At 43.3% G+C, this 115,343-nt stretch carries 114 protein-coding genes, 4 tRNA genes and 7 pseudogenes (2 of these 125 cut by a window edge); 49 read left to right on the top strand and 76 right to left on the bottom strand.

All coding sequences use genetic code 11. The features are described 5' to 3' along the window. From NYE49_RS20360 to iolA, 8 genes are all read right to left on the bottom strand, one after another. Nucleotides 1–579: the 5' portion of a sugar phosphate isomerase/epimerase gene (locus tag NYE49_RS20360; RefSeq protein ID WP_021481028.1), read on the bottom strand. It extends 291 nt beyond the left edge of the window; the window shows 579 of its 870 coding nt (coding positions 1–579); it begins with the start codon at nucleotides 577–579; the stop codon falls past the left edge of the window. Nucleotides 580–598: 19 nt separating this feature from the next. Then, the gene (gene iolG, locus NYE49_RS20365) at nucleotides 599–1,633 is read right to left on the bottom strand and encodes a bifunctional inositol 2-dehydrogenase/D-chiro-inositol 1-dehydrogenase (RefSeq protein WP_014481414.1); all 1,035 of its coding nucleotides are present in this window, start codon (nucleotides 1,631–1,633) and stop codon (nucleotides 599–601) included. A 22-nt stretch (nucleotides 1,634–1,655) separates the two neighbouring features. Beyond that, on the bottom strand, nucleotides 1,656–2,972 hold the full coding sequence (gene iolF / locus NYE49_RS20370; RefSeq protein ID WP_217000538.1) for an MFS transporter: 1,317 nt from the start codon (nucleotides 2,970–2,972) through the stop codon (nucleotides 1,656–1,658). Between the two features lie 14 nt (nucleotides 2,973–2,986). Beyond that, nucleotides 2,987–3,880, bottom strand: a complete 894-nt coding sequence (gene iolE, locus NYE49_RS20375) for a myo-inosose-2 dehydratase (protein ID WP_041338079.1) — start codon at nucleotides 3,878–3,880, stop codon at nucleotides 2,987–2,989. Between the two features lie 15 nt (nucleotides 3,881–3,895). Continuing rightward, the gene (gene iolD, locus NYE49_RS20380; RefSeq protein ID WP_032725033.1) at nucleotides 3,896–5,809 is read right to left on the bottom strand and encodes a 3D-(3,5/4)-trihydroxycyclohexane-1,2-dione acylhydrolase (decyclizing); all 1,914 of its coding nucleotides are present in this window, start codon (nucleotides 5,807–5,809) and stop codon (nucleotides 3,896–3,898) included. Between the two features lie 32 nt (nucleotides 5,810–5,841). Continuing rightward, complete coding sequence (gene iolC, locus NYE49_RS20385; RefSeq protein WP_014478485.1) at nucleotides 5,842–6,819, bottom strand: 5-dehydro-2-deoxygluconokinase; 978 nt, start codon at nucleotides 6,817–6,819, stop codon at nucleotides 5,842–5,844. A 23-nt stretch (nucleotides 6,820–6,842) separates the two neighbouring features. Further along, entirely contained in the window at nucleotides 6,843–7,658 is an 816-nt protein-coding gene (iolB, locus tag NYE49_RS20390; protein WP_014478486.1) for a 5-deoxy-glucuronate isomerase, read from the bottom strand. A gap of 74 nt (nucleotides 7,659–7,732) precedes the next feature. Further along, entirely contained in the window at nucleotides 7,733–9,196 is a 1,464-nt protein-coding gene (gene iolA, locus NYE49_RS20395; protein WP_003243682.1) for a methylmalonate-semialdehyde dehydrogenase, read from the bottom strand. 416 nt (nucleotides 9,197–9,612) lie between these two features. On the opposite strand from iolA, the gene iolR reads away from it, so the two are divergent. The 7 genes from iolR to NYE49_RS20430 all read left to right on the top strand — a co-directional run bounded on the left by iolR (nucleotide 9,613) and on the right by NYE49_RS20430 (nucleotide 15,456). Further along, nucleotides 9,613–10,368 carry a myo-inositol utilization transcriptional regulator IolR gene (iolR, locus tag NYE49_RS20400; RefSeq protein ID WP_123374104.1) on the top strand — a complete coding sequence of 252 codons (756 nt, stop codon included), beginning with the start codon at nucleotides 9,613–9,615 and terminating at the stop codon, nucleotides 10,366–10,368. 53 nt (nucleotides 10,369–10,421) lie between these two features. Further along, the gene (locus tag NYE49_RS20405) at nucleotides 10,422–11,354 is read left to right on the top strand and encodes an aldo/keto reductase (protein WP_003227049.1); all 933 of its coding nucleotides are present in this window, start codon (nucleotides 10,422–10,424) and stop codon (nucleotides 11,352–11,354) included. A 261-nt stretch (nucleotides 11,355–11,615) separates the two neighbouring features. Further along, on the top strand, nucleotides 11,616–12,266 hold the full coding sequence (locus NYE49_RS20410; RefSeq protein ID WP_019712600.1) for a hypothetical protein: 651 nt from the start codon (nucleotides 11,616–11,618) through the stop codon (nucleotides 12,264–12,266). Between the two features lie 3 nt (nucleotides 12,267–12,269). Then, nucleotides 12,270–12,578, top strand: coding sequence for a YxcD family protein (locus NYE49_RS20415; RefSeq protein WP_003227046.1), 309 nt, complete (start codon nucleotides 12,270–12,272; stop codon nucleotides 12,576–12,578). Between the two features lie 184 nt (nucleotides 12,579–12,762). Further along, nucleotides 12,763–13,329 (top strand): CGNR zinc finger domain-containing protein, encoded by a 567-nt coding sequence (locus NYE49_RS20420; protein WP_080344246.1) that lies wholly within the window; start codon nucleotides 12,763–12,765, stop codon nucleotides 13,327–13,329. Between the two features lie 136 nt (nucleotides 13,330–13,465). Continuing rightward, a complete protein-coding gene (locus NYE49_RS20425) occupies nucleotides 13,466–13,954 on the top strand; it encodes an HPP family protein (protein ID WP_250503708.1) in 489 nt (162 codons plus the stop codon). A gap of 116 nt (nucleotides 13,955–14,070) precedes the next feature. Further along, entirely contained in the window at nucleotides 14,071–15,456 is a 1,386-nt protein-coding gene (locus NYE49_RS20430; RefSeq protein WP_015385124.1) for a sugar porter family MFS transporter, read from the top strand. A gap of 41 nt (nucleotides 15,457–15,497) precedes the next feature. Here the strand turns inward: NYE49_RS20430 and htpG are convergent, their stop codons facing one another. After that, nucleotides 15,498–17,378 carry a molecular chaperone HtpG gene (htpG, locus tag NYE49_RS20435; RefSeq protein ID WP_015483932.1) on the bottom strand — a complete coding sequence of 627 codons (1,881 nt, stop codon included), beginning with the start codon at nucleotides 17,376–17,378 and terminating at the stop codon, nucleotides 15,498–15,500. 167 nt (nucleotides 17,379–17,545) lie between these two features. After that, nucleotides 17,546–17,797 (bottom strand): hypothetical protein, encoded by a 252-nt coding sequence (locus NYE49_RS20440; protein ID WP_014481429.1) that lies wholly within the window; start codon nucleotides 17,795–17,797, stop codon nucleotides 17,546–17,548. A 116-nt stretch (nucleotides 17,798–17,913) separates the two neighbouring features. Here NYE49_RS20440 and NYE49_RS20445 point away from each other — a divergent pair, with 116 nt between their 5' ends. Beyond that, nucleotides 17,914–18,735, top strand: coding sequence for an SDR family oxidoreductase (locus tag NYE49_RS20445; RefSeq protein WP_015385126.1), 822 nt, complete (start codon nucleotides 17,914–17,916; stop codon nucleotides 18,733–18,735). 29 nt (nucleotides 18,736–18,764) lie between these two features. Here the strand turns inward: NYE49_RS20445 and NYE49_RS20450 are convergent, their stop codons facing one another. Then, a complete protein-coding gene (locus tag NYE49_RS20450) occupies nucleotides 18,765–19,907 on the bottom strand; it encodes a TetR/AcrR family transcriptional regulator (protein ID WP_047183464.1) in 1,143 nt (380 codons plus the stop codon). A gap of 142 nt (nucleotides 19,908–20,049) precedes the next feature. On the opposite strand from NYE49_RS20450, the gene NYE49_RS20455 reads away from it, so the two are divergent. Both NYE49_RS20455 and NYE49_RS20460 read left to right on the top strand, forming a co-directional pair. After that, a complete protein-coding gene (locus NYE49_RS20455) occupies nucleotides 20,050–21,387 on the top strand; it encodes an aldehyde dehydrogenase family protein (RefSeq protein WP_047183465.1) in 1,338 nt (445 codons plus the stop codon). A 189-nt stretch (nucleotides 21,388–21,576) separates the two neighbouring features. Continuing rightward, nucleotides 21,577–22,034: pseudogene (locus NYE49_RS20460) on the top strand (RDD family protein). Between the two features lie 43 nt (nucleotides 22,035–22,077). Here NYE49_RS20460 and NYE49_RS20465 read toward each other — a convergent pair. Together NYE49_RS20465 and NYE49_RS20470 are read right to left on the bottom strand one after the other, a co-directional pair. Continuing rightward, nucleotides 22,078–23,310 carry a PQQ-binding-like beta-propeller repeat protein gene (locus NYE49_RS20465; protein WP_047183466.1) on the bottom strand — a complete coding sequence of 411 codons (1,233 nt, stop codon included), beginning with the start codon at nucleotides 23,308–23,310 and terminating at the stop codon, nucleotides 22,078–22,080. Nucleotides 23,311–23,410: 100 nt separating this feature from the next. Next, nucleotides 23,411–23,836, bottom strand: a complete 426-nt coding sequence (locus tag NYE49_RS20470) for a DUF5391 family protein (protein WP_047183467.1) — start codon at nucleotides 23,834–23,836, stop codon at nucleotides 23,411–23,413. Between the two features lie 255 nt (nucleotides 23,837–24,091). Between NYE49_RS20470 and NYE49_RS20475 the strand changes: the two genes are divergently transcribed. After that, a complete protein-coding gene (locus NYE49_RS20475) occupies nucleotides 24,092–24,547 on the top strand; it encodes an RDD family protein (protein WP_047183468.1) in 456 nt (151 codons plus the stop codon). Between the two features lie 29 nt (nucleotides 24,548–24,576). Here the strand turns inward: NYE49_RS20475 and NYE49_RS20480 are convergent, their stop codons facing one another. The 3 genes from NYE49_RS20480 to yxaF form a co-directional block, all read right to left on the bottom strand. Next, entirely contained in the window at nucleotides 24,577–25,785 is a 1,209-nt protein-coding gene (locus NYE49_RS20480) for a DUF418 domain-containing protein (RefSeq protein ID WP_047183469.1), read from the bottom strand. A gap of 107 nt (nucleotides 25,786–25,892) precedes the next feature. After that, nucleotides 25,893–26,906, bottom strand: coding sequence for a quercetin 2,3-dioxygenase (gene qdoI / locus NYE49_RS20485; RefSeq protein WP_342410721.1), 1,014 nt, complete (start codon nucleotides 26,904–26,906; stop codon nucleotides 25,893–25,895). A 93-nt stretch (nucleotides 26,907–26,999) separates the two neighbouring features. Continuing rightward, nucleotides 27,000–27,575, bottom strand: a complete 576-nt coding sequence (yxaF, locus tag NYE49_RS20490) for a transcriptional regulator YxaF (protein ID WP_032725021.1) — start codon at nucleotides 27,573–27,575, stop codon at nucleotides 27,000–27,002. 130 nt (nucleotides 27,576–27,705) lie between these two features. Between yxaF and NYE49_RS20495 the strand changes: the two genes are divergently transcribed. Further along, nucleotides 27,706–28,776 carry an SDR family oxidoreductase gene (locus NYE49_RS20495; RefSeq protein WP_123374092.1) on the top strand — a complete coding sequence of 357 codons (1,071 nt, stop codon included), beginning with the start codon at nucleotides 27,706–27,708 and terminating at the stop codon, nucleotides 28,774–28,776. Between the two features lie 56 nt (nucleotides 28,777–28,832). Here NYE49_RS20495 and NYE49_RS20500 read toward each other — a convergent pair whose 3' ends face one another. Further along, nucleotides 28,833–29,264 (bottom strand): MarR family transcriptional regulator, encoded by a 432-nt coding sequence (locus tag NYE49_RS20500; protein WP_003243994.1) that lies wholly within the window; start codon nucleotides 29,262–29,264, stop codon nucleotides 28,833–28,835. Nucleotides 29,265–29,490: 226 nt separating this feature from the next. Between NYE49_RS20500 and NYE49_RS20505 the strand changes: the two genes are divergently transcribed. Further along, entirely contained in the window at nucleotides 29,491–29,895 is a 405-nt protein-coding gene (locus tag NYE49_RS20505; protein ID WP_009968420.1) for a CidA/LrgA family holin-like protein, read from the top strand. Further along, nucleotides 29,865–30,557 carry an LrgB family protein gene (locus NYE49_RS20510; protein WP_014478506.1) on the top strand — a complete coding sequence of 231 codons (693 nt, stop codon included), beginning with the start codon at nucleotides 29,865–29,867 and terminating at the stop codon, nucleotides 30,555–30,557. Before NYE49_RS20505 ends, NYE49_RS20510 begins: the two co-directional genes overlap by 31 nt. Before the next feature lie 39 nt (nucleotides 30,558–30,596). Here NYE49_RS20510 and NYE49_RS20515 read toward each other — a convergent pair whose 3' ends face one another. Both NYE49_RS20515 and NYE49_RS20520 read right to left on the bottom strand, forming a co-directional pair. Further along, entirely contained in the window at nucleotides 30,597–31,628 is a 1,032-nt protein-coding gene (locus tag NYE49_RS20515) for a polysaccharide pyruvyl transferase family protein (protein WP_123374090.1), read from the bottom strand. Between the two features lie 92 nt (nucleotides 31,629–31,720). Beyond that, on the bottom strand, nucleotides 31,721–32,869 hold the full coding sequence (locus tag NYE49_RS20520; protein ID WP_342410722.1) for a glycerate kinase: 1,149 nt from the start codon (nucleotides 32,867–32,869) through the stop codon (nucleotides 31,721–31,723). Between the two features lie 195 nt (nucleotides 32,870–33,064). Between NYE49_RS20520 and gntR the strand changes: the two genes are divergently transcribed. The 6 genes from gntR (at nucleotide 33,065) to ahpF (ending at nucleotide 40,707) form a co-directional block, all read left to right on the top strand. Next, nucleotides 33,065–33,796, top strand: a complete 732-nt coding sequence (gene gntR / locus NYE49_RS20525; RefSeq protein ID WP_015715035.1) for a gluconate operon transcriptional repressor GntR — start codon at nucleotides 33,065–33,067, stop codon at nucleotides 33,794–33,796. Next, nucleotides 33,789–35,330: a gluconokinase gene (gene gntK / locus NYE49_RS20530; protein ID WP_015483939.1), complete on the top strand. Its 1,542-nt coding sequence runs from the start codon at nucleotides 33,789–33,791 to the stop codon at nucleotides 35,328–35,330. Before gntR ends, gntK begins: the two co-directional genes overlap by 8 nt. 28 nt (nucleotides 35,331–35,358) lie before the next feature. Next, nucleotides 35,359–36,705: a gluconate permease GntP gene (gene gntP / locus NYE49_RS20535; RefSeq protein ID WP_024571486.1), complete on the top strand. Its 1,347-nt coding sequence runs from the start codon at nucleotides 35,359–35,361 to the stop codon at nucleotides 36,703–36,705. A gap of 22 nt (nucleotides 36,706–36,727) precedes the next feature. After that, nucleotides 36,728–38,134, top strand: coding sequence for a decarboxylating NADP(+)-dependent phosphogluconate dehydrogenase (gene gnd, locus NYE49_RS20540; RefSeq protein WP_015715037.1), 1,407 nt, complete (start codon nucleotides 36,728–36,730; stop codon nucleotides 38,132–38,134). Nucleotides 38,135–38,600: 466 nt separating this feature from the next. Then, nucleotides 38,601–39,164, top strand: a complete 564-nt coding sequence (gene ahpC, locus NYE49_RS20545; protein WP_003243686.1) for an alkyl hydroperoxide reductase subunit C — start codon at nucleotides 38,601–38,603, stop codon at nucleotides 39,162–39,164. Nucleotides 39,165–39,177: 13 nt separating this feature from the next. Further along, nucleotides 39,178–40,707, top strand: a complete 1,530-nt coding sequence (ahpF, locus tag NYE49_RS20550; protein WP_038428098.1) for an alkyl hydroperoxide reductase subunit F — start codon at nucleotides 39,178–39,180, stop codon at nucleotides 40,705–40,707. Between the two features lie 109 nt (nucleotides 40,708–40,816). Here the strand turns inward: ahpF and NYE49_RS20555 are convergent, their stop codons facing one another. The 3 genes and pseudogenes from NYE49_RS20555 to NYE49_RS20565 form a co-directional block, all read right to left on the bottom strand. Further along, nucleotides 40,817–42,169 carry a polysaccharide pyruvyl transferase family protein gene (locus NYE49_RS20555; protein WP_047183473.1) on the bottom strand — a complete coding sequence of 451 codons (1,353 nt, stop codon included), beginning with the start codon at nucleotides 42,167–42,169 and terminating at the stop codon, nucleotides 40,817–40,819. Between the two features lie 289 nt (nucleotides 42,170–42,458). Next, a complete protein-coding gene (bglA, locus tag NYE49_RS20560) occupies nucleotides 42,459–43,898 on the bottom strand; it encodes a 6-phospho-beta-glucosidase BglA (protein WP_047183474.1) in 1,440 nt (479 codons plus the stop codon). 13 nt (nucleotides 43,899–43,911) lie between these two features. Continuing rightward, a pseudogene (locus NYE49_RS20565) lies at nucleotides 43,912–44,317 on the bottom strand (PTS glucose transporter subunit IIA). Between the two features lie 155 nt (nucleotides 44,318–44,472). On the opposite strand from NYE49_RS20565, the gene NYE49_RS20570 reads away from it, so the two are divergent. Beyond that, nucleotides 44,473–45,183 (top strand): GntR family transcriptional regulator, encoded by a 711-nt coding sequence (locus tag NYE49_RS20570; protein ID WP_047183475.1) that lies wholly within the window; start codon nucleotides 44,473–44,475, stop codon nucleotides 45,181–45,183. A 28-nt stretch (nucleotides 45,184–45,211) separates the two neighbouring features. After that, a complete protein-coding gene (locus tag NYE49_RS20575; RefSeq protein ID WP_047183476.1) occupies nucleotides 45,212–45,370 on the top strand; it encodes a hypothetical protein in 159 nt (52 codons plus the stop codon). A 130-nt stretch (nucleotides 45,371–45,500) separates the two neighbouring features. Here NYE49_RS20575 and NYE49_RS20580 read toward each other — a convergent pair whose 3' ends face one another. Next, nucleotides 45,501–46,223 (bottom strand): peptide ABC transporter permease, encoded by a 723-nt coding sequence (locus tag NYE49_RS20580; RefSeq protein WP_047183477.1) that lies wholly within the window; start codon nucleotides 46,221–46,223, stop codon nucleotides 45,501–45,503. Nucleotides 46,224–46,243: 20 nt separating this feature from the next. Next, the gene (locus NYE49_RS20585) at nucleotides 46,244–46,873 is read right to left on the bottom strand and encodes an ATP-binding cassette domain-containing protein (protein ID WP_014481448.1); all 630 of its coding nucleotides are present in this window, start codon (nucleotides 46,871–46,873) and stop codon (nucleotides 46,244–46,246) included. A 481-nt stretch (nucleotides 46,874–47,354) separates the two neighbouring features. On the opposite strand from NYE49_RS20585, the gene fbp reads away from it, so the two are divergent. After that, nucleotides 47,355–49,280, top strand: a complete 1,926-nt coding sequence (fbp, locus tag NYE49_RS20590) for a fructose-1,6-bisphosphatase (RefSeq protein ID WP_047183478.1) — start codon at nucleotides 47,355–47,357, stop codon at nucleotides 49,278–49,280. A 389-nt stretch (nucleotides 49,281–49,669) separates the two neighbouring features. Here fbp and NYE49_RS20595 read toward each other — a convergent pair whose 3' ends face one another. The 5 genes from NYE49_RS20595 to NYE49_RS20615 form a co-directional block, all read right to left on the bottom strand. Continuing rightward, nucleotides 49,670–50,950, bottom strand: coding sequence for a hypothetical protein (locus NYE49_RS20595; protein WP_052771596.1), 1,281 nt, complete (start codon nucleotides 50,948–50,950; stop codon nucleotides 49,670–49,672). A 310-nt stretch (nucleotides 50,951–51,260) separates the two neighbouring features. Continuing rightward, a complete protein-coding gene (locus tag NYE49_RS20600) occupies nucleotides 51,261–52,118 on the bottom strand; it encodes a DNA adenine methylase (protein ID WP_052771597.1) in 858 nt (285 codons plus the stop codon). 54 nt (nucleotides 52,119–52,172) lie between these two features. Further along, nucleotides 52,173–53,834, bottom strand: coding sequence for an AAA family ATPase (locus tag NYE49_RS20605; RefSeq protein ID WP_047183479.1), 1,662 nt, complete (start codon nucleotides 53,832–53,834; stop codon nucleotides 52,173–52,175). A gap of 385 nt (nucleotides 53,835–54,219) precedes the next feature. Beyond that, nucleotides 54,220–54,699 (bottom strand): 23S rRNA (pseudouridine(1915)-N(3))-methyltransferase RlmH, encoded by a 480-nt coding sequence (rlmH, locus tag NYE49_RS20610; RefSeq protein WP_003226975.1) that lies wholly within the window; start codon nucleotides 54,697–54,699, stop codon nucleotides 54,220–54,222. A gap of 80 nt (nucleotides 54,700–54,779) precedes the next feature. Then, nucleotides 54,780–54,950, bottom strand: coding sequence for a CxxH/CxxC protein (locus NYE49_RS20615; protein ID WP_080344249.1), 171 nt, complete (start codon nucleotides 54,948–54,950; stop codon nucleotides 54,780–54,782). Between the two features lie 184 nt (nucleotides 54,951–55,134). On the opposite strand from NYE49_RS20615, the gene NYE49_RS20620 reads away from it, so the two are divergent. Then, nucleotides 55,135–55,548, top strand: a complete 414-nt coding sequence (locus NYE49_RS20620; RefSeq protein ID WP_047183480.1) for a hypothetical protein — start codon at nucleotides 55,135–55,137, stop codon at nucleotides 55,546–55,548. Between the two features lie 33 nt (nucleotides 55,549–55,581). Here NYE49_RS20620 and fdhA read toward each other — a convergent pair whose 3' ends face one another. The 6 genes from fdhA to NYE49_RS20650 form a co-directional block, all read right to left on the bottom strand. Next, nucleotides 55,582–56,808, bottom strand: coding sequence for a formaldehyde dehydrogenase, glutathione-independent (gene fdhA, locus NYE49_RS20625; protein ID WP_003226972.1), 1,227 nt, complete (start codon nucleotides 56,806–56,808; stop codon nucleotides 55,582–55,584). A gap of 62 nt (nucleotides 56,809–56,870) precedes the next feature. After that, nucleotides 56,871–57,041 carry a hypothetical protein gene (locus NYE49_RS20630; protein WP_047183481.1) on the bottom strand — a complete coding sequence of 57 codons (171 nt, stop codon included), beginning with the start codon at nucleotides 57,039–57,041 and terminating at the stop codon, nucleotides 56,871–56,873. 103 nt (nucleotides 57,042–57,144) lie between these two features. Further along, complete coding sequence (locus NYE49_RS20635) at nucleotides 57,145–57,393, bottom strand: DUF2651 family protein (protein ID WP_047183482.1); 249 nt, start codon at nucleotides 57,391–57,393, stop codon at nucleotides 57,145–57,147. Nucleotides 57,394–57,408: 15 nt separating this feature from the next. Continuing rightward, complete coding sequence (locus NYE49_RS20640; protein ID WP_047183483.1) at nucleotides 57,409–58,572, bottom strand: hypothetical protein; 1,164 nt, start codon at nucleotides 58,570–58,572, stop codon at nucleotides 57,409–57,411. A gap of 10 nt (nucleotides 58,573–58,582) precedes the next feature. Further along, complete coding sequence (locus NYE49_RS20645; protein ID WP_047183484.1) at nucleotides 58,583–59,320, bottom strand: YiiX/YebB-like N1pC/P60 family cysteine hydrolase; 738 nt, start codon at nucleotides 59,318–59,320, stop codon at nucleotides 58,583–58,585. A 140-nt stretch (nucleotides 59,321–59,460) separates the two neighbouring features. Then, nucleotides 59,461–59,931, bottom strand: coding sequence for a GNAT family N-acetyltransferase (locus NYE49_RS20650; protein WP_047183485.1), 471 nt, complete (start codon nucleotides 59,929–59,931; stop codon nucleotides 59,461–59,463). Between the two features lie 110 nt (nucleotides 59,932–60,041). Between NYE49_RS20650 and rapG the strand changes: the two genes are divergently transcribed. Continuing rightward, entirely contained in the window at nucleotides 60,042–61,139 is a 1,098-nt protein-coding gene (gene rapG / locus NYE49_RS20655) for a response regulator aspartate phosphatase RapG (protein WP_047183486.1), read from the top strand. Further along, nucleotides 61,140–61,256 carry a Phr family secreted Rap phosphatase inhibitor gene (locus tag NYE49_RS20660; RefSeq protein ID WP_003226961.1) on the top strand — a complete coding sequence of 39 codons (117 nt, stop codon included), beginning with the start codon at nucleotides 61,140–61,142 and terminating at the stop codon, nucleotides 61,254–61,256. Between the two features lie 34 nt (nucleotides 61,257–61,290). On the opposite strand, the gene rocF is transcribed toward NYE49_RS20660, so the two are convergent. From rocF to rocD, 3 genes are all read right to left on the bottom strand, one after another. After that, nucleotides 61,291–62,181, bottom strand: coding sequence for an arginase (gene rocF / locus NYE49_RS20665; protein WP_003226959.1), 891 nt, complete (start codon nucleotides 62,179–62,181; stop codon nucleotides 61,291–61,293). A gap of 72 nt (nucleotides 62,182–62,253) precedes the next feature. Continuing rightward, complete coding sequence (locus NYE49_RS20670; RefSeq protein ID WP_077670829.1) at nucleotides 62,254–63,657, bottom strand: amino acid permease; 1,404 nt, start codon at nucleotides 63,655–63,657, stop codon at nucleotides 62,254–62,256. 222 nt (nucleotides 63,658–63,879) lie between these two features. After that, a complete protein-coding gene (rocD, locus tag NYE49_RS20675; protein WP_047183487.1) occupies nucleotides 63,880–65,085 on the bottom strand; it encodes an ornithine aminotransferase in 1,206 nt (401 codons plus the stop codon). A 240-nt stretch (nucleotides 65,086–65,325) separates the two neighbouring features. On the opposite strand from rocD, the gene rocR reads away from it, so the two are divergent. Next, on the top strand, nucleotides 65,326–66,711 hold the full coding sequence (gene rocR / locus NYE49_RS20680; protein ID WP_047183488.1) for an arginine utilization regulatory protein RocR: 1,386 nt from the start codon (nucleotides 65,326–65,328) through the stop codon (nucleotides 66,709–66,711). Here rocR and NYE49_RS20685 read toward each other — a convergent pair. The 15 genes and pseudogenes from NYE49_RS20685 to dnaB form a co-directional block, all read right to left on the bottom strand. Continuing rightward, nucleotides 66,693–67,055 (bottom strand): annotated as a pseudogene (locus NYE49_RS20685) (ATP-binding protein); the annotation flags it as partial. The gene rocR and the pseudogene NYE49_RS20685 sit on opposite strands and share 19 nt — an antisense overlap. Nucleotides 67,056–67,177: 122 nt before the next feature. Then, nucleotides 67,178–67,303, bottom strand: a pseudogene (locus tag NYE49_RS20690) (hypothetical protein). Between the two features lie 19 nt (nucleotides 67,304–67,322). Next, nucleotides 67,323–68,525, bottom strand: coding sequence for a serine protease HtrC (gene htrC, locus NYE49_RS20695; RefSeq protein WP_021481077.1), 1,203 nt, complete (start codon nucleotides 68,523–68,525; stop codon nucleotides 67,323–67,325). A gap of 81 nt (nucleotides 68,526–68,606) precedes the next feature. Continuing rightward, a complete protein-coding gene (locus NYE49_RS20700; protein ID WP_015483958.1) occupies nucleotides 68,607–69,401 on the bottom strand; it encodes an MBL fold metallo-hydrolase in 795 nt (264 codons plus the stop codon). A gap of 21 nt (nucleotides 69,402–69,422) precedes the next feature. After that, nucleotides 69,423–70,265, bottom strand: a complete 843-nt coding sequence (gene walI / locus NYE49_RS20705; RefSeq protein ID WP_003244037.1) for a WalRK two-component regulatory system regulator WalI — start codon at nucleotides 70,263–70,265, stop codon at nucleotides 69,423–69,425. Then, nucleotides 70,252–71,619 carry a WalRK two-component regulatory system regulator WalH gene (walH, locus tag NYE49_RS20710; RefSeq protein ID WP_047183604.1) on the bottom strand — a complete coding sequence of 456 codons (1,368 nt, stop codon included), beginning with the start codon at nucleotides 71,617–71,619 and terminating at the stop codon, nucleotides 70,252–70,254. Before walH ends, walI begins: the two co-directional genes overlap by 14 nt. Beyond that, nucleotides 71,609–73,444 carry a cell wall metabolism sensor histidine kinase WalK gene (walK, locus tag NYE49_RS20715; RefSeq protein ID WP_009968432.1) on the bottom strand — a complete coding sequence of 612 codons (1,836 nt, stop codon included), beginning with the start codon at nucleotides 73,442–73,444 and terminating at the stop codon, nucleotides 71,609–71,611. Before walK ends, walH begins: the two co-directional genes overlap by 11 nt. A gap of 7 nt (nucleotides 73,445–73,451) precedes the next feature. Continuing rightward, nucleotides 73,452–74,159 (bottom strand): cell wall metabolism DNA-binding response regulator WalR, encoded by a 708-nt coding sequence (gene walR / locus NYE49_RS20720; RefSeq protein WP_003244363.1) that lies wholly within the window; start codon nucleotides 74,157–74,159, stop codon nucleotides 73,452–73,454. A gap of 383 nt (nucleotides 74,160–74,542) precedes the next feature. Continuing rightward, nucleotides 74,543–74,615: transfer RNA gene (locus NYE49_RS20725), tRNA-Phe, on the bottom strand. A 35-nt stretch (nucleotides 74,616–74,650) separates the two neighbouring features. Continuing rightward, nucleotides 74,651–74,727, bottom strand: a tRNA-Asp gene (locus NYE49_RS20730). An 81-nt stretch (nucleotides 74,728–74,808) separates the two neighbouring features. After that, nucleotides 74,809–74,880 (bottom strand) — tRNA-Glu (locus tag NYE49_RS20735). A gap of 9 nt (nucleotides 74,881–74,889) precedes the next feature. Further along, a tRNA-Lys gene (locus tag NYE49_RS20740) sits at nucleotides 74,890–74,965 on the bottom strand. A gap of 224 nt (nucleotides 74,966–75,189) precedes the next feature. Then, entirely contained in the window at nucleotides 75,190–76,482 is a 1,293-nt protein-coding gene (gene purA / locus NYE49_RS20745; protein ID WP_047183490.1) for an adenylosuccinate synthase, read from the bottom strand. Nucleotides 76,483–76,687: 205 nt separating this feature from the next. After that, nucleotides 76,688–77,107 (bottom strand): VOC family protein, encoded by a 420-nt coding sequence (locus NYE49_RS20750; RefSeq protein WP_015483960.1) that lies wholly within the window; start codon nucleotides 77,105–77,107, stop codon nucleotides 76,688–76,690. Nucleotides 77,108–77,226: 119 nt separating this feature from the next. Beyond that, nucleotides 77,227–78,591: a replicative DNA helicase gene (dnaB, locus tag NYE49_RS20755; RefSeq protein WP_003226923.1), complete on the bottom strand. Its 1,365-nt coding sequence runs from the start codon at nucleotides 78,589–78,591 to the stop codon at nucleotides 77,227–77,229. A 169-nt stretch (nucleotides 78,592–78,760) separates the two neighbouring features. Between dnaB and NYE49_RS20760 the strand changes: the two genes are divergently transcribed. Next, nucleotides 78,761–78,961, top strand: coding sequence for a DUF2188 domain-containing protein (locus NYE49_RS20760; RefSeq protein ID WP_003226922.1), 201 nt, complete (start codon nucleotides 78,761–78,763; stop codon nucleotides 78,959–78,961). Between the two features lie 47 nt (nucleotides 78,962–79,008). Here the strand turns inward: NYE49_RS20760 and NYE49_RS20765 are convergent, their stop codons facing one another. Continuing rightward, nucleotides 79,009–79,212 carry a hypothetical protein gene (locus NYE49_RS20765; protein ID WP_047183492.1) on the bottom strand — a complete coding sequence of 68 codons (204 nt, stop codon included), beginning with the start codon at nucleotides 79,210–79,212 and terminating at the stop codon, nucleotides 79,009–79,011. Nucleotides 79,213–79,332: 120 nt separating this feature from the next. Here NYE49_RS20765 and NYE49_RS20770 point away from each other — a divergent pair, with 120 nt between their 5' ends. From NYE49_RS20770 to NYE49_RS20780, 3 genes are all read left to right on the top strand, one after another. Then, a complete protein-coding gene (locus NYE49_RS20770) occupies nucleotides 79,333–79,473 on the top strand; it encodes a YycC family protein (RefSeq protein WP_003242786.1) in 141 nt (46 codons plus the stop codon). A 72-nt stretch (nucleotides 79,474–79,545) separates the two neighbouring features. After that, nucleotides 79,546–80,754 carry a CynX/NimT family MFS transporter gene (locus NYE49_RS20775; RefSeq protein WP_342410724.1) on the top strand — a complete coding sequence of 403 codons (1,209 nt, stop codon included), beginning with the start codon at nucleotides 79,546–79,548 and terminating at the stop codon, nucleotides 80,752–80,754. A gap of 105 nt (nucleotides 80,755–80,859) precedes the next feature. Beyond that, nucleotides 80,860–82,917 (top strand): glycosyltransferase family 39 protein, encoded by a 2,058-nt coding sequence (locus tag NYE49_RS20780; protein WP_342410725.1) that lies wholly within the window; start codon nucleotides 80,860–80,862, stop codon nucleotides 82,915–82,917. Between the two features lie 36 nt (nucleotides 82,918–82,953). Here the strand turns inward: NYE49_RS20780 and rplI are convergent, their stop codons facing one another. From rplI to NYE49_RS20800, 4 genes are all read right to left on the bottom strand, one after another. Continuing rightward, entirely contained in the window at nucleotides 82,954–83,403 is a 450-nt protein-coding gene (gene rplI / locus NYE49_RS20785; RefSeq protein ID WP_003226915.1) for a 50S ribosomal protein L9, read from the bottom strand. Further along, nucleotides 83,400–85,379 (bottom strand): cyclic-di-AMP phosphodiesterase GdpP, encoded by a 1,980-nt coding sequence (gdpP, locus tag NYE49_RS20790; protein ID WP_003242517.1) that lies wholly within the window; start codon nucleotides 85,377–85,379, stop codon nucleotides 83,400–83,402. The genes rplI and gdpP overlap by 4 nt, the downstream gene beginning before the upstream one ends. A gap of 36 nt (nucleotides 85,380–85,415) precedes the next feature. After that, nucleotides 85,416–86,345: a YybS family protein gene (locus NYE49_RS20795; protein WP_047183495.1), complete on the bottom strand. Its 930-nt coding sequence runs from the start codon at nucleotides 86,343–86,345 to the stop codon at nucleotides 85,416–85,418. A 225-nt stretch (nucleotides 86,346–86,570) separates the two neighbouring features. Then, nucleotides 86,571–86,720, bottom strand: coding sequence for a hypothetical protein (locus NYE49_RS20800; RefSeq protein ID WP_003226909.1), 150 nt, complete (start codon nucleotides 86,718–86,720; stop codon nucleotides 86,571–86,573). A gap of 145 nt (nucleotides 86,721–86,865) precedes the next feature. Here NYE49_RS20800 and cotF point away from each other — a divergent pair, with 145 nt between their 5' ends. Continuing rightward, nucleotides 86,866–87,348, top strand: a complete 483-nt coding sequence (cotF, locus tag NYE49_RS20805) for a spore coat protein CotF (RefSeq protein WP_003243364.1) — start codon at nucleotides 86,866–86,868, stop codon at nucleotides 87,346–87,348. A gap of 29 nt (nucleotides 87,349–87,377) precedes the next feature. On the opposite strand, the gene hypR is transcribed toward cotF, so the two are convergent. Continuing rightward, nucleotides 87,378–87,755: a transcriptional regulator HypR gene (gene hypR / locus NYE49_RS20810; protein WP_014478546.1), complete on the bottom strand. Its 378-nt coding sequence runs from the start codon at nucleotides 87,753–87,755 to the stop codon at nucleotides 87,378–87,380. 204 nt (nucleotides 87,756–87,959) lie between these two features. On the opposite strand from hypR, the gene NYE49_RS20815 reads away from it, so the two are divergent. After that, a complete protein-coding gene (locus NYE49_RS20815) occupies nucleotides 87,960–88,889 on the top strand; it encodes a manganese-dependent inorganic pyrophosphatase (protein WP_015385181.1) in 930 nt (309 codons plus the stop codon). 234 nt (nucleotides 88,890–89,123) lie between these two features. On the opposite strand, the gene NYE49_RS20820 is transcribed toward NYE49_RS20815, so the two are convergent. Both NYE49_RS20820 and NYE49_RS20825 read right to left on the bottom strand, forming a co-directional pair. Continuing rightward, on the bottom strand, nucleotides 89,124–89,570 hold the full coding sequence (locus tag NYE49_RS20820) for a DUF6376 family protein (RefSeq protein WP_047183496.1): 447 nt from the start codon (nucleotides 89,568–89,570) through the stop codon (nucleotides 89,124–89,126). Between the two features lie 11 nt (nucleotides 89,571–89,581). Then, entirely contained in the window at nucleotides 89,582–89,902 is a 321-nt protein-coding gene (locus NYE49_RS20825; RefSeq protein WP_003226899.1) for a hypothetical protein, read from the bottom strand. Between the two features lie 100 nt (nucleotides 89,903–90,002). Between NYE49_RS20825 and NYE49_RS20830 the strand changes: the two genes are divergently transcribed. Together NYE49_RS20830 and NYE49_RS20835 are read left to right on the top strand one after the other, a co-directional pair. Next, a complete protein-coding gene (locus tag NYE49_RS20830) occupies nucleotides 90,003–91,313 on the top strand; it encodes an MFS transporter (protein ID WP_047183497.1) in 1,311 nt (436 codons plus the stop codon). 159 nt (nucleotides 91,314–91,472) lie between these two features. Then, a pseudogene (locus NYE49_RS20835) lies at nucleotides 91,473–92,209 on the top strand (MerR family transcriptional regulator). Between the two features lie 37 nt (nucleotides 92,210–92,246). On the opposite strand, the gene NYE49_RS20840 reads toward NYE49_RS20835, so the two are convergent. Continuing rightward, entirely contained in the window at nucleotides 92,247–93,035 is a 789-nt protein-coding gene (locus NYE49_RS20840) for a hypothetical protein (protein WP_047183498.1), read from the bottom strand. A 67-nt stretch (nucleotides 93,036–93,102) separates the two neighbouring features. Continuing rightward, nucleotides 93,103–93,492, bottom strand: coding sequence for a nuclear transport factor 2 family protein (locus NYE49_RS20845; RefSeq protein WP_015483969.1), 390 nt, complete (start codon nucleotides 93,490–93,492; stop codon nucleotides 93,103–93,105). A gap of 145 nt (nucleotides 93,493–93,637) precedes the next feature. Between NYE49_RS20845 and NYE49_RS20850 the strand changes: the two genes are divergently transcribed. Beyond that, on the top strand, nucleotides 93,638–94,477 hold the full coding sequence (locus NYE49_RS20850) for a pentapeptide repeat-containing protein (RefSeq protein ID WP_047183499.1): 840 nt from the start codon (nucleotides 93,638–93,640) through the stop codon (nucleotides 94,475–94,477). A 33-nt stretch (nucleotides 94,478–94,510) separates the two neighbouring features. Here NYE49_RS20850 and NYE49_RS20855 read toward each other — a convergent pair whose 3' ends face one another. Then, a complete protein-coding gene (locus NYE49_RS20855; RefSeq protein WP_047183500.1) occupies nucleotides 94,511–95,725 on the bottom strand; it encodes an MFS transporter in 1,215 nt (404 codons plus the stop codon). A gap of 186 nt (nucleotides 95,726–95,911) precedes the next feature. Here NYE49_RS20855 and NYE49_RS20860 point away from each other — a divergent pair, with 186 nt between their 5' ends. From NYE49_RS20860 to NYE49_RS20870, 3 genes are all read left to right on the top strand, one after another. Then, nucleotides 95,912–96,790: a LysR family transcriptional regulator gene (locus tag NYE49_RS20860; protein ID WP_047183501.1), complete on the top strand. Its 879-nt coding sequence runs from the start codon at nucleotides 95,912–95,914 to the stop codon at nucleotides 96,788–96,790. Between the two features lie 13 nt (nucleotides 96,791–96,803). Continuing rightward, complete coding sequence (locus NYE49_RS20865; protein ID WP_047183502.1) at nucleotides 96,804–97,247, top strand: GNAT family N-acetyltransferase; 444 nt, start codon at nucleotides 96,804–96,806, stop codon at nucleotides 97,245–97,247. Between the two features lie 82 nt (nucleotides 97,248–97,329). Further along, nucleotides 97,330–97,809, top strand: a complete 480-nt coding sequence (locus NYE49_RS20870) for a hypothetical protein (RefSeq protein WP_047183503.1) — start codon at nucleotides 97,330–97,332, stop codon at nucleotides 97,807–97,809. A 24-nt stretch (nucleotides 97,810–97,833) separates the two neighbouring features. On the opposite strand, the gene NYE49_RS20875 is transcribed toward NYE49_RS20870, so the two are convergent. Next, entirely contained in the window at nucleotides 97,834–98,721 is an 888-nt protein-coding gene (locus NYE49_RS20875) for a LysR family transcriptional regulator (protein ID WP_047183504.1), read from the bottom strand. A gap of 128 nt (nucleotides 98,722–98,849) precedes the next feature. Here NYE49_RS20875 and NYE49_RS20880 point away from each other — a divergent pair, with 128 nt between their 5' ends. Continuing rightward, nucleotides 98,850–99,428, top strand: coding sequence for a LysE family transporter (locus tag NYE49_RS20880; protein WP_047183505.1), 579 nt, complete (start codon nucleotides 98,850–98,852; stop codon nucleotides 99,426–99,428). An 88-nt stretch (nucleotides 99,429–99,516) separates the two neighbouring features. Continuing rightward, nucleotides 99,517–99,894: pseudogene (locus tag NYE49_RS20885) on the top strand (VOC family protein). 49 nt (nucleotides 99,895–99,943) lie between these two features. Here the strand turns inward: NYE49_RS20885 and NYE49_RS20890 are convergent. Together NYE49_RS20890 and NYE49_RS20895 are read right to left on the bottom strand one after the other, a co-directional pair. Continuing rightward, nucleotides 99,944–100,606, bottom strand: coding sequence for an MBL fold metallo-hydrolase (locus NYE49_RS20890; RefSeq protein ID WP_047183506.1), 663 nt, complete (start codon nucleotides 100,604–100,606; stop codon nucleotides 99,944–99,946). 165 nt (nucleotides 100,607–100,771) lie between these two features. Further along, a complete protein-coding gene (locus tag NYE49_RS20895; protein ID WP_003226875.1) occupies nucleotides 100,772–101,224 on the bottom strand; it encodes a MarR family transcriptional regulator in 453 nt (150 codons plus the stop codon). Nucleotides 101,225–101,343: 119 nt separating this feature from the next. Between NYE49_RS20895 and NYE49_RS20900 the strand changes: the two genes are divergently transcribed. Both NYE49_RS20900 and NYE49_RS20905 read left to right on the top strand, forming a co-directional pair. After that, nucleotides 101,344–101,784, top strand: coding sequence for a GNAT family N-acetyltransferase (locus NYE49_RS20900; RefSeq protein ID WP_047183507.1), 441 nt, complete (start codon nucleotides 101,344–101,346; stop codon nucleotides 101,782–101,784). 1 nt (nucleotide 101,785) lies between these two features. After that, entirely contained in the window at nucleotides 101,786–102,388 is a 603-nt protein-coding gene (locus NYE49_RS20905) for a YitT family protein (RefSeq protein WP_047183508.1), read from the top strand. Here the strand turns inward: NYE49_RS20905 and satA are convergent. Then, nucleotides 102,345–102,902, bottom strand: coding sequence for a streptothricin N-acetyltransferase SatA (gene satA / locus NYE49_RS20910; RefSeq protein ID WP_047183509.1), 558 nt, complete (start codon nucleotides 102,900–102,902; stop codon nucleotides 102,345–102,347). The genes NYE49_RS20905 and satA overlap by 44 nt on opposite strands. 414 nt (nucleotides 102,903–103,316) lie before the next feature. Between satA and NYE49_RS20915 the strand changes: the two genes are divergently transcribed. From NYE49_RS20915 to NYE49_RS20925, 3 genes and pseudogenes are all read left to right on the top strand, one after another. Further along, a complete protein-coding gene (locus NYE49_RS20915) occupies nucleotides 103,317–103,673 on the top strand; it encodes an MmcQ/YjbR family DNA-binding protein (protein WP_047183510.1) in 357 nt (118 codons plus the stop codon). A 159-nt stretch (nucleotides 103,674–103,832) separates the two neighbouring features. Continuing rightward, nucleotides 103,833–104,399: a dihydrofolate reductase family protein gene (locus NYE49_RS20920; protein WP_015385202.1), complete on the top strand. Its 567-nt coding sequence runs from the start codon at nucleotides 103,833–103,835 to the stop codon at nucleotides 104,397–104,399. A 318-nt stretch (nucleotides 104,400–104,717) separates the two neighbouring features. Continuing rightward, nucleotides 104,718–104,888 (top strand): annotated as a pseudogene (locus tag NYE49_RS20925) (DUF255 domain-containing protein); the annotation flags it as partial. A 71-nt stretch (nucleotides 104,889–104,959) separates the two neighbouring features. Here NYE49_RS20925 and arsC read toward each other — a convergent pair. The 5 genes from arsC to NYE49_RS20950 form a co-directional block, all read right to left on the bottom strand. After that, nucleotides 104,960–105,379, bottom strand: a complete 420-nt coding sequence (gene arsC, locus NYE49_RS20930) for an arsenate reductase (thioredoxin) (protein ID WP_015483976.1) — start codon at nucleotides 105,377–105,379, stop codon at nucleotides 104,960–104,962. 11 nt (nucleotides 105,380–105,390) lie between these two features. Further along, nucleotides 105,391–106,431 carry an arsenite efflux transporter Acr3 gene (acr3, locus tag NYE49_RS20935; protein WP_047183511.1) on the bottom strand — a complete coding sequence of 347 codons (1,041 nt, stop codon included), beginning with the start codon at nucleotides 106,429–106,431 and terminating at the stop codon, nucleotides 105,391–105,393. A 20-nt stretch (nucleotides 106,432–106,451) separates the two neighbouring features. Beyond that, nucleotides 106,452–106,892: an ArsI/CadI family heavy metal resistance metalloenzyme gene (locus NYE49_RS20940; protein WP_047183512.1), complete on the bottom strand. Its 441-nt coding sequence runs from the start codon at nucleotides 106,890–106,892 to the stop codon at nucleotides 106,452–106,454. Between the two features lie 57 nt (nucleotides 106,893–106,949). Beyond that, a complete protein-coding gene (gene arsR / locus NYE49_RS20945) occupies nucleotides 106,950–107,267 on the bottom strand; it encodes an arsenical resistance operon transcriptional regulator ArsR (protein ID WP_015385207.1) in 318 nt (105 codons plus the stop codon). A 344-nt stretch (nucleotides 107,268–107,611) separates the two neighbouring features. Then, nucleotides 107,612–108,448, bottom strand: a complete 837-nt coding sequence (locus NYE49_RS20950) for a helix-turn-helix transcriptional regulator (protein ID WP_047183513.1) — start codon at nucleotides 108,446–108,448, stop codon at nucleotides 107,612–107,614. Nucleotides 108,449–108,551: 103 nt separating this feature from the next. Here NYE49_RS20950 and fabF point away from each other — a divergent pair, with 103 nt between their 5' ends. Further along, nucleotides 108,552–109,784, top strand: a complete 1,233-nt coding sequence (gene fabF, locus NYE49_RS20955) for a beta-ketoacyl-ACP synthase II (protein ID WP_047183514.1) — start codon at nucleotides 108,552–108,554, stop codon at nucleotides 109,782–109,784. Between the two features lie 168 nt (nucleotides 109,785–109,952). Beyond that, nucleotides 109,953–112,022 carry a thioredoxin domain-containing protein gene (locus tag NYE49_RS20960; RefSeq protein ID WP_047183515.1) on the top strand — a complete coding sequence of 690 codons (2,070 nt, stop codon included), beginning with the start codon at nucleotides 109,953–109,955 and terminating at the stop codon, nucleotides 112,020–112,022. Here NYE49_RS20960 and NYE49_RS20965 read toward each other — a convergent pair. Further along, nucleotides 112,019–112,918 carry a type II CAAX endopeptidase family protein gene (locus NYE49_RS20965; RefSeq protein ID WP_342410726.1) on the bottom strand — a complete coding sequence of 300 codons (900 nt, stop codon included), beginning with the start codon at nucleotides 112,916–112,918 and terminating at the stop codon, nucleotides 112,019–112,021. The two genes, NYE49_RS20960 and NYE49_RS20965, sit on opposite strands and share 4 nt — an antisense overlap. Nucleotides 112,919–113,144: 226 nt before the next feature. On the opposite strand from NYE49_RS20965, the gene NYE49_RS20970 reads away from it, so the two are divergent. Beyond that, a complete protein-coding gene (locus NYE49_RS20970; RefSeq protein WP_015483979.1) occupies nucleotides 113,145–114,500 on the top strand; it encodes an MFS transporter in 1,356 nt (451 codons plus the stop codon). A 33-nt stretch (nucleotides 114,501–114,533) separates the two neighbouring features. Here NYE49_RS20970 and NYE49_RS20975 read toward each other — a convergent pair whose 3' ends face one another. Then, nucleotides 114,534–115,088 (bottom strand): sugar O-acetyltransferase, encoded by a 555-nt coding sequence (locus NYE49_RS20975; RefSeq protein WP_342410727.1) that lies wholly within the window; start codon nucleotides 115,086–115,088, stop codon nucleotides 114,534–114,536. A gap of 15 nt (nucleotides 115,089–115,103) precedes the next feature. Continuing rightward, on the bottom strand, nucleotides 115,104–115,343 hold the 3' portion of the coding sequence (locus tag NYE49_RS20980) for a VOC family protein (protein ID WP_015483980.1). Its footprint extends 141 nt past the window's final position; only the last 240 of its 381 coding nucleotides appear in the window; its start codon lies beyond the right edge, outside the window — the gene reads right to left on this strand; its stop codon occupies nucleotides 115,104–115,106.

Here is a 115,343-nt window from a genome sequence, read left to right on the forward strand (position 1 = left end):
AAACATGGTCTCGATGTCGCCTTTGCCGTCATCATAGAAGAACGTATGCGCAGTCGAGTAGACAAGATTGATCCAATCCTTGTCAAGCGCGCGGATCATATCCATCGCACCTTTGTGCGTTTCGATAAAATCGTATGGGTGGGCTTGAAGATTGAGTTTCATACCTTCTTTTTCAAAGACTGGCAGAAGCTCATCCATGGATTTGATAAATTTTTCTTCACTTGTTAAAGGATCATATTTTGAACCGCTGAATTCGCTGTTCATCAAATCCACTTCAAGTTCAACGGCAATTTCGATTGCCCGTTTCCAATTGCGCACCGCTGCCTGCCGGCGGTCTTCATCAGGACCCGCCCAGTGGTAAAGAGGAAGAAGCGATGAAAGCTTAACACCTGTATCTCTTAAAAGGCGCTTTAATTGTTTGATCTTTGCTGAATCGACTTTCGGATATTTATAAAACGGGCAAAAATCCTCGCGCGGAGACAATTCGATATATTCATAGCCAAGCTCCGCCGTTTTATAGACCGTTTCCTCTAAAGTTAAATCATCACGATACATGGATGGATCCAATGCTAACTTCATATTTTCACTCCTCTGTTTTTTAGTTTTGAACTGTTGTAAAAGATTGATAGAATTCCGGTTTTTCCTTCAATTCAACCTTTTCTTTTTGTCCAGATTCCTGGGCTTTCACACACGCGTCAGTCGTAACAGCAGCAATATAGCCGTCCCATGCCGTCGGTCCGCTGACCTCGCCTTTCTTTTGAATCGAATCAATAAAGTCTTGGATTTCCACATCATACGCAGCGACAAAGCGTCTCTGCCAATCCATCAAAATATCAGTGCTGAATTTGCCTTCTTTTCTCAAGCTGATGCTTGATGGCTCGGGAAGCTTGATGATGCCGTCTTCTCCGACGATTTCGCATTGAATGTCATAGCCGTATTTACAGTTCACATAGATTTCAGCATTGATGACGATACCGCCTTTTGTTTCAATTACGACGATTTGCGGATCTTTTAAATGCGGGAGCGCATTTTTCGATTTTTTCGGGTAGATGACTTGAACGGACTCGTAGTCATCGTTGACGAGCCAGTGCAGTACATCAATTTCATGAACAAGCGTGTCGACTACAGCCATATCGGTTGTGTAGTTATCTCCTACAGTCGGGTTGCGGTGCGCGCAGTGAATCATAAGCGGTTCGCCAATCACATGGTTATCGAGTGCTTCCTTCAGCTGTACGTAACCGCTGTCATAACGGCGCATGAAGCCGACTTGAACAAGGCGTTTGCCCACTTTGATTTCTTCTTCGACGATTCGCATGCATCCTTCAGCCGTTGTCGCGAGCGGTTTTTCACAGAACACATATTTCTGGGCTTTAATGGCTTTCAGCACGCTTGACTCATGCGCAGGCCCCCAGCTTGTCACTAAGACAGCGTCTACATTTTCGTCTGCAAGCAGGCTGTCATCATTCGGATAAACCGTCGCGTTTAATTGGTATTGCTCAACGACCTTTTGTGCAGCTTCTTGATTAACATCCGTTACAGCTACAATTTCCGCGCCGGACAGCTTGTTGGTGATGCGGTTAATATGTTCTTTTCCGATTGCTCCAGTTCCAATTACGCCAATACGTAAACTCATTGACAGCCACTCCTTCTGTTGGTTACATGATTTTGCTTTCTGTTCCTTGCTTTACTTGGCTCTGAGGAGATCCGTAGAGTTCCTCTTGAATTTGTTCAAGCGACTTGCCAGACGTATTCGGCGCAAAGAGCAGCCCGATGATCATACTGGCCGTCACACATCCGAGAAGAATTGCAGCCATCGTTCCAATGCCGAAATTGGTGATAATCATTGGGACAAACAGACTCCAAATCCCTATTGAAATACGGACAAGGAAAAACATCAGTCCTTGTGCGGAAGCACGATATTGCGTAGGAAAGATTTCGCTGGCCCATAACTGATAGTTCGCTTGCTGCCCGGCTCCGTTATTGATGCCGATCACGACAATAAACAGGAGCAGAATCGGCAGGCCTTCAACTGGCAGCAGAAACAGTGTCCACCCGATCACCGCCATGAAAGCGGCGATTCCAAATACGGTTTTTCTATATTTGTCGGCAAAGGGCATGAAGATCAAGGCGACCCCCAATCCTGTGAAGATAAACAGCCCCATTTGCAAAAGGTTGGCCATGTTGGCAGATACACCGCCGACCTGCTGATAAATGTATGGCATAAAGAAGCCCATGACCCCGGCGGCTAAGTTCCAAACCAAGTACACACCCATCAAAAACAATATGCTTTTGAGATACATAGGTTTGAGCAAATCAAAATACGATGTCTTATGCAATACAGCCGGCTTCTCTGCCTGAGCATCCTCCGGCTGATTTTTTGTCTGCCAGGCGTCTGATTCCGGAAGCCTGATTCTCAGGATGTACGTAATCAGCGCAATCACAAGCAGATGGGCAAATACAATTTTATTTCCCAGGAGTCCCAAGTCACCGGCCAGTACGGAGAGGAGCAGTACAACGACAGCGCCCGCGGCCCAAGCGACTTGTGCTACGCCGCAATGCCTGGCCCGATTCTTCTTTGGCGCATTTTCCGCAATAATGGTCCATGACGCGGTTATATCAGCTCCTACTGATAAACCGATAATGATGTAACCGCTTAACAACATGGGGAAATTAACCCCGAACAAAACCAAACAAATCCCTAGTGCATAAACCAGCATACTATTGGTATAAACAGCCTTCCGTCCGACTTTATCAGCCAGAAACCCGCCAAGCAGCGCACCGACAGCGGCAGAAATCGCATTTGCGCTCAGCGCGCCGAGCAGCCCGATTTGCGTATCGGATAGCTTAAGGTAACTGACCCATAATGATAAACCGGCGGAGCCTGCCACAATTGAACCGGCATCAATATAGTTGGCCAATGCTGCCGCGATTGTCCGTTTATTGAAGGCTGAATCTCCATTGGTATTGCCCATATGTTCATTCCCCATTAAGCCAGATCCAACAACTGCTGATCAATATAGTTTCTCGCAATCAATGCATACTCCAGCGGGTTTGCAACATCGGGGTCTTGTTCAGCTTCAATGACAATCCATCCGGAATAACTGTGCTTCAACAGCAGCTGATATACTTCTCTAAAGTCAATGCAGCCGTCACCGGGAACCGTAAACATGCCTTTTAAAAATGATTGCCGGAACGATTGTCCTTCGAGCCTGCATTGTTCCATGACATTCAGGCGGGCATCCTTAAAGTGCACATGCTTAATGCGGCCGATATGCTTCTCAAGCATCCCCATGTAATCGCCGTCAGAAATATACGCATGGCCTGTATCATAGAGGAGGTGTACATGCGCAGGGTCAGTTCCTGCCATCAGGCGGTCCACTTCTTCCGCTGTTTGGACACCAGTGCCGAGATGATGATGATAGACAAGCTTCAAGCCATGCTGAGCGGCAATTTCGCCAAGGTGATTCAGCCCTTCGCAAAGCCGCTCCCATTCATCATCCGTAAAGTGCGGCTTCTCTGTGAACACGTTTTTCTCCAAGCTTTGCACGCTGTACGTTTGTTCAGAGACAACTGCGACATCCGCGTTTACTTGCTGCAAATACTCACAATGCAGGGTAAATGCCTTTGCCGCTTCACCAAGTCCGTCACGCAAAATAAAACTGCTGAACCATTTTCCTGCAATGCGTAAGTTCCGAAGCTTCAGCTCTTTGTTCAGGATGGCAGGTTCGGGGAAAAAGCCCCCGACCTCCGTGCCTTGAAAACGCGCGACAACGATATCACTTAACAAATGCTGAAGTGTATTTCCCGCTCCAATTTCAGGCATGTCATCATTCCGCCACCCAATGGGAGCGATTCCCCACAGGATTTCATTTTTGCCCATCTTGGTGCCTCCCCTCTAATACTGCTTCGCAGATTCCAGCTTTTTCTCTTTTGCTTCGTATGCCTTCTGAACGCTTTCTTGTTCAGATACCTCTGCCACCCCGACATGCCACCAGCTGTCATATCCGTCCGTCATTGTTTTAGGCAGCACCTTCATTTCAATTAATGTTGATACATCCTGTTTCTTCGCATCCTCTAACGCCGCTTTTAATTCTTCTACTGTGTTTGCGCGGTAGGTTTTCGCGCCGTATCCCTCAGCGACTTTCGCGTAATCGACATTCAGGATTTGGTTGTCATCTGTGCGGAACTCGCAATAGTAGCTGCCGCTGCCGTGATCCATTTGCAGGTTGTTGATGCATCCGAACCCTGAGTTGTCAAAGAGCAGCACATTGATTTTCTTGTTGTACTGAATCGCCGTGATCAATTCAGAATGAAGCATCAGGAAGCTGCCGTCTCCGACGATTGAATACACTTCTCTGTCAGGGTGGGCCAGTTTAAGACCGAGTGTCCCGGACACTTCATAGCCCATGCAAGAATACCCATACTCCAGGTGATACGTATTCGGAACATTAGAATGCCACAAACGCTGCAAATCTCCTGGGAGTGAGCCTGCTGAACAGATGATGACGCTGTCTTCAGGAATCGTCTCGTTGATTGTCAGCAATGCCGTTGTTTGCGGAAGCTCAGTATTCAACGCGTCAGCATATTCATTCAGAACCTCTTGAGAAAAATGATGTTTGATTTCCGGGTCAAATGCTTCCCGCTTAAACGTCACTTTGCTGAGACGCTCGCGTTCAGCGAGCCATTCGTCCTTCAGCTCCCGGATCGTTGTGCCGAACTCGCTCTCATAGCCTTCAAGCAAGCCGTGCAGTTTGCCAAGCGTCACTTTCGCATCCGCCACCACTTGGAATGCATCAAGTTTATACGCCTGCATTCGGCTGACGTTAATGTTCAAAAACTTCGCTTTATCAAAATCAAAAGCGGTCTTAGAGGATGTCGCAAAATCTGTATACCTTGTGCCTATGCCGATAATCAAATCAGCTTGGCGGGCCGCTTTGTTTGCCGCAAGTGTACCTGTGATGCCCATTCCGCCAAGGTTGTTCGCAAAATCTGCCTCAACAGTAGACTTTCCTGCCTGCGTTTCAACTAACGGAATGTTATAGGCTTCAGAAATGGCAACCAATTCATCGCGCGCACCGGAATATTTTGCGCCTCCGCCGACGAGAATCACAGGTTTTTTGCTGGATTTAATCAGCTCCGCCGCACCTTGAAGCTCGCGCTCGCTCGGCTGCATGCGATCAATATAGTGAACCCGTTTGACGAAGAAACTTTCATCAAAATCGTATGCTTCCCCTTCAACATCCTGAGAAATACAAATCGTTGCCGGACCTGCTTTTGCCGGATCAGTCATGACTTCAAACGCGCGCAGCAAACTGCTCATCAGCTGCTCAGGGCGCGTAATGCGGTCCCAGTATCTCGATACAGGTTTCAATGCATCGTTTGTCGTAATCGCCGCACTGTATTCTTGCTCCATTTGCTGCAGTACAGGGTCTGGCTGTCTTGTCGCAAATGTGTCTGCCGGAATCAAGAGAACTGGGATATTGTTTGCCAATGCAGTGCCGGCTGCCGCCACCAAGTTAGCCGCTCCCGGTCCGACGGATGTAGACACCGCATATATTTTTCTTCTCAGCATTTGCTTGCTGTACGCCATGGCCGCATGCGCCATTCCTTGTTCATTTTTCCCTTGATAGACTTTCAAATGGCCTGCATCCTGCTCAAGCGCCTGCCCGATCCCTAATACGTTTCCATGACCGAAAATCGTGAAAATCCCTTCGACAAAAGGCTCTTCCTTTCCATCAACATGGATGTACTGCTGGTTTAAGAATTTAATCAGCGCCTGTGCTGTTGTTAAGCGAATTTTCTTACCCACAAACGATCCCACCTTTACTCGATCTTTTTCAATTATGACTGTGCTTCAATAAGCTGTACGATTTCTTCCGCAGTCGGCATCGCTTCTGACGAACTGTGCTTGCTCACCACAATGGAAGCGGAAGCACTGCCGTATTTCAATGCCGTTTCAATGTCTTTTCCGCTGACAAGGCCATAGATAAAGGCTGACGCATAGGAGTCACCGGCTCCAAAGGTTTTTAGCACTTTTGTCTTGTACGCTTGAGCGCGGAATACCTCGCCGGATTTGCTGTATGCGTAAGAGCCTTCGACGCCGTGTTTGATGACAACGAGGTCGGCTGAATGGCCAAATAAATGATTGACGGATTCTTCATTGCTTCCGCCTGTGCGGTTTTCCATCACATCAAATTCATCGCGTGTGCCGATGACGATATCAGACTGCTCGGCAACCAAAGAATAATAAACGGCTGTTTCATCTGATGACTGCCACGTATACGGGCGGTAATCCAGTTCGAACACCACTTTAACCTGATGCTTCTTTGCGTATTGAACAGCTTTTAATACCGCTTCCCGTGACGGGCTTTTGGCGAGCGCTGTCCCGGAAACAAGCAGCATTTTCGCATTTGCGATATAGTCCTCGCTTACCTCTGAAGGCTCAAGATAAAGATCCGCCACATCATCGCGATACATTAAAATGCTGCATTCTTCTGGGCTGAGGATTTCTGTAAATGCAAGGCCTGCTTTGTGTCCATCTTGATCAACAACCATCTGTGTTGTATCAACGCCGGTCTTTCTCATATAGGACTCTATGAATCTTCCATGCTGGTCATCCGGAATTTTGCCGATGAAGCCCGCTTTTAAGCCAAGCTTCGCGCTGCCGATTGCGATATTCGCAGGTGAACCGCCGACGTATTTGGAAAATGTCATCGTCTCTTCCATTGGGCGGTTGTATTCGACTGCGTTCAGGTCAATACATGCCCGGCCGATGGCAATAATGTCAAAAGCCTTCTCTTCATTGAATGTATACTTCATCGTAAACAGCCACTCCTCACTTGTTAGCGTTCTAAAATCCACTCATGCGCCGGGTCGTTATGAAACTTCCATTTTCGCGTCGGCCCTGCCATGACATTTAAATAGTAGGATGTGTATCCGTCCGGAACGCCTACCGGGTGGTATCCCGCAGGAACGATGACAACGTTTTCATTTTCCACAGTCATTGTCTCGTCAATAGAACGGTCATCTGTGTATACGCGCTGAAATACAAAGCCCTGTCCCGGGTCTAACTCATGGTAGTACGTTTCTTCTAAGAAAGATTCTTCCGGCAAGTTGTCTTGATCATGTTTGTGGGGCGGGTAGCTGGACCAGTTGCCGCTGTCTGTATAGACTTCAACTACTAATAGACTGTTAGCTGAAGGGTCTGAATCCGGAAGAATGTTATGAACAGTACGTTTGTTTGAAAATTGCCCGCGATGCTCAATTCCGTTGTCTTCCGCTTTGATCAGCTTTGTCGGAAGCTGCTTTTCCGATGGAGAATAGCAAAGCGCAACTCTTGCGTCGCTGACCGCTGTGATCTCAAATGCACGGTCATTTGACATATAGACGCTGTCTGTCGGTTTTCGTTCAAATACACTTTCACGCGTGCCGATATTCTCAAAAGTCGACTCATGATCTGTCACTGTAATTTTCCCTGTTACCGCCACAATACAGATTTCTTGTTTTTTCAATTCTTCTGTATAGCTTGAACCTGATGCAAGATCTAACACTTTAAACTCTACATAAGTGAGATCAGAGTTGGATGTCGTTACTTCGTGCACGAGTTTGACCCCATTAGACACTTCATGCGACTGCGGCTTACGCAACAAATAACTCATAGAGAAACCCTCCTCTTTCTATTGGCAGAATGAGTCCGAACAGCGCACATGGACGCCGTTCGGCTGTTCGTCGTTTAGTTGAAATCAGGTGCCGGATATCTTGCCGTCACCACTTTTTTACGTGTATAGAAGTCGACGCTGTCTTTTCCGTTCGCATGCAGCGTTCCAAAGAATGAAGATTTCCAGCCTGAGAATGGGAAGAACGCCATTGGAGCCGGCACACCAAGGTTGATGCCTAGCATTCCCGCATCAATGTTTTCACGGAAGTAGCGGATTGCGTTTGAGTTGGATGTGAACAAGCAGGCGCCGTTCGCAAACTCAGACTTATTGGCGATTTCAATCGCTTCTTTCAGGTTTTTCACACGGATGACAGATAAAACCGGAGCGAAAATTTCATCTTTCCAGATCGTCATCTCTGTTGTGACATTGTCAAAGATCGTCGGGCCGACAAAGTAGCCGTCGTCAGACACATTTTCACGTCCGTCACATACGAGTCTGGCACCTTCTTCAAGACCTTTTTCGATATAGCTGAGCGTGCGCTTCTTGTTGTCTTCGCGAATCACCGGTCCTAAGAACACGCCGTCATCAAGGCCGTTACCGATTTTAATGTCCGCCACTTTTTCCTGCAGCTTCGCCATAAATTCATCGGCGATTCCTTCTTCAACTGTCACAACCGCACAAGCCATGCAGCGTTCACCGGCAGAACCGAAGGCAGCTCCGACGATGTTTGTGACCGTGTCTTCAAGATTCGCATCGTTCAAGACAATCGTATGGTTTTTCGCGCCAGTCAGAGATTGAACGCGTTTTAAGTTTTCGCTTCCTTTTTTGTAGACGTATTCGCCTACTGGCTTGGAGCCTACAAATGAAATCGCTTTAATTTCGGGATGCTCGAGGATGCCGTTCACAACGTCATGCGCACCGTATACGACGTTGAATACCCCTTTCGGAAGGCCCGCTTTTTCAAAAAGCTCAACCAATTTCTCTGTTAACAGCGGAGTCCGCTCAGATGGTTTTAAAATAAATGTGTTGCCGAGCGCGATCGCCATCGGGAACATCCAGCAAGGAACCATCATCGGGAAGTTGAATGGCGCGATTCCGCCGACAACTCCGATTGGGTAACGGTAGTTCGCCGCTTCAACGTCCGTTGCGATGGAAGCAAGTGAGTCACCCATCATCAGGGAAGGTGCTCCAGCGGCGAACTCTACGTTTTCAATCCCGCGTCCCACTTCACCTAAAGCTTCTTTTGTGTTTTTTCCGTTTTCAATGGTAATCAGATGAGCCAGTTCTTCTTTATGCTGAGACAGCAGCTGCTGGAAGTTAAATAGAATTCTGGCACGGCGCGGAACCGCCACCTTTGACCATGTTTTAAATGCTTCAGCAGCCGTTTGCGCTGCGTAATCAATATCCTCTTTTGTAGAAATCGGCACTTGGCATAGTACTTCTTTCGTCGCCGGATTGACGACATCTTCATATTGATCTGTTTTGCTTTCAACCCATTCACCGTTGATGTAGTTTTTTAATTTTCTGATTTCTGCCATTCTTATTGCCTCCTTCATTAGTAAACACATACACTTGTATGGATGGTTCCGGATAGATTCATATCAATATCCACTTTTCAGCAAGCCAAGAATTAAACGCTTTCAAAAAAACCAAAAAAATAAATGGCGGATGCATATTTACATACAAGCAACCATTTCATGCACAACAGGTTACTTTTTGGTCATTTCTTGGTTATATTCTAATCGCATAATACCCATAAGTCAATCATAAACACTAAATTTTTTCATTATTTTTATTATATTAATCTTTTAATCAATTAAAAGAGGTAAGAGAAGCCCGTCGAATCTTGCAAAAGATACACACCGATGTTATCATTTTTTAAGCAACTATTGATTAACTTTTGGTTTTTATTATATATTTATGTTACGTAAAGATTCAAGAAGGAGTTTTTAATATGAAACTGATGCGGATTCAGGAAATGGAGGAGTACATTTTATCGCATGGCACTGTTTCCTTAGATGAGCTGTGCCAGGTGTTCAATGTCTCCAAAAACACAGTCAGACGTGATATCAACAAGCTAACAGAAAAGGGTGCGATTGAAAAAGTATACGGCGGCGTAACATCTATTGAAAAAACCGCATTAGTTCCTTTTGAAAATCGCACCATTCAGCACCAGGATGAAAAAACAAAAATCGCCCATTATGCTTCCCGATTTATTGAAGATCACGATTTGGTCTTCATTGATTCAGGAACGACGACAAAGTCTATTCTTGATACGCTTGATCCAGCCAAAAATGTCACCATCTTAACCAACAGTTTAGACATTATCAATGCGGCGTCAGCTTTGAAGAATATCAACTTAATCATGATCGGAAACAACTATAAGAGAAAAACCCGTTCCTTTGTCGGCATGGACGACCCGGCTATGCTTGATAAGTACAATATCAACAAAGCCTTTATGTCCGCTACCGGAACGACGCTGACACACGGATTGACCAATTCGGATCTGCTGGAGTATGAAATTAAAAAGAGGATTTCAGAAAAAGCAAAAGAAGTGTATCTATTGGCTGACCATTCTAAATTCGGAAAATCAACGCTTCTGACGTATGCGCCGTTTGACAGGCTGCATTGCATTGTGACCTCTCAGCCATTAGACGACGAGTACACGCAGTACTGCAATGAGCATCAAATCGGCATTCATCTGGCCTAACGTTTACAATAGTGTTGAGAGTCTATCATCCATTTTATTCTAGGAGGCAGATCATGAAAAAAGCGAAGCTCGGAAAATCAGACTTGCAGGTATTCCCTATTGGATTAGGAACAAATGCTGTCGGAGGACATAACCTCTACCCGAACCTGAATGAAGAAACCGGAAAAGAATTGGTGCGCGAGGCGATCCGTAATGGCGTGACAATGTTAGACACCGCTTATATTTACGGGATCGGCCGTTCCGAAGAATTAATTGGTGAAGTGCTGCGTGAATTCAACCGTGAAGATGTTGTCATCGCTACAAAAGCCGCTCACAGAAAACAAGGCAATGACTTTGTCTTTGATAATTCACCAGAATTTCTTAAAAAATCAGTTGATGAAAGCCTGAAGCGCTTGAATACCGATTATATCGATTTGTTCTACATTCACTTCCCTGACGAACATACGCCTAAGGATGAAGCCGTTAACGCGCTGAATGAGATGAAGAAAGCCGGAAAAATCCGTTCCATCGGTGTATCCAACTTCTCTTTAGAGCAATTGAAAGAAGCAAACAAAGACGGTTTGGTAGATGTATTGCAAGGCGAATACAACCTGTTAAACCGTGAAGCGGAAAAAACATTCTTCCCGTATACGAAGGAGCATAATATTTCATTTATCCCTTACTTCCCGCTCGTATCAGGTTTATTGGCAGGAAAGTATACAGAAGATACAACGTTCCCAGAAGGCGACCTGCGAAACGAACAGGAACACTTCAAGGGTGAGCGTTTCAAAGAAAATATCAGAAAGGTCAACAAGCTTGCGCCGATTGCCGAAAAACACAACGTGGATATCCCTCACATCGTATTGGCCTGGTATTTAGCAAGACCGGAAATTGATATTTTAATCCCAGGAGCAAAACGTGCCGATCAGCTGATTGATAACATCAAAACAGCCGACGTGACGCTTTCTCAAGAGGATATTTCATTTATTGATAAGCTGTTCGCATAAGAAGAAAACAGCCTTCTCCAATGGAGAAGGCTGTTTTTTTGTGCGATAAATTCCTAAATAACTGATTTTGAAGCAAAACCTTACAAAATGAGCCATAAATCCGATAAAATAAAGGTAGTTTATCTCAGAAAGAAAGTGATTGAGAAAGCAAAAGTATGAAACGTTCATATCATCTAGCTCATATGAAATAAAGCTGACCCAGCTTCTTTTATTTGCTGGTCAGAATAGCGGACCTTTTCGGCGGTCTATGGAGGAAACAGAATGAAACTTAAATATGTAAAAGCCTTAGTTGCAGTAACCGTTGCTTTAGGTGTACTGCTGCCATCAACGATTTCTCATGCAAAGAGCTTTAGCGGCCGCTCATCATCTAGTTACAGCAGCCGAAGTTCAAGCTCGTCATACAGCGGAAGCTATAAATCAAGCCCGAAATCAAGCTACAGCTCAGGATCAAGCTCTTCTAGCAAAAAATCCAAGACGCCTGACGATTCATCATCATCGATTTCGCTTAAAAAGAAGCCTTCGGAAAAGGCAAGTTCATCAAGCTCTAAAAAATCGTCAGGCACCTTTTCCGGCGCTACATCAAAAGTAACCGGAAAGACATACAGCGGAAAAACGTCTAAAGCCTATGTTGGCGGACGATATGTTTCAGTCAATCATTACTATCACGCAGGTTTCGCGCCATCAGGATGGTTTGGATATTATAGCGGATTTACAATGGGTATGTTCATGATCAGCATGATGCACCCATGGGGTTACACCTATCATCCAGTCGGAGGCCCAGGCTATGTTTCTTATGGCGCTTCACCCATTGCCTGGATCGTGGATATCATCGCTTTGATCATTATTTTAATCATTGTCATCGCATTGATTCGCGCATTTAAAGCACCGAAGACGTACAGAAGGAGATTTTAGGCAATGAGATTAATATTAAATGAGCAAGAAATTGTAGACGGAATTTGCGTGTATATTTCCAATGAAGAAGATATCTACCCTGAAGACGTTGAAGTAAAAGAGCTATCGTACAACAAGCGTACAGGGTTCTTCGCTGAAGCCACATTTGGCCTGCACCACAAGCAGCTTATGTCAGATGACATTTCAGAAGGCATTATTCAGTTCTTAGAGGAATACCACAACTTCAATCCGGACGTTACCGTCGTTGAATTGCAATTTGATAAGAAAAAAGGCTTCTCCGCCTTGGTTTTCGTCAACGAAGCAGAAGAATAAAAATGTCTTAATCAAAACCTTACTCCGCGCGGGTAAGGTTTTTTATGATGGTTTTCCAGTAGACAGGAAGAGCATCTTCCCTTTAATCAGCAGACCGCCTGAGAGATAAAATGCCTCCTTTTACTCATATCCTTGCGTCAAAAAGGTTTTGGCGCTTACAATAATTTTGAAAGGAATGATCACAATGGCAAATGCTCAATTCCCTCTTATCACACAAAACCTTTCTCTCGATCTCGTGAATACTGAAATTGTAAGCTATGATAAACGGCACGATCTCATCCAGTCAGAAAAAGACCTGATGACATGGTTTGAAATAATGGGAGAAACTGCTCCTTTTCTCAATTCCTTTACGCTACAGCAAGTCCAAGAACGATTGCATCGGATTCATCAATTCCGGGCTGAGCTGAGAAAGCACTTTGAGCGTATTGTCGAAGGCAGTGAACCCTCTCAAGCTTTTATCTCTTTCCTGCAAGATCAAATCGCCGCCGCTCCCTTTTCTTATCAAATCATAGATGGCAAACTAGCCCGCATTCCGAATGGAAAACCAGATGATGCCATTTTATCGCTTATCGCTTACGATGCGTTATGGCTCATTCATACAAAAAAAATCCAACAGCTGAAACGGTGCGCAAACGAAAAGTGCATTTTGCTTTTTCTTGATAAAACAGGAAGGCGAAAATGGTGCTCCATGAAGATATGCGGCAACAGGCATAAGGTTTCACGCCATCAGAAAAAAATGAATCATGAGTAAGAATCCGTTCCCCAGCGAACGGTTTTTTTATTGACTCGAAAAACTAACCTCTAAAAATAAAATTGACAGGTTAGTTTTTAACTATTATTCTATACATATTGGAGGGATAAATTTGGAAAACAACTTCTTTTTTAAAATGAAAGGAAATGGAAAAACGCCCTTGCAGGTGAACGGCAAAGATGCTGTTACAGGGCTTATCGGAGGATTTATTACCATATTGACACTGGCTTCGTTGACCGCTTATACATCAAGCTTATGGTTAATGGCGCCTTTTGGAGCGAGCTGTGTGCTCGTATTCAGCGCTTGGAATGCTCCATTATCACAGCCAAGGAATGTGATTGGCGGCCATTTTATTTCCGCTCTTACTGGGATTGTTGTCCTTCATATATTCGGCGCCCACCCATGGACCTTTGCATTGGGGACAGGGCTTGCCATTTGCTTGATGATGCTGACCAAAACCACTCATCCTCCTGCCGGCGCCGACCCGATTGTTGTCATTCAAGGGGCATATGCTTGGAGTTATTTAGTATTTCCCGTGCTCATTGGATCTGTCATCATCGTGATCATCGCTCTCATTATTAATAACTTACGCAAAAATCGCCAATACCCCGCCTTTTGGCTTTAACGTTTCCGTTTGTTCAAAACAAATGTTTCAAATGAGATAGGAAATGGGTACTAATCTATTAACTTTGTTATACATTTTAGATACTCATTGGCTCAACAACTGAGGAGGAGACATTTGTGAAGAAAGACACAAGGAAATATATGATCTACTTTTTCGGCGCTTTAGGGGGACTACTATATGGTTACGATACAGGCGTTATCTCAGGAGCACTCCTGTTTATCAATAACGATATTCCTTTAACGACATTGACAGAAGGATTGGTTGTCAGCATGCTGCTCCTTGGCGCGATTTTCGGTTCTGCCTTGAGCGGCACATGCTCAGACCGCTGGGGCAGGAGAAAGGTTGTATTTGTCCTTTCCATCATTTTTATTATCGGTGCGCTCGCTTGCGCATTTTCGCAAACAATCGGCATGCTGATTGCATCAAGGGTGATACTCGGGTTGGCCGTCGGCGGTTCAACGGCACTTGTGCCCGTGTATCTTTCCGAAATGGCACCGACGAAAATTCGCGGGACACTCGGCACAATGAACAACTTAATGATTGTCACCGGGATTTTGCTCGCCTATATCGTTAACTACCTGTTCACACCGTTTGAAGCGTGGCGCTGGATGGTCGGTCTGGCCGCAGTGCCTGCCGTACTTCTATTAATCGGCATTGCGTTCATGCCGGAATCGCCAAGATGGCTCGTGAAGCGCGGCCGTGAAGAAGAAGCGAGACGCATCATGAACATCACTCATGACCCCAAAGACATCGAAATGGAATTGGCAGAGATGAAGCAAGGGGAAGCGGAGAAAAAAGAAACGACACTCAGCGTGCTGAAAGCCAAATGGATTCGCCCCATGCTTCTGATTGGCGTCGGCCTTGCCATTTTCCAGCAGGCGGTCGGCATTAACACGGTCATCTACTACGCGCCAACCATTTTTACGAAGGCCGGTCTTGGCACATCAGCTTCGGCGCTCGGCACAATGGGGATCGGCATCCTCAACGTCATCATGTGTATCACTGCCATGATCTTAATTGACCGTGTCGGCCGCAAAAAACTTCTGATCTGGGGAAGTGTCGGCATCACACTGAGCCTTGCTGCTTTATCAGGCGTGCTCCTGACACTCGGACTTTCCGCATCAACAGCGTGGATGACAGTAGTCTTTCTAGGTGTCTATATCGTCTTTTACCAGGCGACATGGGGTCCGGTAGTGTGGGTGCTCATGCCTGAGCTCTTCCCATCCAAAGCACGCGGAGCCGCGACAGGGTTCACGACTTTGGTGTTATCGGCGGCTAACCTGATCGTGTCGCTTGTCTTCCCGCTGATGCTAAGCGCGATGGGCATCGCATGGGTCTTTATGGTTTTCTCAGTCATTTGTCTTCTCTCATTTTTCTTCGCGTTCTACATGGTACCGGAAACCAAAGGGAAAAGCTTGGAGGAAATTGAAGCAAGCCTGAAAAAACGGTTTAAAAAGAAGAAAAGCACCCAAAACCAAGTGCTGAATGAGCGTACTTTATAAAAAAAGGAATCGTCTCCTTATGGGACGATTCCTTTTTCTGTTTACACCATGACCTTGCAAATATTGTTCGTAAATTCCACAGGGTCCTGAATCGGCAGGCCTTCGATGAGAAGCGCCTGATTGTACAGAAGGTTTGTGTACAGGCTCAGCTTCTCTTTATCTTGTTCAAACGCGTCCTGCAGCGTTTGGAATACTTCGTGATTTGGGTTGATTTCCAGCACTTTTTCCGCCTTCACATTTTGGCTGTCAGGCATCGCGTTTAAGATTTTTTCCATCTCAATTGTCACTTCGCCGTCAGCAGCAAGGCAGACTGGATGTGATTTAAGCCGTTTTGAGATTCTGACGTTTTTCACTTTGTCTGACAGAATGTTTTTCATTTCCTCAAACAGATCCTTATACTTGCTTTCCTCTTCCTCGGACTGCTTTTGATCCTCATCCGTGTCTATGCCAAGGTCTCCGCTTGATACGGACTTGAATTCTTTTTCCTGATAAGAAGCCAGCATTTTAATTGCAAACTCATCGATGTCCTCAGTAAAGTAGAGGATTTCATAGCCTTTGTCCGCCACCATTTCCGTTTGCGGCAGTTTCTCAATGCGGTCGTAAGAATCACCGGTCGCATAATAAATGAATTTCTGCTCCTCTGGCATTCTGGAAACATACTCGTCTAAGCTGACCAGTTTTTTCTCTTTTGAAGAGTAGAATAATAGGAGATCCTTCAATTGATCCTTATTCGCGCCAAAATCATTATACACGCCGAATTTCAGCTGTCTGCCGAACGACTTGTAGAACGTCTCGTATTTCTCCCGGTCTTTTTTCAACAGGCTTTGCAGCTCGCTTTTGATTTTCTTGCTGATGTTTTTCGCGATCAGCTTCAGCTGGCGGTCATGCTGCAGCATTTCTCTGGAAATATTCAGCGACAGATCCTCAGAATCGACCATGCCCTTCACAAAGCTGAAGTGGTCCGGTAGCAGGTCTGCGCACTTATTCATGATCAGCACGCCATTGGAATACAGCTCCAAGCCTTTCTCATATTCCTTGGAATAGTAGTCAAACGGCATGTTTTCAGGGACGAATAGAATCGCGTTGTAGCGAACGGCTCCATCCACACTGATATGAACGTGTGTGAGCGGTTTATCAAACCCGTAATGCTTTTCAGCATAGAATGTTTCATAATCCTCATCTGTCAGCTCGCTTTTGTTTTTTCTCCAGATCGGCACCATGCTGTTGACCGTCTGCTCTTCCTGCACCTCTTCAAATTCATTTTCGCTGCCTTCCTTCGGCTTATTAATCGTTGTATCCATTTTGATCGGGTAGCGAATGAAGTCGGAGTATTTCTTGATAATCGCTTTTAAACGATATTCCTCTAAAAACTCGTCATAGCTGTCATCTTCTGTGTTCTCTTTGATTTTCAGGATAATGTCTGTACCGACAGAATCCTTTTCACACGGTTCAATCGTATAGCCGTCTGCACCCGCAGACTCCCATTTATAAGCCTCTTCGCTGCCAAGCGCTTTACTGATGACTGTCACGACATCGGCAACCATAAATGCCGCGTAAAAACCGACACCGAACTGCCCGATAATGTCATGTCCGTCTTTCAGCTCGTTTTCCTTTTTAAACGCGAGGGAACCGCTTTTTGCAATTGTTCCAAGGTGCTGTTCAAGCTCATCCTTTGTCATTCCGATCCCCGTATCAGAGATGGTTAATGTTCTCGCATCTTTGTCAGCTGCGACCTTTATGTAGTAACTATCTTTATCAAACGTAAGCGCATCGTCCGTAAGCGCTTTGTAATAGATTTTGTCAATCGCATCACTTGAATTGGAGATTAACTCGCGCAGGAAAATTTCTTTTTGGGTATAAATGGAGTTAATCATCATATCCAGCAAGCGTTTAGACTCTGCTTTAAACTCTTTTTTCGCCACTCTTGATCGCTCCTTTACCATTATGTAAACCCTTTTCAGCATCTATTTATCACATAAGATGACAATTGTCAATTAGATTGATAGATGCATATATATGTAAATTTAACATTAGTTGGATTTGTTTTCACTCTTTTTCTCACGCATTCTCATAAAAAAGAGAGGCTTCATCATCCTCTCTTTTTTTCTGTGTCATTCCAGCGGCCAAACTCCCGCTTCATCCATATATGCACCGGGTAGAAAAACAAACCGAACGGTATCAAAAACAATAGATTATGCCATGAAGCATTCAGAAATGCGCTTGCAGTCACCGGAAACGTAATCTCTTGTAATAAAAAAGAGATGACAGTCAGCACAACAAATGCAGATGGAATGGTAATGAAGCAATAAAACTTGAGCTCCTTCTTATGCTGTACCTTCAAACATGCAAACCTCCCAACAATTTCTAATTTATCTTAACATATGCTGGCCTTTCTTTTCTCGCATGTTTATCACTGCACATAGCGGGAAGACAAATAGAAAAAGGAGGTCTCGTATCATGGGAAGACTTGAAAACAAAACAGCAGTGATCACAGGCGCCGCGACAGGCATTGGGCAAGCGACGGCAGAGGTTTTTGCCAATGAAGGCGCGCGTGTGATCATCGGAGATATCAATAAAGATCAAATGGAAGAAACAGTTGACGCAATCAGAAAAAACGGAGGACAGGCCGAATCCTTTCACCTCGATGTGTCAGATGAAAACAGTGTGAAAGCATTTGCTGATCAAATCAAGGATGCATGCGGAACGATTGATATTCTGTTTAATAATGCCGGCGTTGATCAGGAAGGCGGAAAGGTGCACGAATATCCGGTTGACCTGTTTGACCGCATTATCGCTGTCGACCTGCGCGGCACATTCCTTTGCAGCAAATATTTGATTCCGCTCATGCTCGAAAATGGAGGCTCCATCATCAACACCTCCTCCATGTCAGGCCGTGCCGCGGACCTTGACCGCTCCGGCTACAACGCAGCAAAAGGCGGCATCACCAACCTGACAAAAGCGATGGCGATCGACTACGCACGGAACGGCATCCGCGTCAATTCCATTTCACCGGGTACGATTGAAACCCCGCTGATTGACAAATTAGCAGGCACCAAAGAACAGGAAATGGGCGAAAAATTCCGCGAAGCCAACAAATGGGTCACGCCGCTCGGCCGCCTCGGCCAGCCGAAGGAAATGGCGACAGTGGCCCTGTTCCTCGCGTCAGACGACAGCTCATACGTCACAGGAGAGGACATCACCGCAGACGGCGGCATCATGGCATACACATGGCCAGGGAAAATGCTGATTGATGAGAAATGGAAGAAAGAAACGAAATAAGAGAGGGGATGTCCCTCTCTTTTTGTCTTTCAAAGCAATACAACCTTATACTTTTTCACATCCAAAAACTGCAAAAATTCCCTCGCCAGCACTTCAGGCGGATGCGCCTTTCCTTCATCCAGCCGATACAAAAGCAACCCAATAATCATTGCGGATACATAATGGGCATAAAGCTTTTTCTCTGCGTGAATATCAGTTTGCTGATGCAGATAAAACGATTCCAGCACTTTGAACATATCAGGTATCACATGAGGAACACCCCATTCCTGGTTCAGAAAATGGACAATGGGCATGTTTGACAAAGCAGAAAGCAGACTGGCGAGCGCCTTCTCCGCTTCCTTTAAAGAAAATTCATTCGGGCTGAAGGCAATCGTCAGGTGATCAATGATCTCCGCACATGATCGCTGTATCATGGTTTGGAGCAATTCCTCTTTATTGGCATAGTGATCATAAAAGGTTGCGCGGCGGATATTGCTTTTCCGGGTAATATCCGAAATCGTGATGGCTGCGTAGTCTTTTTTCTCCGCCAGCACGTCCAGAAATGCCTTCTGGAGCGCCTCTCTCGTTCGAACCACACGCCTGTCGATTTGCTTGTCCTTCTCTCGCTCTCCTGGCACAGCTTGTCCAAACAGCCAATAAAATCTCTTTTGAGAAACAAGCTCCCATACCTTTTGGCTGATAGCTTCCGGAGTCGCGGCCGCATCCTCATTCAGCCAATACAGGATAATCGCGTACGTGTACAAGGCCCGGTAATGTCCGTAAATTTCCCGTTCGATCGGTGTCAAATTCACATGGACCGGAGCCAGCAGCACATCCTGCTGAAACACATCCCTAAAAAAACGATGGAAATGCCCTCTGTTCATCATCACAGAAAAAAAGGATCGATGCTCATGAACAAAGGACAGCGTCGGATGCACCGTTTGCCGTTTATTGTTCAAATGAAGGGTATCCATATGACTGAAGGCGTCAAAAAGCGCTTTGCCCAGTCCTTCCTTCATGTCTTCGATCACATCCTCAATGATTGAAAACTTATCCTCATAATAAAGGTAGAGCGATCCGCGGCTCACTTTGGCCTTCTCAGCGATTTCTTTCATTGTGATGTGTTGAATATCTCTTTCTTTCAATAAAGCCAGCAGCGCCTCTTTCACTTGAGCTTCGGCAGATTCCGGCACAAAAGACACCTCCAATCATTAGACAGATCTTAGATATATGTACGGTAACGTATAGATGGTTCACCGTTGTCTTTCTTACAGAAAAGGTACCACCTTATAATAGGTCCGAGAAAAGAAGAAAGCAAATGAGGGGGATTTTACAATGGAACAACAAGTAAAGGACGACATCCAGCGTGTCTTTCAGCTTCAGAAAAAACAGCAAAAAGCCTTGCGCGCTTCAACAGCGGAACAGCGCAGAAAGAAGCTTCAGCGCTTTTTAGATTCCGTCATCGCCCATGAAGAAGAAATCATCGAAGCGATCCGCAAAGACGTCCGCAAACCATATCACGAGGTCAAAAAAGCGGAAATCGAAGGAACAAAAAAAGCGATCAGAGATAATATGAATAACCTGGAACAATGGATGGCGCCTAAAGAAGTCGGTTCATCGTTAAGCCCTGACGCAAACGGAATTCTTATGTACGAGCCTAAAGGCGTCACACTCATCCTCGGCCCGTGGAACTATCCGTTTATGCTGACGATGGCGCCGCTTGCCGCTTCTCTCGCTGCCGGAAACAGCGCGATTGTGAAGCTGTCCGATTTCACGATGAACACGAGCAACATTGCCGCTAAAGTGATAAGAGACGCTTTTGATGAAAAAGAAGTCGCGATTTTTGAAGGAGAGGTTGAGGTGGCAACCGAACTACTTGATCAGCCGTTCGACCATATTTTCTTCACTGGAAGCACAAATGTCGGGAAAATTGTCATGACAGCGGCTGCCAAACACTTGGCATCTGTCACACTTGAGCTTGGCGGCAAGAGCCCGACGATTATCGACAACGATTACGATCTGATGGACGCAGCGAAAAAGATCGCCGTCGGGAAATTCGTAAACGCCGGCCAAACCTGCATCGCACCTGATTACCTGTTCATTAAAAAAGACGTTCAGGACAGGTTTGCGGGGATTTTACAAACAATCGTTAACGCAGGATTTATGGAGGATGATCATACCCCAGACCGCAGCAAATTTACGCAGATCGTCAATGACCGCAACTTCAACCGCGTCAAAGATCTGTTCGACGATGCCATCAAAAAAGGGGCGGAAGTGGTGTTCGGCGGCGTATTTGATGCCAGCGACCGCACGATCTCGCCAACCGTTTTGAAAAACGTCACGCCTGATATGAAAATCATGCAGGAGGAAATCTTCGCACCAATCCTGCCGATGATGAATTATGAAGACATCGACGAGGTCATCGATTACGTAAATGATCACGATAAACCGCTTGCGCTTTATGTATTCAGCCAAAACCAAGACCTGATTGACAACGTCCTTCAGCACACGACATCAGGAAATGCCGCCATCAATGATGTCGTCGTCCATTTCAGTGACGTCAACCTGCCATTCGGCGGCGTCAACACAAGCGGAATCGGCTCCTATCATGGGGTATACGGATTCAAAGAGTTTTCTCATGAGAAGGGTGTCTTTATTCAAGCCTCTAAATAATCGTAATGAAGAGAATCTGCATCATCTTGCAGGTTCTTTTTTTATCTTTATATCACCTAAATAAAGAGATTAAAAGTGATAAAATACCATTTTCACTACGAAACCAGATTCTTCTAGTCTATCTCATTGAAACCCTGCAGCCTCTAACGTATAATTTCCCAGAAAAATTCAAAGGAGAGAATATTATACATGGAAAAACCAGCAGGATTTTGGATTCGGGCAGCCGCCTCTATTATTGATGTATTTATTATAGCTATATTCTCTTTCATTATGATTTTCATTAACACCTTCATTGTGTTGCCACTCATTGATGCAGCAGGCACACACATGTCAGAAGCCCGATAATGTTGGTCATTGGCACAATCCCTGTTTTGGCCATCATATTTATTTTCGTTATTCTTTACTATAGCTTGCTGACTTCCTCAAACATGCAGGCAACATTGGGAAAAAAACTCATGGGCATCATCGTTGTCAATCAGTATGGCGAGCGTTTTTCTTTTTGGCACAGCTTCGGCCGTTTCTTCGCTTACACATTATCTAAGATCTTATATATCGGTTTTATCATGGCGGCCTTTCCCTCTAAACTGGCATTACATGATTATATTTGCGGGACAAAGGTTGTCTATAAAAATAAATATCTTGATTGATCAAATAAACAGGCTGCCGAGTTAACCTCGCCAGCCTGTTTTACTATTTCCCGAAAGCCATCAGCTTCGTATAACTTCCAATATAAAGCGTTCCGTCCTCAGCAAGCTGCGGAGATGACACGACGTTGCTGTCGGTTTGATAGCTCCATAATTCATTGCCGTTTGCGTCTGCCGCATAAACCTTCATATCATCTGACCCGAAATAAACCGTTCCCTTCGCGTCAATCAGCGGCGCCGTTCTGACAGGGCCGTCTGTGTAGAATGACCAGTTCATATCCCCGTTTTTACTGATGGAAAACAGCTCGCCGCTTCCTGAGCCGATATAGATGTTTCCGTTATGGTCGATCGCAGGCGATGAACTTGAGAACCCGTTCAGCGGGAATGTCCATTTTAAGCTGCCTGTTGACGTATACGCATACAGCTGTCCGTCTTGGTTGCCAGCATAAACGGTGCCATCCTTATCAATCACCGGATATCCTTTAAACGCATTTGACGTCGTTCTGGACCATTTCACCTGTCCGGTTCCGGAATTGATCGCATAAAACACGTTATTGTATGTGCCGACATACACGGTGCCGTTTGAGGCAAGCACCGGCACAGAGCTGACGACACCATTTGTTTTCAACTTCCAGCGCTCTGTCCAGGTTGATTTTGACGTCGGTTTGATCGCATGAACATAATTATCAAGTGTTGAGAAATACAACGTCCCGTCTGAACCGATCACCGTTTCAGAGCTTGGCCCGCCGCTTAACGGAACCGTTGTTAAAATTTCTCCCGTTTCTTTGTCAATAAAATAAATCTTTTTGTCATAGGAAGCCAAATAGATAACGCCGTTGGTCCCAAGTACAGGAGATTGCGTATATGTTTTTCCAAGATTCCCGGTCACCCATTTGACTGAGCCGTCTGGATTAAAGGCTTTCATTTCCCCATCTCTGGAATGAAGATATACTGTGCCGTCTCCGTCAATCACAGCCCCCGCTCCATTTTGCGGAGTCGTTCTGATGTCGTTTTGCCATTTCAGCGTCCCGTCTGTATTTCCGGCGAACCGGCTTTCGCGTGACCAGTTAAACATGGCAGGCGCCATCGCTTGTACATCATATCTTCCTGTCAAAAAGCCAGATGCTCCATTATTTTGAGAAAACACCGTTTCCGCCGCATAAGCAGCTGTCGGCTGAAGCACTTTGGCAGCAGGCACATCAGAAACAGCGCCGGCCGAAACAGCCGCCGCCACCGCAGCTCCCGCAATCAAAGCTTTCATACGAAATGACTTGACCATCATTGAGACCCCCATTATATGTAACTTCTAATTTGCGACCATCATAACATATTCATCCATTTTATAAATCTATTTCACAAAAACCTCACAAACTAGAAAACTATGTAAGAGTATTCACGGACGTTTTTTCAGCACCCGGCCGAAATGCAGCCACAAACCAAATGACGTTGACAGCAGCTGCAGCGAGACTAATTCCGAAAACAAAGATCACCTCAGAAAGCAGATGGTCACTAAAGAAACTAAACATCAAGATAAAACCGGCCGAAGACAAATGAATCAAAAGCCCGAAGCCGCAAAGCACCGCCATGACATACCTCATTGCATCGACTCCGAGCATATAAACGAGAAATGGAATGAAATACAATACAAGGATCATACCTACAGCTGACCACATGCCAGCTGAATTAAACTGATTGGCCGCCGCTCCCGTTCCGGCCAGCGGCGAAAGTGAAGCCGCCACAATCACGGCGCAAAAAAGAAAAGCAGAAATGGCTGTCATAATCGCCACGCTATTTTTTTTAGACATCAAACTCCTCCTTTAATAGAAATATTAACCTTTTTTATTATAAGTAAGTTGAATGTTATATTCATTATATTTTTTAAAAAAATCCAGAACATACACAAATGATGTGATTCTTTCTAGTATATTTATATAGTAAAAAACAGAGGATAAAAGACTCATTTTTCTGTAATATCAGGATTTTATCACCATACCATATTGCATGTACTTCTTTTTCAAAGTATACTATTCCAGATTCATTCAAAGGAGAGAGAAAAATACATGGAAAAACCAGCAGGATTTTGGATTCGTTTTTTAGCTTATTTTATTGACGGCATTATTGTATCTGTTCCTAGTTATATTATTCTATTTATGATCAATTCTGTTTTTGTAGCTGGGGCTGTGGCAACAAACCCTTACATGACGGAAGAAGAGTATTTAGTGAAATACATGACGCTTGCATTTTTGCCTACAATGCTGATCATGATCATCATCAGTGTGTTATATTACGGGCTGCTCACAGCTTCTAAAATGCAAGGCACACTTGGCAAAAAAATTCTTGGCCTGAAAGTGGTCAATGAACAAGGCGAACGGGTTTCTGTCGGACAGGCAATTGGCCGTTACTTTGCCTATATCTTATCAGGAATCATCTTTTATATTGGATTTATCATGATCGCCTTTGGAGAGAAAAAAGGCCTGCATGACATCATTTGCAAAACACGTGTCGTGTATAAATAATAGAAAAAAGTCTAGACGCCAATAGGCATCTAGACTTTTGTTTTCTTTACAATAGGCTGCCACGACAGATACGTAGCGCTTCTCCACAGCCACTCAAACGGCCCCATCCGAAAGACACGAAGCCAAAGGTGGCTGAAGACTATTTGAACGGCACAAACAGCAAGTGTAATGAGCACACCGGCAGCAGGGTACACTTTTCCATACAGGCCCAAGCCGTAATGATAAAAAATCCAAGTACATACAATAGACTGCATCAGATAATTGGTAAATGCCATCCTCCCAACAGCGGAGAATGATTGCAGCACTGTTCTCACTCTTGTTTTATGATAAAGATAGACAACCGTTGTAACATAGAAAAACATGAGGAAAGGCGCGCCAATCAGCAAACATATTTCTTTATCCGTTACACTGTACATCACCTGGGCGCCGATGCCGATGACAAGCCCGGCCATCCATAATCGTTTTAATCCTTTGCGATGCTTTTCCGGTTCATGCAAATACCGTGATTTTGCTGCCGCAGCTCCCAGCAAAAACATGCTGAAATATGGAATAGATGCAAAGAAGAAATTGAGCGGATTATACGTAAGCATGCCATTCGAAGACATGTAAACAAGACGGTCGTGGATCCGCTGTTCTGCAATATCCTTCAGGCTGCCGCTTCCATAAACATGAATCGCTTGTTTTGCCTGCTGTGTTACCGCTTGTACCCATTCCTGTCCGTTTGATTGATCAAAACTTGTCAACATGAACGGAATGGAAAACAGAAGATACAAAGAGACCGCCCATATCAGCAGTGTTTTCGGCTTTGCTTTTCGAAACAAGAGCAGGACAAAACCGAGCAGGGCATATTCTGTTAAAATATCCCCGTCCCATATCAAAAACGCATGAATCGTTCCAAACAAGAGAAGCGCCATCAACCTTCTCACATATAACGGAACAAACCGTTTCCCTTTGTTTTCTGCTCTCTCCATCATGACAACCATGCCAAATCCAAATAAAAAGGAAAACAATAAAATACATTTTGTTTGAATGAAGAATTTCAGTATGTCTGCGGCGGCAAAATCAGCTTCAGACCACTTATCCATGAAAAAATTCTCTTTTCCAAGCATAGACAAATACATATCCGGATAACTGAAATGTGCCAGATTGACAAATAAGATGCCGAAAATCGCCATTCCTCTCAGCACATCAAGCACACCGATCCGCTCATTTGTTAGAGTCGGCTGTAATGAAGACATAGCCATCACGCTCCTTTTTTCTGTACCTTAAGGGTATGAAAAAATGAAGCGCGGAAACATCGATTTAGGTGTCAGGCCGGCATGAAAACCTTACAATCTTGTCATCTTTATGGTTTCATCACCTTTAAATCTAATGCGTCGATATTCTGCAAAACGCGATCAAAGCGCAAAGCCTGAGGCTCACATGGGAAGATGTGGCCTTCATACGGGTCGCCTAACGTCCGGAAAAACGGTTCAAATAAACCAGGAACCAATACGCCCACCATCTTTGTATAGTGAGAATCAAGGCGATAGGAGTGAACGGTATTTGCAGGGACATGCAGGAAATCTCCCGGATTCAGCTGAATTTCCTGGCCATCTGCCCACATCGTCATCTGACCTTCAAGGCAATAAAATGTTTCTGTATGATGTTCATGGTAGTGATCAACGATTCGGTCACCTTTAGGGCCTTCAGAGGATACGACGATAAACTGGCCATCTGTATTTTTTTGTGCAGCCACAATGCGGTGAAGCTGATCTCCAGTCAACAGGCGATCTCCTTCTCCAGATTCAAGAACGTATGGAACCGCTCCATCTGGCAGCTCTGTAAGTTCCGCTAATTTGGCCGAACATGCAGGCTTTCCTTCATCTAGAAATACAATGTCCGCTACAGCGGCTGCTTCTGCAAATCGCTCGTTTGAGACTTCTTCGCTTGCGTACGGCGGATGTTCAGCGTGATCATACGGATTCCCAATAACGGAATACAAGTGCGCTACGTTTCCTTTCATCGTGTAAGATACCAGTCTTGTTCTGTGGCTCTGCATCCGGTAGCTGTGCGGTGTTCCCGCCGGAATGTTCGCATAATCACCTGATATTAATAAATAGCGTTCACCATCAAGTGTCAGTTCCAGTTTCCCGTCCAAAACGAGAATTCCTTCATGTGTGTCCTTGTGGACGTGAAGCGGAAAGGCATCTCCTTTTCCCCCGGAAAGAAGCACGATCTCAAACAAATCACCTGTGCTCCTCCCATTCGCCATCACCGTGGCAACCTGTCTGCCGAACAGATAGCGCTCGCCTTCTCCGCTCCGGAGCAAATAAGGCATTTTTTCTTTAGGCAATGAATGTGTACATAATGTTTTCATATTATCGCTTCCTCCAATTTAGACCAGTCTATATATTATCATTTATTCGTCTAGACCGTTCTATATAATTGTAGGAGAAAGGATAACAAAATGCTACCCTTTTTTTCTCACCAGCACTGGTATTTGTTCGGCAATGAGAAGAAGAGGCGTTTTGTCTTTATTCGTTAACGAAAGCATGATGCCGCCCTCAATCATCGAATTAATCAGCGTTCCAAGCTGATTTGCTTCTTCTTCTGCAAATCCGTTTTCCATTAATTTTCTGGCAAAAACCGCTTCCCAGCTTTTAAACACCTTCATGCAAACCGTCCGCAGCGGTTCACTGATTAACGCTGTCTCACTCGCCAGCAAACCGACTGGAATACCTTTAATGCTTTCTGTGTTATCAAATTGGCTGGCTGTTTTTTTGATAAAAAGCTGAATCGCTTCAACAGGATCAGAGGATTCATCCATGCTTTTCTGTATCAGATGTTCAACGATCTTACCTGTATATGTAACCGCTTCAATTGCTAATTCTTCTTTGCCCTTCGGAAAAAAGTGATAAAGCGATCCCTTAGGAGCACCGCTTTCTTTTACAATCTGGTTCAAACCTGTCGCGTGATATCCTTGCAGCTGGAACAGACGTGACGCCGTGTGAAGGATTTTTTCACGTGAATCTCCTCTGCTAGTCATTAAAACATTCCCTCCTAGGTATGGTAGAGCGACTTATATAATATAAAAAAGAACCCTGTGATTGTCAAAAGGGGTAAGACCCTCCCGGATGGGGTAATGTACAAAAACAGCGTCTAGGAGGGATCTCTCAATGACAATCGATCATTCAGTCACGAATACAGAGCAGCTTGAACGACAAAACCCCGCCATAAAAACAAAGCTCAAACTGAAAAAGCTTAAGGATCAGGTGATCGTCATTACCGGCGCTTCAAGCGGTATCGGACTTGTCACGGCGAGAATGGCAGCTGAAAAAGGCGCAAAGGTCGTGGCAGCAGCGCGAAATGAAGAGGCGCTGAAGGAGCTCACTGATGAACTTAAGGAAAAAGGGCACGACGCCATATGGGTAAAGGCGGATGTCGGAAAAGAAGAGGACGTCAACCGCATCGCAGAAACCGCGATCAGCACATTCGGCTGCTTTGACACATGGGTCAACAATGCGGCCGTCTCGACTTTCGGACATGCCATGGACGTCACCGTCGAAGACATGAAGCGCATGTTCGACACAAATTTCTGGGGACCTGTTTACGGAACAAGAGCGGCTGTCAAACACTACACCGGCAGAGGTGTGCCGGGCGCACTCATTAATGTAGGAAGCCTGTTCGGAGACAGGGGAACGGTCATTCAATCCACATATGCATCTGCCAAATTTGCGCTTCACGGCTGGACGGAAAGCATCCGAATGGAGCTCGAAAAGGAACAGGCGCCCGTCTCGGTAACGCTCATCCACCCGGGCAGAATTGACACGCCTTATAACGAGCATGCGCACAGCTACCTCGACAAACAGCCGGCTCATTACCGCTCCATGATCTATCCGCCGGAAGCAGTCGCCGAAGCGATCCTGTTTGCCGCCGAACACCCTAAGCGCGACATGTACATCGGCTCACAGGCCAAAGCCATCGCCATGCTGGGCGCGCTTTTCCCTCGTCTGACCGACAGACTGATGGAAAAAATCATGTATCACAGCCAGCATGCCGAAAAACCGTCCAAACCGCGAGAAGAAAGCGCTCTTTATGATGCGGGCTGCGGTATGCATGACAGAGGCACAAATAAAGGATGGATGAGGTCAAGAAGCTACTACACAAAAGCGACGAAGCGCCCCATTGTATCGGCGGCTGTTGTTGCCGGACTAGTGGCTTGGGCTGCCGCCAAACGATGCAGATAATCTCTGACCATAAGAAAAACCCATGCTGTTCCAGCGAACCATGGGTTTTTCAGCTGTTAATCGATAAAAGCCTTGTTCATACGCTGCAGCAGCTCGCCGAACATCTCTTTTTCCTGTGTTGACCATTCTTTCAGCATCTGTTCATAACGTTCAAGGCGCTTTTGCTGATCGGCTTTTAATAGTTGTTTGCCGAGTTTTGTAATGGTAAACAGGCTGACTCTCCCATCAGACGGGTCTGAGAAACGATAGATGAGCTCCTTTGCCTCTAATGCAGCTGCTTGTCTTGAAAGAGTAGAAATATCAAGCTTAAACGATTCTGCCAATTCCTTAACACGAGCAGGCCCAAACTCATCCAATTGTCTCAGCAATAAGTACGAAGATCTCTCCAAATTCCCTGTTCTTTTCTCTGATTGATCTAGATAAACAGCTCTCCTGATAAAAGTCGTCAGCTCATATTCAATTAATTCAACTGGATTTTGATTTTGCAATCGCTCTCGCTCCCTATTCCAATCTCCGGCATTGACAACATCATATATACTTGTATAATACAAATGTACATTAACTGAATAAATACAAGTCGTTATATGACTAAATCAATTATTATACTTGTATAGTACAATCATATAAAAAGAAAGTAAAGCGATTCCTCAGAACCATCCTAGAAGCAAGCACCAGAAAGGAGGAAGCTGTTCTGATTGGAGAGCAGCACTTGATGTGAAAGTCATACGAATTATTTTGCAAGTGTTGATATTATATGTATTTTTTATGATCGGGGAAGCCATTCAGCATCTGTTTCATTTACCCGTGTCAGGAAGCATCGTTGGATTGGTATTGCTTCTGATCTGCTTGGGCCTCCGTATTGTTCCCGTCTCCATCATTGAAGACGGAGCAGGGTTTTTATTATCCTTCCTTCCATTGTTGTTCATCCCGGCAATGACAGGAGTGATAAACTATCCGTCTCTCATTTCATTCAATGGTCTGATGCTGCTGATTACAGTCGTTCTGAGCACCATCGTCACGATCATTGCGGCTGGATTCGCCAGCCAGCTATTAGAGAAAAAAGCAAAAAAACGGGAGGAGAAAGAGAAATGCAGCAAGCATGTATCGCGATCATTATAATTCTATTAACAGTTGCCGCTTATTTAGCGATGGTCAAACTCTATAAGCGATTCCCGCTTCCATTTCTGATCCCCGTTCTCACAACGACCATTTTGATTGTAGCGGTTTTGATGATGTTCCATGTTTCCTATGAAGGCTATATGATCGGGGGGAAATGGATCAATTCTTTGCTTGGGCCGGCTGTTGTGGCACTGGCCTATCCGCTTTATAAACAATGGCATATCATTGTCAAACATTGTGTTCCCATTTTAGGCGGCGTCCTGGTCGGATTATGCATGGGAATGATCAGCGGGCTGATCTTCGCAGAAGCATTCGGGATTGATCATGATCTCTTATTATCCATTCTGCCAAAGTCGATCACAACACCTGTCGCTATTCAGATCGCCGCCGGTCTTGGCGGCGTCCCTTCCATGACAGTCGTATTTGTCATGATTGCGGGCTTTTCAGGCGTCATCCTTGGGCCGCTTTTCCTAAAATGGCTTCGCATACGCAGTTCCCTTGGACAAGGCATTGCATTAGGCAGCGCCTCCCACGCACTGGGCACCTCCAAAGCGTTGGAATATGGGGAACTGGCGGTCTCCATGAGTTCCGTCTCCATGACGCTTTGTGCGGTGCTCGGCTCATTCTTCGGCCCGCTCGTCGTCTGGCTGTTTCATATTTAACAAAGAAAGACTGCCCCGGGGGAGGGCAGTCTTTTTCGTTTAAGAAGCAAAAAAATCAATCAGCGGCTGAAAGTCTTTAGACAAATCAACGTCATTCGGTTCTGCTTGAAGCAGGCGGTCAATCATGCGCTCCAGCTCCTCAACATCATTCTTATCCGTATACTCAATGAAGTTTAAGCTTTCAAGCCAATCCCGGTATGAATGTTTGGCTTTGCCATAGCTGTTTCCAAAGACAAGACAAGGTGTTTTGGTGATAATCGAGAAAATCATCGCGTGAAGGCGGTCGGTAATCACCAATTTACTGGAGCCGATGCGGTCTAGCATCTCCATAAAATGCTTTTCACGATCGGCGTATTCGATGGTGTCGACCGTATCCAGCACCGTATCGGTACGCTCTGTGTAAGTTGTTTTTTCTGCCCATTTCTTCATCTGTGAAATAAAATCTTCGTCAGTCACTTTCTCCTTATCCGCTCTTAAAATAAAGAGAACGCCGTCGCGCTCGAGCTCTCGCGGCACAATATCCAAGGAAAGCACCATGTCCGGTGTAAAGATCACATTGGAGTTGAAGGTCTCTTTCACAACATCCAGTGTTTGCGTCTCACGCGCAGCAATCGTTAAGTTTGTATTTTGATGGTACGCATCCTGTGTTTTTTTCTTTTCTCTCTGTCCTTCCTCTGTATCCTCAAAATAAACGGATTGTGGCAGAGAAATTGATTTGTAGTCTTTAAACGCCGAAAAGACCTTTCTTCTGTCTTCCTCAATATCGAGATAAAGGTTTCCTAAGTTCCCTCCGCCTGTAAAGCAGACAATATCGTCTTCACGAATGATCTCCTTCACCAGTTCAATGCCCTCATCCGTCGCATAATCCATAATCTCAATGTATTCATAATACGGAAAATGATTTTTGATAAATTTCTCTTCCGCATACGCAATCGCTTGGTCGCCAATGTTTGTGTAACTAGGGGAACCAAACAAAAATACTTTTCGTTTATCATTTAACAGAGCTTCCGGCTCCACATTTGGCGCAATGCCTTTTACTAGTTTTTTGCCTTTGATTTCTTGTACAGTCATATCTGCGTCCTCCTTCTGGGATGAATTCCTCATTGTGTGTTAACTGTCTCTACCCAAAAAGAAGGATAGCTATGCATTGGCATGTGCATCGGCTATATCAGAAACATCGTTTTCGCCAATTTGATAGACGCAGCAATGTCCCGCGCCGTTCTTTCCATATATTCTGCGGCATGTTCAAACGCGTCTTCTAGAGTCACGGCTCCGGGAACGATGCTGAAAAGCGCATCGATTCCGTGCTGGTAGACGGCATCACTGTCTCGGGATATTGATCCCGCAATGCCGATGACGGGCACATCGTATGATTTAGCCGCCTTGGCTACGCCAATCGGCGTTTTTCCATGAACCGTTTGGCTGTCGATCCGTCCCTCGCCGGTTATTACAATATCTGCATCCTGAACGATATTTTCAAAATCAACCGCTTCAAGGACAATATCAATGCCTCTTTTCAGGTCAGCCTGAAGATAAGTCAGCAGGCTCCATCCAAGACCGCCCGCTGCACCGGCGCCCTCTGTATCTCGGAAGGTTGATCCGAGCTCTTTTTCTGCCATATCAGCGAAATGGCTTACGTTCTTGTCTAGTACATCCAGCATGTCGGCCGTCGCGCCTTTTTGCGGCCCGAAAACAGCCGTAGCACCCTTTGGTCCTGTTAACGGATTGTCCACATCACAGGCAACTTCCAGTTTGACATTCCGCAATCTGGAATCAAGCCCGCTAACATCTATTGATGCAAGCTGAGATAACGCGCCGCCCCCTGGGCCAATCTCGCGGCCTGAGTTATCAAGAAGCCTTCCGCCCAATGCCTGAATCATCCCGGCTCCCCCGTCGTTCGTGGCGCTTCCGCCGATTCCGATGATCAATCGCTCCGCTCCCGCATCAAGAGCTGCTCCGATTAATTCTCCCGTTCCCTTTGTTGTAGTGATGAGCGGATTTCGCTTATCTACAGGCACCAGATGCAGCCCTGAAGCAGCAGCCATTTCAATCACAGCTGTTCTCCCATCTCCCATCATGCCAAAGAAAGCTTTCACTGGTTCCCCCAGCGGCCCTGTGACAACTTGCTCTATGATCCTTCCGTTGGTCGCATCGACCAGAGATTGAACGGTTCCCTCGCCGCCGTCCGCCACCGGCAATTTTCTGTAATCAGCACCCGGAAAGACCGATTTGAAACCTCTTTCTATCGCTTCGGCTGCCTCCAGAGCTGATAAGCTTTCCTTAAAAGAATCAGGTGCAATGATGATTTTCATCCAAATCGCCTCTTTCAAAACATGATTCACTTATGCTAGTTATCTCCAATGTACCATATTCCATTTAGAAATAAATACCATAATGATTGGGAAAAATTTTATTAAAAATTAGAAATGAAAGTGTTTGCATAAAAGAAATATTCACGTTATCATACTTGTATACAAGTATACTTCTTGAGTGAGGAAGGTGAGTGTATGCTAGACTCCAAAGACCTGTTGTATCCCGCAAAATGGCTCTCAAAAGCGTCAACCGGAGTTCGTGTCGCATACGAGCTGAGAATGCGGATCGTTTCAGGCCTGATTGAAAGCGGTACCATTTTATCAGAAAATACAATCGCCGCCGAGTTTTCAGTAAGCCGTTCGCCGGTTCGCGAAGCGCTAAAAATACTCGCATCCGAAAAAATCATCCGCTTAGAACGAATGGGAGCGGTCGTAATTGGTTTAACTGAGAAGAAAATCGCGGAAATTTATGATGTGCGGTTACTATTAGAAACATTTGTCTTTGAACGGCTTGTCAAAATAGACATTGAGCCTTTAGTTAAGGATCTCAGCAAAATTCTTGAAATGATGAAAGTCTCAATCAAATATGAGGATGCTGACGAATTTTCATTTCAAGATGTGCTGTTCCATGAAACCATTATCCGAGCGATTGATCATTCATACATTCAGATGATCTGGAACAATCTAAAACCCGTCATGGAAAGCTTTATTCTTTTATCGATGCGGGTACGGTTAAAGGAAAAGTATGAAGACTTCACAAGGATTTTAGATAACCACGAGCTTTATATTCAAGCCATCAAAACAAAGGATAGGGTGCTGATGATTCAGTCTCTTCACCAAAACTTTGATGATGTGCAGGATAAGGTAGAAGACCTATGGCTCTCACAACAAATGCTGGCAAAAGGAGCTGAATACAACAATGACTAGTTATATGTTAGGAATCGATATCGGCACGACAAGCACAAAAGCTGTGCTGTTCAGTGAAAACGGAGATGTGGTACAGAAAGAAAGCATCGGCTACCCGCTCTATACACCGGACATCTCAACAGCTGAACAAAATCCGGAAGAGATATTTCAGGCAGTCATCCATACAACAGCGAGAATTACAAAACAGCATCCCGAAAAACAAATCTCATTCATTTCGTTCAGCAGCGCCATGCACAGCGTCATTGCAATCGACGAAAATGACAAGCCGCTGACGCCATGCATCACATGGGCCGACAACCGTAGTGAAGGCTGGGCGCATAAGATCAAAGAGGAATTGAACGGACATGAGGTGTACAAACGGACGGGAACACCGATTCATCCGATGGCACCGTTAAGTAAAATTGCCTGGATCACGAATGAAAGGAAAGAAATCGCTTCCAAGGCAAAAAAATATATCGGCATCAAAGAATACATTTTTAAACAGCTGTTCAATGAGTATGTCATCGATTACTCATTGGCATCAGCGACAGGCATGATGAACCTGAAAGGCTTGGATTGGGACGAAGAGGCACTGCGCATCGCAGGCATCACGCCGGATCACTTATCCAAACTCGTGCCGACAACCCAGATCTTTCAGCACTGCAGCCCGGAAATAGCGATCCAAATGGGAATCGATCCGGAAACGCCTTTTGTCATCGGGGCCAGCGACGGCGTGCTGTCCAACCTCGGCGTCAACGCCATTAAAAAGGGCGAAATCGCCGTCACCATCGGAACAAGCGGTGCCATCCGGACGATTATTGACAAGCCGCAAACCGATGAAAAAGGGAGAATTTTCTGCTATGCCTTGACGGACAAGCATTGGGTTATTGGGGGACCTGTGAACAATGGGGGCATCGTCCTTCGCTGGATCAGAGACGAGTTTGCCTCCTCCGAAATCGAAACAGCGACACGGCTGGGCATTGATCCATATGACGTGCTGACGAAAATTGCCCAACGCGTCAGACCCGGTTCTGACGGTCTGCTGTTCCACCCATATCTCGCCGGAGAACGCGCTCCGTTGTGGAATCCGGATGTACGCGGCTCATTTTTCGGCCTGACCATGTCGCATAAGAAAGAGCATATGATACGCGCGGCATTGGAAGGCGTCATTTACAACCTGTACACGGTGTTCTTGGCGTTAACTGAATGCATGGATGGCCCGGTAACCCGCATCCAAGCGACAGGGGGATTTGCAAGGTCGGAGGTTTGGCGCCAAATGATGTCGGATATCTTCGAATCAGAGGTAGTCGTTCCGGAAAGCTACGAAAGCTCATGTCTCGGCGCCTGCATTTTAGGCCTGTATGCAACAGGAAAAATTGACTCTTTCGACGCCGTGTCCGACATGATCGGCAGCACATACAGACATACGCCGATCGAAGACTCAGCCAAGGAATACAGAACATTAATGCCGATTTTCATCAATCTATCAAGATTATTAGAAAATCAATATACACAAATTGCAGATTATCAGAGGGGCTTAATCACACACAAATAGTACATGACATGAAGGGGAGGGCATTACCATGCCGTTAATCATCGTTGCACTTGGGATCTTAGCATTACTATTTCTGATTATGGGCTTAAAATTAAACACATTTATTTCCCTGCTGGTCGTATCGTTCGGCGTGGCACTGGCACTCGGGATGCCGTTCGATAAAGTTGTCAGCTCCATCGAAGCAGGAATAGGGGGGACTCTTGGCCACATCGCGCTCATCTTCGGACTCGGTGCGATGCTGGGCAAGCTGATCGCGGATTCAGGAGGCGCACAGCGCATTGCGATGACGCTCGTCAACAAATTCGGTGAGAAAAATATTCAATGGGCCGTTGTCATTGCCTCATTCATTATTGGGATTGCGTTATTTTTTGAAGTAGGACTGGTTCTATTAATTCCGATTGTCTTTGCGATTTCAAGAGAATTGAAGATTTCTATTTTATTTCTCGGAATCCCGATGGTCGCGGCACTATCCGTCACACACGGTTTCCTGCCGCCGCACCCGGGACCTACGGCGATCGCCGGTGAGTATGGCGCAAACATTGGAGAAGTGCTGCTGTATGGCTTTATCGTTGCTGTTCCGACAGTGCTCATCGCAGGGCCGTTATTTACAAAGTTCGCGAAAAAAATCGTTCCTGCATCATTTGCGAAAAACGGCAATATTGCATCACTCGGCACACAAAAAACGTTTAACCTTGAAGAAACACCCGGCTTTGGAATCAGTGTCTTTACTGCAATGCTCCCGATTATCATCATGTCGGTCGCGACCATTATCGACCTGCTTCAAGAAACAATCGGGTTTGCAGATAACGGAGTTTTGGCTTTTATCAGATTGATTGGAAACGCATCGACTGCTATGATTATTTCGTTATTGGTCGCAGTCTATACAATGGGCATCAAGCGCAACATTCCAGTCAAAACCGTGATGGATTCTTGTTCAACTGCCATTTCACAAATCGGCATGATGCTTTTGATCATCGGAGGAGGCGGCGCCTTCAAACAAGTGCTGATCAACGGCGGTGTCGGCGATTACGTAGCAGACTTATTCAAAGAAACGGCTTTATCGCCAATCATTCTGGCATGGCTCATCGCGGCGATCCTGCGCATTTCTCTAGGATCAGCGACTGTTGCCGCACTAAGCACAACAGGTCTGGTCATCCCGTTATTGGGCCATTCTGATGTTAACTTGGCGTTAGTCGTGCTCGCAACAGGCGCCGGAAGTGTCATCGCTTCACACGTCAATGACGCCGGCTTCTGGATGTTCAAGGAATACTTCGGATTAAGCATGAAAGAAACATTTGCCACATGGACTTTGCTGGAAACCATTATTTCCGTTGCTGGACTGGGATTCATTTTATTGTTAAGTTTAGTTGTATGAAATTAAGAAGGAGCTGTAACACATGTTCAATACGATTGGTGTCATAGGCTTAGGCGTAATGGGAAGCAACATCGCCTTAAACATGGCAAATAAAGGTGAAAACGTCGCTGTCTATAATTACACCAGAGATTTAACGGACCAGCTTGTCCAAAAGCTGGATGGACAATCTCTCAGCCCGTATTACGAGCTTGAGGACTTTGTTCAATCGTTAGAAAAACCAAGAAAAATCTTTTTGATGGTCACAGCGGGAAAACCCGTAGATTCCGTCATCCAATCATTAAAGCCTTTGCTTGAAGAAGGCGACGTCATCATGGACGGAGGAAACTCCCACTATGAAGACACAGAAAGAAGATATGACGAGCTGAAGGAAAAAGGGATCGGCTACCTGGGAGTCGGCATTTCCGGCGGTGAAGTCGGTGCATTAACAGGGCCTTCCATCATGCCGGGCGGAGATCGCGACGTCTATGAGAAAGCCGCTCCTATCCTGACGAAAATCGCAGCTCAAGTCGGAGATGACCCTTGCTGTGTCTATATCGGACCAAAAGGGGCAGGGCACTTTACAAAGATGGTGCACAACGGCATTGAATATGCAGACATGCAGCTGATTGCAGAAGCGTATACGTTTCTAAGAGAAACGCTTCGTCTGCCGCTAGATGAAATTGCATCTATTTTTGAAACATGGAATCAAGGTGAGCTGAAAAGCTATTTAATAGAGATTACAGCTGAGATTTTACGCAAAAAAGACGAAAAAACAGGGCAGCCTCTGATCGATGTCATCCTTGATAAAACTGGACAAAAAGGCACTGGGAAATGGACAAGCATGCAGGCGATTGATAACGGCATCCCGTCCACGATCATCACAGAGTCCTTGTTCGCCCGCTACTTGTCATCCTTAAAAGAAGAACGGATGGCAGCTCAAGACGTATTAGCAGGCCCAGAATCCGAAGAAAAACACTTGGATAAAGACACCTGGATTGAATACGTCAGACAGGCTCTTTACATGGGGAAAGTATGCGCCTATGCACAAGGCTTTGCCCAATATAAGATGTCATCTGAGCTTTACGGCTGGAATCTGCCGCTCAAAGACATTGCCTTGATTTTCCGAGGCGGCTGCATCATCCGCGCTGATTTCCTAAACGTGATCAGCGAAGCATTCAGTGAGCAGCCAAATCTGGCAAACCTGCTGATCGCGCCTTATTTCACAGATAAGCTCCATGCCTATCAAACAGGCCTGCGAAAAGTCGTTTGCGAGGGTATCAGCACCGGAATCTCTTTCCCATGCTTAACTACCGCGCTCTCTTATTACGACGGCTACCGCACAGGGCGTTCCAATGCGAACCTCTTGCAGGCGCAGCGCGATTACTTTGGCGCTCACACGTACGAACGGACTGATATGGACGGCGTTTTCCATACGAATTGGTCTGAATAACCTGTCATCAAAAACACGGTTAGTTTTCAACTGAACCGTGTTTTTTTCTTCTATCCCAAACAACAGAAGACATAAGTTATGTTTTAAATATCATAAACAGTGATACAATAATAGCTAGAAACAATCCCCAAGATCATCATGTGACAGCAGCTTGCTGTTCCGTTCTATTCTGCTTTTGGCCATTGTCCTTTGCCCCTTGTCCATGGTGTCATAAAATGTTCAAATGCCAAAACGGCCTGTCATTCTGATTTACAAAAGTCCCTGAAAACCTTGTCTAATTGAGAATCAGCCTCTCATTTGTTATAAAAGAAATGCATAAATCCTACCTGTCACACCTTTAGTAAGATGAAAAAAAGTAGGTTATGGCTTGACAAAAAATATATATTAATTAATAATTCATATATAATTAGAATTATTATTGAAAGCGAATATGCTTTCTAATACATTTTTAGGAGGAATATACATTATGTCTTTAATCGGTAAAGAAGTACTTCCATTCGAAGCAAAAGCATTCAAAAACGGTGAATTCATCGATGTAACAAACGAAGATTTGAAAGGCCAATGGAGCGTATTCTGCTTCTACCCAGCAGATTTCTCTTTCGTATGCCCAACTGAGCTTGAAGATCTTCAAGAACAATATGCTGCTCTTAAAGAATTAGGTGTTGAAGTATACTCTGTTTCTACAGATACTCACTTCGTACACAAAGGCTGGCATGACAGCTCTGAAAAAATCAGCAAAATCACTTACGCAATGATCGGTGACCCATCTCAAACGATCTCTCGCAACTTCGATGTTCTTGACGAAGAAACTGGCCTTGCTGACCGCGGAACATTCATCATCGATCCAGATGGCGTTATCCAAACTGTTGAAATCAATGCAGGCGGTATCGGCCGTGACGCAAGCAACCTTGTAAACAAAGTAAAAGCAGCTCAATACGTTCGTCAAAACCCAGGTGAAGTTTGCCCGGCTAAATGGGAAGAAGGCGGCGAAACTCTTACACCTAGCCTTGATCTAGTAGGTAAAATCTAAGGAGTGCATTCAATTGGTACTTGATGCAAACATCAAAGCACAATTAAATCAATATATGCAGCTAATTGAGAATGACATTGTTCTCAAAGTTAGCGCAGGCGAAGATGACACTTCTAAGGACATGCTGGCTCTCGTTGATGAGCTGGCTTCCATGTCATCGAAAATTTCAGTTGAAAAAGCTGAATTAAACAGAACGCCAAGCTTCAGTGTCAATCGTGTCGGAGAAGACACTGGCGTAACTTTCGCTGGTATCCCTCTGGGCCACGAATTCACATCATTAGTGTTGGCGTTGCTCCAAGTGAGCGGCAGACCGCCTAAGGTGGACCAAAAAGTCATTGATCAGGTGAAGAAGATCAGCGGTGAATACCACTTCGAATCTTATATCAGCCTGACATGCCACAACTGTCCTGATGTTGTACAAGCTTTAAACATGATGAGCGTGCTGAATCCGAACATTACGCACACGATGATTGACGGTGCAGCATACAAAGCAGAAGTTGAAAGCAAAAACATCATGGCAGTGCCGACCGTTTACCTGAATGGCGAATCCTTCGGAAGCGGCCGTATGACGCTTGAAGAAATTCTAGCGAAAATGGGCAGCGGTACAGATGCATCTGAATTTGCTGACAAAGAGCCGTTTGACGTTCTTGTGGTCGGAGGCGGACCTGCTGGTGCAAGTGCAGCGATCTACACTGCACGTAAAGGCATCCGCACTGGTGTTGTCGCTGAGCGCTTCGGCGGACAGGTTCTCGACACCATGAGCATCGAAAACTTCATCAGCGTCAAAGCGACGGAAGGACCGAAGTTAGCGGCAAGTCTTGAAGAGCATGTGAAGGAATATGATATTGATGTCATGAACCTTCAGCGTGCGAAACGCCTTGAGAAAAAAGATCTGTTCGAACTTGAACTCGAAAACGGCGCTGTCCTGAAAAGTAAAACAGTGATCCTTTCAACAGGTGCACGCTGGCGCAATGTCAACGTACCTGGTGAACAAGAGTTCAAAAACAAAGGTGTCGCATACTGCCCGCACTGTGATGGGCCATTGTTTGAAGGCAAAGACGTTGCGGTAATCGGCGGCGGAAACTCTGGTATCGAAGCAGCGATTGATCTTGCAGGTATTGTCAATCACGTTACTGTGCTAGAATTCGCGCCGGAACTGAAAGCAGACGAAGTCCTGCAAAAACGTCTCTACAGCCTGCCTAACGTTACTGTCGTGAAAAACGCACAAACAAAAGAAATCACAGGTGATCAGAGTGTTAACGGCATCACATATGTAGACCGCGAAACAGGCGAAGAAAAACACGTTGAACTTCAAGGTGTATTCGTCCAAATCGGTCTCGTGCCAAACACAGAATGGTTAGAAGGAACGGTTGAACGCAACCGCATCGGCGAAATCATTGTCGACAAACACGGCGCGACAAGCGTACCAGGCTTATTTGCTGCCGGCGACTGCACAGACAGTGCGTACAACCAAATTATTATTTCTATGGGATCAGGTGCAACTGCCGCCCTCGGCGCGTTTGATTACCTAATCCGTAACTGATATAAGAAAGCCGCAATTGCCAGATTGGCAGCATTGCGGCTTTCTTTTTTATTCCAAAAATATTGCAAGTTTTATACAACTGTAATATAGTTGTAATGTTAGTGAATGGTCACTTCACACTCAGCATATTTGCTGTTTTTAAAGCGATACGCACTGATTTTCTATTTAACGTGCCCTGATACTTTTTGACCTTTTTTTTCAGATCTTTAATGGTTTTTTCCTTTTTGGCATTTTCTAATGCCATCAGCGCTTCCCAGCGTTTCGCTGTTTCTGTGGAACTGCAGCCGCTAACTGTAGTCACAGGCGGAAGAAGCTTCGTGTTAGATAGTTTTTCGTCAAAAGGAACGGTATCAGGAATCGCTTTCTCTTTATAAATATGGTCTAATTCATTTTGATTCAAGAAGCTGATGAAATGGTCAAAGTTTTGCGCTTGCCGTTTCTCAGGCTGATGAAAATCAAGTGTTTCAATTAATTCTGACAGTTTTGTCCGATCGGTTATCTCATTTGCCATGACATGCGTTAATTGATGGTACTCAGCTAATTCACGCATTCTGGCATCTTTCGGAAGCAACAGGCTCGGTGTACCGGCAATCGTCGCTGCGATATTTCCATGCAGCCTTGCGCCAAAGCTCAAATCGGCTTTTTTCAGGAAATCCAGCCAAGTCGGTACATTTAAAAAGAATCGAACTCTATCATTCTGATAAGCCGGGTCTTCCATGCTGACCGGATAATTATCAGCAGGCTTCGCTAGCGCAGGCGCACCCGCATATGTCAGAATCATTTCTTTTCGCCATTGCGGGATAAAGTAATGATTCGGGAACTCTTTCATGCTTCTCGTAATGAAGTCCAGCACATGCTTTGGAGACAGCCTTGATGAGTTAACCGTCACCATTGATTCTGGTGTGATATTGGTTTCTCTTATCTTCAGTTCTCTGCCAAACGCATACATAGAAGGACACCCAATCACCGTATGGTCAATGCCTTCACGGAAGCCTAATCTGGAAAGGTATTTCGCTGTAATTTCACCGCGGACACCGATCATATTTGATCTCTCCAGCACAGCACTTACAAACGCCTTTACATCCTCATCAAAAGGAAAACCTTCATTTAATTTTGGCTCAAACGGAGCCCGCAAACCAACACCAATCACAACAACCGGAATGGTTAGTTTCTTAATTAATTGGGTATATTTCCGTAAAGAAGGCACGAAATCCTCGCGGAATGCATCTGCCAGCGGAATAATATACATATCATAATTTTTATTAATTTGTTCAGCATCCGCTGGATTAATCCGATAATAATCAGGAGTAATCGTCGTTCCTTCTGTCATCAGCGTGCGAAACACACTGTAGGCATATACTAGGTTTCCTACATTGCCGCCAATGGAGTTACGAACAATCATTTCAGCTGCATTAAATGTATCAAATGGTGATATGCCAGCTCTTATTAAAATGTTTTTCAATGTGATGTTGCCCCTTCCTCGCCAAATTTTTGTCAGGAGATTTGCTTAGGGAACTCTATCATGATCTTAAAATCTTCAGCCGGACACCCGCTTTCATCCCTTTTTACTCACAAACGCTCTCCCTTTCTTCCGTTCTAATATTAAATTATACAAAAAAGGATCTTACAGGTGAAATCATAACATAACAATCAGCGCTAGTAATCTATTCCCATTACTGGATATCGGGTCTGGTCATGCCAAAAACCCGAACCAGGCACTACGGTAAATGTGCTCGATTCGGGCCAGCTTCTTATAGTTCCTCGCCATTCGTTTGAATGACATTTTTGTACCACTCAAAGGAGTCTTTCTTATATCGTTTCATGGATCCGTTTCCTTCATTGTCACGATCAACATAGATCATGCCGTAGCGTTTTTTCATTTCGCCAGTTGTAAAGGAGACAATATCAATAATGCCCCACGGCGTGTAGCCAATTAAATCAACACCGTCGTACGTGACCGCTTTTTCCAATGCTTCAATATGCGATTTTAAATATTGAATGCGTTCCGGATCATGAACCTTTCCGTCCTCCTCCAGCGTATCCACTGCGCCAAAGCCATTTTCAACGATGAATAACGGGATTTGGTATCGGTCATAAAAACGATTTAATGTATATCTCAGCCCGGTTGGATCAATCGCCCATCCCCAGTCACTCGAAGTGATGTACGGATTTTCGACACCATTCGGCAAGCCGCCATTTACAATATCGCCAGTGTTATCATTTTTCACATCACTTTTCACAGTTGTTGACATGTAATAGCTGAAGCCTAAGTAATCAACGGTTCCGTTTCTTAAAATCTCATCATCGCCTTCTTCGAATGTGATGTTGTAGCCTTCGCGTTCAAATTCCTTCAACGCGTAGCTTGGATAATAACCGCGAACCTGTACATCAGGGAAGAAATAGCGCTGCCTCATTTCTTCTTCAGCCAGCATCACATCTTCAGGATTGGAGGAGAAAGGATAAATCGGCACGTGTGATACCATAGCCCCGATTTTGAACTCTGGATTGATGTCTTTTCCTTTTGCCACTGCTAATGCGCTCGCCACTAATTCATGGTGCGCTGTTTGATACATGACCTCCTTGGCGTTTTCATTTTCTTCGACCACAACACCTGAATTCGTCCATAGGAACAACGGATTATTCACATCCATTTGGTTGTTGATCTCGTTAAATGTCATCCAGTACTTCACTTTCTCTTTGTAACGGGTAAAGCAGGCCTCTGCAAAGTTGACGAAGAAGTCCACGACTTTCCGGTTTCTGAAGCCGCCATATTCTCTTGCCAGGTGCAGCGGCATTTCAAAGTGAGACAGCGTAATGACTGGCTCGATCCCATGCTTCAGCAATTCATCAAACACATCATCATAAAACTGCAAACCCGCTTCGTTCGGTTCAGTCTCATCGCCTTTCGGAAAAATCCGGCTCCAGCCGATGGACGTCCGCAGACATTTTAATCCCATTTCCGCAAACAAAGCGATATCTTCCTTGTATCTGTGATAAAAATCAATGGCTTCATGGTTTGGATAAAATTCGTTTTCTTCAATCGTGTCAGTGATTTTTCTCGGTACGCCGTGCGCACCCGCTGTCATCACATCGACGACACTCGGCCCTTTACCGCCTTGATTCCATCCGCCTTCAAATTGGTGGGCAGCTAAAGCACCGCCCCATAAAAAATCCTTCGGCATGTTTCCCATGTTAAATTCCTCCTCAGCTTACGACTGTAAATATTTTTTGATGTAATGCACTTTCTTCAATCTCTTCAATGAAAGCTTATCAAACTCAACAAGCACTTCGCCTTTTTTGACGGTATCGCCTTCTTTTACCTTCAAGGAAAAAGACGTGCCGTCTAATGTCACTCTATCCAGCCCGATGTGCGCAAGCAATTCGACGCCGGACGCTGAACGCAGGCTTTGTAGGCGCCACCATGACAACCGTAATGACGCCGGGATGGTAGCATCGATTTCACGATATCCTTCGCTTTAGGGGTAGACCGCTTCAGCACCAATCGAAGTCTGGTAGCGCAGCGAGAAGCCCCAATCACATTCTCTTCCCCGCCTACGGCCTCTAAAATGTCTTTTGCTAGTCTCGTATAATCTCTCACTTTCCCCGACATTTCACCCACCCCTTCGTTTTGGTTGCGCTTTCATTATAATTGTACCGGTATAATATATCAATACCGAAACAAAATATTTACGCACTAACTATCATTGTAAGCGGTTTATGCTATAATTTTGGCAGTGAAACTAAACGAATAAATGAGGAATGCGTATGTTAAAATACCAGCAAATCGCAGCGGAAATTGAAACATATATAGAAGAACACCAGCTTCAGCAGGGAGACAAACTGCCAGTCCTAGAAACCCTCATGGCCCAGTTTGAAGTCAGCAAAAGCACCATCACAAAGTCCCTCGAGCTATTAGAGCAAAAAGGCGCGATCTTTCAAGTCAGAGGAAGCGGCATTTTTGTCAGAAAACATAAACGAAAAGGCTATATCAGCCTTCTGTCGAATCAGGGATTTAAAAAAGATCTCGAGGATTTCAACGTCACCTCAAAAGTCATCGAACTGGACGTGAGAAAGCCAACACCGGAAGCGGCGGAAAATCTGAACATCGAAATAAACGAAGACATCTACTATGTCAAAAGGGTCCGCTACATCAACGGCCAGACCCTTTGCTACGAAGAGTCTTACTACAACAAATCGATCGTGACGTATTTAAACAACGAAATCGTCTCCCACTCCATCTTCCATTACATCCGGGAAGGACTGGGGTTGAAGATTGGTTTTTCTGATTTGTTTCTGCACGTGGACCAGCTTAATGAGGAGGAAGCGGAATATTTGGGATTAGAGGCTGGACTGCCGAAGCTGTATATAGAAAGTATTTTTCACCTGACAAATGGGCAGCCGTTTGATTACTCGAAGATTTCGTATAATTATGAGCAGTCGCAGTTTGTCGTACAGGCTAATAGTTTTTTATTATAGGGCTGCTTCACTACGGAAGGTGGTCGACATGTACAAAATCATTATCCCTGCAATTCTAGCCATCTTTGCGCTCTGGATACTCTTACAGATTTCACTAGAGATGAGCATCGTTAAGAATCCAATGAACTACTTTATCGTATTCATTATCTTTTTCCTCTTTATCAAGATGGTGAACGAAAAACAATAATAGTTTGGGCGATGCAAACAGAAAAACATCCTTCCATTAACAATCTCAGCCAGTCACATGCATTAATCTTGATGTTAATGATATATAGGTGCACATAAAAAGCTACTTCATTGTGAAGTAGCTTCCTCTATTAAATGCCCATTTTGATCCATCTAGTTTTAGAAAAGCGAAGTATAATCGCATTTATGATAATGATTGAAACTAAATACAAAATAATAAATAAAACATCATTACTCCCAAGTGTCATGTTATCAGATTGCAGCACTCTTTCTATTCGGGGATACATAGTGTTACCTGCCTCAAAAGGAGCAATGAAACCAAACGTTTTATTGCTTATAGCTACTAAGATAACAGAAGTCATCCAATAAACGATACTGACACCTATACTAATTAATATATTAGGACATAATATGCTTATAGTTCCGATAATTAGAATATACTGCAGTATAACTGCAGAAAATAAAAAAAGTAATAATGCAAAATGCGAAAAATCATGGTACATCAACGATATGATTAGCAGGCCTAGCGTTATAAATGCAAAACATTCTAAAAATAAAACAGCTATCTTTTTATAAAAGAAAGTATAGATGTTCTCTCCAATTAATTTGTAAAAGAGAATATTTTTATTTGAATACTCTCTATTAATAAAGAAAGCTATAACAAATGAAAACAACATCAAACCAAACTGGGTCGCAACAGTATAGGAGCTAAAGAAAAACATTTCAGGTGTAACATTGCTGACTTTATCGATTCCAACAAGTAAAAAATAACCCAGCAAAAATAAAAATACAAACATTGCTCCTAAAATAATGATAACTTTGTTGCTAATACTCTTTTTAAACTCTAATTTCATCTCAAGCCCCCACTGTTTTATTACTCATTTATATACACTTCAATTAATTTATCCACTGAATGATATTGTTGAATTTCTTGGTGATTAAATATATAATAATCCCCTTCTATCGCCTTTAAATCAGACAAATCATGTGTAATGTTGATGATAATCTTCTCGGGGTTCTCCTGAATATACTTGTTTAAGAAGCCATGAATCTCTATAACCGTTTTTTTGTCTAATGAATTCGTTATTTCATCTAAAACAATAATATTTTTATCCTCTAATAAGAAACTGAGCAATTTTAATTTTTGCTTTTGTCCATCACTCAAATTTTTGATCAGAACTTTCCCATCAATATTATCCAGATTAAGTAAATGTGCGATTTTATCTATCATTTCTGCATCAAATTTTTTACTCAAAAAGTGTAATAAAAAGTCCTTAGAAACATCATTAGGTATATTCGACGAGCTGGATATTAAAGAAACATTTTGACGAATATCTCTACCAATTCTTTTGCTATTATTCAACAAAAAGTCTTTAGCAAGCTGTGATTTACCGACTCCATTTTTTCCGACAACGTGATTAATTTTCCCGCTCGAAAAATGCAAGTCGGTGTCCTGAAGTAACGTTTTGCCTTTCACTTTTAAAGTGTAATTTGCTATATTCATATACATACTCCTAGGAAATATTTGTATTTTCGAGGCACCTCTTTCGTTTCCGGTTTGGAACTGTAAGAAATGTTTTTCGATGATTAATCTGGATATCTTTTACTCTAGTTTACAATATATAACACTCAATGTACAACAACGGCAGTTTCCTCAAGGCAATTCCTTACAAGATAACTGACAAACAAGCTAAATAAATGGATCGTCAATACCATATCAATGCATATTGATAACAACAATAAGGAGGATACTGAACCTTTTAGCCTAAGCCCTTGACTAAATAACCTCCTCCGTAGATTCTGCTGAAAGGTTTTTCAGCTCTAGCTGCCTTAATCTTTCACTCGTTTCAATTGTCTATAAAAGCAGTTATGCGGTACTATCATATAAAGGTCCAATGTTTAAAAATAATGTCATACTTTTAAATTCACCTTATCATGCACATGCTCATAAATAGGGGTTTATTCTAAAAAGGGGATGGACGATTTTGGAAAGCAAGTACTTAGATCTACTCGCACAAAAATATGATTGTGAAGAAAAAGTGGTAACGGAAATCATTAATTTAAAAGCGATACTGAACCTGCCAAAGGGCACTGAGCATTTTGTCAGTGATTTGCACGGGGAATATCAGGCATTCCAGCACGTGCTGCGTAATGGTTCAGGACGAGTAAAAGAGAAAATACGCGACATTTTCAGCGGTGTCATTTACGATAGAGAAATTGATGAATTAGCGGCATTGGTCTATTATCCGGAAGACAAACTGAAGTTAATCAAACATGACTTTGATGCGAAAGAAGCATTAAACGAGTGGTATAAAGAAACGATTAACCGAATGATTAAGCTCGTTTCTTATTGCTCCTCCAAGTATACCCGCTCCAAACTGCGCAAAGCACTGCCTGCCCAGTTTGCTTATATTACGGAGGAGCTGCTATACAAAACAGAAGAAGGTGCCAACAAGGAGCAATATTACTCTGAAATCATAGATCAGATCATTGCGCTTGGCCAAGCTGATAAGCTGATCACTGGTCTTGCTTACAGCGTTCAGCGATTGGTGGTCGACCATCTGCATGTGGTCGGCGATATTTACGACCGCGGACCGCAGCCGGATAGGATTATGGAAGAACTGATCAACTATCATTCTGTCGATATTCAGTGGGGAAATCACGATGTCCTTTGGATAGGCGCCTATGCCGGTTCCAAAGTGTGCCTGGCCAATATTATCCGTATCTGTGCCCGCTATGACAACCTAGATATTATTGAAGACGTGTACGGCATCAACCTGAGACCGCTGCTGAACCTGGCCGAAAAATATTACGACGATAATCCAGCATTCCGTCCAAAAGCAGACGAAAACAGACCGGAGGATGAGATTAAGCAAATCACAAAAATCCATCAAGCGATCGCCATGATCCAATTCAAGCTTGAGAGCCCGATTATCAAGAGACGGCCGAACTTTAATATGGAGGAACGGCTGTTACTAGAGAAGATTGATTACGATAAAAATGAAATCACGCTGCACGGAAAAACATATCAGCTGGAAAACACCTGCTTTGCGACGGTTAATCCGGAACAGCCAGATCAGCTATTAGAAGAAGAAGCAGAGGTCATAGACAAGCTGCTATTCTCTGTCCAGCATTCCGAAAAGCTGGGCCGCCATATGAATTTTATGATGAAAAAAGGCAGCCTTTATTTAAAATATAACGGCAACCTGTTGATTCACGGCTGTATTCCTGTCGATGAAAACGGCAATATGGAAACGATGATGATTGAGGATAAACCGTATGCGGGCCGTGAGCTGCTCGATGTATTTGAACGGTTCTTACGGGAAGCGTTTGCCCACCCGGAAGAAACCGATGACCTGGCGACAGATATGGCCTGGTATTTATGGACAGGCGAGTACTCCTCCCTCTTCGGAAAACGCGCCATGACGACATTTGAGCGGTATTTCATTAAAGAGAAGGAAACGCATAAAGAAAAGAAAAACCCGTATTATTATTTACGCGAAGACGAGGCAACCTGCCGAAACATCCTGGCAGAATTCGGCCTCAATCCAGATCACGGCCATATCATCAACGGCCATACACCCGTAAAAGAGATTGAAGGAGAAGACCCAATCAAAGCAAACGGAAAAATGATCGTCATCGACGGCGGCTTCTCCAAAGCCTACCAATCCACAACAGGCATCGCCGGCTACACGCTGCTATACAACTCCTACGGCATGCAGCTCGTCGCCCATAAACACTTCAACTCCAAGGCAGAAGTGCTAAGCACTGGAACCGACGTCTTAACAGTGAAGCGATTAGTGGATAAAGAGCTTGAGCGGAAGAAAGTGAAGGAAACGAATGTGGGTGAGGAACTGTTGCAGGAAGTTGCGATTTTGGAGAGTTTGCGGGAGTATCGGTATATGAAGTGAGGGATGTGGGGTTCAGAGATGGAGTCTTTTTAAATAATCTTTATAGCTGAACTCTGCTACAGCTATAAAGATTATTTTTCATCTGGATTTAAATACCGATTTTTAAAATTTTAGTTTTGCAAGGAAATAGCGAAAAAAACATCATTATTTCTTTGCTGGCCAAAAGTATTATAAAGCTATTATGTACCCCCACAACAACAAAGTAATATCTTTGTTGCACAAACTATCACTGCTTACAATATTAAGAATAGCAATCTCGAGTAATTAGACGGATACCCATATGCCAGAAGGTTGTTAATAAGACCAAGACTTTATTCTTGGTCTTATTGAATTATTTTTACATAGCTAAATAAAATAACACTAATGTAGAATAGTATAGAGAGCGCCAACTAACTCATTATGTCCCTCAATTCGGAGAATTCCTTTTGAAGAATTTTAAACCCTTCGTTAATATTGTTTTCATATGTTAGTTTTCTTTTATTTGTCGATTCCTGAGTAAAGAAAGAAAAATCCAATTCTATTCCTTCATTTTTAAAGAGCTCAGCACTTAAGGTTTTTGTGAATGGTATTAACTGACCAGTTCTAGTATCTTGTACTATTCCTTTTATATTAAATAATGTTAAAAGCTCTCTCAAGTTTTTATCGTGAGACAAGAAAAAGGGAATAAAATATCTCCCTTCATTAGTTAAATTAGAAAAGTATTCCATCACCCTCGGAGCCATAAAATCCCAAGCGATATTTTCAATTTTTTTAGGTAATTTTTTTTGCTTACCCCCTTTATTGATTTTATTAAATATCCCCACAGATCTAGGATTCTTGAAATACTTTAGCGCAATAACCATTTCTCTTTCATAAAAAATTCCTACTCTATTTCGGACATATTCAAATAATTTATTCATTTTATTTTTAGCATTTTCTTTTGAACTAAACTGTATTTTGATAATTCCTACTAGGAGCAATGTTAAATTCTTATGCATGTCTAAGAACTGCTTCAATGAACTCTTTCCTTCATTTGTTTTATATAATTTATATATTATTTCGTCTACTCTTTGAATAGCTTCAAATTTTGAAATTTGAAATTCGATAATATTTTTATTTCTATATATATCATTATCAATACTTTTGAATAACTCTAAGTATACTAAATTCTCATACATATCCCTGTGTTCTTTTATAGATGCATCAAAACTCTCATTCTGATTTTTAATAACATTATTATAGTTTTCTATTAAGTAGAAAGTATAATCATACTGAAATTTATGTCTTAGTAGAGTATCTATCGTTCTGTATATACTTTCTTTTTCAAACTCAATACTCCCTTTATTGTTCAAAAAGTAAGGAATATAACTAGCATAATTAGTATCTAGCATTACAGAATAATCTATAGGAAATGATATACTTTCTTTAAAAATCATATCATCGAGTAATTCATTATCCATGTAATACAACTTTCCGGTTTGAAAGTAAGAAATAAAGTCCTGCTCATCTTTATTTACCAATTCACCCAATCCAATAGGGAATATATCTTTATTATAATTATTTAGATTTATGCTCAACTTATAGTATTTTAAATATTCCTTGTGTTCATTCCATACTCGGAATACTTCCTTGGGTGTTTCTGCTTTTGATAAAAAATAAATCACCTTTCTTAAAATCATTTCTTCTTTCATGTATTAACTCCTTAATAATTTATTTTATTTTTTATACATGAAAAATAAATTATTTCATCTGAAGTATAAACACTTTATATCTTTATATTTTAATATAATTAAGAGCAAAATCTTATATTATGATTGTCTTACCTACTTTGAAGATAAGTAATAAAAGGCCTAAGAAACAAGTGTATTCGATATTTAATTGTCACTTGTAATATTAAAGAAAAAGAATGAAATCTTCATTTCTCATGTAGACTTTTTCAAAACCATGGTTACTTCTTGAACTTATAAAAAAGTTATTAACCAAAAAAAGATTGTCATGTTTTTATGATGGTAATATTACGTCTATATTATCAGGTATTACTAAGTTATCGCTGAAGAAAATATACTCCTGAGCTTTCTTATTTTTATTAATACTGTATCTGACATCAAGATAACTATATCGAAAGTTCGAATATAAGTCTTTCACTAATGGACAGATATCATACGTGACAATCCATTTTCTTCCGCACCTAGAAATCTCTTCAGATAGATTTCTATGATCATTTTCATTAAAGGAGTTTTTATACAACTTCGCCCCTTTCTTAACATATGGTGGGTCGAAGTTTATGAATGCTTTGTAAAATTGTCTTAAGTTATTTGGCTTTAAAAGCTCTAATCCATCCATATTCAATAGAACAATCTGATCTTTATAGGCAGAGATTCTATGAATCTTTTCAATTAAATTTGTTTTATTAAAACGTGCGTTCATAGGGTTAGAACCATTTTGATTAATTCCACCAATCAAACCACCTTTAATAACTCCAGATACATTAGTTCTGTTCAAGAAAAACGTTGCAAATCCCAATGCTAAAGAATTTGTTATGTCTTGTTGAAAATATATATCTCTCTGTCTTATCCATTCTTCTGGTGTGATTTCTGTATCTAATATTAAGTTACAAAAATCATCTGTATGAGTTAAGATTGATTTCCAAAAAGAATATATTGAAGGATCTAAATCATTCAAAACAATACGTTTAACGTCATTGTTAAGAAGAAGCTTAATGGCCAAACCAGCTCCCCCTGCAAAAGGTTCTATATATGTTTGACCTATCAAATTATTACATTCTAATATATTTTTAATATAAGCATAAAATCTTGTCTTACCACCAGGATACCTCAAAGGAGACATGGTTATTGGCACACAATCACCTCCTACAATTTTATATGAATTATTGGTTACATTAATTCTTAGTTTTTATTCAAAATCCCATTCTTTTGGATTGATTCCATGGAATTCCGAAACTTTCCTAAACATTATGTGCAAATCTTTATAAAACTTTTTAATTTGTTCCTCATGTTCAGGATTGTTTACCCAATGTTTAAAAAGTATTTCAAAAAATCGCTGATGTTTCAAAAATACTTTTTTTCTCAAATCTCTTTCAACTCCGTGTGTCGATTCACCAGAATCCCTCAACGTTTTTAATTTTTGATTGATCCCTTCAATATCTGGTTTTCTATTACTGAGAAAATTTGTTTTACCATAATTGAGACTTAAAATTGTTTCACTTGTCCAAAATGAGTCATCATTATCTAGAAGTTGTAGAGCATATTCCATTATTAGCTTTTCTGGGGATTCCTGACCTGGTAAAACAATAATATACTTATCTAGACTCCGTTTATCTTTCTGATCTCCATCTAAAATACAGATAGACTGCATAGTTGATTTAAGAAGATACGTATCACTAAAAATATTTATCAAATTTATAGCACCAATATTTGCTTCAACAAGATGAAAAAAACGTCTTACCTTAGTAAAGTTATCAAAGTTTGTTTCGAAATAATCTAGTAGGATGTTCAAAAATATTCTAGCTTCACTATCTTCAGTGAAAACTGGTATGACGTTGCTTGTATAAATATCATCCCTAGTCTCATTATGTAGAAACATCTTAATTTTATATATATCGGGTGTCTCCATTTTTATTACGTTTGTCATATTGTCAATCAAATAAATAACATTATCTTTTCTCTTTAATGCATACTCAAGTAAAGGCAAACTGTGGGTTGTAAAAGCCACCTGTATCTTATATTCAGTTGAAAATTTACGAATAAGCTCCAAAAGCTTAAATTGATATGATGGATGTAATGTAGCATCAAATTCATCTATCAATAAAATACTCTCTATATCATTGTTGCTCTGAATGGATTGGTAATAGTATTTAAGAGAAACCAATGCAGTTAGCAGCATGTACAGATTATCTTCCCCTGCTGATATTGTATTGGAATCTACACCTGCTATATCACTGATAAAGTCTGTTCTAACTTTTATATCTCCCATTTTTTGAGGGGCAGAAGAAGAAATATTAATATGAGTAAAACTAGTATATAAATTAGCAATTTCTATTTGATACTCATCTGGCAAATTTTTCTTAATATCCTCCACAGCATCTTCATTTCTAAACTCTCCAAAAGGAAACAATCTTGCTAAACTTAAGTAGACTACTGGACAAAATGGCAATGAATCCTTTGTGTCTTTTGAATAATATGGTTTTACAGCATATCTACCATTTATTTTCGAATTATGCTTTCGAAACGATAGCTGACCATGATTAATATATTCAACACTAAATAACGCTCCATTATGTCCGTTTGCAGGATCATTATACTGCTTATCACCCTTTGTGAGACTTTCTATTTTAGGGTTTGTAGAACTATTTACTTTATTAAAGATATCTAAACAGTTTGGTTCCTGTATCCATGTACATCTTTTATTTACAGCTTGAAAAGAATTGCTTATCATGTGAAGTAATGACGTCTTACAAGTTCCATTACTGCCAGAGATTATATTGATACCATTCACAAAATCAAAATCTAAATTTTTAATTTTACGATATTGATTTACGGTAATTTTTTTAATCATATAGCCACCTCATGAATCAACAATTTTAAAAAATAAATGGAATTTAAAATTTAGAATTCTCTTTCTATTTTATTCTTTTATTTAATAATTCTCTCTTTTGATTTTTATGTCTTTTTATATATAATTGATTAATCTTTAAATTGGTCTTATAGTAAACATTAAAACTTATTTGAAAATGTCTTCTTAAAGAATTAAAGTGCCCTCATTAAATGCTGTGTCAATATATAAGAGATCTAGTCTAGATTGTGAGAGCGGGCTTCTCCTAGCGGATTTACTCTTAAATCATGCCCGCTACTCCTCATTTCAAATTGACTATAACTTGAATGTTTGAAATATCCCTACCAAAATGGAGCGAGGTAAGTATTATTTAGTATAATATCGTAATTCACTTATGATAAGGCTCCCCACGATTAATCCGAAAAGCCCGATAAATCTGCTCGACTAGTATGAGACGCATCAACTGATGAGGAAACGTCATTTTCGAGAACGATAGCTTCTCATCCGCTCGCTTCATCACTGCGTCGCTCAATCCGAGTGATCCGCCGATGACGAAGGTGACTTTGCTTTTCCCATATGTAGCCAGCTTATCTATTGTATCGGCTAGTTCTTCGGATGTTTTCATTTTTCCTTCGATGGCGAGGGCGATGACGTGGGCGTCGGGGCTGATTTTGGATAGAATGCGGTCGCCTTCTTTGTCTTTTATGATTTTCATGTCCTGGTCGCTTAGGTTTTCCGGCGCTTTTTCGTCCGGGAGTTCGATGATGTCGATTTTTGCGTAGGCCGAAAGTCGTTTGGTGTATTCTTCAATACCTTGCTTGAGGTATTTTTCTTTTAGTTTTCCGATTGTCACAATATTGATATTCACAGGTCATCCCCACTTTAGAAACAAGTTATTCATATATGTTGTCCACAATTGTGGATATCTTTTCTGTATTTTGTGTAAGATCATTCGTTCCCCACTATATATACTGCGGGGTCTCCACATAATTCACAGCCTGTGGATAAACTGTTAGTATGTTCGATTTTTCTGATTTCGGGCGGCAGCTCGTGGTCGTCTATGTACATATCCAGCACGGTTTCGATGTGTTCTTCACAGGAATAATACGTTTGTTTCATGTTCAAATCCTCCGATGGTTTCTTGCGTTTTTGCAAATATTCTCTTCCCAATATAACCTATTTATTCACATGTTAGTAGTGCTTCGGGCTGAGTTTTATCCACAATTCGACAAACAAGCTGTTGATGACTCTATCTCGCTCGTATGTTAGGTTGGATGTAAACAATGTTTGGGGAGGTCTGCGTTTGCGCTTCAAATGGGTTTGGCTTTTTGTGATCATGCTGTTGCTTGCTGGGTGTCAGCCGTCTTATTGGGTGTTAGAGAAGGATCGTATCAGTGAAGGCGGTTCAGAGCTAGAATTATATGCTAATTATCTTCAAATGCATGATGACGTAAAAGGATATCAAGTCTTCACCATTTCAGAAGGCAAAAAAATGGTCGTGGTGTCTCTCGGAAGCAGCGAGAACGACAAACAGCTTGAGGTGTCAGACGTCAAATTCTCATCTAAAGAAACGGTTGTAACTGTGACGCGAAAACCCGCTCCCAAGGCAAATGAGAAAAACCCTTATATTTTGATTGGACTGGACAAAATCGAAGGGGAATTCATCGTACAGGATGAAACGGGAAACCGCTTTGAAGAAACAGATTATCAGCAATAAAGCCGGCGTTCTGAGAACGTCCGGCTTTTTCTTTTACTTCAATGTTCCATGCGGATCGATGACGAATTTTTTGGCTGCGCCTTTGTCGAAGTCGCTGTAGCCTTTTGGCGCGTCGTCCAGAGAAATGACGGTGGCGTTGACTGCTTTTGCGATCTGCGCTCTGCCGCTCAGGATCGCTTTCATCAAATTGCGGTTGTATGTCATGGCGGGTGTTTGTCCGGTGACGAAGGTGTGGGCTTTGGCCCAGCCGAGTCCGAAGCGGATTTTTAGTGAGCCTGTTTTGGCGTCCGCATCCTTTGCGCCGGGATCTTCGGTCACGTATAAGCCTGGAATGCCAAGGCTGCCTCCGACCTGGGTGACGTCCATGATTGAGTTCAGCACGGCGGCAGGCGCTTCTCCTTGATTGCCGTGTCCGGATGCTTCAAAGCCGACACAGTCCACTGCGGCATCAACGGTTGGTTCACCTAGTATTTGTTCAATTTGCTCGCCGAGGCGGTCGTGTTTTTGCACGTTGACCGTTTCACAGCCGAAGCTTCTCGCCTGTGCCAGTCTGTCTTCGTTCAGATCGCCGACAATCACGGTGGAGGCGCCTAGGAGCTGAGCGGAGTGTGCAGCTGCCAAGCCAACAGGCCCCGCTCCCGCGATATAAACGGTTGAACCTGTTTGCACGCCCGCTGTGTAAGCTCCGTGGAAGCCGGTCGGGAAAATGTCGGACAGCATGGTCAAATCGAGAATCTTTTCTAACGCCTGTTCTTTATCAGGGAATACCAAAAGCTGAAAATCAGCGTATGGCACCATGACGTATTCAGACTGGCCGCCGACCCAGCCACCCATATCGACGTAGCCGTAAGCCGATCCCGGCCGATCAGGATTGACATTCAGGCACACGTGCGTTTTCTGCGTTTTGCACATCACACAGCGTCCGCAGGCAATATTGAAAGGAACGGATACGATATCGCCCTTTTTGATAAATTCGACGTCCCGCCCCGTTTCAATGACTTCTCCGGTGATTTCATGTCCGAGCACCAAGCCTTCAGGCGCCGTTGTGCGGCCTCTGACCATATGCTGGTCGCTTCCGCAAATGTTGGTTGTAATGACTTTGAGAATAACCCCATGCTCACATTTTCGATTCACATTCGCCTTCGGAACGCCGGGCCCGTCCCTTAAGATTAACTCCGGATAACCGATATCCTCCACCGCTACAGTCCCTTTGCCTTTGTACACAACCGCTTTGTTTCCTGTCAACGCCATTCCTCCCATTCATGTGTTTGGACTCTCCGTCCTTGAACATGACTTCGGTTCGGCATGACTCTTACCCTTTCTCACGACTGTTTTTTCTGTATTCTTATAACAACAAATATGCCAAGAAAGCAGCCAATAATGGTTCCGCCGATGTCTAAGAAGTCGACTTTACATCCATTTAACAGGAACACAGTAATGGCCGAAACCAGGCAGATCATAACTGCCAGAAGAATAACCCGTTTGGTTTTCATGTAATTCCTCCTTTAGATTCGTTTCTAAAACATACCCAAAATCTCTGCAAACTTCGGTTCAACAAAAAAAGAGACTTCATACCAGTCTCTTCATAAACAGAGATCACTCAAAAAATTTCCTGAGAAATAATGTGGCAACACTGGTTACTAACGAAATCGCCGTATACATAACAACCCAAAACATGAATGAGCTATTGCCCGAAGCTAACGTAAATAACAATATCAAGCTCGCGATAAGGACGATGAGCGGTGCCACCCAAAACCTCTTAAATAAAAAATGACCCGCTATACCAAATACACCTGCGATGATCGGAAAACCAAAAACGATAAATAAAACGGCGATGGCTCCCATACTACCCTCCTTGCCCTAAAACCCCTTCATCACCTCAACATCATACAGCTTCAAATGACTCTTCGGCGTCACGACATCCTTTACCTTCCTAATCTCTTTTTCTTTCATTTTCTTTCCGATTTTCAGACTGTACTGTTCAATGTAGGCAGGCTTGTTATACGTGTATGTGAAGTAATAGAGGCTGCTGCCTTTTTGGGTGATTTCTTTGAAATCGGCTTTCATTTTGTCCTGGGAAAAGGTAAAGGCGATGCTTGTTTTTCCTGTCTTGGCATCAATTTTGTGTACCTTTCCGAAGCCGTCAATGAAATACAGGTTCCCGTCATAAGGGAAAAAGCTGTTTTTAAAGCTGAAGGGCATGGAGCTATATATCGTTTGTTCGTCGTTTTTGTATTCGGCGATGTCGTGCAGCTCTACTTTGCCGCTTTTTTTGTTGATCTTGACCATTTGATAGAGATTGCGGGCTTTTTGGCCGCGAACCATAACATAAACAGCTTGGTCGTCCACAGCAAGCTGGGATTCGACTGAGGCTCCTTCCCGGTACTGCCATTCCGTTATGGTGTGATAGGTAAGCTTCTTCTGATCTGCTTGAATCTGAAGGAGCTGATAGCCTTTTTCATCATCTGTCGGGACGAGTGCATAAATGGCGCCATCATGGAAACCGGAGGCTCGGATGTAGTAGGGGATGATGTCTTTTTTCCACTCTCCGTCCATCTGGCGGTACAGCTCTGAGCGGTATCCGTCTCCCTTTTTGTCGTAGCCGGAGTTGTATAAGGTATAAAAGCCGTCCGTGTTTTGCAGAAAGCCTGCGCTGTCGCCTGTGTGCTGATAGGTTCTTTTATGGGAGCGCAGACCGTTTTTGATCGTATAAATCTTGTTTTTGTCCTCCAGCATCACACTGTCGCCGTGAACCTTGGCTGAGCCCAGCTCAAGGCCCTTCATCTTAAAGGAAGACAGCGTCCCGTCCTGGCTGATAAACAGGGCGTAGCTTTTCCCGCCGCCAAATGCATCTTGATCCGCAGAGGATGAGAAATACAGCAGGACTTCTTTGTCATCCAGGAAATCGGGGTTTCTGAGATCCTGCTGACTTACGGTTTTATGGCTTTTGAGAGGAGAAATGAAGACAAATAGTGCGATTCCTGCGAGAATCAGCATGGCGATGGTAATCATCCACTTTTTCATATCCTTCTCCTTAGTAAATGGTCATGATGGTTGTCGTATACGAAGAACTTGTGATGTCGCGCGGATACACGCCTAAGCCTCCGTTGCTGTCTATATCAATGCCTGCTTTCAGCAAAAAGGCAGACCATAGGAGCTTTGAACAGTTTTTGGCGCCGTCATGGCCGGTATTTCTGTTATTGACGAAGTTAAATGAGTATGGGTCGCCGACTTTTGATACCGCCCAGTCGGCAGCAGCTGTTTTTTGAGATGAGGATACGCTGACGGTTTGCACAATGGAGTTGTCTTCCACGTCTCTGGCATTATAAGCGATCTGCCTGACGCCGTCGCTCGGGACAGATTCAACAATTTTGTCAGCAGCGGAGTACATGCCGACGTGGCCGTGATTGTAGTAGGCTGTGTAGGAGTTCGTGTAATAGATATTGCCTTTCGCGCTTGTCGGGAGTTTTTTCGTGCCGGACGACCCGCCCATGATAGACATGCCGCTTTCCTTGGCGAGCCGGTCTCCCTCTGCTTTATCAGCCGTGATTTCCTTATAGAACTGTTTTAGGATAACGTCCTGCTTTACGTGCTGTTGTTTGGCAATCTGGCTGGCGGATTTCATGATTTCTTCCGGTGTCGTGCCTGGCTGCAGTGCGGCGATTTCTTCCGCATAATTTGTGGTCTTTACAGCTTTGGCGGGAGAAACAATCAGGCCGCCGCACATTGTAAGCGCTACCAAAAACATCGACACTCGTTTCTTCAACTTCATTACATCTCCTCTTTTCTTGTGAGTGTAGGAAAGATAATTTCCTCACCCACATTATATTAGGAAAATAAGGAAAGTAACTAGGTTATTTACAGAATTTTTAGAAATCATTTACAGAAAATGGCCTTTATCAGGCCTTTTCGTTAAAGCTTCTTGCTCATCACTACGTCTGTTTCTTGAAATCCGGTTTGCTCATATAGCTTTCGAGCCGTCTGATTATGGGCAAAGACATGAAGGGACAGCTTGCGGATTCCCATACTGCGTGCCGCTTGATCTAATGCCGTCAATGCTTGCTTTGCGTAGCCCTTTCCCCGATACGGTTCATATAACCCAAAATCATAAATAAACGCTTCCTGTTGCGGATGTTCCGGTTCAGCATGTATCCAGAGCCAGCCAACGATATCCTTTTCATTCAGCTTGAGGCTCCACAAATGGTGATGGGGTGTTTCCAGCCCTTTCGGGAGCAGATCAGTAAACGCCTGCTTAGACAAAAGCTGTGCATCTTCAGGCAGCCATGTTCCCGCTTTTACCTTTTCTTTCGCGTAATGCTTTGTTGTGTATGTGAGATAAGACCGAAATTCTTCTGACTGCATTGTGGTCAGCATGATTGTCATATCATCTCTCCTTCATATATTGACTAGAGGATTTTACATAAAATAGAAAGAGGTGTTACTATCAGAATAAGCAACTGAGATTGATAAGTCACTAGAGAAAGGAGTTTCACATGAATAAGATCGCACCCGCAGAAATCGCTAGCATGCTCAATGATTGGTACCTTGCCATCAAGAAACATGAAGTTGAAGAATCCTCCCGTTTATTTGAAGAAGTGAAGCCTTTATTGGATGACATGGAAGAGGATCAGGAGGTGCTTGCCTACTTCTCCTTATTGGAACTGCGCCACAAGGTTTTGCTTCACGAGGCGAGAGGACAGGGCTTTCAGCATGAGGAGCCTTCTCATATGAATGCTACGTCTGACATGCTGAAATATTACTTTTTTCTGTTTGAAGGCATGTATGAGGCCTATAAAAATAATTATGATATTGCCATTGGGCTGTATAAAGATGCAGAGCAGTATCTCGACAACATTCCTGATCCGATTGAGAAAGCCGAATTTCACCTGAAGGTCGGAAAGCTCTATTATAAACTGGGACAAAATATTGTGTCTCTCAATCATACACGGCAAGCGGTCAAAACCTTCAGGGAAGAGACTGATTATAAAAAGAAGCTGGCTTCAGCCCTGATTACCATGTCAGGCAATTTTACAGAGATGAGCCAGTTTGAAGAAGCTGAGGCTTACTTGGACGAAGCAATTCGGATCACGAGTGAATTAGAGGATCATTTTTTTGAAGCCCAGCTTTTGCATAACTTCGGCCTTCTTCATGCGCAAAGCGGCAAATCAGAAGAAGCGGTTTCGAAATTAGAGGAAGCCTTACAGAACGAAGAGTATGCCCGCTCCGCCTATTATTATCATTCTGTCTACTTGCTGATACGAGAGCTGTTTAAGGTCAAAAAGAAAGAACAGGCCTTATCTTATTACCAAGACGTGAAGGAAAAATTGACTGCTGAGCCGAATAGAATATGTGAGGCAAAAATAGACATTTTATATGCCATTTATGCAGAAGGGGGTCATGCGGAAACGTTTCACTTATGCAAACAACATATGGATGACTTGTTGTCCGAGAAAGAGTATGACAGTGTAAGAGAACTTTCCATTTTGGCTGGCGAACGGTATAGGGAACTTGAGCTTTACAAAGAAGCTTCCCACTTTTTTTATGAAGCATTACAGATTGAAGAACTGATTAAACGAACGGAGGTTATATAAATGAAAAGATTTCTGATTGGCGCAGGCGTCGCAGCGGTGATTTTATCAGGTTGGTTTATTGCGGACCATCAAACCCACTCACAGGAAATGAAAGTCGCTGAGAAAATGATTGGATAAATGAAAAACCCCCGCGGGTGCGGGGGTTTTCTTATTACAGCAGCTTCTTCCCTAGCAGGGATTCTACGAGCTCTACTGCTGTTTTACCTGTTTTGTTTTTGTGATCAAGGATCGGGTTAACCTCAACGAATTCGGCTGAGGTAATGATGCCTGCGTCATACAGCATTTCCATAGCCAAATGGCTCTCCCGGTAGCTGATGCCGCCGACGACAGGGGTTCCGACACCCGGTGCGTCGTTCGGATCAAGTCCGTCCAGATCAAGGCTCAGATGGACGCCATCACATGCTGATAAATAATCAAGGGTTTCTTCAATGACCTTTGTCATGCCAAGACGGTCGATTTCGTGCATTGTGTACACCTTCATGCCGCTTTCCTTAATGTACTTGCGCTCCCCTTCATCAAGTGACCGGGCGCCAATGATGACCACGTTTTCCGGTTTGATTTTAGGCGCGTAGCCTTCAAGGTTAACCAGTGACTCGTGGCCAATGCCGAGGCTGACCGCGAGCGGCATGCCGTGAATATTGCCCGATGGTGAAGTTTCAAGTGTATTCAAATCGCCGTGCGCGTCATACCAGATGACGCCGAGATTATCGTAATGCTTCGCTGTGCCTGCCAGCGTGCCGATCGCAATACTGTGGTCACCGCCCAGGACAAGCGGGAATTTTTTCTCTTCAATGACTTTGTTGACCTTTTGCGCGAGTTTTTCATTTCCCGCCAAAACAGAATTCAGGTTTTTCAGTTCCTCGTCATTTTTGATTTTTTCACGGTTGATCGGAATGTCACCGAGATCTTCAACCGTATACCCCATGTCTGACAGCCGCTCGATCAGATGAGCGTACCGGATGGCACTCGGGCCCATATCTACTCCGCGTCGTGCTTGTCCTAAATCCATTGGCATTCCAATAACCGAAATCGTTTTATCCATCTGTGATTCCACCTCAACATTTAAGATAATGTCCTATGCGGGTTATAACAAAGATGACTTGCGGACAACGTTTTAAAGCTCTAGCTGACGATTCGCCTGCTGGCGTTTTTTAATGACGACATGATAAATGATGTAGCAAATGACCATAAACGGTACGCCGCAATACAGCGCGATACGCTGCTCCGGATCAAATGCAAGGCTGATGAGCACGACCGTATTTAATGTTAGGCCGATCAGCGGAAGCACCGGGTACAGCGGTGTTTTAAATTTCAAATCTTCTATCTTCCCGCCCTCACGGATATATTTGCGTCTGAACATGATTTGGGAAAGCGAAATCGCGATCCAGCCGACCTGCGCACTCATGCCCGCCAATGATAACAGCACCATATATACGGTTTCAGCCGCCGCCACTTTTGACAGAAGCGACAGGCAAGCCACAGCCATCGTTACAATTAACGCGTTCAGCGGCACACCTCGCTGATTTGTTTTGCCGAGCGCTTTGAAGGCCTGTCCTTCATTCGCCATCGCGTACAGGATACGCGTTGATGCGTATAAACCTGAATTCGCAACAGATAACAGCGCGATTAAAATAACAAAGTTCATGATATCAGCTGCATATGGGATTCCGATTTGCTCAAATACGGCAACAAATGGACTTTCCACGACACCCGCCTGTTTCCACGGAATCATGCCGGCAATGACAATGATTGAAAGCACAAAGAAGACAAGCGTTCTCCATACTGTCTGTTTGATCGACCGCGGAATCGTTTTTTCAGGGTTTTCACTTTCTCCGGCCGCAACCCCGATCAGCTCAGTTCCCTGGAACGCAAAGTTCACGGTAATCATCGTTATCAATATGGCCTTTATGCCGTTCGGAAATAACCCGTCTTCATAAAAATGTGTCAAAAACGGCGCCTGCTCTCCGCCCTTCAGATCAATCAGGCCAAACATGGCAGCTCCGCCGAGAATAATAAATAAAAGGATAATCAAAATTTTAATGCCTGAGAACCAGAATTCAGATTCCGCAAAGGCTTTTGTGGTGATCGCATTTAAAATAAACATCAGTGCCGCAAAGACCAGACACCAGATCCATACGTCTATATGCGGAAACCAGCGTTGCATCAGCTGCCCCGCTGATAAAAATTCAATGGCGCATGTAACCGCCCAGCCGAGCCAGTACAGCCAGCCGAACGCAAACCCGAAGGCCGGGCTGATAAATTTCGTGGCATAGGTCTGGAAGGACCCCGACACAGGAAAGGCGACTGCCAGTTCTCCTAAGCAGAGCATCGTCAAAAACATGATAAAGCCGCCCACTAAATAGGACAGAACCGCGCCGAGCGGTCCCGCTTGGTTAATGGTAAACCCGGTTCCAAGGAAGAAACCGGTTCCGATCACTCCGCCCAATGAAATCATGAACAAATGGCGTGATTTCATTGTCCGCTGGAGCTGATTTCCGTTATCTTGGTTTGTATTCACATTCTGCACCCCTTCAGCAACTTGTATTGGATCTAAGCTGGAACATCTGCATGGTGCTATCCCAGTTTGCTGTCCAAAGAGTCTCTATCTATTTAATATAAAATTCACTTCTTCTCATAAAGATACATTATACTAAAATACTGTAGCTGAGCAAATAGGGAGTGCTGATTTTTCTGTTGTAAATTTATACAAACGAAGTGAATATCCCGCCATGGTGCGGATTTATGCGTTTTGCAGCACGTGCTTAATTTTCTCTATTGCCCAATCCAAATCCTCTTTGGAAATGATTAATGGCGGTGCAAAACGAATGACTGTATCATGCGTTTCCTTGCATAAAAGCCCTTCTTCCTTCAAACGCTCACAATACGGACGTGCCGCTTCCGTCAATTCCACACCGATAAACAGGCCTCTGCCGCGGACTTCTTTAATAACCGGGTTGTCAATGCTCTCAAGCTCGCTTTTAAAGTATTCGCCAAGCTCAAGAGAACGATCCGCCAGCTTTTCATCCTCCAGCACTTCTAATGAAGCGATAGACACTGCACATGCAAGCGGGTTTCCGCCAAATGTTGAACCGTGTGAGCCAGGGTTAAATACGCCTAGGATCTCGCGGTCCGCCGCAATACATGAGATTGGGAACACACCGCCGCCAAGCGCTTTGCCCAAGATATACATATCCGGAACAATGCCATCCCAGTCACAGGCAAATGTCTTGCCTGTACGTCCGAGACCCGTTTGAATTTCATCCGCAATAAACAAGACATTCTCTTCCTTACAAATCGCCGCCGCTTCCTGTAAAAATCCTTCCGGCGGAATCACAATGCCCGCTTCGCCTTGAATTGGTTCAAATAAGAACGCCGCTGTATTCGGCGTAATGGCCTGACGAAGCGCTTCCACATCGCCGTAAGGAATGAGTTTGATTCCCGGAAGCATCGGGCCGAATCCTCTTTTATATTCCTCTTCAGAAGAAAGAGATACCGCCAGCATTGTGCGGCCGTGGAAGTTCCCGACACAAGCGATAATTTCCGCTTGATTGTCAGCTACGCCCTTCACTTCATACGCCCAGCGTCTCGCCGCTTTCACCGCAGATTCAACCGCTTCGGCTCCTGTATTCATCGGCAGAATCATCTCTTTGCCTGTCAGTTTAGCTGTTTTTTCGTAAAACGGCCCAAGCTGATCGTTATGAAACGCGCGTGACGTGAGGGTGATTTTATCAGCCTGATCCTTTAATGCCTGAATGATTTTCGGGTGTCTGTGCCCCTGGTTTACCGCAGAGTAAGCACTCAGCATATCCATATATTCATTGCCTTCCGGGTCCTTTACCCAAGCACCCAGCGCTTCAGAAATAACAATTGGGAGCGGATGATAATTGTTGGCTCCGTAATGAGACGTCTGATCAATAATTTCTTTGGATTTAGATAAAGCTGACATATTTGAATTCCCCCTTGTTTTCTGTTTCAACATGTTATCCTGCTTTCCCTTTATATAAATGCAAGTTCTGTGCCAAATCAAGAATTCGTGTGTTTTCTACAATTTTCGAGGACAAGGTGCAAAAACATTCTGATATTTCGAGCAAAAATTCCAGCAAGTGCAAAATTCTTTTGCATATCCTCTCCATTTTTTTATAAAATAGAAGCAATATTAAGAAAATAATTGAGGGAGGTTCATACAGTGGTCAAAGACAGCGAATTCCTCACATTGGTTTTTCAGAGTATTTTAGATGAAATCGATGTTGGCCTGCACGTGGTAGACGAGCATGGAAACACAATCGTTTATAACAATAAAATGATGCAGATTGAAGATATGGAGAAGCATGACGTCTTGAATAAAAACCTGATGGATGTGTTTATGTTTTCAAAGCAGCAGGACAGCACACTGGTACAGGCTCTTCAGGAAGGCAAGACGATCAAAAATGTGAAGCAGAGCTACTTCAATAATAAGGGCCAGGAAATCACGACGATCAATCATACCTATCCCATCGTCCAGGACGGCAAAATCAAGGGCGCCGTTGAAATTGCCAAGGATGTGACAAAGCTTGAACGGCTGATCAGGGAGAATATGAACAAAAAAGGCAGCACAACCTATACGTTTGACAGTATTCTCGGCACCAGTCCGGCCATTCAAGACGTCATCGAAAACGCCAAGCGGGCAACCCGTACGTCATCATCTGTCCTTCTCGCAGGCGAAACCGGCACGGGAAAAGAACTGTTCGCGCAAAGTATCCATAATGGAAGCGATCGTTCTGGCGGCCCGTTTATTTCGCAAAACTGTGCGGCACTGCCAGACAGCCTTGTGGAAAGCATTTTGTTTGGGACGAAAAAAGGCGCGTTTACCGGCGCTGTCGACCAGCCCGGCCTGTTTGAACAAGCTCACGGCGGGACGCTGCTGTTAGATGAAATCAACTCGCTGAATCTCAGCCTTCAGGCGAAGCTGTTGCGCGCCCTTCAAGAACGGAAAATCAGGCGCATCGGTTCGACAAAGGATACACCGATTGACGTCCGTATTATTGCCACGATGAATGAAGATCCAATTGATGCAATTGCCGGCGAACGAATGCGGAAGGACTTGTATTACAGACTGAGCGTCGTCACACTGATCATCCCGCCGCTTCGGGAACGAAAAGAAGACATTTTGCTTCTCGCGTCGGAGTTCATCCAGAAAAACAACCATCTGTTCCAAATGAATGTTGAACACATCAGCGAAGACGTGAAGCAATTTTTCCTTTCTTATGACTGGCCGGGAAATATTCGCGAGCTTGAGCATATGATCGAAGGCGCAATGAATTTCATGACGGACGAGCAAACGATTACGGCCTCCCATCTGCCCTATCAATACCGCATGAAAATCAAGCCGGCTGACATCCCAGAGCCGGAAACACCAAGACACCAGCCGGCCGCGGACTTAAAAGAAAAAATGGAGAGCTTCGAAAAATATGTGATAGAGAACGTGTTAAGAAAACACGGCCATAACATCTCGAAAGCTGCTCAGGAGCTTGGCATCAGTAGACAAAGCCTCCAATATCGGCTAAAGAAATTTTCTTACTCGTCTAACGAATAATCCGGGGCAGGAAGCCTGATCAGAAAAACAGTGCCTCTGCCGATTTCACTTTTCACTTCAATCGTCCCATTGTGGCTGTCGATAATCGATTTCGTTATGGCAAGGCCTAATCCCGAACCTCCATATTTCCGGGAGCGGGATGGGTCTGCCCTGTAAAATCGGTCAAATAAATGCGGCAAATGCTCCGGTGCGATCCCTGTGCCGTTGTCCGCTATCATCAGCATCACGCCGTCACTGCCTCTTTGCAGACAGATGGTGATGGCACTGGTTTTCTCATTTGTATACTGCACTGCGGTATAAACCAAATTCAGAATGACCTGTTTCATCTTATCCTGGTCAAACACTACATCTCTTCTTTTGCATTGAAAAAAGAAAATGGCACCTATGTGTACATCATCACCATCACAGCCAGCAACCACACGGTACAAACCATTAAAGTCCATGCAGAGAACGGAAGTATTTGCAGCTAACTGCTGTTTGCTGTTTCACGTGTAACATCCATCTTGTATTTTTCTTCATATTCGATATATCCTTTTCAACTGAACGGGCGTGACCCTCGTTCAGTTTTTTGCATATCAAAACAGCCTGGCAACGATGCCAGACTGCTTTTATTAACTGCCTAATTGGTCTGCGGAGGACAGCTTGATGTCTACAGATTTTTCTTTTCCGCCGCGGTAAAACTTCACCTTCACCCGGTCACCGACTTTTTTCTGATAAAGCCGTTTTCGCAGGTCAACAATATCATTTACTTTGTATCCGTCAAATTCCGTGATGACATCCAGTTCCTTCAGTCCCGCTTTTCCGGCAGGTGAAAAGGCGTCTACACCCATCACAACCGCTCCATTGGTGACATTCTTAGGAAGCTTTAATGTTTCATCCCAATGATAGCTTGCGATGTCGCTTAGCGATTTCATCTCAATGCCAAGGAACGGGCGTTTGACCTTTCCGTATCTCTCTAAATCCTCTATCACAGGGATCACGAGCTTAGATGGAATCGACAGGCCAATCCCTTCAACCGCCGACTCGGCAATTTTCATTGAATTGATGCCAATGACCTTCCCATCCATATTTAACAAAGCACCGCCGCTGTTCCCAGGATTAATGGCCGCATCTGTTTGCAGGACTTCTGCGTTCCAGTCAGGCTGTCCATCACCGTTTGAATCCACTGGGATCGCCCTCTCCGTACCTGAGATGACGCCTTGTGTGACAGAGCCAGCAAACTCAAGGCCTAACGGGTTCCCGATCGCAATAACCGGCTCCCCAGACTTCACTTTATCTGAATTTCCGAAATCGGCGACTGCTTTAATCTTATCGCTTTTCACCCGTAAAACGGCAAGGTCCATCAGCTGGTCGCTGCCGACAAGATCAGCTGATACACGTGAGCCGTCTTTCAAGCTGATTTCAATTTGGGAAGCGCCTTCGATGACATGATGGTTGGTCACGACATAAGCGGAATGGTCATTTTTCTTATAGATGACGCCAGAGCCGCTCCCAGCCTCGCCGCTCTCTCCCCAAATATCTGATTTTTGGATGTTCACAACACCGACAACGGCGGGCGACACATTGCTGACAATCTTGGTGACGGCATTGTTGACACTGACATTCACCGTCCTGATTGATTCCCGGCCGTTGTTGTTCTGCTGCTGATCTAAAGCGCCCGTATCCAGCCCTTCATTTGAAAGATACGGCATGATAAACGCCATTAATACGGCACCGACAATCACGCCAATCAGACTCGAAAGAAAATATCCTTTTTTGCTTCTCTTTGGCTGTTCAGGAGTAGTATGTTCTTCCTCACGTTCGTAATCCACCATATTCCATCCTTTCCAAGAACGTTAATATGGTTATATTGTGGGTTAGAAACTCCTAGAATAGTCATGATTTACATAGAAAAATTATACAGCGCAAAGCGGAGTGGCCTTCTTCGGATCTGTGTCGTATAAGTCAAATGTCTCACCCGTCACAAATCCTTTAGAAGCCAATGTCTGCTGTACAGACATTCTTGCCAGCTCCTTCATGTTATTGTCCTGGCTCAAATGCGCCAGGTAAATACGAGACGTCTCATCGCCAATGACATCCGTCATTGCCAAAGCAGCATCTTCATTTGAAACGTGCCCGACGTCACTTAAAATCCGCCGCTTAATGCTCCATGGGTATCTTCCCATTTGCAGCATGCCGACATCGTGATTGCTTTCAAACACAAACACATTCGCTGAACGGATAATGCCTTTCATTCGGTCGCTGACATATCCCGTATCTGTCATTAACGCGAGCTTTCGGCCGTTATAATGGAATACATAAAACATCGGTTCCGCCGCATCGTGGGAAACGCCAAACGATTCAACATCAAGTCCGCCGAACGACTTCACCGTCTCCATTGGAAATACAAACTTTTGATCGGTGTCAATTTTGCCGATTTGATTCTCCATCGCTTTCCAAGTCTTCTCATTCGCATAGATCGGAAGCTTGTACTTTCTGGCGACGACACCAAGGCCCTTAATATGGTCACTATGCTCATGCGTCACAAAAATGCCGTCTACATCATCCAGCTTACGCCCGATCTGCGCCATCAGCCCATCCATGGCTTTTCCGCTCAAACCGGCGTCCACTAAAAATGCGTGATTCTCTGTTTCGAGGTAAAACGCATTTCCCGTACTCCCGCTCGCAAGTACGCTAAATTGCAAGCTCATGTTTGTCTCACTCCATTATTTTCATTGATCTGTATCTAAAATCGTACTCTCCAAAGCATTCACAGTAAAATACTCTTGTACTGTCTTTTTCTCACCGTTCACTTTTTTCTCGTACTCGACCGTAATTCTCCATACCGGCGCCAGCACCTGCGTACTTGTCAGCGGATATTGTGCTACATAGCCGAATTTACAGCTCTTCACAGTGCTGTATTCTTTCAATTGATTTTGATAGTACAATAGCTCAACCGCATCCATTTCAGTAATTAAGCTTTCTTTCTGGATTTGCTTGAAGGTCTCAAGCGTAGTCTGGTCGTATGACACAACCTCGTTTTTACCGTTTAAGTGCAGCACCACTTGCCCGATCATATTAGAGGGATTGTCGGTCTTTTGGTAAATATAATGACCTTCGTACGTTTGGAAGAAAATAATTTCTTTCTTCGATTTATCAACCTTCCAAAGCTTATATTTTTCGCCATCTTGAATTTTCGAAGAAACAAGTGCCTGAGCATCGTCCTCGATATCCTTCTTTGATAGGGCGATTGGATTTGCAAACTTCATTTTCAGGCTCGTTACTTTATGATCATCACTAGGCATGTCCATCAAAGGCTTTTGATCCTTCAGCGCCTCAATTTCCTCCTTGGAGAAAGACTTTTGATTTGCCGTGATCCGATAGCCTTCTGTCGCTTCCTTATTCAAGCCTTCATACGTGATATGATCGGCCTTCATGTCATGCTCGACATCATTTTTAATGACTTCATATTCTTTGCCGGTAGCCTGCCATTTTTGAAAAAACTGATAGCCTAAGAAAATATCTAAAATGAGGAAGGCAACGATGAAGATTGATTTTGTCTTATTCCACTCCACTGCTAGCCCCCTCCTTCCTCAATAAATCCTTTGTAATCGGCACAATTTTTCCATTTACTTTCATCGCCCAAACCGGTTCCAGTTCAACGAGAGGATCATCGTTGGTTGATGTTGATACCAATTGATAAGCAAGGAAGATCTGATCAATTTTGTCCGTATCATAAGCGGTTTGTTTCGAAAGCAGCATCCTCACTTCGCTGCCGCTCATGAGCTCTGTTTCACTTGTTTTAATCGGATTCGTTCCGAGACTGTAATTCGGCCGCTTATAGCTGAGAATATCATCATTCGCCCATTGCACCGTAATCGCCGATGTCGCTCCGAAAGGTTTGGCGGTGCTGTTAATGACCGGGATCTGATCCATAAAGATATAGAAGCTCAGCTGCTGGCTGTCATTGATATTGAAAAATTGATAGTGATCCGTCCAGCTTCCGGTATCCTCAAGGTATTTTTGGCTCTTTTTGATTAATTCACCTGTTTGATAGGATGTGCTCTGCACCAAATTGCGCTGCTGAAATTGCACCTGTCGCTGGCTTAGATTTACATCTAAACGGCTGATCCCATCTGTCAGCACATTTCTGTTGTTGTAATTCGAATCTTCTCTTACAATGCTCGGATCGCTAAACAAAGCCTGCTTAAAGGTATTTGTTTTAATCGATTCTGTGACAAATTCTTTTTTGTCCATCGTAAGCGGTTTGTTCGGCAGCAAGAACTCTTTCTTTGAGCCAATGGAGAACAAACTGAACGCCGGCATATTTGATTGCCTGTTTTTCAAGTCATTCATAATGTTCCGGTAGTTTGCCGATTCAACCGTCACTTCAAGAATGAGCTGTTTGCTGTAAGACACCAAATAGATTTTCTTGTTCGCTTTTGTTTCATTGAACGGGATCAGAATATGATCAAACGAACTGTATTCAAACGACTGATTAGACCATTTAAACAGCGTTTGGAAAATATCAATCGGAATCGTATCGCTGAATTGCAAGTCAAGCTTGGCTTCAGAACCGCCTATTCCATAAAACCAGCTTTTGAATCCAGCCTTGTCATACTGATCCGAAATATCTTTAATTCCTTTCACATCCCAATGCGGCAAGTCAGACCAAATTTCTTCATAGAGGGCATTGTCATCCACCTTGTAATGAGCGCCGTCATCATGGATAAACATGTCCCTCGGCCTTACCGTTTCAGACAGCTTTTGGGTGGTTTTTTCGATTTTATGTTTCACACGAACAGTAGACTCTGTTGAGGATGAGCCTTCAGAAAAGTTTGGCTGGAACGTCCATATCCCCCATGTAAAAACAAGACTGATGACGACGAGTACCGTAAGTAATATCGTTTTTATATTTTCACGCTTCATCCCAATCATCCTCTTGTTCCTCTTTATATGGAAGAGTAAATGTAATCGTCGTGCCTTTTCCTTCTATGCTGTCCGCCCAAATATCTCCGCCGTGCGCCTGTACCATTTCCTTGGCAATCGCCAATCCCAGACCGGTGCCGCCAAGTTTTCTCGTTCTCGCTTTATCCACCCTGTAGAAGCGGTCAAAGACTTTTTCGACATCTTTTTTCGGAATGCCGATCCCTTCATCTTTCACGCTGATATAGAGAAGTTCTTCCTCTTCATTGACATCAATCGAGAACGTGACATGTCCGCCTTCTGGTGAATATTTTAAAGCGTTAGAAATAATATTATCGAGCACCTGCGTTATTTTATCCTGGTCAATCTCGACGTACAGATCTCTGTCCGGCAGATTGCGGATAAACTCCACATGCTGCTCTTTTGTCATTTCAAAACGGTCAATAATAAGCGACATAAACCGGACAATCTGAATCCATTCCCGGTTAAATTGATAATCTTTACTGTCAAATTTCGACAGTTGAAGCAGATCATTGACAAGCCGGATCATACGCTCTGTTTCATTTTGCGTCACCATTAAGAAGCGCGGAGCAATGTCTTTATTTTCCCACGCGCCTTCAGCTAACGCTTCTAAATAGCTGCGCATTGTCGTAAGCGGCGTCCGCAGCTCATGTGATACATTCGCAACGAATTCTCTGCGTTCCTGATCCATTTTCTCTTGTTCGGTTACATCGTAAATGACAGCGATTAAACCATCAATTTTGCCATGTTCCCTTTGAATCACAGAGAAATTCACGCGAAGCACCGTCAATTCATCATCTCGCTCAATTTCAAGCAGCATCGAATCCTGCTGCTCCACTAAATCTTCAAAAGTATAATTCTCTTGAAGCCCCAGCAAACTCGTAATCGGCATTTCCAAGGCTGTTTCACGTGAAACGTTCAACAGCTCCAGCGCCGGGCTGTTTAAGAGAATAATCGCTCCATTTCGGTTTGTGGCGATTACGCCGTCTGTCATATAGGCAATGACAGAGGCTAGCTTTCTGCGTTCTCCTTCAGTCATCGCCTGGGCATCTTCAAGCTCTCTCGTTAAGTGGTTAAACGTTGTGGCCAGCTGCCCAATTTCATCATGCCCGTACTTTTTAACCTTCCTCGAGAAATTCCCTTTCGCAAGCTCCATCGCCTGCTTTCGCATATCTGAAAGCGGATGGGTAATGGTTCTTGCCAGAAAAATACCGAGAAGAGCCGTCAAAACAAGTGCCAAACCTGTGCCGGACGCCAGTATCGTGTTGATCGTCTTCATTTGATTAAAGACATCTTCCATACTCGCGACAACATAGATCGCGCCGACAACCTCTTGGTTTTCAGTCATAACGGGCTTCGCGGAAATAAGAACTCTGATTTTGCTTTTCGGGTCATAATATTTTCTTAAATACGACTGTTTGGTAGAAAAAATTCTTTTGAAAATCAGATCGGTCGTTTGTTTCCCAGCCACTTCCTCACCATACGGCTTTGAAGAACCGACCACTTCATAGCTTTTATCTACAAAGCTAATTTCCCGAACCTCATCACTTTTCGTGAAGTCATTCAAAATACGGCTGACGTCATCCTTTATAACTGTGCTGTCGTTATCGCTCTTATATTCTTGTTCGATATAATAAGAAAGGTTGTCGATTCGCTGATTCAGCGATTGTTCATAAGAGCTGATCAGCGACTTCTCTACCTGATTGACAAAATACACACCAATGATTTGCATGGCGATGATAATCAAAAGCACATAAATCAAGGTAATCTTAAATTGGATCGACCGAAAAAAACCAACCTTATTCATATGGGCATTAGTCCTGTTCTGGGTTTCTCAAGTAATAACCTACACCCCGGCGTGTGACGATCCAATTTGGATGGCTCGGGTTGTCCTCGATTTTTTCGCGAAGCCGGCGGACTGTTACGTCAACCGTTCTGACATCGCCGAAGTAATCATAGCCCCAAACGGTTTGAAGCAAATGTTCACGGGTCATCACTTGTCCGATATGTTTTGCTAAATAATGAAGCAATTCGAACTCACGATGAGTCAATTCGATTGTTTCGTCTCGTTTTGATACAACGTACGCGTCAGGGAAGATGACGAGAGAGCCGATATGAATCTCGTTAGAGGAAGGCTCTTCCTCCGCAGGCGCTGTTGTCAGCTGGCGGCGCAGGTTCGCTTTTACACGCGCCAAGAGCTCGCGTGTGCTGAATGGTTTTGTGACATAGTCATCAGCACCGATTTCAAGCCCGATAACCTTGTCAATTTCTGAATCCTTAGCCGTCAGCATAATGATTGGCATATCGTATTTCTTTCTGACTTCGCGGCATACTTCAACGCCGTCTTTATTCGGGAGCATAATATCTAAAAGAATTAAATCAGGCTGAAGCTCTTCTACCATTTCAACGGCTTCGTTTCCGTCGTGGGCACAGTGCACTTCATAGCCTTCTTTTCTTAAGTTAAATTCCAATATATCTGCAATCGGTTTTTCATCATCTACTACAAGGATCTTTTTATCCATCATTTTGATTTTCCTCCTGCCGAATGACTTCATTTCATCTATATAACATTCGTTTCATCACTTATGGCCCATGTAAAGAATGGGTCCTTGTCTATTATAACGGTTTAAGGTCAAAAGATAAAAAAAATAAAGGTTTAGAAAAAAAACACATGTTTCACCTTTATCGCCAGTTGTTTATCTATTGTCATGCTGGTCAACTTTTTTTAAAAAAGATAACTTTATTGAAACCTCCCCTCACCGGAGTGCGTCTTTATCAATGACGTCTTCTTCTTTGAACCGGCCGCAGGGCCGGTTCTCCCTTTTTCTTCTATTATAACACTCCTCATGTTTGCCTTTTTCCTAAAAGAAAAAACGCACCTACGATTGCAGATGCGTTTGGTAAGTGGCTCGGGACGGAATCGAACCGCCGACACACGGATTTTCAGTCCGTTGCTCTACCAACTGAGCTACCGAGCCAAATGTTTTATTTTTCTCTACTAAGTAAAGTAAAATGGCGGTCCGGACGGGACTCGAACCCGCGACCTCCTGCGTGACAGGCAGGCATTCTAACCAACTGAACTACCGGACCTTACAGTAATTGCCCGGAGAGCTGTCGTGTCAGCTCTCACAGACAAATAAGGAATTTAGCAATAACGCTAAAGTAAATCAATGACCCGTACGGGATTCGAACCCGTGTTACCGCCGTGAAAGGGCGGTGTCTTAACCGCTTGACCAACGGGCCTTCACGAAATGGTGAGCCATGAAGGACTCGAACCTTCGACCCTCTGATTAAAAGTCAGATGCTCTACCAACTGAGCTAATGGCTCTTAAAGATGTAGGAATTTCTATAGAGCAAACGACTTAGATCTAGTTCTCATCTTGTACTCTATTGAAGCAGTTTCCGTAACAACGAGATTTATAATATCACGAACAAATAGAAGTGGCAATAACTTTTTTGGTTTTTTTTCATATTTTTTTCTCAGACCAACTTATATGCGGCTTTCAAACAAAAAACAAGCCCCTGATATAGGGGCTTGCAGACATATTCTATTTAGTTCGCGCGGTACACACTGCGAAGGACATTTGTTTGTGAGCGGTCTGGACCGACAGAGAAAATAGAAAGCGGAATGCCTGTCAGCTGAGACACACGCTCAAGATAATGGCGCGCATTTTCCGGAAGCTCGCTCAAGCTCTTCGCACCTGTAATATCCTCAGTCCAGCCTGGCATTTCTTCATAAACCGGCTCACATTCAGCAAGTGCTTTAAGACTTGCTGGGAATTCTTCAATAATTTCGCCTTTGTAGCGGTACGCCACACAGATTTTCAACGTTTTAATTCCTGTTAGGACGTCAATAGAGTTCAGAGAAAGATCTGTAATTCCGCTCACACGGCGGGCGTGGCGGACAACAACGCTGTCAAACCAGCCGACACGGCGCGGGCGGCCTGTTGTTGTTCCATATTCGCGTCCGACTTCACGGATTTGATCGCCAATTTCATCCTTCAGCTCAGTCGGGAAAGGACCGTCGCCGACACGAGTCGTATATGCTTTTGATACACCGACAACGTGCTTGATTTTGGTCGGGCCGACACCAGAACCGATCGTGACACCGCCGGCAACCGGGTTAGATGACGTAACAAACGGGTATGTTCCTTGGTCGATATCGAGCATAACCCCTTGTGCGCCTTCAAATAATACACGGCGCCCTTCATCAAGAGCATCGTTTAAGACAACAGATGTATCGCAAACATATTTTTTAATCTGCTGGCCGTACTCATAATATTCGTCTAAGATATCCTCAAGTTTAAACCCTTCTGTCTCGTACATTTTCTCAAGAAGACGGTTTTTTTCTTCAAGATTGCGCTCAAGCTTTTCTGCAAACGCGTCACGGTCTAACAGATCCGCGATGCGAATTCCGATGCGGGCTGCTTTATCCATGTAAGCAGGGCCGATTCCTTTTTTCGTTGTGCCGATCTTATTAGCCCCTTTACGCTCTTCTTCCACTTCATCCAATTTCAAATGATACGGCAGAATGACGTGAGCTCTGTTGCTGATTCTCAGGTTATCTGTACTCACGTTGCGCTCATGAAGATACGCAAGCTCTGTGACTAATGCTTTCGGATCTACAACCATTCCGTTTCCGATTACACACGTTTTATCCTTATAGAAAATTCCAGACGGGATTAAGTGAAGCTTATATGTGATTCCGTCAAACTTGATTGTATGCCCTGCGTTATTTCCGCCTTGATAACGGGCGATCACTTCTGCATTTTCTGATAGGAAATCTGTAATTTTACCTTTCCCTTCATCGCCCCATTGCGTACCTACTACAACTACTGAAGACATGTCCGTGCACCTCCGTTAACCTTTCAAAACGATTCTATTCAAACAAATCAAGTTTATCAGTGAAGAAACAGAAAGTCAATTGTAAATCCGAACATTAAATTATTGTAAATCTATATTCGTTCGCTTCCATTCGTTTTATAAGCGTTTTCTCACTGTTTTGTCATAAAAAGCTTGTGAAACTTTCATCCTTTAGCATAAGAAAGAATCACTTGCCTGATATCCCTTTTGAATTCATAAAAACGACCCGCCAGCCGTCCGGGTCCTCTATCGTCACGCCCCCATTGCTCCAGTACGGGTTCTCTGATTCGACCTCTTGATAGCCCATGTGTTTTAGCTTTGAAGTGATCGCTGCCAGTTCATCTGCATTCGGCACATAAAAAACAAGAAGGCTGTCGGGATGGGGAACGGGGGCAGTGCTTCCCCCTTCATACTGGGTGAATTCCAAATGATAATCGGCATGAGGAAGGCCGAACATGACACCGTCATACCCGTTGTGCTGTGAAAATTCTCCTATTCGTTTCAAACACAGTCCCTCTTCGTAAAAACGAATAATCTCATCAAGCTGGCCCGTAGGACGCGCAATTCGGATTTGTGCTGCGTGAAAAGACGAAAAACGTTCTCCCATATTGTTACCATCTCCTTTTCGCACCATTTTATTAAAACGCTTTCAAATTTTCATCCGCTGAGCGAACGGTATTTCTTCCATCTTTCGAATGAAAAAACCCCAAGAGCTGCTCTTGGGGCTTATGCGCCGGGCGGAACGCCTGCGTCATCAAAACGCCGTTCCAGGTTGACGAATTTGTTGTATTCTTTTACGAACGCAAGAGACACGGTTCCTACCGGGCCGTTACGCTGTTTGGCGATAATAATTTCGATAATATTTTTATTCTCAGTTTCTTTGTCATAGTAGTCATCACGATAAAGGAACGCGACAATATCCGCGTCCTGCTCGATACTTCCTGATTCCCGGATATCAGACATCATCGGACGTTTATCCTGACGCTGCTCAACACCCCTGGAAAGCTGAGAAAGCGCGATAACAGGGACTTGCAGCTCCCTGGCAATCGACTTCAGTTCACGGGAAATTTCAGATACTTCCTGCTGACGGTTGTCCTTTGAACGACCGCTTCCCTGAATCAATTGCAGGTAATCGATCAAAATCATGCCCAGTCCGCTTTCCTGCTTCAAGCGGCGGCACTTGGCACGGATTTCACTCACTCGAATACCCGGTGTATCGTCGATGTAAATCCCGCTGTTCGACAGGCTTCCCATTGCCATCGTCAGCTTGCCCCAATCCTCTTCGGTCAGGTTACCTGTACGGAGATTCTGGGCATTGATATTTCCCTCGGCACAAAGCATACGCATAACGAGCTGCTCGGCACCCATCTCTAGACTGAAAATTGCAACGCTCTCATCGGTCTTTGTCGCCACGTTTTGTGCGATGTTCAGGGCAAAGGCTGTTTTCCCTACTGACGGACGGGCAGCCACAATGATCAAGTCGTTGCGCTGGAAACCCGCAGTCATCCGGTCAAGCTCCGTAAACCCTGTTGGAATTCCCGTGATATCACCTTTTCGATTGTGAAGCTGTTCGATATTATCATAGGTCTGGACAAGGACGTCCTTAATATTTTGGAAGGCACTCGTGTTTTTGCGCTGTGCCACTTCCATAATCGTTTTTTCCGCTTCACTGAGTAAATCCTCGACCTCATCCTCACGGGTATACCCGTCTTGAGCAATCGTTGTCGCAGTTCTGATTAATCGGCGAAGAATCGATTTTTCCTCAACGATTTTCGCGTAATATTCTATGTTAGCCGCTGTCGGCACCGAGTTTGCGATATCTGTCAAATATGAAATGCCGCCTACTTCTTCCAGCAGGTCTGTGTTCGCAAGCTCTGATGTTACTGTCACCAGATCAACCGGTTCACCTCGGTCACCGAGCACCAGCATCGCATTATAGATTTTTTGGTGGGACATTCTATAGAAATCATCTGGAATCAATACTTCTGAAGCCAGTGTTAAAGCAGACGGCTGTAAAAAAATAGCGCCTAACACGGCTTGTTCGGCTTCTATATTTTGCGGGGGAAGCCGGTCATTCAGAAGGTCTGTCATGCTAAGCACCGTCCTCTCATTAAAAAATCTCCAACCTCCATTCTACCATTTCTACAGAAAAAAAATAGAAAAATTGTCTGTTTCCTGTTTTTTTCAGTTAGCAGATTGGATCGTTTCGGACAGTAAAAAGGCGGGAAAAATGCAATAAAACATGAGGGAGGAATGAAAGATGATAAAGAAATATGCGATTACACCTAATGTTGATGCGGACGGCTGGTTTATTGAGGTGGAGAATGTAGCGCCGACAGCTTTGTATACGTCTAAAGACGCCGCTATTGAAAAGGCCAAACAGGTGGCTAAGGAAAACAGTCCGTCTAAGCTTGTAATTTATGACCAGTTTAAAAATGTGGAAGAAGAACACTCATTTTAATGAATGAAAGCCTTCGCTGCAGCGAGGGTTTTTTAGCGGTTATCAGTTTATTTCATCCATTGGATGCCTATGTGCATCATCAAATCTGCCGCTTTTTGATACAGATCCCACTCCCCGATCGAAGCAAATTTCCCCATCAGCTCCTGAAGCTTTAGCCTCACTGCTATATATTCTTCGAAAGTGAAAGCTTTTTCAGTGTCTATTTGGTGTTCCTTCAGCATTTGTTTTAATAAGGATAACGGTGCGTGCATAAGAACCCTCCTTACCTCTTTTATAACGGTCATTTTCCGATTGCTCTATTCCTTTGTGACATCTTCTTACATTTCACATCTGATTCTTGTACAATGGACAGAAGAGAGGAGGGATCTTTTGTGAGACCTTTGCAAATTTCTGCTGAAACTGCACAAAAGCTTGCAGAGTCCTTGAATCTGCCGCTTGAACAGATCATGCATATGCCTCAGCATATTCTGCTTGCCAAAATGGCTGAACTGCAAAAAGAGGACAAATCATAGCTTTCATTCACATACTTGCTTACCTGTTTCGGGATAATATCATGTATATGTTAGAAAAAAGGAGTAACTGCTTTGCCACATCCACATAATAAAAAAATCCAATCATTTTGGCTGATCGCCGGCATTATCTTTATCGCCTTTAACTTACGGCCCGCGATCACTTCAGTCGGTCCGGTCATTAGCTCTATCCGGGCAGAGCTGCACATGTCCAATGGGGCAGCCGGTTTTTTGACCGCACTGCCGCTGCTTTCGTTTGCAGTTCTTTCTCCGCTTGCACCTAAGCTTGGACAGCGCCTTGGAAATGAGCGAACTTTATGGCTAGGTCTCGTGATACTGCTTATCGGTGTTTTGACTCGTTCTACCGGCTATACTGCCGCTTTGTTTTTCGGAACGGCACTTATCGGCGTCGGGATTGCGATTGGAAACGTGCTTTTGCCAAGCTTAATCAAACATAAATACCCTGACAAGCCAGGGATCATGATCAGCCTGTATACGACATCAATGAATATATTCGCAGCTTTAGCATCGGGTGTCAGCGTTCCTTTAGCGACCCAGATGAATGGCGGATGGAAACAAGCCTTTCTCTTATGGGGCGGGCTGGCTTTGCTTGCATTGCTGATCTGGATACCTCAGCTGCGCCATCGAGATACGGCAAACCAGACAATGAAGCTGCAATCCAGTTCCATTTGGGCTTCCAAAATGGCATGGTATGTCACCATCTTTATGGGCCTGCAATCGTTTTTATTTTACAGCAGCATCGCTTGGTTTCCTGAAATTCTCCGTTCACACGGGATTGATACGGTAACAGCCGGATGGATGGTATCACTCATGCAATTTGCGAGTCTGCCTTCCACTTTTCTGACGCCAGTTTTAGCTGACCGTGTGAAACAGCAGCGCGGTATCGTTGCGGCGCTGGCCTCAGTTTATCTGATCGGCCTCTGCGGATTATTAGCGGGCGGAAGCCATACATTGCTTGCCATCTGGATGATCATTATCGGTATCGGGCAAGGCTCCAGCATTAGTCTGGCGCTCACTTTGATTGGTCTCCGCAGTGAAAATGCCCAACAGGCCGCTGCGCTGTCAGGCATGTCTCAGTCATTCGGCTACCTGCTGGCAGCAGTCGGGCCAATCTTTGTCGGCTATCTCTTTGACCAGACGCATTCTTGGACGATGCCGATTGTGCTTCTGATTGCTGCCCTGATCGTAATGGGAGCAGCCGGACAGGGAGCCGGACGAGATCGATACATTTTTCAGTCAGAAAAACAAAGAAATTCAGCATAAAAGCGGGGAAAATATCTCCGCTTTTTTCTTTGAATATTTATGGTTTATTCATAAGTTTTTCATATTTGTTTTTAACAATTAGACATCATAAAGAGGTGAAAAACGATGAAAACCAAACGATTCGACGCAGCTCTTATTCTTATTTTGCTGGCAGCAGCTTTTTTGAATACGTATCACATTTGGCAGGATGATACAGCGAACCAGTACTATTTGGCGGCTGTAAAAAGCATGACGCAAAGCTTCCATAATTTCTTTTATGCGTCATTTGACCCTTCTGGATTTGTGACAGTAGATAAGCCTCCTGTCGTGTTATGGATTCAAACGATTTTCGCACTGATTTTCGGTGTTCACACGTGGAGTGTCATCATTCCCCAGGCTCTTGCCGGAGTTGGGTCTGTCTTTCTACTCTACAGAATGATAAAGCCGACTTTTGGAGTTGGAACGGCCCGCATTGCCGCACTTGTCATGGCACTGACCCCTATCGCAGTAGCTGTCAGCCGGACAAACAATATCGACAGCATGCTTGTTTTTACCTTATTGCTCGGTTCAACTTGTCTGCTTAGGGCAGTAAAACAAGGTAAGCTGGTTTGGCTGCTGACGGCATTTGCCCTGATTGGGCTCGCCTTTAATATGAAGATGATGCAAGCGTTTATGGTATTGCCTGCATTTGTGTTATTCTACCTGATTGCATCTCGGGTTTCTCTGAAGAAAAAAATCGGGTCCCTGCTTCTGTCTCTTGTCCTTCTGACAGGCCTTTCACTCTCATGGGCGATTGCAGTGGATTCAGCCTCTTCCTCAAGCCGGCCTTATGTAGGAAGCAGCCAGACTAACTCAGTGCTAGAACTGGCCTTTGGCTACAACGGCACAGAGCGTCTGCTTGGGCAAACTACGGGCCTTGCAAAGGGTGATATGAATGCTGCTGGCGGAGGGAACATGCAGAATCAAGACAACATGCAAGCGCCAAATGGCAACGGTTCATCTTTTTCTCAGAACGGAAATCATTCATTCGGAAACCATTCACAGTCGCCTCAGCCGCCTGGCGGAAAAAGCGGCGCTCTCAATGGAGGCGGAGGCACACCTCCCACAGGTGGTAACGGACCTGGAAATGGAGGGACTGGCGGTGGAGGCAGAAAAAGCGTGAATATGTTCGGCACCGGTGATCCTGGACCGCTTCGTCTTTTCCAATCAGCACTTTCCGGCCAAATCAGCTGGATGCTTCCATTCTCATTGATCGGATTACTGGGCGCAATCGTCAGCTGGTACCGTGATCGCCGCGGACATGCTGCTGAAATGAAAGAAACGCTATTCTGGGCGGCTTGGTTTGTTCCCGTGGCTGGCTTCTTCAGCATCGCAGGATTCTTCCACCAGTATTATTTGATTATGCTGGCACCGCCGATTGCCGCCCTTTCTGGTATCGGATGGTATACGATGCACCGCTTATACAAAAATAATAAAGACTGGTCCAGCTATCTTCTGCCGGCAGCCGTTCTGATCACAGCCGCGTTCCAGGTGTATATTCTGAGTGCTTATACAAGCCAAATTGGCAGTGTATGGATGTATGTCCTAGGACTCGTAGGACTGGGCATCTCCCTTGCACTTCTGATGCTTAAACGCAGCCATCCGTTCAGTAAGCTGCTGACCATCATCAGCTTGTGCGTTCTGCTTCTCACACCTGTTTACTGGTCAGCAACGCCGCTTCTATACGGTGGCAACAGCGTCCTTCCTGAATCCGGCCCGCAGCTCAAAGGCTCAGCAAACGGCGGGAACATGTTCTCTTCAGAGGTCGACAGCGGGCTCCTGTCCTATCTGAGAAAACACAATACCGGCGAAGAATATTTATTTGCTACTTTGACAACTGTAACAGCTGCGCCATACATCATTTACGAAAATGAATCTGTTATGGCAATGGGCGGATTTAACGGCACGGATCCCATTCTGACTGTGTCGGAACTGAAAAAACTGATCAAAGAAGGCAAAGTGAAATACTTCCTTCTGTCAGAAAACAACTCAGTCAACAGCGAACTTGTTTCCTGGATTAAGAAAAACGGAAAAGAAATAACATCTGACGAGTACAGCGGTTCCTCTAGCAGCACAAACAGCGTGCAGGGAATGCGAAGAGGACCTGGCGGAGAAAGCCAGCAAACTCTTTATCTCGTGGAATAAAAAAAGAGGCTTGGATGAATCCAAGCCTCTTTTCTATTAAGCTTCTTCTTTTACATGTACCTTTAACACAGCCTGCACTTCAGGATGCAGCTTCACAGGCACGTTTGTATATCCTAATGCACGAATGCCGTCCGGCAGTTCAAGCTTCCGCTTATCTACTTTAATGTTATGGTCTTTTTGGAGCTGTTCAGTAATTTGCTTGCTTGTCACTGAACCAAATAAACGGCCGCCCTCACCTGATTTTGCGCTAAGCTCAACAGTCAGTTTTTCTAATGTCTCTTTCAAGCTCTTAGCCTGCTCAAGCTCGGCAATGGCTTCTTTTTTCTCTTTCTGCTTTTGTCCGTTTAGCGCGCTGATGTTTGACGCGTTCGCTTCAACCGCGAGGCCTTTTTTAATTAGAAAGTTATGCGCATAACCGTCTGCTACGTTTTTGACTTCGCCTTTTTTTCCTTTTCCTTTTACATCTTGTAAGAAAATAACCTTCATCTCTGTACGCCTCCCTCAAAATACTCATCTATGGCGTGCTTCAGCCGTTCCAGCGCTTCAGAAACTGAAATGCCGGACAACTGAGTCGCCGCATTTGTTAAATGCCCTCCGCCTTCCAGGGCCTCCATGATGATCTGAACATTTACCTCGCCAAGCGACCGCGCACTGATACAAACCGTTTGTTCATCCCGTCTCGCCACCGCAAAGGAAGCCTCAACCTCACTCATCGACAGCAGCGAATCGGCAGCCTGCGCAATCAGCACTTGATCGAAGTATTCCTCTTCATTTTCAGGAAGAGAAGCAATCGCAATGTTATCTTTATAGAGGACCGTATGCTGGATCAGCTTCGCCCGTTTAATATAGGAATCAACGGTTTCTTTCAGGAACTTCTGCACCAGCACCGTGTCGGCGCCTTTTGCCCTTAAATAAGAAGCCGCATCAAAAGTCCGCGAGCCCGTGCGGAGAGAAAAGCTCTTTGTATCCACTATTATACCAGCTAATAGGGCTGTTGCTTCAATCATATTGATTTTTAAGCGCTTCGGCTGATATTCAAGCAGCTCTGTCACCAATTCCGCTGTGGAAGAAGCGTATGGTTCCATATAAACGAGCAGCGGATCTCTGATAAACTCCTCACCTCTGCGGTGATGGTCGATGACCACGATATGTTCAATTTTATTGACCAGCCGTTCCTCCATGACGAGTGACGGCTTATGTGTATCAACGATCACAAGCAGTGTGTCATCATTGGAAATTTCCATTGCTTCTTCAGGCGTAATAAATCTTGACCACAGTTCTTCATATTTTTTGATTTCCCCAATCAAACGCTGCACACTTGATCCGATTTGATTTGGGTCAATCACGATAAAACCATCTTTGTTATTTGCCTGAGCCACCTTTAAAATCCCGATCGCTGCGCCGATAGAATCCATGTCGGGGAATTTATGCCCCATGATAATCACATTGCTGCTTTCGGTGACGATTTCCTTTAAGGCGTGAGAAATCACGCGGGCCCGCACCCTTGTTCGTTTCTCCATTGGGTTTGTTTTACCGCCGTAAAACTTCACCTTGCCGTTTGGCAGCTTAATGGCTACCTGGTCTCCGCCGCGTCCCAGTGCTAAGTCCAAGCTGGATTGCGCCAAATCGCCAAGTTCTTTCAGGGAAGAGACTGAAGCCCCGACACCGACGCTTAACGTCAGCGCTACACCGTCAAATGAGGTTTTTTCCCGCACTTCATCAAGAATCGAAAACTTCGAATTTTCGAGTTCAGTTAAGATGTGTTCATTAAGTACAGCGATAAAGCGTTCTGAAGACGTCCTTTTCAAGAAAATCCCGTACTCCTGCGCCCAAGCGTTCAGCAAAGATGTCACCTGGCTGTTCATCGTGCTTCTCGTCTGGTCATCCAATCCTTGTGTCACATCATCATAGTTATCAAGGAAAATATATGCCAGGACGGTTCTTTCGTTTTCATATAGCTTTTCAATCTGAATTTGTTCTGTTACATCAAAGAAATATAACAGACGCTCATCCCGTTTGATGACAACCCTAAACTTGCGGTCATTCAATGTAACCGTTTCCGATTCCACCTCTTGTTTGATAAGCGGCACTACCGATTCACAAGTATCGTAAAGTGATCTCCCCACTAAAGTGCTTTCATTAAAGCAAGAGGAAAGAAACGGATTTGCCCATTCTATATAATATTGGTCATTAAAAAGCATGATTCCAATCGGCATTTCCATCAATGCCTCTTCACCGACTTTTTTCAACCTGTAGGACAACGTAGAAATATAAGCATCAATCTCTTGTCGAATAAGAGAATCAGCACGCTTAATAAAAAACAAAATAACTGCCAGCAGCAGCACTTCGACGGTTCCTAATATCCAGTTAAAATAAAAGCTGATGAGGATTGTAATAATTGACAGAGCAATCAATGCATAGATGGGATACCGAAACAGCGGTTTTTCATAAAAGCTTGGCATTTCTATCACTCCCCACCATGTGAGTAAAACTCATGTTCACTTCACCTTATTCCTTATATGAAAGCCCATATCTAAAACGCCTAAAATGCGAATGGCTGCCATGAAGACCGGATGCACAAACCCAAGTATGACAGCAATCACAGCCACAGCCTTTGGATATTGTTTCTTATGGCAATAGAAAAAGATAAATGATAAACCTTGGATGAAAATCAGAAACCCGAGTATAAACTCCCCATTTAAAGCGATAGAGTACAGCATTTGGCCTTTTTCTAAAGGCAAAAATGAGAGCATGACAATAATCAAATACAGTACTACAACACTTTGCGGAAACTTCAACTCTCTAAAAGGCTTTAGATTAGGAATATCGGGGGAGAATCGCCTTAAGAGCGGCTTAGCGATAAGGTAACTGAGGAAAGAAAAAATAACTCCTACCATCACAATAGCTGTTGGAAAAAGATATTGAACGATACCCAATTGTTCTTCCATCAGTTTTAATTGCTTTTCAAACTGTTCAGCATTGCCCGACTGCTTCGTTACAGTTTCTACAATATCAAGAGATTGCCGGTATTGTGTCATCGCCTCATCAATGATATTGATACCCAAAAACTGAATGCTTATCACAAAATAGAAGACAATACTAAGCATATAAATAAGAGCGCCCGAAATAATGGCGTGCCCAGGCTCTTTCCTTTTGAAAAAATGTCCCATGGCAATGCCGGCGCAAGCTGACATAAAAGCTACAATAAGCCCGTTAAAGGACCCGACAATAAAAACAACCGGAAGACTGACAGCGCCCATCCATATCCCTAGCTTCAATCCATGTCTGATCGTATACAAGATCATTGGCAGCGGCAGTGCAAATAACAGAATTGTTCCAATCACAGGAACATAAACGACCAGAAGCGTGATGATCGCAAACAGACTGATTAAAATAGCACCTTCCATTAAAGCTCTCGTTTGTTTCACTTAGTCACCTCGTATCATCCTGAACATACGAATAGAAAAGAGCAGCATAAACGACTGCTCTTTTTTCATCGCTGCAACATACTTTGCACCGAATGTTTTTATATCATCTCTAAATTTTACTTTTATATTTTAACATAAGTCCAAATCGCAAGTAAAATGACGCTAATGTTTCATGTGAAACATAAAAAATGAAAAGACATTCTTTGAAAAGAATGCCCATCACAATTAATGTTTATCATCCATAAAGCCAGAAGATTCCTTGTTTTTCTTTTTCGTTTTTCTGACATACATAAAAATTAAGATCACCAGTAAAAGGGTTGTTGCTTGCAGAACGCCGCTGCTAAACAAGAAAAAGTTCTTTATCATGTCCCACATTGTGTTTCACCTCTTTGTGCATGTTCTCAACCCGTATCCTATATAAGGTGAATTTCCCTTTTTCAAAACTTCAAAACATCATGAACAACATTGAGCGTTGGGCATATGCTGATATGGAATCTGATCGATAAAGGAGAATTTTCACATGGATGAACGCAGAACATTGGCTTGGCATGAAACATTAGAAATGCACGAGCTGGTTGCTTTTCAATCAAACGGACTCATTAAACTGAAGAAAATGATAAGAGAAGTAAAAGACCCTCAGCTCAGACAGCTTTATAACGTGTCTATTCAGGGTGTTGAGCAAAATTTAAGAGAGCTTCTTCCGTTCTTTCCACAGGCTCCGCACAGAGAGGATGAGGAAGAAGAACGCGCAGATAACCCATTTTACAGCGGTGACCTGCTCGGTTTTGCCAAAACATCTGTCCGCAGCTATGCCATCGCAATTACAGAAACAGCAACACCTCAATTAAGAAACGTACTGGTCAAACAGCTGAATGCTGCCATCCAGCTGCACGCCCAAGTTTATCGATACATGTATCAGCATGGATATTATCCGTCTTACAACCTTTCTGAACTGTTGAAAAACGATGTCAGAAACGCCAACAGAGCCATTTCAATGAAATAAAACAAGCAGCAAAGGAGTTCCCTTTGCTGCTATTTTTGCTGATCCTTCAGTAAGCCGTTCGAACGATAAGATTCCAGCACGTCTCTGTTGGATTCTCCCCATTCTTTCATTTGCAAAACAATCGGTTCAAGCGTTCGCCCGAATTCCGTCAGAGAGTACTCAACCTTGGGCGGCACCTGTTGATAAACCTCACGATGCACGATGCCGTCCGCTTCCAGCTCCCTCAGCTGAAGAGTAAGCATTCTTTGAGTAATACTCGGGCAGATTCTCCGAAACTCATTAAACCGTTTCTTGCCATCTATCATGTGATAAAAAAGAATTCCTTTCCACTTTCCGCCAATAACATCTAGAGTAAATTCAACTGGACAGCCTTCTTTGTTCGGGTATATATTCTTTTTTCCACTCATTCTTGACCCTCCAATAGTACCTTTTTTGATACTACATTACATTTTGCAACTAAGCTACCCAGTATTTTACACACCTTTTCTCCTTAGCTCAAAGAAAATGCTTCTTATTCACATCAATTTTTAAGGGTTTGCATGATTACACCTGCAGCAAGACGTGTTAAACTATATAAAGATTACACTACTTAAAAAAGGATAGGAGCTATCATGGAAAAGATACTTATTTTCGGACACCAAAACCCAGACACAGATACGATTTGTTCTGCGATTGCTTATGCTGATTTGAAAAACAAACTCGGCTTCAATGCTGAGCCTGTCCGCCTCGGACAAGTCAACGGCGAAACACAATACGCGCTTGACTATTTCAAACAAGAAAGCCCGCGCCTTGTTGAAACAGCTGCAAACGAAGTAAACGCCGTTATCCTGGTTGACCATAACGAACGCCAGCAAAGCATCAAAGATATTGAAGAGGTTCAGGTTTTAGAGGTTATCGACCATCACCGCATCGCTAACTTTGAAACAGCTGAGCCGCTTTACTATCGTGCTGAGCCTGTAGGCTGTACGGCTACCATCTTAAACAAAATGTACAAAGAGAATAACGTGAAAATCGAGAAAGAAATTGCCGGCCTTATGCTGTCTGCGATCATTTCTGATTCCCTGTTATTTAAATCTCCAACTTGCACGGACCAAGACGTAGCGGCAGCAAAAGAGCTTGCTGAAATCGCTGGCGTAGATGCTGAAGAATACGGCTTGAACATGCTGAAAGCAGGCGCTGATCTAAGCAAAAAAACAGTGGAAGAGCTCATTTCTCTTGATGCGAAAGAATTTACACTCGGCAGCAAAAAAGTCGAAATCGCACAAGTAAACACAGTGGACATTGAAGATGTAAAAAAACGCCAAGCTGAATTAGAAGCTGTGATCTCAAAAGTTGTGGCTGAGAAGAATCTTGATCTGTTCCTTCTCGTTATCACAGATATCTTAGAAAATGATTCACTTGCTCTTGCAATCGGTAACGAAGCAGCGAAAGTGGAAAAAGCGTTCAACGTTACATTAGAAAACAACACAGCCCTCTTGAAAGGCGTTGTTTCCCGTAAAAAACAAGTCGTTCCTGTCTTAACAGACGCAATGGCTGAATAATAAAAATAGCATCCCGTCCTCGGGATGCTTCATATTACTGACAACATCCTAAAACGGTTTATAGTTTTAGGATGTTGTCATCTTTTCAGCGTGATTGAAAACCCTTGAAGTCTAGGAAGGACGAGCATCGGAGCACAGCGAATGTTGGAATTCATGAGCACCGAAGCGCAGGCCTGACAACGAATGCGAGGGTTTGTCGACACACTGATGCATCCCGCGTCGGGATGCTTTTTCTTATTCACCCAGCTTCTCAATTTGTCCCATCACATCAGTAATTTGCTTTGCGTTTTGGACCAGGTCTGACTGCTCCAATTCTTTAAGCGATACCTTGCCTTCCTCGGCTTGTTTCAACACATCTTCAGCGCTTTTCTGCAAGGTTTCGTTATGTTCCTGAATGGTTTGATGAATCTCCGCTGCGGCATCAGGCGGCGTTAATTCATTAAAATCAGCGGCAGCCTTCTGAATCGACTCAAGCTGCGCTTCAAGTTTTTCTTTCGCCTCAGTGTCATTTACAGCTTTCTCAGCCAATTCAGGCGCTTCCTCTGCAAATGTCTTCACCTTCTCCACATAACCAGCTGCTTCACTCGTATAGTTCAATCCGTCGTTCACCTGATCAAGCATGCCGCATCCGCTTGCACTCATAAGCCCCACTCCGGCAAGAACAGTCAAAAAGATTTTCATCGTCAGCCTCCTTATCGTTTCTTCTTCATTTTTTCTTTTAAGATCGGAATCAATTTCTCTTTCGCTAACGGCAGCCCTTTCCTCACCAATTCACGCTTCAGCCACTTTTTCAGCTTAGACATTCTGATGCTCCTCTCCCTTTTTGATAAAAATGAAAAAACTCCACCAATTTGGTGAAGTTCCTGAAACAAAAAGACCTTCACCAAATCAGATTTGGCAAAGGTCTCGCTAACAATTAGATTGCCAGCAAAGCCGAGGACACCTTGTCCCGTAATGACGACTTTACTGTGAAAGCTACTCCCCTTTGGAGTGTTCATTTTTATTACTTTCATTCTAAAGCACCGATCTGTTCCAGTCAAATTCCTGCCGTTTATATAAAAGCGCGCTGTGGTATTTAAAATTTGAATGGTTTTTCCATCAGGAGATCATGCTATGACAGAGGAGGTTTTCATCATGAGTCAAGAGCGCGTGAAACGGCCTGGGCATACCAGATGGTACATATCTTCGTTACTTAGCGGCATTATTATTCTTAATTATTTTGACCGAGTGGCCATCTCGGTAGCGGCCCCTGCGATACAAGATTCGTTTCACCTTACTGCAACTGAACTCGGCATCGTGTTTTCCATTTACACCTATTCCTATACACTGATGCAGCTGCCTGTCGGAAGTTTGCTGGACCGTTTTGGGGTCGCATGGGTCACGAGGGTTGGAATGACAATATGGAGCTTTTTAACGATCCTTCTTGCTTTTTTGCAAGGAAAATTGCTGCTGTATCTGTTCAGGTTTCTCATTGGGCTGACGAGCGCCTCTGCGTTCCCTGCTGCCTCTAAGGCAACCGCTCTCTGGTTTCCTCCAAGTGAGCGGGGATTGGCAAACTCACTGTTCGATTCGGCCGCCAAGTTTTCAAATGTAATCGGCGCGCCATTGGTCGCCTTTCTCGTCACAACATTTGACTGGCGGGTCGCCTTTTTAACGATCGGATGCATCAATGTGCTGTTTACCATCTTTTTCTGGCAGTACTACGAGCAGCCCGAACGGCACAAACGCATTTCCAAAAGCGAATTAAACTATATTCAGAAACACAATACAATCACAACAGAACAAATCCCTTACAAAACGGGTCCGCTTTTAAAAAAGCTTTTCACTAATCGTAAAGTATGGGGCTTAATGATCGGATTTACGGGGTACGGCTATACATTCAACCTGCTGCTTACATGGCTTCCGACTTTCTTTAAGCATACATACGGAATGGATCTCATGTCATCCGGTTTATTCACCGCCGTGCCGTGGCTGATCTCAACCATTTCCGGCATTGTGGTCGGCGGCTGGCTCGTCGATTATTTTATTAAGAAAGGCTATCCTAACACCAAGGTGTACCGAACCGTAATCATAGTCGGAATGAGCTTTGGCTTTTTCTTTTTAGGCTCCATTCTGACGAACAATATTACCGTAGCCATTATTTGCATTTCCATCGGACTCGCCGGAATTTCCGCAACCGCTCCGGTCGGCTGGTCCATCTCCGCAGAACTCGCGCCGATCGGTTCCGTATCCATGCTGAGCTCCATGGTGAATCTCGCAAACAACCTGTTCGGAGGCATTATTGCTGCGTCACTGACAGGGTATTTGTTTGATGTGACAGGCTCCTTTACGCTCAGCTTTCTGGTAGCTGGTTTTGTGCTGTTGCTGGGATTGGTTTTTTATGTGTTTGTACTAGGGGATGTAAAACGAATTAAACTGGAATGAAGAGTGCTTGCTGAAAAGCACTCTTTTCTTTGAATCCGCCAGGTGTTATTTTCTTTCTCCCACATTCACTAGGCTGTCTTCGGACGAAAACACCACCATTTTATCCTTGACTCCAACCAAAGGTAAGGCCTCATAGTGAAAGAAGAAAGGAGGAGTCGGATGGTGAAATTAACAGTAAAAGAACTATCCAATATTGCGAATGTCACAATTAAAACGCTTTATCATTACCACAAAATCGGCTTGCTAGCCCCAAAGGAAATAAGCGAAGCCGGATATCGGTACTATGGTGCTGACGAACTAAAAAGACTGCAGGAAATCCTTTTTTACAAAGAATTAGATATCCCTTTGTCAGAAATCAAAACATTACTAAATGAGGATGCTGAAAGAACAAGTACATTAGAAAAACAAAAAAAGCTGTTTGAAAAGAAAATTGAAAAGTATCAGCGTCTCATTCAAACAGTCAACACATCTTTAGAATACACGAGAAAAGGCGAAAACATGGATCACAAGGTAATGTTTAAAGGATTTGAAAGCGCTGAAGAATGGAAACAATCTTTAGCAGAACAAAATGGGTATTTAAAAGAGCGTTACGATTTTGAATTGGATACACATACAATCAATGTCGATGAAATGAACAAAATGGCAATAGAGGCTAAACATTTTCTTGATAGGATGGCTGATTTTTTAAGAAACGGTGTAACGTATCATGATCCTTCCGTGCAAGAGCATGTCATGAATCATCTTAAGTTCCTAAATCAGAACGGGCATCCGACAAGTAAAGAAGATTATGTAAAACAAACACGTTTTTTATGCAAGATGATTTCCATAGAGGAATGTTAGAAGAGCAGCAAACCGGTTTATCTTATTATTTGGTTGTCGTTGCAGAACACCTGTAGTGTTTTGTCACCCTTTATAGGGTGACAGCCATCAGGATTACGAGACAGCACCGCCAACAATCGAAACATTCTGCCGGTCAACGGCAAAACGCCGTCCGTTCCATTTCAATACGGTTTGAACATATCCCAATGAGTCGGCGTTATACCTTCCCGCTATCCGCTGGTACGCCAATAATTCGTATACGCCGTCTCTGTCAAAATCAACCGGATACAAGCCCGATAAAGGATTCACCCATCCTTCTATCGGCATTTTTAACACACCTTGGCTGTTATAAATCTCATTCAAATATTCCCTGCCCTTGTAAGTAAGGTCGAGGATATACGTTTCGTTTTGCTGATGACTGATAACGCTCGCTTTATATTGATTTTGATACCTCACACTGTACTTTAATTCATCATTCAATACATCTGAATTGAAAATTCGCCGGAACTGCCTGTTTAGATAGGCAAACACATATGCATAAATAGCACCGCCGCTTCCCCCTGTGTCCATTACCACTGCCACATCCTCAATCTTGTCGCCTGTCATATCCCCCAGAAAAAGCGACGGATTGTATCCCATATTGTTTTGAAGCTGAATCTGCTGCTCCTGATGGGTTCTGCCATCACGGATCACCAATGTGATATTTCTCCATAACGGGCTGCCGGGCATTTGATTTCCAGTTAGAAAGACCTCGTCAATAACGCCGTCTCCCGTGACATCGCCGCGGGTAGATGCAATGATTGCACGTGAGGAGACAGGCTGCCGAAATACGTATGGATGTTGAACAAGTCCTCTGCCTTCATAAAACCAATAAGGAGCCATTCTGATGTCATACACATTCAATTGTGTCACCTTCCCTAATCAGCTGAATGAATCATTATATGCAGGAATGGCACATCAAAGACATATCTTACACACCAATTAAATCCGTACCATATGAATTATCGATTACACAAAGCCACTCGCCTTGCGCATTCTTCTTAAATACATAGGTCGCCCTTCTTTCCATCGTATACTCGGAGTCCTTTTTATCCGAATCAAGCAGTGTCTGAGAAAGGACAAGTACCGTGTCACCTGCTTCCAACAGGATCATTTCCCCTTGTGTCGGGACAATATGATGATTGAAATAATTCGCAATCGTGATAAACGCTTTTTTGATTTCTTCTTTGCCTCGCGCGATCATGCCCGGCTTCACAACTAAAGCGGCATCTTCCGAATAATAATTCATCAGTGTATCAAAATCTTCATTTTGAATTGCCAAATCACATGCAGAGATGATGTCTTTCAATTGCTGTTCCAAATGACTTCCCCCAATCATCATGATTGGATATATTATACATCGTTAGATCACTGAAACCGTGAAAACAAAATGAAAAGTATCCTTTTTTCCTATATAATCAAATAGATATATTTAACAAAGTACCCAAGTGAAGGGGTGGACATTATTGTCTGCGGAAGTAACGTTACATGACAATATACATCATGATTTAAGTGCGGATTGCCAGCACTGTTTTGGCCTGTGCTGTGTCGCCTTGCCTTATGCGAAGTCGGCAGATTTTGCTTTTGATAAAGACGGGGGCACGCCTTGCCGCAACTTACAATCAAACTATCAATGTTCTATACATAAAAATCTCAGAGAAAAAGGATTTCGAGGCTGCTCTGCATATGAATGCTTTGGCGCCGGCCAAAAAGTATCCCAAATCACTTATGAGGGAAAGGATTGGCGAAACAGCCCCGAAACGGCCAACCAGATGTTTGACGTTTTTCCTATCATGCAGCAGCTGCACGAAATGCTCTGGTATTTACATGAAGCTCTATCTATAGATATAGCCAAGCCGATTCATTCTGAACTGAGAACCAGTTTCGAAAAAATAGAAAGGCTCACCAGACTCAGCAAAGAGCGCTTGCTGACACTGCAGGTGGACGAGCATCGAGCTGAGGTCAATGAATGGCTGTTAAAAACGAGTGAACTGGTGCGTGCCCAAGCCCGCCATCCAAAACTCCCGAAAAAAGTCAGCCAGGGAAGTGTCCTGATCGGCGCGAAACTGAAAGGGCTTGATTTGCGAGGAGCAAACCTAAGAGGGGCACTGCTCATAGCCGCAGATCTGAGAAATGCCGATTTGAGAATGACAGACTTTATCGGTGCAGATATGAGAGACGCTGATCTCAGAGGCGCCGACCTGACCGGGAGCATCTTTCTGACACAGGCACAGGTGAACGCCGCCAACGGCGATTCGAACACAAAGCTGCCGCTGTCTTTACGAATCCCTGCCCATTGGAAATAAAAAAAGGACCCGCTAACGGTCCTTTTTTACTGATCAATTCAATCCTTTTTCGTTCCTTTTATCCGGCATTTTCACACTTCTTGCCAAGTATCCCGACAGCCATAACGCAACCAGCAGCATGAAGGTGATCATACCGACAACGCCCAGCCAGTGAAAAGCAGACCAGAATAGCCCTCCGATTGTTCCGAAAACACTTGAACCGGCGTAATAAAAGAACAAATACAGCGATGAAGCCTGTGCTTTGTTGTAAAGGGCTCTCCTGCCCACCCAGCTGCTGGCAACTGAATGCCCTCCGAAAAAACCGAATGTAAAGAGGGCAATTCCCAGAATTTTCACTGCCAGCATACTGTTTATCGTGAATAAAGCACCTGCAATGACGATGAAAATATTCATCACCAATATTTTCGGATAGCCATACCGATCAACCATTCTTCCAATGAAAGACGAGCTGAAAATGCCTACAATCATCACAATAAAGATCCAGCTGGAAAATGCTTTATTAAGCGAATACGGCGGGCCCAACAGCACGTACACAATGTAATTAAACAATGCAACATTGCTTCCGAGCAGTAAAAAACCAATGAGAAACAAGCTGAATAGTTTACGGTCCCTCAAGTGGCCGATCAGAGACATTCCCAATTTCCCGAGCTTCAATTTTCTTGGCGTAAAATGCCTGGATGGCGGCAAATTCATAAAAAATATAATACTAGCAATCAAACTAATGACACCAATTGACCCCATCGCCATATGCCAATTCAAGTACTCGCTCAGGAGCCCGGAAACGATCCTTCCGAAAACGGCGCCGATTGCGTTTCCGCTGATATACAGCCCCATCGCTGATCCAAGACTTCCGGGTTCAATTTCTTCTCCAAGATAAGCCATCGCAATCGACGGAAGGCCTGCGAGCGCAACGCCTTGAACGGTTCTCAATACGAGCAGTGTATGAAAGTTCGGACTGAAAGCCGATGCCAGACAGAGAACCGATGCGGCCAGCATGGAAATACCCATAATCGGCTTGCGCCCCCACACCTCGGATAATGAACCAAAGACAAGCATGCTCACAGCTAACAGCATTGTGGTAACAGATAAAGAAAGACTCGCCGCAGTAGGCGTCACATGAAATTCCCTCGTGAATTCCTCCATGAGCGGCTGTACGCAATATAGAATCGCAAATGTATTGAAACCCGCAGCGAAGAAAGCAAACGTAATTTTTCGAAAAACCGGTGTGCCTTTTTGAATGTATGTCATCGGGACTTTATCGGTCCCTCATCATGTTGTGGAGCACTGTAATTCATAAACAACCATCCTTTATTTCTTCCGATTTCAAACATCCTCGAGTCTGTTTATATTATTATCTTAGCACCGTTGATATATGTTGTATAATGCATATAAAATATCCTTTTCATGCTTATATGTAATAAGGAGGGATGATAATTGGAATGGGAACAACTTGAATATTTTCAAACACTCGCCCGGATGCAGCATGTGACGAAAGCTGCAAAAAGCCTCTCCATCACACAGCCTGCGCTTTCACGCTCTATCGCCAGGCTGGAAAATCATTTGGGTGTCCCGCTATTTGACAGGCAAGGACGATCCATTAGCTTAAATCAATACGGACACATTTTTTTGCGGCGGGTTCAGGCGATGATGAAAGAGTACACCGAAGGAAAAGAAGAAATCCAAGCTTTATTAAAGCCAGACCAAGGCGTAGTCTCTCTCGGTTTTTTGCATACATTAGGCACCACGCTCGTGCCCGATCTCATCGGCTCCTTTCAGCAGGAATACCCCAACATTGCCTTCCAGCTGAAGCAAAACCACTCTTATTGGCTGCTTGAACGATTAAAATCTGGGGATCTGGACCTCTGTCTCCTCGCTTCGATTAAGCCTGAAAATCCGATCCAATGGATCAAGCTGTGGAGTGAAGAACTCTTTGTATTTGTGCCAAATGATCACCCATTAGCCAGTCGCGAAAGCATTACCCTGAATGAGATTGCCGGGGAGCGTTTTATTTTATTGAAAAAAGGCTACGCGCTTCGGATGACGGTCGATGAGCTGTTTGAGAAGGCCAATATACAGCCGAACATTATGTTTGAAGGAGAAGAAGCAGCTACTGCCGCAGGTTTTGTGGCAGCCGGACTGGGCATATCTATTCTCCCAGACCTGAAAGGCTTAGACCAAAGCAAAATCACCAAAATCCGCGTCAGCTGGCCGGAATGTCAGCGTGTCATAGGAATTGCCTGGATAAAAGGCAGGTTTTTATCACCGGTTGCTGAGACCTTTAAACAATACGTCATCAGCCATTTTTCTGAGTAGGGAGGATTCAAACATGAATGTCAAAAAAATCACGTCAGAACAGGATTTACATACAGCGTTTGAAATCAGAAAGACAGTATTTGTAGAGGAACAAGGCTGTCCCATTTCGGATGAATTCGATGAGTTCGATACACTCCACGGTGATTGCCAGCACATCCTGGCTTATCATCAGAATGTACCTGTTGGCACTGCACGTGTCCGTATCGTTGGCCACGCGGGGAAACTGGAACGAATCTGCATTCTGAAGCCTTACCGCAAATTCGGTCTGGGAAAAATAATCGTCGATGCATTAGAACGTATTGTGAAAGAACAAGGCATTTCTGCCTTCAAATTGCACGGCCAGACACAGGCGGCAGGCTTTTATGAAAAGCTAGGCTATCAGACTGCATCAGAAGAATTTATGTTGGATGGCATTCCGCATGTGCTGATGACAAAACAAGACGATTCTGCGCTATAGATTGTTCACAAATTTGTCACTTATGAGCATGAACAGTTCATTGGTATACTAATCACCGATTATGAAGAGAAGGAATGATTGTATGCCAGCAAATAAAAAAGAGAGTCTTATATTTGGCGTGATGATGTGTTTTGGAATGGTCTGCGTCATGTCGATTTACAATGCCATCATCAACGGAGCCATTCAGGATTTTTCACTGATGACCGTTTTTGAAATGGTCATCGGTTTTATGGTCGCCCTCCTGTTCGATTTACTGTTAGTGGGCCCCCTCGCCAAGAAGATTGCATTCCGTATGCCGTTCGACAAGACTAAAAAAATTCATGTCATCCTTGCCATGTCAACTTGTATGGTGATTGGCATGGTACTTTGTATGTCTGTGTTCGGTTTAGTGACAGCGGTTCTAGCAAATGGGCTGAACGGGGACAGCCTCTTCAGTGCTTATCTTATGATTGTGTTGAAAAATTTCATCCTGGCCTATCCATTGCAATTACTGATTATGGGCCCATTAGTCAGAGGGATTTTCATGAAATTTGTAAAACCAAAGCTCACAGCCGTAATTTAAATAGAATAGGAGTGAGCCTGACACTCACTCCTTTTGCTCATGAATTGAATGTAAAACAAGCTCCGCAAAAGCCTCTGCGGCAGGCAGCTGCCATTTTTTCTTTTTGAGTAACATATGAGAGTAAAGCGGATCAAGGGTTTCAGCATGATGAAGGATTTTCAGCTTGCCCGCCTCCACTTCTTCTTTCACTGTGATATAAGGCAAAACGGAAAATCCAAGCCCGCTCATAACCGTTTGTTTGATTGCTTCGATACTCCACAGCTCCATCGTTTGAAAACCGCTGATGTCATGCTTCACAAGGTATCGTTCAAACATCGACCGGTAACTGCAGCCCTCTTCATTTGTGATAAAGAAATGGCTGTTGTTTTCCTGTTTGTAATCATCAAAATGATCCGGTCCATCCATACTGCCCACAAGGACTATCTCCTCCTCGGTTAATGTGTAATGAACACACTTTTCAATATTGATCTCCGGATAGACCATTAACGCGACATCGACCCGTCCGCTTAACAAATCCACCTGATTTTGTCCACATGTGCCGTTGCTTAAGATGATTTTGACATGAGGATATTTCAGTGAAAATTCCCTTATGATCGGTCCAAGTCTGGAAATGGTTAACGACTCAGGTGCCGCTACTTTCAACACACCCTTAACTTCGTGAACGTTTTGCATATTCTTGATTTGTTCATGGGTTGATAGTAAATCCTCAGCTAAAGGGATCAATTCCCTTCCTAAAACAGTCAGTCTTAAACGCCTTTTCTCGTACGTGAATAATGCCCCTCCGATCTCCTGCTCCAGCGCTTGGACGTGAGTGGTGATCGTGGATTGCGTATAGCCTAGCTTCGCCGCGGCGTCTGTATAGCTCCCCTTTTCTACGATGGTCTGAAACGTGATAAGATGTCTGATCTCCATACGATTTCTCCTTTTATGATCTATTGAAAAAAATGATAATGACTTTTTATATTTCAATTTTATTTATAGATATCATTATCATACAATAAAAACTGCCCCGTACGACATTAGTAAATGAAGGTGATTTTATGAGTATAATAGCTTTTCTTTCGTATGTGATTTTGACATCCATTACGCCTGGCCCGAGCAACATCTTAATGATGAATGAAGCGCGGCGGTTTGGCTTTATAGGGTCATGGCGTTTCAATAGCGGCATTTTGGCAGGTTTTGCAGTCCTTGGGATTCTCAGCGGTGTATTTACGATAGGACTATACAATTGGATTCCGGTTGCAGAACCATACTTCAAAATAGCAGGTGCAGTCTATCTGCTTTATTTGGCATGGCAGGTCGGCATGTCCAAAAAAGCAAAGAAGGATTCTGAAGATGTGCATTCTTCTTTTCTATCAGGTTTTATTTTTCAAATAATCAATGTCAAAAGCATTCTGTTCTTCTTAACATTGATGAGTGCTTTTATCCTTCCGTTTCAGCATTCAATGACATCGGTCATTCTTTATCTCACATTAGCCATCATTCTCGGCTGGCTGGCGCTGCTGCTATGGTCAGGATTCGGCTCTGTGTTCAAAAAACTCTTTGACAAATACGATAAAGCATTTCGCACTATTATGTGTTTGCTGCTTGTTTACTCTGCCGTCAGTATTTATCTGTAGCACCTGTAAATCTATCTTATAAAGCAGGTCATCTAGTGATTGTGATGATTTTCGTTATTTCGATTACCCTAAAAGGAGGGAATTCATCTTGATCAAACGAATTGATCATCTGGTGTTGACTGTACAAAACCTTCAAGAAACGATCGACTTTTATACATCTGTTTTGGGAATGGAAGAAGAAACATTTGGCGCAGGCAGAAAAGTCTTGTATTTTGGCAATCAAAAAATCAACTTGCATGAGGCCGGTCATGAATTCTAACCTAAAGCCAAGCACCCGCTCCCGGGATCTGTCGATTTATGTATGATCACGGATGAACCCATCAATAAAGTGATGGAGCATCTCAAGAAAACAAACGTCAATGTCGAGGAAGGCCCAATAAAAAGAACCGGTGCACTCGGCCCGATTCTATCTGTTTATATAAGAGACCCCGATCAGAACCTCATTGAGATTTCGGAGTATATTTAAATCCCCTCTAAACATACCAATTCATTTGGTATGTTTTTTCTTACTTCCATTAATCCCTATACCTTACCACATAGTTCTTATACAATTCTTCGTTATAAAGAATTTCTTCGCCATGTGAAGAGCAAATGAGCGTTGGTTTGATTTGATCTATGATTGAGCCGCTATCAATGTTCTCATTTATATCAACACTGAATCTTCTTATAGGTGGGTGTAAATCCTCCTTACTTGTGATAAAAAGGTCACCCGTTAAAAGAGTACGATCGATTTTATGATAATACACGACATGACCCGGAGAATGGCCAGGTGTTAAATAGTATTTCAGAGGCAGGTGAGCAAGCGTTTGCTCCGTCAGCGGCTGGACAACATGGGCTACCCCTGTGTTCTCCACTTCATTTTTGTTCGGATATGGCTCTTCCCCATTGATGTACTTTAGTTCTTTCTGGTGCGCAAAAATCGGAATATCAAATCTCTCTAACCATTTTGATGCACCTCCGATATGATCACTGTGGCCATGAGTAAGCAAGATGGCTTTTGGATCGCCGATCGCGAGTGCTGCCCTAATTTGAGCATCAGCAAAACGTTCTATTCCCGTATCAACAATATAAACATCATCACCATCTTTGATAAACCAAGTATGAACCGGAATACGGAGAGGCACATCAAGCTCAAATTCACATTGAAAGACATGTTCTGATAGCTGTCTCAAGTTCATCAAAACCACTCCCTTTGGAGATTTTTTGATAGTTTTTAAAGAAAACAGAAGTGAACGGACCAGACAGATTATCTTGAAAATGGCCCCACACTCCAGCAGACTGGTATTCTTGAGGAGGAGACGCCGATTTTCGCCAGCATCAGCTCGACTTGTTAACATTGTCCATTAATAATCCCTTTTGTTCCCCTTCTTGACATATTCCCAATCACGTTCTATATTCTTCCTCACTCTATGAAGGAGTGCAGAAATGGTTTCCTTTTCCTCTGAAGTAAAACCGGACAAGGCCACTTCCGTGGAATGTTCTCCTTCTCTTCTTAACAATGGATATACCTTTTTTCCTTTCTCAGTCGGGAACAGTTTTTTTATTTTTTTATTTTGCTCATCCGGCAGTTTTTGAATAAATCCCTGCATTTCCAGCTTCTTAATGGCCCGCGCGGCCGTTGTCCGGTCCACTTTTATCATTTCCGCCAATTTTTCTTGAATAATTCCCGGATTTTCGTATATACGTACGAGATAGAGATACTGCCCTCTTGTTAAGTCCAAATCTTTAAATTCGATGTTGCTTATGGAATCCAACGCTCTTGCTATCATGCCGATCTCACGCAAAATATCATTCATTCCTAAAACCCCTCACATATTTTTGTTGCAATTACAACAAAAATGTTTTACCCTTACTATTATAAGACCACATGCATGCTGTACAGTCCAGACTAATATCAGAAAAGGATTGATTCATAATGAATATAAAAAGAATAACAACTGAAGCTGATTTACATGAAGCTTTGAATATTAGAAAGACGGTTTTCATTGAGGAGCAACATGTATCTGAATCCGAAGAGTTCGATGAATTTGATACGCTCCAGGAACAATGCCAGCATGTCTTGGTATATTATGAGAATCAGCCTGTCGGCACGGGCCGTGTGCGCATCGTTGACCATACAGCAAAGCTGGAAAGAATCTGCATCCTAAAACCTTACCGTAAGTACGGATTGGGGAAAGTCATCGTAAACGGGTTAGAAGAAATCATAAAAGAAAAAGGACTGACTGCATGTAAGCTGCATGGTCAAACACAAGCAACAGGCTTTTATAAAAAACTGGGCTACCAGATTTCTTCACAGGAATTTATGGAAGACGGCATCCCTCACGTCCTGATGACAAAAGAAATATCGCGGATTTAACATGAAATATATTTTTTACGGATTAGGCATACTCATATTAAGTTTGGGCATTTCCTTAACCATACAATCAGAACTGGGCACATCACCCTTCGATGCCCTTTTGGTTGGTCTGTCAAAAGAAGTCGGACTTACCGTAGGAAGCTGGGAGGTCCTTATTTCTGTGATCCTCTTAATCTGCAACGCTATATTAACGAGAAAAAAACCTCTTTTGCTAGGCTTGATTACAGCATTCATTACTGGAATAGGCATTGACCTATGGTTGTTTGTTGTAAAAAACACCATCTATCTAAACGCGTTGTTAAGCAAACTGATTTGTTTCGGAATTGGTTTGGTGCTCATCGGTCTTGGAACAGCCATCTATCTTCAGACGAAATTCGCATCAACACCCATCGATCATTTAACACTTATTATCCGAGATCTCTCCAAAAGAACAATTTTGTTTTCAAGAACATTGGTATACGCTCTTTTCTTAGTATTAGCCATCATCTTTAAAGGCCCTATCGGCATCGGAACCCTATTAACCGTCTGTTTGGGAGGAATGATCCTTCACGTTTTTATGCCTATTGTGGAAAGACACTTCTTATCAAAGAAAAGAAGGGGTTAGGATAGTACCAAAAAATCGCAATTTCATTTGCTGTTGGAAGGTTGGAATACAGCATCGTATCAACCGCACCTATTATAAAGTGATGTTTGGCATAAAAACGACAAGCTGAGACATTAATATCTTGTGTTTCAAGCATAAGACCACAAAAGCGATTCTCCTTTGCCCACTCAATCGCTTTATGTAATAATGCTGTTCCAACACCTTTCTTTCTATAGTCTTTTGCAACAGCAATGTCCTCTATTAGTGCATACCCATTCCAGTTAGAACGAATCTTAATCCGGCCGATGCAGTTGCTTTCACCATAATATAAAAAAACAACTTTCCCTTCATCTTCCATATAACTAACATCCATTTCATCATCTTCATATTGTTTAAAATAAGGTTTAGAAAATCGTTCCACAGTATATGTCCAAACACCGTTTTCAAAAGCAGGTATCATTCTCCCTAAAACAACGAAAGGTTCGTTTGGTTTATTGAAATCTTTCATATTCAATTGAGTCATTTTAATGATCAAATCAATCTCCGCCAATCGAGATGATATTTAGTAAACTCGTTTCGATACTATTCAATAACAGCTTCCAAAAGTGCACTCTTTAAGAGAACAGCAATAGATAAGACATCCATTACCTTATATATAAATTTCAATATCGTAATGAAGTATTTCATCAAAGGATTGTGGTACAGTAAAAAAGAATAGAAACAAGAGCAAAGAAGATGATCTCATGCCCACTAACAATAAACTCAATGAGAAATATCATCCTTCATTCAACTCGCCCACAACCCTGTTGAATAGTACCCATGGAGAGAGGAAGCTTTGCCACAGCTTCTGCCATTGGTGACATCTCTATTGAAGTATCCAAAGGACAACCAAGGATCGCTCTTTGGTTTTTCCTAGAAGAAATTAGAGTGAATAAAGGAGTGGTTGAGTATGTTGACAAGAGAAGATATCTTTAAACACGTCAAAAAAAAATACGGTACATCGCCTGATTATCCGTGGGGGAAATACCCAAACTATGCTTCTTTGAGACATACATCAAACAAAAAATGGTACGGTCTTATCATGAATGTTCTCCCAGAAAAATTAGGCCTGGAAGGACATGGCGAAATAGATATTCTGAATTTAAAATGCCCCCCTGACATAAGTGATGGCTTAAGAAATGGGGAAAATATCTTACCCGGATATCATATGGATAAGGAACATTGGATTTCAATTGTTTTAGAACGGACAGATCCAGAAAGCGAAATCTATAACTTAATCGAACAGAGCTTTCATTTAACCAAGTGAAGATAAAGAGTGTTCCTGCTAATCGAGCTGCAAAGAGTAGTGGGCACTTTCATTTTAGGATATTGTTCTTCACTCTGTCCACAAACGCAACTTAATCCATCTGGTGTGTGAGTGGAAGAAGAATTTCTACCAACTTCTTATGTAAAAGGATGAATAGTTATGACAAATAACTTAAAACAGAGAAGAATCATTTTAGATTTAGCAGTTACTCTAGATGGTTTTATTGAAGGGAAAAATGGAGAAGTTGATTGGTGTATTATGGACCCTGATATGGGGTTTACTGATTTCTTAAATCAAATTGATACTATTTTATATGGTAGAAAAAGCTACGATTTATGGGGACAGTATATCCCCAAAAAAGAAGACCCTGATACGGAAAAGGAAATTTGGAAATTAATTCATAGTAAAAAGAAATATGTTTTTTCCAGAACACAACATGAGATTGATAATCAAGCAATATTTATAAATGATAATATTCTTGAAGAAGTAAATAAATTAAAGAAAAAGCCTGGTAAAGACATCTGGCTATATGGTGGAGCGAGTCTCATTACAACTTTTATAAATTTGGGGCTTGTTGATGAATTTAGATTATCTATTCACCCTGTTGTTTTGGGAGAAGGAAAACCGTTGTTTATTGATTTAAAACAAAGGTTAAATTTAAAAATGCTGAATACAAGAACATTTTCCTCTGGCGTTGTGCAAATCGTTTATCATTGGAATGGCTAAAAAATCTTTCAGTCCAAAGTATATATTGTTAGGTAACACTCGACAGTAATTTTTCTTATGAACTAAAGGGGCGTCCATAAATAATGGGTTCCCCTTAATACTATGGAATTATCAACATCAAATTTAACAGAGCTAAAAAAAATATCCATTCTCCTGTAATAAAAGAAAACTGAAAAGGACGGTGCCTTCCTTCATTAACATAATTAAACATTATATTATTTTCCTTCTCCCTCTTTTAAGTAAATCGGCTAAGCTTGTATTTATTTATAATTATTGTGGTACCTAAATGTAATTAAAACAAATGAAAGAAGGTGATCCATGCCCACTAACAGTAAACCCAATAGATTAATCGCTGAGAAGTCACCATATCTCCTTCAACATGCTCACAACCCTGTGGACTGGTTCCCGTGGGGAGAAGAAGCCTTCGAAAAAGCAAAACGCGAAAACAAGCCGGTTCTGGTCAGCTTCGGTTATTCGACTTGCCATTGGTGCCAAGTTCGTATAGCTACACATTAATAAAAAAAGGACACATATAAATATGCATCCTTTAACAAAAGAGTTTATTTCCCTGTTTCTGCAAATTCCTTCAACCTATCCCCTATTTCATCACGAACCCTTTGGAAAAACGCCCATTTTTCTTCTTCTGTCCCTTGTGCTTTTGCTGGATCATCAAACCCCCAATGCTCACGTTTTACATGTGGAGGCGTGATCGGGCATTTATCAGCAGCATCACCACAAAGCGTAACAACTAAATCAGCATTGTTCAGAATATCAGAGTCGATGATATCTGACGTTTGATTAGAGATATCTATACCAACTTCTTTCATCGCTTTAACAGCATTCGGATTTAATCCATGTGCCTCTATCCCCGCGCTATATACTTTCCACTCATCACCTAAATATTGTTTAGCCCATCCTTCAGCCATTTGGCTTCGGCAAGAGTTCCCTGTACATAAAAAGTAAATAATTTTATTCTCCATATATTCCACCTCTACATCGAGTGACTTCGAAAGTATTTTCGTTGAAACCATAAAGCAACCTTAACAAGTGCTATCATGACCGGCACTTCTACAAGCGGACCAATTACGGCGGCAAATGCTGCACCCGAATGAATTCCAAACACACCAACAGCTACAGCAATCGCTAATTCAAAGTTATTGCTTCCTGCTGTAAAAGCTAAAGTAGTGGTTACAGCGTAGTTTGCCCCGATTTTCTTTCCTAAAAAGAAGGAAACAAAGAACATTAAAACAAAGTAAATCAATAATGGAATCGCAACTCGAACAACATCTAACGGCAAGCTAACAATTACATCACCTTTTAAGGAAAACATGATGATAATTGTAAATAGCAAAGCAATTAACGTAATTGGACTAATTTTAGGAATGAACACTTTTTCATACCATTCTTTCCCCTTCACTTTTACAAAAATATAACGTGTCACCATTCCTGCAATAAAAGGAACTCCAAGGTAAATGAATACTGATTTTGCAACTTCTGCCATCGTAATATTCACTACTGCTCCTTCCATCTCTAACCATTGCGGAATAACTGTTACAAAAATGTAAGCATAAACTGAGAAAAAAAGCATTTGGAAAATTGAGTTGAAAGCAACTAATCCTGCCGCGTATTCTGTATCACCTTTTGATAAGTCATTCCACACAATAACCATCGCAATACAGCGAGCCAATCCAATCATAATAAGTCCAATCATATACTCCGGTTTATCTGGCAAAAAGATGATAGCCAAAATAAACATGAGAGTCGGACCAATGATCCAGTTTTGCACTAAAGACAAAATTAATACTTTAATATCTTTAAATACCCGGCCGATTTCTTCATAGCGAACCTTTGCTAGTGGAGGATACATCATTAATATTAATCCAATTGCTAAAGGGATAGATGTAGTTCCAACTTGTAATTTGTTTAATCCGCCAACAAAGCCCGGAAATATAAAACCTAATCCTATCCCCAATGCCATCGCAAGAAAAATCCAGATGGTTAAATAACGGTCTAAAAATGATAAACGTTTCATTACTTATCCTCACCTTTTTATTAACAGCAAGAGTTCGTTTTACTATCGCTTGGAGGTGTTACACAACAAGAGGAGGAATCTTGTTTTTGAATCTCGCTGTTCGATTTGGTATAGAAAAACTCCCACTCGTTTCCACCTGGATCAGTAATCCAAAATTTATCTTGGACTGCATAACAACAAGTCGTATCCATTTCTTCACGTGCAAAAAAACCTTCTTTTTCAAGCCTTTCCTTGTGTTTCAAAACTTCTTCCAAACTATCTACTTGGAATCCAAAATGATTCACTTGATTTCCCTTCACCTCATCTACGACATTTAAAGTGAAGTTCAGTCCAGGAGTCTCTAATAAAAACTTTGCATAGTCTGTTTTTACTTTTACAGCCTTTACTCCAAAAACTTTTTCATAAAAATTGATCGATTTCTCCAAACTGACAACATTTATCCCTACATGAACATATTTCATTTTAATTCCCCCTCTTATATATTAATCAAAAAAATTTGATTTAATGACTAAAAATTTTTAGCAGCAATCTCCTTCACCTTTTTTTCTAAATACACAACAAAGCTCTTCTGATAATAAACTATTTACTTCCTCATCATTTAAATCATAATAGCTCCATGTTCCCTTTGTCTCTTTCGTTATTAAGTTGGCATCTAATAAAATTTTAAGATGATAAGAAAGTTTAGATTGTGTCACCTCAAAAATCTCAGTCAGATCACAAACACAGGTTTTTCCCCTTTGACAAAGTTCATACATGATCTCTAATCGTTTCTGATCAGCAAGAGCCTTAAATTTTTGTTCATATTTCTGAAGTAGTTCTGATTTCGTCTCAACCATTCATATCGCCTTCTTTAATCAATTTTTTTTGATGTATTTATAATACTCATGATTTTAAATAAATGCAAGCAAATAAATCGATTTTTTTTGATTAATTATAAAACCCACTAAAAGCTTGTGTAACCAGATAGAGGTTTTCTATTTTTAATATTTTCTCCATCACTACTACAACAGGGTTATAACTTGTTTTTGGTGGCATAGGATCTTTCAAATATTAGACGCACACAACAACTTCATCCAAATACAATAAACGAATGGGAACTATATACTAGTTGTTTTTTATTTACAGTCTAAACAAAGTAAAGGAAGTATTACTTGAATAACTTCTACTCTCCAAACGATAGCTAGCCTTCAATTAACCGTTTTAACTTAAGCTCAGTTTCAGTATTCTCAACTGGAGTATAGACGCTGCATCTTAAATCAGTATCCCCATGCACTTGTAATGAAGTCAGATTAAACAACATTTTACCTGCCTTAGCATGACGAAACTCAATTAATACTTCAGGAGCAGAGCTAATCTCATTTTCATTCCAAATTTTACGGAACTCAGGATATGCCTGTTCCATTTCTTGTATAAATTGCTCATACCAGTCATCAGCCACATACTGTCCATAATACGTTCTAAATATTGCGATATATCCTCTAACAAAATGCTCCCAATTCACTGCTAAACTTTTAAATTCCTTTCTTGCGAATAGTAAGCGTATTATATTCCTTTCTGCCGGATTGATTTGTTCAAAATCCAAAAATACATTAGCTGCTGCTTGATTCCACCCAACAATCTGACTTCTTCTATCTGATATAATCGTTGGGCAATAACGAAGTTCCTGCAAAATTTTTACTAAAGCCGGACTGATTTCCTTCTCTTTCTCATTTATAAAGGGTTGTTTCACCCCTTCCTCTAACGCTAGAGCATACAAATATCTCCTTTCATCGTTATTTAATTGTAATGCTCGAGAAATAGCATCTAATACCGAAGTAGATACTTTTATATCTCTTCCTTGTTCTAACCATGTATACCAAGTAAGACTTACACCGGCTAGTTGAGCCACTTCTTCTCTTCTTAGTCCCGGTGTTCTTCTGCGGGTTCCTACAGGTAAACCAACCATTTGGGGAGTAATTTTCGAACGTTGGTTCTTTAAAAATTCCGATAAAGCTTGAAGTCTTGTTTCAGGTTTCATTAAGATCTCCCTTTAAAATAGTATTAATTATACTAGGATAAACAACAACTTGTAATAGGATAACACAATAGCTAAAGTTAATAAAAACAAGGAGGGAATTATCATGAAAAGAGTTGTCATTACTGGAATGGGAGTTATTTCTCCTCTAGGAAATGATGTGAATAGCTTTTGGAATCAACTAGTTAAAGGACACTCGGGAATATCTCTAATTGATTCTTTTGATACTGCTGATTATAAAACAAAGATAGCTGGAATCGTTCGTGATTTCGATGCAGATGAAATATTGGGGAGAAAAGAAGCAAAACGATTAGATCGTTTTAGTCAGTTTGCCTTAGCAGCAGCCGAACAAGCATTAGAACATTCACAATTACAGTTAGATAATGTTGATCTTGAACGTTTAGGGGTATATGTTGGTTCAGGAATCGGAGGCATACAATCGCTTGTTGATAATGTGAATGTATTAAATAAACGAGGTCCCGCGAGAGTAAGCCCTAGCCTTGTACCAATGATGATTTCAAATGCAGCTGCAGCTCAAATAAGCATAAAATTAGGAGCACAAGGACCATCATTATCACCAGTCACAGCCTGTTCAATCGGGAACACCTCTATTGGTGAAGCTTTTAATGCTATCCGAAATGATGAAGCAGATATTATATTTGCCGGTGGAGCAGAAGCTGCAATCACACAGTTATCTTTGGCTAGTTTTGGAAACGCCCATGCATTATCTACAAGAAACCAAGAGCCAAGTCGAGCCAGCCGACCATTCGATACAGATAGAGATGGCTTTGTTATGAGTGAAGGCGCAGGTATCTTAGTATTAGAATCATTAGAAAACGCTATTCTTAGAGATGCGCCGATATTATGTGAAGTAGTGGGGTACGGAGCTAGTTCAGATGCTCATCATATGGTAGCATCACACCCAGAAGGTAAGGGTGCCTACTTAGCCATGAAAAAAGCATTGAGAAGTGCAAATATATCAACAGGTGAAATTGATGTTATTAGTGCTCATGCAACAAGTACACAAGTAGGTGATCGTTCAGAAGTTCTAGCTATTAAGAAATTATTTGGTGAACATTCACGTGAAATTCCAACAACTGCAAACAAGTCAATGACTGGGCACATGCTTGGTGCTGCTGGCGGAGTAGAAGCAATTGCTTTAGTGGAAAGTTTGAGACGAGGAATGATTCCGCCAACTATTAATATAGAGAAGCAAGATCCAGATTGCAACTTAGATGTTGTATCAGAAGCGAGACACCTTCCATTGAAATATGGGCTTTCAAATTCTTTTGGTTTCGGCGGACATAATTCAGCAATCTTGTTAAAGAATTACGATTGAAGACCCATCTTTATAGTTCAAAGGTGAAATAATGGATCTATCAAGGGTTTATAGCCCTTGGTTTTCATTATGGAATACCTCACAGACAAATGATGACGAGCCTTAACTTCTGGTATATTAAATAGAGGAAAGAGAATACTTAAAAAAACATAGAAAGAAGGTGATCCCATGCCCACTAACAATAAACCCAATAGATTAATCGCTGAGAAGTCCCCATATTTACTCCAACACGCCCACAACCCTGTGGACTGGTTCCCGTGGGGAGATGAAGCCTTCGAAAAAGCAAAACGCGAAAACAAGCCGGTTCTGGTCAGCATCGGTTATTCGACTTGCCATTGGTGCCATGTTATGGCCCACGAAAGCTTTGAAGACGAAGAAATCGCGCGTCTTCTCAATGAACGGTTTGTAGCGATTAAAGTCGACCGGGAAGAGCGGCCGGATGTGGATTCTGTTTATATGAGAATCTGCCAGCTGATGACCGGGCAGGGCGGCTGGCCGCTGAATGTGTTTATCACGCCTGATCAAAAGCCGTTTTACGCGGGTACATATTTTCCAAAGACGAGCAAATTCAATCGTCCCGGTTTTGTTGATGTGCTTGAGCATCTGTCTGAGACGTTTGCGAACGAACGCGAGCATGTCGAGGATATTGCGGAGAACGCCGCTAAACATTTGCAGACCAAAACAGCCGCCAAATCAGGCGAAGGCCTTAGCGAGTCAGCGATTCACCGGACATTCCAGCAGCTTGCCAGCGGGTTTGATACGATCTACGGCGGTTTCGGGCAGGCACCGAAATTTCCGATGCCCCATATGCTGATGTATTTGCTTCGTTATCATCACAATACGGGGCAGGAGAACGCTTTATACAACGTGACGAAAACGCTGGACAGCATGGCGAATGGCGGCATTTACGATCATATCGGCTATGGGTTCGCCCGCTATTCGACCGATGACGAGTGGCTCGTTCCCCACTTTGAAAAAATGCTGTACGACAATGCGCTGCTGCTGACTGCTTATACAGAAGCCTATCAGGTCACGCAAAACAGCCGCTATAAAGAGATTTGTGAGCAGATCATTACGTTCATTCAGAGGGAAATGACTCATGAAGACGGAAGCTTTTTCTCTGCTTTAGACGCGGATACAGAAGGAGAAGAAGGAAAGTACTACGTGTGGTCAAAGGAAGAGATTCTGAAAACGCTCGGGGACGATCTCGGAACGCTGTATTGCCAAGTGTATGACATCACTGAAGAAGGAAACTTTGAAGGCAAAAATATTCCTAACCTCATTCACACAAAGTGGGAACAAATCAAAGAGGATGCCGGGTTAACCGAAAAAGAGCTCAGTCTCAAACTCGAAGACGCAAGACAGCAGCTCTTGAAGACACGCGAGGAAAGAACCTATCCGCATATCGATGATAAAGTGCTGACCTCATGGAACGCGCTGATGATCGCGGGTCTTGCGAAAGCGGCAAAGGTATACCAGGAGCCGAAATATCTCAGCCTAGCGAAAGACGCCATCACATTTATTGAAAACAAATTAATCATCGACGGCCGTGTGATGGTCCGATATCGTGATGGCGAAGTGAAAAACAAAGGCTTTATCGACGATTACGCTTTTCTCCTATGGGCTTATCTGGATCTCTATGAAGCTTCGTTTGATCTATCTTATTTACAAAAAGCGAAGAAACTGGCAGACGATATGATCGGCTTATTTTGGGATGATGAGCATGGCGGATTCTACTTCACCGGACACGATGCAGAAGCCTTAATCGTACGGGAAAAAGAAGTGTACGACGGCGCCGTGCCTTCCGGAAACAGTGTGGCAGCTGTTCAGCTGCTGCGTCTCGGGCAAGTCACAGGCGACTTATCACTAATTGAAAAAGCAGAAACGATGTTTTCCGTGTTCAAGCCAGACATCGACGCGTATCCGAGCGGCCATGCTTTCTTTATGCAAAGTGTGTTAAGACATCTGATGCCTAAGAAAGAAATCGTTATTTTTGGCAGCGCAGACGATCCAGCCAGAAAACAAATCATAACAGAGCTCCAAAAAGCCTTTAAGCCTAACGACTCCATTCTGGTAGCAGAGCATCCTGATCAATGCAAAGACATTGCGCCATTCGCGGCAGACTACCGGATCATAGATGGCAAAACAACCGTGTATATTTGTGAAAACTTTGCCTGCCAGCAGCCGACAACAAATATTGAAGAAGCGATCCACACGTTAATAAGCAGCAGGGATTAAGACCCTTGCTGCTTATTTTTTGATTTCTTATGGTACCATAAAGCGATCCCCGCAAACACAAGATTGACCGCTATCGTAAAGAAAGCCTCCCACATCGGGTTCCCCCGCGTAACCGTAAAGAGAGAAGGAATTCCTCCATACACACTGTTTTTTTCTGTAATAAACATACACAAAAACATATTATTCGCGGCATGGGCGCCAAGTGATATTTCGATGCTTCCTGTTTTAATCGTGTAATAGGTCCACACAAAACCAAATGTTAAATACTCAATTCCTGCCCAGACAGCACCGTTGTTCATTTCTGGATTCGCAAAATGCAATACGCCAAACAATCCTCCGACAATCAGTGTCAAGATTAGAGGATTTTTCGTCAATCTCCCGAAAGCTTGAAGCAAAAATCCCCTGAAAAACAGTTCCTCAGCTGATGTCTGAATCGGAACCAAAATGAGGGCAGCCGCTAGCAGCCAGATAAATCGTGATGCATCAAAGGCTTGCATTGAATAATTGTCTGGATGAATCACAAAATCAATCAATTGTACGGCGATCATCAGCAAGAAATAAGCAATAAAACCAAAGGAAATTCTCCGCCAATTCATCTTTGAATTTGGTGTAATCACAGTTCGGAAAGGCCGCTTCAAAATAAAGCGCACAGCCAGCCAAACTCCCGGAATGGCGAATAAATAAATCACATGGGACAAATAAAGATCTACGAGGGGATCACTCAGCACAGCTTCATCCAAATCAAACGTGATATTGGGATTCACAATAACCGTGAACAGTATAGCGAAAAGGTAAGCTATATTCCCGAATACAGATAACCCTACCATCACCAAAAAAGCGAAAAAATATCTCCACAACGTATTGTTTCCTTCTATAGGACGGATAAATGAATTCATTCCTTCTATGTCTCTTCCTTTCAATGAGAATATTACTATATATTTGCATAAATTGGTCTATGAATCTACTGTTTTGGAAATCTTTTAAGCAAAATGAAAATATAAAGTGTGAATTTAGTTCTTCCATCTAGTGATTTGAACTCTGTTGCCAATGAACCAAGATACTTATAATAGTCCCAAGAGGAAAATTTTCAGTCTTTTCTTACTACTCAAAAGGGGGTTTTTTATGAATACGATCTTCAAACAAAAGAATACACATCCTTTCTCAAACGCAGCGAATCGTTTAGACCGCCTTCCGATTTCACGCGTTCATTTCCAAGTGTTAACCGCTCTCGGCATTGTTTATTTCTTTGATCTCGCAGATTTATTTACCCTCAGCAATGTAGCGCCGGCACTGATCGAGCATTGGGGCATCCCGCTTTCAACTATTGCTAACGTAACGGCTGCTTCGTTTTTAGGCATGTTTTTAGGCGCTTCACTGGGCGGACGGCTGTCCGATCGAATCGGCCGCAAAAAAGCCTTAAATCTATTTGTCTTTGTTTTCTCAATCGCATCGCTATGCAATGCTGCGGCATGGGACATTCCATCTTTAATGACATTCCGTTTTCTCACCGGATTTGGCGTTGCAGCCGCCATGGTCATTACGAATAGCTATTTGGCGGAATTTTTCCCTTCAAGTGTTCGTGGAAAGTATATTTCTTTTTGTGCCATGATTGGATTGATCGGGGTTCCGATCACCAACATTGTGTCTGCCTTTGTCATTCCTCTTGGTTCATGGGGATGGAGGCTAGTATTTGTATGGGGTGCCGTCGGCCTTATTTATTTTTTCTTTATTCGACGGTTGGAAGAGTCGCCTCGCTGGCACGAAAATCGCGGGGAATATGCGAAAGCCGATGCGATCCTCAACCGAATTGAGGCACAGGTTGAAAAGGACAAAGGCCCGCTTCCGGCAGCATCCCAGCCTAAAGTAAGCGAAACTGTTAAGAAGCATGCAGGTTACGCAGGCTTATTGAAAGGCAGAAACCTCAAAATCACCATCATATTATCTGCTGTATGGATTTTTGAAACGTTTGGATTTTACGGATTTGCCTCATGGGTTCCAAGCCTGCTAAAAAGCAATGGCGTCACCATGGAAAATACATTGTGGTATAACGTATTGCATTCCGTCGGCGCTCCGCTTGGCGCACTGCTCGGCTCCATGATTTCTGAAAGATTTCAAAGAAAATGGATTTTAGCTGCGAGTGCGTTTCTGACGGCCATCGCCGGGCTCTTATATGGTATGACTTTTATTCCCATCATGATCATTGTATTTGGTTTTATCGTGAATATCACAGAACGGGTCTTTACCTCGAACTTATATGCCTATACATCTGAACCTTATCCGACTGAATACCGCTCGTCTGGCAGCGGTTTAGCCTATGGTCTTGGCCGTTTTTCAAACATTTTTGGCTCATTGCTTGTCGGATTTATTGCCGTTCAGCTCGGCTATATCAGCGTCTTCTTATTTATTGGGGGCTGCTGGCTCGCATGCTCCTTGCTGTTAATCTTCTTCGGTCCTAATACGAATGCGAAACAGATTTAAAAAAGTCAGTGCGGATCTGCCGCACTGATCTCATTACAATTGCTTCAAAATCCTCGCGGGGTTTCCGCCTACAACACTATTAGCGGGTACATCCTTGGTGACAACAGATCCAGAAGCAATCACCGCGTTATCACCGATTGTCACTCCAGGGTTAATCACCGCCCGGCCTCCAATCCAAACTTGATCTCCAATTGTCACAGGCTTACCGAACTCCTTCCCGGATTTCCTTTCGATCGGATCAAGAGGATGACCGGCCGTGTAGATATGTACACCTGGCGCAATCAAACAATGACGGCCGATACGCACCTCACACACATCTAAAATGACACAGTCAAAATTAACAAATGTATGATCTCCGATATGAATGTGATAGCCATAATCACAGCGGAATATCGGCAAAATCGTGACTTGATCCCCAACCGAACCGAGCAGCTCCTTCAAAAACTCCGTCCGCACTGCATCATCTTCCGGTGTTTCGTTATATTGTCTAATCAGCTGTCTCGCATGCTTGCGTTCTAGTAATAGTTGCTGATCTTCCGGATTGTATAATTCTCCGGCTGCCATTTTTTCTTTTTCTGTCCTCAGCATTTAAGTCACTCCATGTCAGATTGTAATCTCGATCAAATTTCCTTCATCATCCTCAATCACACTTTCATAGTAGCCGTCTCCTGTTGTCCTCGGGCCGTTTACTACTGCGAAACCATCCGCCTTCAATCGATTAGTCAGTTCGTCAACTTTCTCCCGGCTCCCAACGGAAAAGGCAATATGTGCCCAGCCTATCATTGTTTGTGAGGGCGGATCGGTCACATTCCCTTTTTTCATAATTTCCAGCCTTGCTCCGGA

It is taken from the genome of Bacillus sp. FSL L8-0358 (assembly GCF_038593095.1).
Classification (GTDB): Bacteria; Bacillota; Bacilli; order Bacillales; family Bacillaceae; genus Bacillus; species Bacillus subtilis.

Bases quoted from the DNA above. Each gene is read 5' to 3' on its own strand.
- hypR (WP_014478546.1), bottom strand. From the start codon at position 87,755: ATGAGTGGAAAAAAGAATATATACCCGAACAAAGAAGGCTGTCCAGTT.
- rapG (WP_047183486.1), top strand. From the start codon at position 60,042: ATGAATAAGATCGCACCCGCAGAAATCGCTAGCATGCTCAATGATTGG.
- NYE49_RS20615 (WP_080344249.1), bottom strand. From the start codon at position 54,950: ATGAAACAAACGTATTATTCCTGTGAAGAACACATCGAAACCGTGCTG.
- fabF (WP_047183514.1), top strand. From the start codon at position 108,552: ATGAAAAGAGTTGTCATTACTGGAATGGGAGTTATTTCTCCTCTAGGA.
- NYE49_RS20415 (WP_003227046.1), top strand. From the start codon at position 12,270: ATGAGATTAATATTAAATGAGCAAGAAATTGTAGACGGAATTTGCGTG.
- NYE49_RS20815 (WP_015385181.1), top strand. From the start codon at position 87,960: ATGGAAAAGATACTTATTTTCGGACACCAAAACCCAGACACAGATACG.
- NYE49_RS20870 (WP_047183503.1), top strand. From the start codon at position 97,330: ATGCCAGCAAATAAAAAAGAGAGTCTTATATTTGGCGTGATGATGTGT.
- qdoI (WP_342410721.1), bottom strand. From the start codon at position 26,906: ATGAAAACATTATGTACACATTCATTGCCTAAAGAAAAAATGCCTTAT.
- NYE49_RS20520 (WP_342410722.1), bottom strand. From the start codon at position 32,869: ATGAAAATCATCATTGCACCTGATTCTTTTAAGGAAAGCTTATCAGCT.
- NYE49_RS20405 (WP_003227049.1), top strand. From the start codon at position 10,422: ATGAAAAAAGCGAAGCTCGGAAAATCAGACTTGCAGGTATTCCCTATT.
- NYE49_RS20760 (WP_003226922.1), top strand. From the start codon at position 78,761: ATGATAAAGAAATATGCGATTACACCTAATGTTGATGCGGACGGCTGG.
- NYE49_RS20455 (WP_047183465.1), top strand. From the start codon at position 20,050: ATGGAACAACAAGTAAAGGACGACATCCAGCGTGTCTTTCAGCTTCAG.
- NYE49_RS20960 (WP_047183515.1), top strand. From the start codon at position 109,953: ATGCCCACTAACAATAAACCCAATAGATTAATCGCTGAGAAGTCCCCA.
- ahpC (WP_003243686.1), top strand. From the start codon at position 38,601: ATGTCTTTAATCGGTAAAGAAGTACTTCCATTCGAAGCAAAAGCATTC.
- walK (WP_009968432.1), bottom strand. From the start codon at position 73,444: ATGAATAAGGTTGGTTTTTTTCGGTCGATCCAATTTAAGATTACCTTG.
- rplI (WP_003226915.1), bottom strand. From the start codon at position 83,403: ATGAAGGTTATTTTCTTACAAGATGTAAAAGGAAAAGGAAAAAAAGGC.
- NYE49_RS20480 (WP_047183469.1), bottom strand. From the start codon at position 25,785: ATGTCTTCATTACAGCCGACTCTAACAAATGAGCGGATCGGTGTGCTT.
- NYE49_RS20595 (WP_052771596.1), bottom strand. From the start codon at position 50,950: ATGAAAGAAGAAATGATTTTAAGAAAGGTGATTTATTTTTTATCAAAA.
- cotF (WP_003243364.1), top strand. From the start codon at position 86,866: ATGGATGAACGCAGAACATTGGCTTGGCATGAAACATTAGAAATGCAC.
- gntK (WP_015483939.1), top strand. From the start codon at position 33,789: ATGACTAGTTATATGTTAGGAATCGATATCGGCACGACAAGCACAAAA.
- NYE49_RS20645 (WP_047183484.1), bottom strand. From the start codon at position 59,320: ATGAAGTTGAAGAAACGAGTGTCGATGTTTTTGGTAGCGCTTACAATG.
- gntR (WP_015715035.1), top strand. From the start codon at position 33,065: ATGCTAGACTCCAAAGACCTGTTGTATCCCGCAAAATGGCTCTCAAAA.
- iolF (WP_217000538.1), bottom strand. From the start codon at position 2,972: ATGGGCAATACCAATGGAGATTCAGCCTTCAATAAACGGACAATCGCG.
- NYE49_RS20825 (WP_003226899.1), bottom strand. From the start codon at position 89,902: ATGAAAGTAATAAAAATGAACACTCCAAAGGGGAGTAGCTTTCACAGT.
- bglA (WP_047183474.1), bottom strand. From the start codon at position 43,898: ATGGGAAACATGCCGAAGGATTTTTTATGGGGCGGTGCTTTAGCTGCC.
- NYE49_RS20855 (WP_047183500.1), bottom strand. From the start codon at position 95,725: ATGACATACATTCAAAAAGGCACACCGGTTTTTCGAAAAATTACGTTT.
- NYE49_RS20495 (WP_123374092.1), top strand. From the start codon at position 27,706: ATGACAATCGATCATTCAGTCACGAATACAGAGCAGCTTGAACGACAA.
- purA (WP_047183490.1), bottom strand. From the start codon at position 76,482: ATGTCTTCAGTAGTTGTAGTAGGTACGCAATGGGGCGATGAAGGGAAA.
- iolA (WP_003243682.1), bottom strand. From the start codon at position 9,196: ATGGCAGAAATCAGAAAATTAAAAAACTACATCAACGGTGAATGGGTT.
- NYE49_RS20875 (WP_047183504.1), bottom strand. From the start codon at position 98,721: ATGGAGATCAGACATCTTATCACGTTTCAGACCATCGTAGAAAAGGGG.
- NYE49_RS20420 (WP_080344246.1), top strand. From the start codon at position 12,763: ATGGCAAATGCTCAATTCCCTCTTATCACACAAAACCTTTCTCTCGAT.
- NYE49_RS20410 (WP_019712600.1), top strand. From the start codon at position 11,616: ATGAAACTTAAATATGTAAAAGCCTTAGTTGCAGTAACCGTTGCTTTA.
- rocD (WP_047183487.1), bottom strand. From the start codon at position 65,085: ATGTCAGCTTTATCTAAATCCAAAGAAATTATTGATCAGACGTCTCAT.
- fdhA (WP_003226972.1), bottom strand. From the start codon at position 56,808: ATGGGAGGAATGGCGTTGACAGGAAACAAAGCGGTTGTGTACAAAGGC.
- NYE49_RS20750 (WP_015483960.1), bottom strand. From the start codon at position 77,107: ATGGGAGAACGTTTTTCGTCTTTTCACGCAGCACAAATCCGAATTGCG.
- NYE49_RS20605 (WP_047183479.1), bottom strand. From the start codon at position 53,834: ATGATTAAAAAAATTACCGTAAATCAATATCGTAAAATTAAAAATTTA.
- NYE49_RS20700 (WP_015483958.1), bottom strand. From the start codon at position 69,401: ATGAGCTTGCAATTTAGCGTACTTGCGAGCGGGAGTACGGGAAATGCG.
- NYE49_RS20650 (WP_047183485.1), bottom strand. From the start codon at position 59,931: ATGACAATCATGCTGACCACAATGCAGTCAGAAGAATTTCGGTCTTAT.
- iolC (WP_014478485.1), bottom strand. From the start codon at position 6,819: ATGAAGTATACATTCAATGAAGAGAAGGCTTTTGACATTATTGCCATC.
- NYE49_RS20640 (WP_047183483.1), bottom strand. From the start codon at position 58,572: ATGAAAAAGTGGATGATTACCATCGCCATGCTGATTCTCGCAGGAATC.
- NYE49_RS20475 (WP_047183468.1), top strand. From the start codon at position 24,092: ATGGAAAAACCAGCAGGATTTTGGATTCGTTTTTTAGCTTATTTTATT.
- NYE49_RS20940 (WP_047183512.1), bottom strand. From the start codon at position 106,892: ATGAAATATGTTCATGTAGGGATAAATGTTGTCAGTTTGGAGAAATCG.
- NYE49_RS20915 (WP_047183510.1), top strand. From the start codon at position 103,317: ATGTTGACAAGAGAAGATATCTTTAAACACGTCAAAAAAAAATACGGT.
- NYE49_RS20965 (WP_342410726.1), bottom strand. From the start codon at position 112,918: ATGAATTCATTTATCCGTCCTATAGAAGGAAACAATACGTTGTGGAGA.
- NYE49_RS20515 (WP_123374090.1), bottom strand. From the start codon at position 31,628: ATGACTGTACAAGAAATCAAAGGCAAAAAACTAGTAAAAGGCATTGCG.
- NYE49_RS20660 (WP_003226961.1), top strand. From the start codon at position 61,140: ATGAAAAGATTTCTGATTGGCGCAGGCGTCGCAGCGGTGATTTTATCA.
- NYE49_RS20890 (WP_047183506.1), bottom strand. From the start codon at position 100,606: ATGAACTTGAGACAGCTATCAGAACATGTCTTTCAATGTGAATTTGAG.
- NYE49_RS20975 (WP_342410727.1), bottom strand. From the start codon at position 115,088: ATGCTGAGGACAGAAAAAGAAAAAATGGCAGCCGGAGAATTATACAAT.
- NYE49_RS20765 (WP_047183492.1), bottom strand. From the start codon at position 79,212: ATGCACGCACCGTTATCCTTATTAAAACAAATGCTGAAGGAACACCAA.
- NYE49_RS20465 (WP_047183466.1), bottom strand. From the start codon at position 23,310: ATGGTCAAGTCATTTCGTATGAAAGCTTTGATTGCGGGAGCTGCGGTG.
- NYE49_RS20880 (WP_047183505.1), top strand. From the start codon at position 98,850: ATGAGTATAATAGCTTTTCTTTCGTATGTGATTTTGACATCCATTACG.
- NYE49_RS20895 (WP_003226875.1), bottom strand. From the start codon at position 101,224: ATGAATGATATTTTGCGTGAGATCGGCATGATAGCAAGAGCGTTGGAT.
- NYE49_RS20865 (WP_047183502.1), top strand. From the start codon at position 96,804: ATGAATGTCAAAAAAATCACGTCAGAACAGGATTTACATACAGCGTTT.
- acr3 (WP_047183511.1), bottom strand. From the start codon at position 106,431: ATGAAACGTTTATCATTTTTAGACCGTTATTTAACCATCTGGATTTTT.
- gnd (WP_015715037.1), top strand. From the start codon at position 36,728: ATGTTCAATACGATTGGTGTCATAGGCTTAGGCGTAATGGGAAGCAAC.
- NYE49_RS20950 (WP_047183513.1), bottom strand. From the start codon at position 108,448: ATGAAACCTGAAACAAGACTTCAAGCTTTATCGGAATTTTTAAAGAAC.
- NYE49_RS20920 (WP_015385202.1), top strand. From the start codon at position 103,833: ATGACAAATAACTTAAAACAGAGAAGAATCATTTTAGATTTAGCAGTT.
- NYE49_RS20800 (WP_003226909.1), bottom strand. From the start codon at position 86,720: ATGTGGGACATGATAAAGAACTTTTTCTTGTTTAGCAGCGGCGTTCTG.
- iolR (WP_123374104.1), top strand. From the start codon at position 9,613: ATGAAACTGATGCGGATTCAGGAAATGGAGGAGTACATTTTATCGCAT.
- NYE49_RS20470 (WP_047183467.1), bottom strand. From the start codon at position 23,836: ATGTCTAAAAAAAATAGCGTGGCGATTATGACAGCCATTTCTGCTTTT.
- yxaF (WP_032725021.1), bottom strand. From the start codon at position 27,575: ATGACTAGCAGAGGAGATTCACGTGAAAAAATCCTTCACACGGCGTCA.
- NYE49_RS20905 (WP_047183508.1), top strand. From the start codon at position 101,786: ATGAAATATATTTTTTACGGATTAGGCATACTCATATTAAGTTTGGGC.
- NYE49_RS20970 (WP_015483979.1), top strand. From the start codon at position 113,145: ATGAATACGATCTTCAAACAAAAGAATACACATCCTTTCTCAAACGCA.
- NYE49_RS20580 (WP_047183477.1), bottom strand. From the start codon at position 46,223: ATGAAATTAGAGTTTAAAAAGAGTATTAGCAACAAAGTTATCATTATT.
- htrC (WP_021481077.1), bottom strand. From the start codon at position 68,525: ATGGTGGATTACGAACGTGAGGAAGAACATACTACTCCTGAACAGCCA.
- NYE49_RS20585 (WP_014481448.1), bottom strand. From the start codon at position 46,873: ATGAATATAGCAAATTACACTTTAAAAGTGAAAGGCAAAACGTTACTT.
- NYE49_RS20425 (WP_250503708.1), top strand. From the start codon at position 13,466: ATGAAAGGAAATGGAAAAACGCCCTTGCAGGTGAACGGCAAAGATGCT.
- NYE49_RS20575 (WP_047183476.1), top strand. From the start codon at position 45,212: ATGTACAAAATCATTATCCCTGCAATTCTAGCCATCTTTGCGCTCTGG.
- NYE49_RS20780 (WP_342410725.1), top strand. From the start codon at position 80,860: ATGAAAACCAAACGATTCGACGCAGCTCTTATTCTTATTTTGCTGGCA.
- iolE (WP_041338079.1), bottom strand. From the start codon at position 3,880: ATGGGCAAAAATGAAATCCTGTGGGGAATCGCTCCCATTGGGTGGCGG.
- arsR (WP_015385207.1), bottom strand. From the start codon at position 107,267: ATGGTTGAGACGAAATCAGAACTACTTCAGAAATATGAACAAAAATTT.
- NYE49_RS20570 (WP_047183475.1), top strand. From the start codon at position 44,473: ATGTTAAAATACCAGCAAATCGCAGCGGAAATTGAAACATATATAGAA.
- gntP (WP_024571486.1), top strand. From the start codon at position 35,359: ATGCCGTTAATCATCGTTGCACTTGGGATCTTAGCATTACTATTTCTG.
- walH (WP_047183604.1), bottom strand. From the start codon at position 71,619: ATGAAGCGTGAAAATATAAAAACGATATTACTTACGGTACTCGTCGTC.
- NYE49_RS20635 (WP_047183482.1), bottom strand. From the start codon at position 57,393: ATGGGAGCCATCGCCGTTTTATTTATCGTTTTTGGTTTTCCGATCATC.
- iolB (WP_014478486.1), bottom strand. From the start codon at position 7,658: ATGAGTTATTTGTTGCGTAAGCCGCAGTCGCATGAAGTGTCTAATGGG.
- NYE49_RS20445 (WP_015385126.1), top strand. From the start codon at position 17,914: ATGGGAAGACTTGAAAACAAAACAGCAGTGATCACAGGCGCCGCGACA.
- walR (WP_003244363.1), bottom strand. From the start codon at position 74,159: ATGGATAAAAAGATCCTTGTAGTAGATGATGAAAAACCGATTGCAGAT.
- dnaB (WP_003226923.1), bottom strand. From the start codon at position 78,591: ATGACAGACCTTCTGAATGACCGGCTTCCCCCGCAAAATATAGAAGCC.
- NYE49_RS20820 (WP_047183496.1), bottom strand. From the start codon at position 89,570: ATGAAAATCTTTTTGACTGTTCTTGCCGGAGTGGGGCTTATGAGTGCA.
- NYE49_RS20900 (WP_047183507.1), top strand. From the start codon at position 101,344: ATGAATATAAAAAGAATAACAACTGAAGCTGATTTACATGAAGCTTTG.
- NYE49_RS20630 (WP_047183481.1), bottom strand. From the start codon at position 57,041: ATGAAAACCAAACGGGTTATTCTTCTGGCAGTTATGATCTGCCTGGTT.
- arsC (WP_015483976.1), bottom strand. From the start codon at position 105,379: ATGGAGAATAAAATTATTTACTTTTTATGTACAGGGAACTCTTGCCGA.
- iolG (WP_014481414.1), bottom strand. From the start codon at position 1,633: ATGAGTTTACGTATTGGCGTAATTGGAACTGGAGCAATCGGAAAAGAA.
- NYE49_RS20510 (WP_014478506.1), top strand. From the start codon at position 29,865: ATGCAGCAAGCATGTATCGCGATCATTATAATTCTATTAACAGTTGCC.
- NYE49_RS20830 (WP_047183497.1), top strand. From the start codon at position 90,003: ATGACAGAGGAGGTTTTCATCATGAGTCAAGAGCGCGTGAAACGGCCT.
- rocF (WP_003226959.1), bottom strand. From the start codon at position 62,181: ATGGATAAAACGATTTCGGTTATTGGAATGCCAATGGATTTAGGACAA.
- gdpP (WP_003242517.1), bottom strand. From the start codon at position 85,379: ATGCCAAGCTTTTATGAAAAACCGCTGTTTCGGTATCCCATCTATGCA.